The sequence below is a fragment of the Amycolatopsis sp. NPDC088138 genome, assembly GCF_044741685.1.
Classification (GTDB): Bacteria; Actinomycetota; Actinomycetes; order Mycobacteriales; family Pseudonocardiaceae; genus Amycolatopsis.
Genome location: NZ_JBIUTB010000003.1, coordinates 113361 through 224506 on the forward strand (window position 1 = coordinate 113361; position 111146 = coordinate 224506).

Consider the following 111146-nt stretch of genomic DNA (forward strand, 5'->3'; position numbering starts at 1 on the left):
ACCCTGGTCGTCACGCACTCGGAGCACGGCGAATTCCCGCTGCGCGTGGAAAAGGTCGACCCGCCGAACTACCTCAGCTACCGCTGGGTCAGCGCGTTTCCCGGTGAAGAGCTGCGCGAGGACAACTCGACGCTCGTGGAGTTCTGGCTGACGCCCGAGGGTGACGGCACCCGCCTGCGGGTCGTCGAGAGCGGCTTCGCCGGCCTGCCGACGTCCGACGACAACCGCCGCAACGTGATCAAGGACCACACCGCCGGCTGGGAGGGGTGCTTCACCGCCCTCGCCGCGCGCGCCGAGTGATGGATCACGACGTCGTCGACGGCGTCCTGGCCGCACTGGCCGATCCGACCCGTCGTCAGCTGCTGGACCTGCTCGCCTCCCACGGCCAGGCCACCGCGACGACCCTCGCCGGCGGCCTTCCCGTGTCGCGCCAGGCGATCGTCAAGCACCTCACCGTCCTCGACTCGGCCGGGCTGGTCGGCAGCGTGAAGATCGGCCGCGAAGTCCGGTACGCCGTGCGTTCCGAAGCCCTCGACACGACGGCCCGCTGGATGGCCTCGCTGGCGGCCGACTGGGACCGCCGCCTGGCCCGGATCAAGCGCCTCGCGGAGGCCGCCGAGCAGGACTGACCTTCCCTCTCAAGGAGAACCCGATGACCGTTGTCGCGCTACCCCCTGCCCATTTCACGCCGAGACAGCGCGCCGTACTGGCCGTGCTGCTCGGCGCCGGCTTCCTCCTGTCGATCGACTTCTCGATCCTGAACGTCGCGTTGCCGCAGGTCGGCGCCGGTGTCGGGCTCGACCTGACGTCGTTGCCGTGGGTCAGCACGGCGTTCGTCCTGCCGGCGGCCGGCTTCACGCTGGTGTGCGGCCGCCTCGCGGACCTGTTCGGGCGACGCCGGATGTTCCGGTCCGGCATGGCCCTGCTGGCCGCCGCGTCGCTGCTGGGCGGCTTCGCCACGAACCCGGAGCTGCTGCTGACGGCCCGGGCGTTGCAGGGCTTCGCCACCGCGATGACGCTGCCCGCGGCCCTGTCCCTGCTGACCACGACGTTCGCCGAAGGCCGGGCGCGCGACCGCGTCCTCGGCCTCAACGGCGCCCTGCTCTCCGGCGGTTTCACCGTCGGCGCCCTGGTCGGCGGCGCCCTGGTCGGCCTGCTGAGCTGGCGCGCGGCGTTCTTCATGAACGTCCCGGTGGCCGTCGCCATCCTGGTCGCGACGCCGTTCCTCGTCACCGAATCGACCGTGCCCGGCCGCGCGCGCCCGGACCTGCCCGGCGCCCTGACGGTCAGCGGCGGCCTGCTGGCGCTCGTCTACGCCGTCATCGACAAGAGCGTGCTCGCGGCGGTCGCCGGCATCGTGCTGCTGACCGCGTTCTGGCTGATCGAACGCCGCTCGCCCGCGCCGCTGGTGCCGCCGCGGATCCTGGCCCGCCGCACGGTCAAGTGGGGTAACTTCGCCGGTCTCGTGCTGTTCGCGATGGAACCCGCGGTGATCTTCCTGACGACCCTCTACCTGCAGCGGATCCTGGGGCTTACGCCGTGGGCGACCGGCCTGGTCTTCGGCGTGCCGGGGCTGGCCTCGGTGGCCGCGGGCGTGCTCGCCGGACGGGTGATCGGCCGCTTCGGCAGCCGTGTCCTGCTGGCCGCCGGGCTCACCGTCCAGGCCCTGGCGACGCTGCCGCTGCTGTTCCTCGGGCCCGGCCGCGGCGCCCTGCTGATCCTGCTGCCGGCCCTGTTCGTCGGGTTCTTCGGGCACGTCGCCGCGATCGTGGCGTACACCGTGACCGCGACGTCCGGGCTGCCCGACGAGGAGCAGGGCCTGGCCACCGGGCTGACGTCGATGACCCAGCAGGTGGGCATCACCGTCGGCATCCCGGTCCTGAGCGCCGTCGCCGCGACGCAGGCCGTCGAGCTCACCGGAATCCACCTCGCGCTGGGCGTGGCCGTGGCCTTCACGCTGGCCGGCGTCGTACTGCTCACCGCCAAGCTGAAGGAGTCGTGATGGACATCGTCGACCGCAAGACTTTCCAAGCCGAGTTGGATGTGTTGCGCACCAGGGAAAAGGCCCACACGCACGAAGGCGACGCGATCGCCGCGGCCCGCCGCCGGCTGCCGATGGTCGAGGTGGACGCCGGTCTCGAGCTGCTCGGCCCGGACGGGCCGGTCACCCTGCTCGACGTGTTCGAAGGACGCCGTCAGCTCATCGCCTACTACTTCATGTGGAACCCCGGCCGTCCCGCGCCGGAGCAGTGCGAGGGCTGCACGTTCTACACCAACCAGGTCGCCGAGCTGGCCAACCTGCACTCGCGGGACATCACGTTCGCGGTCTTCTCCCAGGGCCGCAACGTCTCGACCGCCCCGGCCGACGCGCAGACGTCGTACAGCGAAGCCTTGCGCTACCGCGACTTCATGGACTGGCGGATGCCCTGGTACTCGGCGCAGCCGTCGCTCGACACGCTGCTCGTCGGGCGCGAGCAAGGACTGTTCCACCTGGTCTGCTACCTGCGTGAGGGCGACCGTGTCTTCGAGACGTACTGGACGAAACGCCGTGGTGTGGAAGCGATGGACACCAGCTACGCGCTGATGGACCTGACGATCTACGGCCGCCGGGAGTCCTGGGAGGACTCACCGGAGGGCTGGCCGCAGGAGCGCACCAACGTCCGGACCGACACCGGAGCACCCGAGTGGACACCCGGGCCGGGCCGTCCGATCGCCCAGTGGCCCCGGCTCGCGGCCGGACGCTCCGACGACCTCGGCGCGACTACGGCGTCGGCGGAGCCGCCTCACCAGTGCCACTGAGGGTCGTGACCAGCAGTTTCACCAGCGCACCCAGGCGCTGTCGGTCCGGTTGCAGCGTGCGCACCCCGGCCTCTTCGAGGGGCGCCGCCGTCACCGGGCCGACGCACGCGCAGACCACCGGGCCGCGCAACGCCGTCAGCAGCTCGTCGTAGCGGCCGTGGTCCCGGGCCAGGGTCAGGAAGTTCGCGGCCGCCGGGGCGCTCGTGAACGCCAGCGCGTCCAGCTCGCCCGTCACGGCCGCGTCGATCAGGCCGTGCACCGGGGTCACGTCCGGCGGCGAGTACCAGCGGTACGGCTGGACCGCGACCAGCCGCGCGCCCGCCTGTTCCAGCGTCGACGTGTGCTCCGGCAACGGCGTCCCGTGCAGCTGGACGGCTACGCGCTTGCCCTCGAGGCCCGCTTCGGCGAGGGCACCGAACAACTCGGCGTTGGACTCCGAAGCGGCCGAAAAGGACTCGCGCAGCCCGGCACCGCGAAGGGCACCCACGGCTTTCGGGCCGCGCGCGTAGATGCGGGATTCGCCCAGCGCCGTCAGCAGGCGGTCGCGCAGGCCCCAGCTGTCGGCCGCGGCCAGCCAGCCGCGGAAGCCCGCGCCGGTCGTGATCGCGGTGAAGCCGACGGGGGACGCCAGCAGCTCCTCGGTGCCCGCCCGCAGCTCGGGGTCGGCGTCCAGGGGGACGATGGTGATCGTCGGGGCGTGGCGGACGTCGGCGCCGTAGCGTTCGAGGGCCTCGATGAAGTCGTCGGCCCGCCGCTCGGCCGTGACACCGATCGTCACCCCGCTCAGCTCACCCATAGATCGCGCCCATCCCCTCGATCGCCTCCGCCAGCTGCGCCCGCAGGTCCGCGGGCTCGAGGACCTCCAGGTGCGGCCCGAAGCGCAGCAGCTCACCGATGGCCGGCTCGCCCGGCTCCACCGGCAGCTCCATGGTGAGCCAGCCGTCCGCGTCCGGCTCGTTCGGGCAGTCACGCAGCGCCCGGGCCCCGACGGAACCCGCGTAGAACGGTACGAGAGCCTGCGCCCGCGGCGACAGCCGCACCACGGCCACGCGCGGGTACATCCGGCGTTCGAACTGCTCGGACCACTCCTGCCAGTACGCCGCGAGGTCGAACCCGGCGGGCCGCTCGAACTCCTCGCCGAGGTCCGTCAGCTCCTGGATCCGCGAGATCCGGTAGGTCCGGTCGGTGCCGTCGCAGCGCCCGGCGAGGTACCAGTTGCCGGCCTTGAGGATCAGCCCCAGCGGCTCGACCTCGCGCTCGACGATCCGCTGGCCCCAGCGTTCGTAGCGGATCCGGATCCGGTGCGACGACCACACCGCGTCGGCGACCGAGGACAGCGTCGGCAGGCTTTCGATGCCCCGGTGCCAGCCCGGGACGTCCAGGTAGAAGCGCTCGGCGACCCGTCCGGCGCGGTCCCGCAGCTCCTGCGGCAGCGCGGCGTACAGCTTGAGCTGCGCGGCCGCCAGCACGGTGCCGAGGCCCAGCTCGGCCGCGGCCACCGGCAGCCCGGCCAGCGACAGCGACTGCGCCTCCTCCTCGGTCATCCCGGTGAGCCGCGTGCGGTAGCCGTCGACCAGGCGATACCCGCCGGTCCGGCCGCGGTCGGCGTACACCGGGACGCCGGACGCCGAGAGCGCGTCGATGTCCCGGTAGACCGTGCGGACCGAGACCTCCAGCTCCTCGGCCAGCTCTTCCGCCGTCATCCGGCCGCGGTTCTGCAGCAGCAGGAGGACGGACAGGAGACGGCTGGCGCGCATCCCGGAATTATGACCCAAAAACCTGACACAAGCTGACAGGTATCTCCGGCAGGGTGGCCCTCATGAACGCATTCACCATGAAGAACTGGGAAGAGAACGTCGTCAGCGGCTCCGAGGGTGGCCCGCGGGTGGCCTACGCGCACGCGTCGATGGCGTACGAGGGTGTCATCGAGGGTGAATCGGTCTGCGACCTGCTGCTGTACTACGCGGGCGAGGGGTACGACAGCGGCACGACGACGTCGCCGAGCCTCGAGCGCTTCGACGGCAAGGTCGACGGCCGCGAAGGGACGTTCATCGTGCGTCACGAGTTCACGTTCGACGCGAAGGGCATCGCCTCGACGTTCACCGTCGTCCCCGGCTCGGGCACCGGCGCGCTGGCCGGGCTCACCGGCACCGGCACGGTCGGCGGCGCGATGGGCGAGGAGAAAATGGGGTACACCTTCGAGTACACGATCTAGGAGTCGCAGGTGGACCGTCGTCAGGTACTCGCCTACCGCATCGCCGAGCACGGGCTGCACCGGTCCGCGCGCGACGTGGCGGATCTCGCCGTCGTCCGGGCCGGGCTGCAGGACAGCATGCGCGACACGGCGCTGCTGGCCGCGGTGGCCCGGGTGTCCTCGGCGTCCCCTGTGTCCCTTGTGGACGACGACCGCCTGGTGCTGGCTTGGACGTTGCGCGGTGCGCCGCACTACCACCTGCGTGCCGACCTCGACGAGGTGACCCGCGCCCTGATCCCCCTGGACGACGCGGACGCGCTGGCCCGGATGCTGTGGCAGCGCAAGGAACTGGCGGCGACGGGCCTGGCGGCGGCCGAGGTGGTCTTCACGGCGGCGAAGGCGATCCGCGGCGTGGTCACCTCGGAGATGACGAAGGGCGCGGTCTCGACGGCGGTGACGAAGCTCGTGCCGCCGGAGTTCTCCCGCTGGTGCCGCGGCTGCAACGCGACGCACATCCACGAGCAGCTGATGCGCATCGCGGCCCCCTTGGGCGGTGTCCGGCTGGTCGCGGGCGCGACCCCGGCGACGCTGGCCCCGCTCGAAGGCCGCGGCCGCATGCGCACGAAGCCGGACCCCGCCGCGGCGACGTCGGTGGTCGAGTCGTACCTGCGGCTGAACGGCCCGGCGTCCCCCGGCGAAGCGGCGGAGTTCGTCGGAACGTCCCGGGCGGTGGTGGACCGGACGTGGCCTGCGGACCTGGCCGAGGTGCGGCTGGACGGCAAGGTGCGCCACCTGCCCGCTACGAGTCTGCCGGCCCTGGAGAACCCGCCGGAGCCGGACGTGGTGCGGCTGCTGCCGCCGTGGGACCCGTTCATCCAGGCGCGCGACAAGGCCCTGCTGGTCCCGGACCCGGCGCGGCGCAAGGAGGTCTGGAAGATGCTGGGCAACCCCGGCGTCCTGCTGGCGGAGGGCGACATCGCGGGCACGTGGCGCACCAAGTCGAGCGGCGCGAAGCTGGTCTTCACGCTGACGCCGTTCGACCCGCTCAGGCCGGCTTCCCGGGAGGCGGCGGAGGCGGAAGCAGCGCTGGTGGCGACGGCCCGCGGCTTCGAAAAACACGACGTCACCTGGGCGGTTTAGCGCGCCCAGGCCCGGCAAACCGACCCCCGCCCTCCCTGGGGGGCGTGCCCTTGTCCAGCGTATCGGCACCTGCGGACAAACCCTCGCGGAACCGCATCCGAACGACCAAGCTGTCCACATCCGGCGAGAGCTGTGGACAACCCCGCTCAGGCGTCCACCGCCAGGCGGTATCCGCGCTTCACCACCGTCTGGACCACCCGGCCGCCGCCCAGCGAGGTCCGCAGGCGGCCAATCGCCGTCTCCACCGCGTGCTCTTCGCCGCCACCCGGCAAGGCTGCGATCAACTCCCGTCGGGAAATCACCCGGCCCGGTGAAGCCGCCAGAGCCCGCAGCAGAGCCATCGGCGCGGGGGCGACCTCGCACCATTCGCCGTCCACGATGGCGGCCTCGCCGCGGAGTTCCAGACACCGGCCGCCCGCCTGAAGCCGCGGGGAACGCGCTACCAGCGTCTCGGCGAGCGTCCGGGCCAACGCACCGATGCGCGCCCGGTGCGGCTGGACCGTCGGGACGCCCAGCGCAGCCAGCGGGCCCGCCGTGATCGGGCCGACGCAGGCCGCCACCACAGGACCCGAAAGCGCCGAGATCAAGCCGGGGAGGCGGCCCGTTCGGCGGGCCAGCGCAATAAGCGACGCCACAGCGGGCGCGCTCGTGAACGGCAGTGCGTGGATCGAACCCTCCAGCACCCCGTCCAGCAGGCGGTCCACCGGGCCCGGGTCGACCGGGCCGACCCAGCGGTACACCGAGATCTCGATGACCTCCGCCCCGGCCGCGCGCAGCGTGTCCACGAAGTACGGCAGCGGCTCGCCGTGCAGCTGGACCGCGATCCGCATGCCGGACACGCCGGTGGCCAGCAGGTGCTGCAGCAGCTCGGCGTTGCTCTCCGACGCCGGCGAGTAGTCCTCCGAAAGCCCGGCCGCGCGGATCGCGCCCGTCACCTTCGGGCCGCGCGCCAGCAGTGAAGACGTCGACAGCCGCGAGACCAGCGCCTCCCCCAGTCCCCAGCCCTCGGCCGCCTCCAGCCAGCCGCGGAAGCCGATGCCGGTCGTCGCGACCACAGCGTCCACCGGCGAGTCCAGCAGCCGGGCCGTCGCCGCGTGCAGTTCGGTGTCGTCCGTCAGCGGCACGATCCGGATCGCCGGGCCGTACCGGACGCCCGCCCCCTTGCGCACCAGCAGCGCGCCGAGCTCGTCGGCCCGGCGCGCCGCGGTGATGCCGATGACAAAACCGGCCAGCGGGAGCACTTCCGTCACGGCGACTCCACTTCGACCACGCCCTCTCGCACGCGCACTTCGTACACCGGAACCGAGACACCCTCGGCGTCCAGGCACTGTCCACTGTCGAGCGCGAACCGTTCCTTGTAGACCGGCGACGCGACCACCGGGACACCACCGGCGTCCCCGACGATGCCGCGCGAGAGCACCGCCGCGCCGCTGCACGGGTCCCAATTGGACAGTGCGTACCACCGCGCGCCGGGCAGCCGGAAGATCGCCACCTGGACGCCGTCCAGCAGGGCCGCGACCCCCGAGTACTCCGGCACCGCGTCCACGCCGCACACCGCCGTCCAGGTCCGTTCGAGAGACGTCGTCATCGCCGCACCTCCGGTACTCCCAGCATCACGGGCACCTTCTGCTCCCGCTCGGAACGGAACGAGATGGCCGGGTCCGGCGTGCCCGGCGCGTTGACGAACGACGTGAACCGGGCCAGCTTCTCCGGATCCTCCAGCACACCGCGCCACTCGTCGGCGTAGTTGTCGACGTGCTTGGCCATCGCCGCGTCGAGGTCTTCGCAGATGCCGAGCGAGTCGTCGACGATCACCGCGCGCAGGTGGTCGAGCCCGCCGTCCAGCTCCTCGATCCACGGCGCCGTCCGCTGCAATCGGTCGGCGGTACGCACGTAGAACATCAGGAACCGGTCGATGGTCCGGATCAGCGTCGCAGTGTCCACATCGGACACCAGCAGTTCGGCGTGCCGCGGTGTGGTGCCGCCGTTGCCGCCGACGTAGAGGTTCCAGCCGTTGTCCGTGGCGATGATCCCGAAGTCCTTGCTCCGCGCCTCGGCGCACTCGCGCGCGCACCCGGACACCGCCGACTTCAGCTTGTGCGGCGACCGCAGCCCGCGGTACCGCAGCTCCAGCTCGATCGCCAGCCCGACACTGTCCTGCACACCGTAGCGGCACCACGTCGACCCGACACACGACTTGACCGTCCGCAGCGCCTTGCCGTAGGCGTGCCCGGACTCGAACCCGGCGTCGACCAGCTTCCGCCAGATCAGCGGCAGCTGGTCCACCGTGGCGCCGAACAGGTCGATTCGCTGCCCGCCGGTGATCTTGGTGTACAGCCCGAACTCCTGGGCCACCTGACCGATCACGATCAGCTTCTCCGGCGTGATCTCACCACCGGGGATCCGCGGGACGACCGAGTACGTGCCGTTGCGCTGGAGGTTCGCCAGGTACCGGTCGTTGGTGTCCTGCAACGTCATCTGCTCGCCGCCCAGCACGTGCCCGGTGCCCAGCGTGGCGAGGATCGACGCGACCGCGGGTTTGCAGACCGCACAACCGGTGCCGCTGCCGTAGCGGGCGATCACCTCGCTGAACGTCGAGATCCGGGTGGCCCGGACGATCTCGAACAGCTCCGCCCGCGACTGTCCGAAGTGCTCACACAGCGCCTTCGACTGCTCGACACCGGCGGCGGTCAGCAGCTTCCCGAGCAGCGGGACGCAGGAGCCGCACGACGTCCCGGCGCGGGTGCACGCCTTGAGCTTGCCGACGGTGTCGCAACCGTCCTCGTGGATCGACCGCGTGATCGCGCCTTTGGACACGGCGTTGCACGAGCAGATCTGCGCCGCGTCAGGCAGCGCGTCGACGCCGACCGCCGCGCCACCCCCGGCCGGAGCGAGGATCGCCGAAGGCTCGGCGGGCAGCGGACGTCCGACCAGTGCCCGCAGGGTGTTGTACTCCGCCGCGTCGCCGACCAGGACACCGCCGAGCAGCGTCTTGCCGTCGTCGGTGACCACGAGCTTCTTGTACGTCCCGGCGACCGCGTCGTTGACGGCGACCTCGAGCGCGCCTTCGGTCGCCGCGTGCGCGTCACCGAACGAGGCGACGTCGACACCCATCAGCTTCAGCTTCGTGGACGTGTCCGGCTCGGGGAAGGTCCCGGCCCCGCCGGTCAGCTGGGCCGCGACGATCTCGGCCATCGCGTACCCGGGCGCCACGATGCCGTAGACGCGCCCCTCGACCGCGGCGCACTCACCGATCGCGTACACCGACGGATCACTGGTGCGACAAGAAGAATCGACAAGGACGCCGCCACGCGGGCCGACGTCCAAACCGGACTGCCGCGCGAGGTCGTCCCGCGGTCGGACCCCGGCGGAGAACACGACCAGGTCGACGTCCAGCTCGGTACCGTTGCCCAGCCGGGCCACCAGCCGCGAGCCGTCGGCCTCGATCGCGTCGGTCGACGTTCCCGTGTGGACAGTCACGTCCAGACCGGAGATGAGCCGCCGCAGCAGGGACCCGCCGCCTTCGTCCACCTGCAGCGGCATCAGCCGCGGCGCCATTTCGACGACGTGCGGCGAGAGTCCCATGTCCCGCAACGCCTTGGCCGCCTCCAGGCCGAGCAGGCCACCGCCGATGACGACGGCCGCCCGCCGTCCGCGGCCGGGTCGCTGAGCCGCCGCGCGGATCGCGTCGAGGTCCTCGATGGTCCGGTAGACGAAGCAGCCCGGCAGGTCGTGTCCGGGCACCGGCGGCACGAAGGGCCGCGACCCGGTGGCCAGGACCAGCGCGTCGTACGAGATCGTGGAGCCGGATCCGGTGGTGACCGTGCGAGCGGATCGGTCCACCGACGTGACCAGCTCGCCGAGCCGCAGGTCCACGTGGGAGTCACCCGCGTAGTCCGAGCCGGGCAACGCCAATGACGCGGGGTCCCATCCGTCCACATAGGACGTCAGGGCCACCCGGTCGTACGCCGGGCGCGGCTCCTCGGAGAGGACGACGATCCGCCAGCTGCCGGAGGTGTCGGCGGTCCGCACCGCCTCCACGAGCCGGTGCGCGACCATGCCGTGTCCGGCGACGACCAAGGTGGGCATCTCAGACCTCCGCTCCCGCGAGCGCCAGACCGCGCTCACTCGGCTGTTCGGCGGGCTTGCGCAGGTAGACCGCCCAGGTGAGCGCGAAGCACAGCCCGTAGAAGACCAGGAACCCGATGAACGCGGGCACGCCGCTCTTGGCGTCGGCGAACGACTGCCGGAAGGCCAGGTTGATGAACAGCCCGCCCTCCGCGCCGATCGCGCCGGCCAGGCCGATCAGCGCGCCGGACAGCCGTCGCGCCTTGAGCAGCTCGGCCGCCTCTTCGGCACCGTTCGCGATCGCCGTGCGGGCTTTCGCGCGGAAGATCGCCGGGATCATCTTGTACGTCGAGCCGTTGCCGACGCCGGTCAGGACAAAGAGGACGATGAACGCGACCGTGAACAGCGTCAGGGACTTCGACGTCGAGGCGAAGATCAGCACCACCGTGGCCAGCGCCATCCCGACGAACGTCGCGAAGGTGACCTTGCCGCCGCCGATCCGGTCGGACAGCCAGCCGCCGGCCGGGCGCGCGAGCGAGCCGAGCAACGGGCCGAGGAACGTCACCGCGGCCGCCTGCAGCGGCGTCCGGCCGAACTGGTTCTGCAGCACCAGCCCGAACGCGAAGCTGTACCCGATGAACGAGCCGAACGTGCCGACGTACAGGAACGACATCACCCAGGTGTGCGGATCCTTGACGACCTGGCGCATCGCCTTGGTGTCACCGCGCACGGTCGCGAGGTTGTCCATGTAGAGGTACGCGCACACCGCGGCGATCACGATCAGCGGGATGTAGACGTACAGCACGATCCGCGGCGCGGTCGCGCCCGCCGTGCCGATCACGAGCAGCCCGACGAGCTGGATCGCCGCGACGCCGAGGTTGCCGCCGCCCGCGTTGAGGCCGAGCGCCCAGCCCTTGTGCTTCTCCGGGTAGAACGTGTTGATGTTCGTCATCGACGAGGCGAAGTTGCCGCCGCCGACCCCGCCGAGCGCCGCGACCAGCAGGAACGTGCCGAGTGACGTGCCGGGGTGCAGCATGACCGCGGCCAGGACCGTCGGGATCAGCAGCAGGAGGGCGCTGACGACCGTCCAGTTGCGACCGCCGAACTTGGCCACGGCGAACGTGTACGGCAGCCTCATCAGGCCGCCGACCAACGTCGGCGTCGAGACGAGCAGGAACTTGTCGGCGGCGTCGAACCCGTAGTCCTTGCCCATGAACAGGACGATGACCGACCACAGTGTCCAGACGGAGAACCCGATGTGCTCGGCCAGCACGGAGAACCACAGGTTGCGGCGGGCGACCTTCTTGCCGGTCTCCTCCCAGAACGTCTCGTTTTCCGGTTCCCAGTGCTCGATCCAGTGCTTCCCTTGGTGGGCCATCGCAGTCTCCTTGTAGTGGGGCGTCATTGCGCGGCGAGCCAGTTCGCGACGGCGCCGACGGTGTCGGTGCACCCGCCGCAGCCCGTGGTGGCCCGCGTGGCCCGCGCCAGTGCGGGGGTATCGGTGGCGCCGGCCTTCCAGGCTTCGACCAGCCGGGCCTTGGTGACGGTGTTGCAGCGGCAGATCACCGCCGTCGCCGGGAGGTCGGCCGGGCCGGCCGCTTGAACCGCGCCAGTGGGCAGCGCCCGGCCGAGCAGCACCGCGAGCCGGTCGTCCGGCAACGGCGTCCCGCGGTCGTGGAACTGCGTGATCGACGCGGCCGCGTCGGGCAGGCCGAGCAGGATCGCCCCGGTGACGCGGTTTTCGCGGACGACGAGCTTGCCGTAGCGCCCGCCGGCCGGGTCGGTGAACGTCAGTACCTCGGCGTCGTCGTCGGTGGCCTCGACCTGGGTCTCCCCCAGCGCGGCGAGGTCGATGCCGCGTGCCTTGAGCCGGGTGACCGCGGTCGTGCCGCGGTAGCGCGCGGCGGCGTTCGAGCCGGTCAGGACGTCGGCGAGGACCTCGGCCTGCTCCCACGCGGGCTGGATCAGCCCGCCAGGGGCGCCGGGATGGCGGGCGCAGTCGCCGAGTGCGTGGATCCGGCCGTCGCTGCTGCGCAGCACGTCGTCCACGACGATGCCGCGGTCGACGGCCAACCCGGCTTCCTCGGCGAGGCTCGTCTCGGCGCGGACCCCGGCGGCGACCACCACGAGGTCGGCCGGGACGAAGCTGCCGTCGTCGAGCTTGAGCCCGTCGCCGGGCAGGTAGCGGGCGGCGGTGGCGCCGAACCGGAAGGTGACGCCCATCGCGGTCAGCTGCCGCGCCAGCACGTGCCCGGCGGCCGGGTCGAGCTGGCGTTCCATGACGTGGCGGTTCGGGTGCACGACGGTCACCTGGTTGCCGCGCCCGGCCAGGCCGCGGGCGGCCTCGAGCCCGAGCAGCCCGCCGCCCAGAACCGCGACCGGCGCGCCGAAGCGGGCGGCGTCGAGGATCTTGGCGCAGTCGTCCAGCGTCCTGAAGGTGACAACGCCGGGCCCGAAGCCTTCGACCGGCGGGATCCACGGGTTGGCGCCGGTGGCGAGCACCAGGGCGTCGTAGTCCACAGTGGATCCGTCACCGAGTTCGACGCGGCGTTTCCCGCGGTCGATCCGCACGGCTTCCGTGCCGAGGCGGAGGTCGACGTTCGCCCGCGCGGCCCACTCGTCGTCGTGCAGCCGGACGCTCTCCGGGCTCATCCCGCCGGCGACGACGGCCGAGAGCAGCACCCGGTTGTAGGCCGCGTGCTTCTCGGCGCCGAGCACGGTCAGCCGGACGCGCTCGGCGGCCGGGTCACGGCGGCGGATCTCGTCGGCCAGCCGGGCCCCGGCCATGCCGTACCCGACGATGACGACGTCCCGGGCGCTCATGCCCCACCGTCCACAGCGGACAGAGCGATGGCGCACACCTTGAACTCCGGCATCCGGCTGACCGGGTCGAGCGCGGGGTTGGTGAACAGGTTGGCGCGTTGCGCGCCGGGGAAGTGGAACGGCACGAAGACCAGGTCGGGCCGCAGTGACTGGGCGAACCGCACCAGCGCCGTCATTTCGCCGCGACGGGACCGGATCCGCGCCTGGTCACCCTCTTCGAGCCCGGCACGTTTGGCGGTATCCGGGTGGACCTCGACGAACGCCTCGGGTACGACGTCATTCAGCTCGCCGATCAGCCGGGTCTGCGCACCCGACTGGTAGTGCTGCAGCACGCGGCCGGTAGTGGCCTGCAGCGGGAACTCGTCGTCCGGCAGCTCCGCCGGGCCGGTGTGTTCGACGGGCACGAACCGCGCGCGGCCGTCCGGGTGGGCGAAGGCGTCGAGGAACATCCGCGGGGTACCGGGGTGGTCGTCGGACGGCACCGGCCAGTGCAGGGCCTCACCCGCGCGCAGCCGGTCGTAGCTGACGCCGGAGTAGTCGGAGATGCCACCCTTGGACGCGATCCGCAGCTCCTCGAAGACCGTCTCGGCGTCGGCCGGGAAGCGTCCTTCGGGTTGACCAAGCCGGTCAGCTAGTCCATTGAGGACGTCCAGATCGGACCTCACACCGACCGGCGGATCCAAGGCTTTGCGCCGGAGCAGGATGCGACCTTCGAGGTTGGTGAGCGTGCCGTCCTCTTCGGCCCACTGCGTGACCGGGAGGACTACGTCGGCCATCGCCGCCGTCTCCGACAGCACGAAGTCCGCGACCACCAGGAGGTCCAATGCGGACAGTCGATCTTGGACACGCCGGGAGCGCGGTGCCGAGACGACCACGTTGCTGCCGAACACCATCAGGGCCTTCGGCCCACCGTCCTGGCCGAGGGCTTCGAGCAGCTCGGACGCCGACCGGCCGGGGCCGGGCAGGCTGCCCGGGTCGACACCCCAGACCCCCGCGACGTAATCGCGGGCGGCCGGGTCGTCGAGCTTGCGGTAACCGGGCAGCTGGTCGGCCTTCTGACCGTGCTCACGGCCGCCTTGACCGTTTCCCTGGCCGGTGAGGCAGCCGTAACCGGAGCCCGCGCGGCCGGGCAGGCCCAGGGAGAGCGCGAGGTTGATCCAGGCGCCGACGGTCGCGGTGCCGGTGGCGTGCTGCTCGGTGCCGCGGGCGGTGAGGACGTAGGCGTTGCGGGCGTTGGCGAGCTTCGCGGCGGCCAGGCGCATGTCGGCGGCCGAGACGCCGGTGACACGCTCGGCGCGTTCCGGCCACCAGGACGCGGCGATCCGCCACATCTCCGCGAAGCCGGTGGTCCGGTCGTCCACATAGGACTGATTCAGGTGCCCGTCGGCGACCACCGCGTGCAGGATGCCGAGCGCCAGCGCGAGATCGGTGCCGGGCGCGGGAGCGAGGTGGAGACTCGCGAGCTCGGCGGTCGCCGTCCGGCGCGGGTCGACGACGATCAGGTCGGCCCCGCGCAGGTGCTGGGTGAACGGTGGCATCGTCTCCGCCGGGTTCGCTCCGGCGAGCAGCACGACGTCGGCGCCGGCCAGATCCGTTACGGGGAAAGGCATCCCGCGGTCGGCGCCGAAGGCCCTGGTGCCCGCGGCGGCGGCCGAGGACATGCAGAACCGGCCGTTGTAGTCGATCTGCGAGGTGCCGAGCGCGACGCGGGCGAACTTGCCGAGCAGGTAAGCCTTTTCGTTGGTCAGCCCGCCGCCGCCGAAGATCGCGACCGCGTCCGGGCCGTGCGCTGCCTGGAGTCCCTTCAGCTTCCGCGCGACGAAGTCGAGGGCGAAGTCCCAGCTGACCGGCTCGAGAAGGCCGTTGAAGCGGATCATCGGGGTGGTCAGCCGCTTCGGCGACGTCAGGAGCGCGCCGGACGTCCAGCCCTTCTGGCACAGGCCGCCGGCGTTCACCGGGAAGTCCCGCGGCGTGACGCGGACACCGTCGAGGTGCATGCCGCACTGCAGGGCGCAGTACGGGCAGTGCGTGTCGACCTGCGGCACGGGTACCTCCGGCGTCGTTCGGATGACCCGACGCTAAGGAGGCCGTGTTACTCGGAATCGACCGAATGTTTCCGGCAGTTGACATTGCGGCGCGACTCACGCGCCCCCGGCGGTGAGGTGCGTGACCGGCGCCACTCCCGGCGTGCGGTGTTCAGCGCGCCCCCAGCCGTCCTGCTCGTGGAACCGCCGCTCGAACCACCACGGCGACGGACCGAGCGGATCGGGCGGCGTGCGGCGCACGAACCGGCGGTCGGCGCGGGAGAGCACCGCCCCCACCAGCGCGCGCTCCCGGCGTGGCAGCTCCCGGAGGAACCCGGCCAGGTCCCGCCGCGCGCCCACCGGGTCGCACCCCGGGCAGGGGCACACGTCCGACACCGAAAGCACGTCCGGCGAGCGGGTGCCGCGATCCCAGGCGATCAGTAGCCGGGCGATACGACCCGGGCCGAACCCGGCGTCCACCTCGGCGAACGCCAGCTCACGGGCGGCACGGCGGGAGAGGTGCGGAACACGGATCGGCGGCGTGGCCGCCTCGATGCGCTGAGCCCGGCGCAGGCTCGAAGGCCGGTTACGCGGCATGGCCCTTTCGAAGAGCGATCATGCGTCCCAGGTTAGAGCACGCCGCTGACTTCCCGGGCCGCCACACGAAGGCCGTCCAGGGCGGCGCGCGTCGACCTCGGGTTCAGGGCGTTCGACGCCAGGCGGAACAGCACCGCGCGCAGCAGCAGCTGGGGCCACTCCGGCAGGTGCGCCCAGCGTTCGAGCAGCTCGCGGGTCGCGCCGCCCCAGGCCAGGGCGTCGACCGCGACGATCGCCGCGCCGTACTCGCCCGGGCGGTAGTACGGGACGAAGTCGACCAGGCCCGGTGTCGCCTCGCCGTCGAACAGCAGGCCCGCCAGCAGTTCGCCGTGCGCGACCTGGGACGGCAGCTTGATCGGCCGGCGCGCGCCGGCCAGGACCTCGAACCAGCGGCCGCCCTTCGTCTCGTCGAGCGGGACCTCGAGCTCCTCCCAGGCGACCCGGTCGGCGACGGCGTCGACGTCCTTGCGGCCGGCGATGAAGTCCGGCCGGGGCAGCCCGACGGTCGCCCGGTGCAGTTTCACCGCGGCCAGCACCGACGCGTCACCGCGGTGCTCGGCCGTGCCGGCCACGAACCGCGACGCCGTCCAGCCGCCGACGATCCACCGGCCGTCGGTCGAGCGCACCGGCTTCGCGACCCGCAGGCCCGGCTCGTCGACGTAGTCGAGGGCGCGGGCGGTCCACAGGGTCTTGGCCTTGTCGGTGACCGGCTTGAGCACGAGGTCGCCGCAGCGCCACGCCGCCGAGTCCGGCATCGGCTCGCCGCTGTCGGCGAGCCCGCCGAAGGCCGAGCAGACGTGGCCGGGAGGGCGTTCGAGGGTTGAGCGCACGAGTACTGACGGTACCCGGCCGGGTGGTCCACGAACGAGAAGACGCGCTGGTCACACACCGTTTTGAGATCACCGCGAGAGTGCCGTGAAGGCCACCTTGAGGGACTCTGAGTCCCTCAAGGTGGCCTTCACGGACAACCACTGTCAGTAGGTCGGCAGGCTCGGGTCGATCTGCTTGGCCCAGGCGAGCACGCCGCCGCCGAGGTGCGTCGCGTCCTTGAACCCGGCCGCGTGCAGGGCCGCGAGGGCCTCCGCCGAGCGGGCACCCGACTTGCAGTGCAGGACGATCGGCTTGTCCTGCGGCAGCTCCGCCAGCGCCTCGCCCGAGAGGATGCGGTCCTTCGGGATCAGCGTCGCGCCCTTGATGTTGACGATCTCGTACTCGTGCGGCTCGCGGACGTCGATCAGCGCGAAGTTCTCGCCGCTGTCGAACTTGGCCTTGAGCTCCGCCGGCGTGATGGTGCTGCCGGACGCCGCGGTGGCGGCCTCGTCGGAAACCACGCCGCAGAACGCCTCGTAGTCGATCAGCTCGGTGATCTTCGGGGTCTCCGGGTCCTTGCGGATCTTGACCTCGCGGTACTTCATCTCCAGCGCGTCGTAGCTGATGAGGCGCCCGAGCAGCGTCTCGCCGATGCCGGTGATGAGCTTGATCGCCTCGGTCACCATGATCGAGCCGATGGACGCGCACAGCACGCCCAGCACGCCACCCTCGGCGCAGGAGGGGACCATGCCCGGGGGCGGCGGCTCCGGGTAGAGGTCGCGGTAGTTGAGGCCCTTGCCGTTCGGCGCGTCCTCCCAGAAGACGCTGACCTGGCCCTCGAATCGGAAGATCGAGCCCCAGACGTAGGGCTTGCCCAGCAGCACCGCGGCGTCGTTGACCAGGTAGCGCGTGGCGAAGTTGTCCGTGCCGTCGACGATGAGGTCGTACTGCTCGAAGATCTCCAGCGCGTTCGAGGAGTCCAGCCGGTCGGTGTGCAGGTGCACCTTGACCAGCGGGTTGATCTCCGCGATCGACTCCTGCGCGGACGCGGCCTTGAGCTTGCCGACGTCGGACTGGCCGTGGATGACCTGGCGCTGCAGGTTCGACTCGTCGACGACGTCGAAGTCGACGATGCCGAGCGTGCCGACGCCGGCCGCGGCCAGGTAGAGCAGCGCGGGGCTGCCGAGGCCGCCGGCGCCGATGACCAGGACCTTCGCGTTCTTCAGCCGCTTCTGCCCGGCCACCCCGACGTCCGGGATGATCAGGTGACGGCTGTACCGGGCCACCTCTTCCTTGGTGAGCTCGGCAGCCGGCTCGACGAGCGGCGGCAGTGCTGACATCGGGTCCTCCATCTCGCGCGGATCGCGTCCATCCCACTATGCACAACGCACGCACGCAAAGAGACCTTCCCAGGTCCAGATGGTGGGACGGGTTACGACTTGGGGGTCGGGTTCGGCCAGGCGTTGGGCACGCAGGTACGGCCGTCCTTGGCCACCTTGCCCTTGTCGCCGCCGGGGATGTCGTTGAGCATCGAGACGTAGTCGTCGGCGACGCCGAAGGACTGCTGCATCATCACCGGCGCCGGGTCGCCCTCGCCGGTGCAGCCGACGTGCTGGTTGCCCAGAGCGTGGCCGACCTCGTGGTTGATGGCGTACTGCCGGTAGCCGGTCATGTCGGCGTTGAACGCCTTCGCGCCGCGAACCCAGCGGGCCAGGTTGATCAGCACGCGGCCCATGCTCTTGCGGTAGCAGGACGCCTCGAACTTGATCTGGAAGCCGCAGGCGTCCGCGCGGTGCGTGGTCTCCGGCGTGGTGAGGCTCACCTTGAACGTCGGGTTCGGGAAGTTCGCGTCGACGCGCTGCAGCGCGATCTTGCCGTCCCACGTCCAGCTCTTGGGATCGGACAGCGTGCCCTGCACGGCGGCGGCGAACGCGTCGTCACCGGCGTAGCTCGCCGGGTCGATGCCGTCCTCGACGTCCACGGTGTAGGTGTAGAGCTTCCCGTTGCCCACCTTCGGGCCGCTGCCCGCCACGGTGTGCCAGGTGCCGGCGCCGGCCTGGGTGAACGGGCTGCCGTTCGGCAGGTCCGCGGTCGGCACCTTGAGGTCGACCGGCGTGGCCGGGTTCTCCGGGATGCCCTGGCCCTCGTCGCCGTCGATGGAGCCGCCGGAGGTGTCCCCGCCCGCCGACTCGACACCGGAGGCGGCGCCCTGCTCGGCGATCGGCTCGGCCGGGCTGTTCGCGGTGTTGACGACGACGAGCACGGTCAGCACCACGAGGATCGGCAGCGCGTAGACGCGCCAGCCGTAGGTCCCGGTGAGCTTGGCGAAGAGGGTCTTCGGCGGCTCTTCGGCCTTCTTGGTCTCCCGGGCTTCCTTGTGCGGCTTCCAGGAGGCGCTCAGCGGCTCGGCGGAGGTCCGGCGCCCGCCCGGGCGGTAACGGTCCTCGCTGACCCGCTGGGCCGGCGCCTTCGACGGGCGGTACTGCCCGGTGCGCGGGGAGTCTTCGGGCTCGGGGGCGCCTTGCGCGGGCCGGCGGGCCGACGCGCGGTGGGGAGCCCGCCGATCTTCGCCTCGCTCGTCCTGCTTCACCCGGTCCACCGCACCAGGGTGCCACAGCGCCGGAGCGGCGCCCTCGGCGACTGGCGGATCACGCAGCGATCAGTTGTCGCCCGATAGGGCTACCAATTCCCGGCTTCGACGTGCTCCCACATGCCGAGGACGGCCTTCGCGACGACGATCGGCCGTTCCATCTGCGCCACGTGGCCGGTGCGCGGGAGCACGAGCAGCCGGGCCCGCGGGATCGCGCGGGCGGTGCGCACGGCGCGTCGCACGGAGATGACCCGGTCTTCGCGGCCCCAGACGACCAGCGTCGGCACCCGCACCAACGGCGCGAGGGACCACAGCGACGCCTTCCCGACCGCCGACCACGCCCGGAAGATGCCGAAGGTGCTGCGCGCCATCGCGGGCGCGGCCCAGGTGAAGCCCGCGCGGGCGCCGTGTTCCTCGGTCAGCTCGTCGAGCCGGCTCTCCGGGAACTTCGACGGGTCCGCGAAGCACAGCTTGATGACCTGGGCGGCGCGTTCCCGCGGGCCGAGCGCGGCGAGCTGGGCGCGCACCCGCGCGCCGACCAGCGGCAGGTAGGCCAGCGCCATCCGCGGGTCCGACAGCCGCCGCGGGTTAGGGCGGCGGTCGGGCATCGCGGGCGAAATGAGCGTCAGCGTCTTGACGAGCTCCGGGTGCCGCGCGGCCAGGATCAGCGCGATGGCGCCGCCCATGGAGTTGCCGAGCAGGTGGACGGGCGCGCCGACCTCCCGGACGTGCCGCGCGACGACCTCGGCGTGCGCTTCGAGGCTGAAGTCGAACCCGGCCTCGGGCTCGGACCAGCCGAAGCCGGGCAGGTCCGGCGCGGTGCCGCCGGCGACCGGCGCGAGCAGCGCGGCCAGGTCGGTCCAGTTCGTCGACGAGCCGCCGAGGCCGTGCAGGTAGACCGCCGGAACGCCGTCCGGGCCCGGGGTGCGGCGGACGTGGAGCCGGGCGGTGCCGACCTCTTCGAAGGTCGCCGGCCAGGGCGGCAGCACCGGCTCGATCGACGGCAAAGCCCTGGTCGAGAGGGGGACGTGGGTCACCGGCGGGCGGGCCGGGCCGACGTCGCCAGGGCGGTGGTCGGAGGTCTTCACGGCTCCAGGATGCCCGACACTTGGCACAGCGGGCGTACCGGCGAGTAATCTTCAGGTCGACTTCACGCGGTGGCGACCCCGCCCGTCGAAGGGCCGAAGACGGGAGGAAGAGCATGACGGAGATGACGCGGTTGCAGCAACGAGGGGTGCGCTTGCCCCGGACGGAGCGCCGGGCCCAGCTCCTCGCCGCGGCGCAGCGGGTCTTCGCCGAGAACGGCTACCACGCCGCCGCCATGGATGAGATCGCCGAGGTCGCGGGCGTCAGCAAGCCGGTGCTCTACCAGCACTTCCCCGGCAAGCTCGACCTGTACATCGCGCTGCTCGAAAGCCACGTCGACGAGCTGGTCAAGCGCGTGCAGAACGCGCTGGACTCGACGACGGAGAACAAGCAGCGCGTCCCGGCCACGGTCGGCGCGTTCTTCGACTTCGTCAGCAACGACGCGGGCGCGTTCCGCATGGTGTTCGAGTCCGACCTGCGCGGCGAGCCGGCGGTCCAGGAAGCGGTGGACCGCGCGACCTCGGCGAGCGTGGACGCGATCACGGACACGATCACGGCGGACGCCGGCCTCGACGAGGACAAGGCGCGGCTGCTGGCGGTCGGGCTGGTCGGGATGAGCCAGGTCAGCGCCCGGTTCTGGCTGCAGCACCACCAGTCGATGAGCCGCGAGGAAGCGGTCGCCCTGACGGCGAACCTGGCCTGGCGCGGCATCGGCGGCGGTTTCCCGCTCAAGGACTCCTGAAACTCGCTGTCAAAAGCGGCACTTTCACGTGAAAGTGCCGCTTTTGGCAGTGGCTGTCAGTTCGAGACGGCCGTGCGGACCAGGGCCGAAATGCGGCGGGCCACCTCGTAGGGGCGTTCCTGCGGCAGCATGTGCCCGGCGCCCGGGTAGCGGACGAACTCCGCGTGCGGCAGCTCGTCCGCGATCACCTTCGCGTGCGCCAGCGGGCAGAGCCGGTCCTTCTCCCCCGCCAGCACCACCGACGGGACGTCGCAGAGCGCGCCCAGGCCGCCGATGCCGCGGTGCGACGCGATGGCGTCCAGGAACAGCCCGGCGCTCGCCGGGTGCGCGCACAGCAGCTGCTCGACGACGCTGTCCACCTGCGCGCGGCCCGGCCGGTCGCCGAAAACCAGGCGGCGTGACCCGGACCGGACCATCCCCGGCCGCAGGCGCAGCGTGTCCGACCGCAGGCCCGCCAACAGCTTCGCCAGCCGCGGCTCGAACCGCGTGACGCCCCGGCCGACCAGGCCCGGGAAGCCGAGCGTCAGCCGGTCCATGTCGCCCGACGACGTCGCGACGAACGCCGCTCCCGCGAGCCGCGATGCGACGAGCGACGGGTGCCGTTCGGCGAGCACCATCAGCGTCATGCCGCCCATCGAGTGACCGGCGAGCACGAGCGGCCCGTTCGGGACGCGGTCGGCGATCAGCTCGGCCAGGTCGTCGGCGAGCCGGGCGATCGACGCCGAGCCGGGACGCGCGTGCGCCGAGCCGCCGTGGCCGCGCAGGTCGTAACGCAGCACCCGCACTCCCGGGTCCAGGTGCGGCAGCACGAAGTCCCACGTCCGGTGGTCCTGCGTCCAGCCGTGCACCAGGACCAGCGTCACGGCCGAGTCGGCGGGCCCGGACTCGGCGACGTGCAACGCGGCGCCGTCACTCGCGACGAACCGGTGCGCGATCGACGGGTCGCGCAGCCGCGACGCGGTGGTCACCGGCCCGCCGGGAGCAGGAAGGACTTGCGCCAGAAGAACTTCCCGGGCAGCCCGACCAGACCGGACTCCTCGAGGAACGGCATGATCTTCTCCCCGGCCCAGGCGATCGTGCCCTGCCAGTGCGGGTTGTTCAGCGCCGCTTCGACGCCGTCGCGCGGCCGGATGCCGACCGCCTTGTAGACGTTCGGGTTGATGAACGCCCGCGTCACGAAGTACGAGATGAGCGCGATGATGAACTGCTGGTAGGCGATCTCGGCCTTGGACAGCTTCGCCATCCCGCGCGTGACCTCTTCGCGGGCGAAGGTGACGTGCCGCGCCTCCTCCAGCACGTGGATCCGGTTGACCATCCGGACCAGCGGCTGGACGCCGTCGTCGTTCATCTGCTCGCGCTGCAGCCGGTCGAGCACCTCCTCGGCGACCAGGATCGCGCCGTAGCGCGCCGGGCCGTAGGAGATCGACGGCATCAGCTTCGCGAGCTTCCGCAGCCACGGCACCGGGCCGTAGGCGGGGCAGCCGATCCGCGACGCCATCCGCGCGAACATCGTCGAGTGCCGGCATTCGTCGGCGATCTCGGTGAGCGCGAACTGCGCGTGCGCGGACGTCGGGTCCTGCTCGTAGACCTCCTTGAGCAGCATCTGCATCAGGAGGATCTCGAACCACAGTCCCGTCGTGGCCACGCTGGCGACCTCGTGTTTCCCGAGCTCGATGCGCTGCTCGGGCGTCAGCTTGTCCCACAGCGGAGTGCCGTAGAGCGACGATCGCTCGTCGAGGATGAACCGCTTGCCCTCGACCAGCGGCGCGGTCCAGTCGATGTCGACGTCGGGGTCGTAGAACTTGTTCGCCGACGACTTGAGCAGGCGCTCCGCGGTCTTTTCGCGATCCGGTTCCTTCAGCGTCCGCGTCATTGCCGACAACCCCTTCCGAAACATGTAACTTGCGGTAACAGTTACCTTTGGTAGCATCCCTCTCGTGATCGAACGTGTCAAGCGCTCCGGCAAGCAGTCCAAGCCCTCGTCGCGCGACGGCGAGGTGACCGGCGACGCCCGCCGCGACCGCTGGCGCAAGCACCGGATCGCGCGGCGCAAGGAGTTCGTCGAGGCCGCCCTGCGCGCGCTCGACACGCACGGCCCGGACCTCGGCATGGAGGACGTCGCCGCCGAGGCCGGCGTCACGAAACCCGTGCTGTACCGGCACTTCGACGACAAGGCCGACCTCTACGTCGCCCTCGGCCAGCGCGGCACGGAGATCCTCTTCGAGCGGCTGATCCCGGCGATCAACGCCGAACTGGCGCCGGTGCCGCGGATCCGGATGGCGCTCGACGCGTTCTTCACCGTGATCGAGGAGCACCCGAACCTCTACCGGCTGCTCGCGCACGGCCGCCCGGAGAAGCCGGTCAGCTCGGACGTCGTGGCCGAGGACAAGGAACTGATCGCGACGGCGCTGACCGCGCTGCTCGGCGACTACATGCGGATGTTCAACATGGACTCCGGCGCGGCCGAGCCGTGGGCGCACGGCATCGTCGGCATGGTCCAGAACACCGGCGAATGGTGGCTGGACCGCCGCTCGATGGGCCGCGACGCCGTCGTCGAGTACCTCACGCAGATCATCTGGGCGGCCATCGACGGGCTGACCCGCCAGAACGGCGTGGTCATCGACCCGAACCTGCCGCTGGAGGCGAACAAGGTGGTCCAGCTGGGCCGCACGGACCCCGTGGAGGAAACGTCATGAGCGACCACGACGAAGACGGCTACAGCGGCGAAGCGACCCTGGTGGTCGACGGCGTCTCGCTGACGGCCCAGGTGGAGCTGCGCGGCTACTTCCAGCCGATCGACGGCTTCTACCGCTGGTACGGCCGGGTGGCGGTGCACGAAGAGCTGGCCCGCCTGGCGGGCGGCAAGAAAAAGGCGGTCGAGATCCGCACGGGCTCGCACTCGGCGACGGGCGAGCTGTCCGACCCGGACCCGTGGGGCCGTTACCGCATCATGGGCTCGAGCACCCCGCCGTTCCACGTGCCGACAACGCTGGAAGAGCTCAACGCCTAGCAGTCCGTGAAGGCCACTTTCCGGGACTCTACGTCCCTCAAGGTGGCCTTCACGTCTTTCGCGACCGCCCGCGACGACGCCGGCCCCGGAAGGCGTCGCCGCGGGCGGTGCGGCAGGAACCGGCTCGGCGACCCGCGCGGTGGCCGTGCCGGGATTGGCTCAGTTGACGACGCGCGGTGCCGGCAGGTCGCGGCCCGGCAGCCAGCCGTTGGCGATGTCCGTGGCGCGCCAGCCACGCACGCTCAGGCGGACGGCCGCGACCGGGGCGTCCAGGAACGGCGCCGCCTCCGGGACCTTCGCCACCAGCTGCTCGCGCACCCGCGTGTCCTGCTCGCCCGCCACGATCTCCGCCAGCGCCTGCGCCTGGAGGAACGGCTGCATCGGCGAACCGGTCGACACGACCAGGGAGACCACCGGGTTCTCCTGGATCGCCGCGAGCGTCCGGCCGCGCCGCTCCAGCACCAGGTTCAGCGTGAACGGGTCGCTCTCGGCGAAGTACACGCCGCCGACCCAGGACCCGTCGCTGCCCGAGGTGGCGAGGAACAGCGACTTGTGCGTCGACAGGGTGTTCCGCACGAGATCCGCCACGGCGGTGGTCGTGGGTTCGACAGTGGTCATCTACCGCTCCGAGAGAGTGCCCGTCCGGGCCCCGCGGCGCCGGATCGCCAGCCGAAGTTAGAGGGCGAAACCCCGACACACCAACAAGAACTCACCGATCCGGTGAACCTAGGGCAGAACCCGGTCCGGCCACCGCGAGAGCCGCGCCATCGCCCATTCGAGCGGGCCGCGCCCGATCCGGCGACGCCAGGCCACCGAGGCGATGAGCGCGACCGCCGAGAAGGCCACGAAGTGGGTGAAGGCGAACACGTCCGAGCCGTCGCCGTCGCTGTCCCAGATGAGCCGGATCGCCACGAAGTGCAGCGCGTACGCGGAAAGCGCGCGACCGCCGAGATCCGCCAGCGGGCTCAGGAACCGCGTCGGCAGCAGCAGGCACCCGCCGATCACCGACGCCGCGATGCCGATCGACACCAGCAGGTCGAACGGCGTGCACGACGCGCCGCTCGGCAGCAGCTCCCACGCCCAGGTCGTGGTCGGCGGGGTGCCGTGGATCCACGACTCGTCGAGGTGCAGCAGCGTTTCCGGGCTCATCACGTACCTCGCCGCGGCCGGCTCCAGCGAGCGGTGGACGGCTTCCAGGCCACCGAAGACGCGCGTCGCAAGCCACGAGACGCCGTACGCGCCGAGAGCCAGCGCCGCGCCGCCGAAGCACAGCGCGCGGGCGACCACCGGGGAGCGCAGGTCGAGACGCCCGATCGCCATCCCGGCGAACAGGTACGCCATCAGCGTGGCCGCCGGGAACGTCCCGGTCAGCAGCAGCACGCCGGCCGCGCGGCCGAGGCCGTGCCAGGTCGCGAAGTCGGCCCACGCGACGTCCGGCGCCTCGACGACCAGGTCGCGCGGCGCGAAGACGGACCGCAGCGCGAAGGACACCAGCGGCATCACCACGGCCGTGACCAGGGCGGCGACGGCGAGCGTCCGCGCCCGGCAGCGCAGCCACGGGATCGCGAGCAGGAAACAGGCGCCGTAGTAGGCGAGGATGACCATGTAGCCGGTGCCGAGCCCGCTGAGCAGGAGCCCCAGCGCGACCAGCAGCGGGGCCCGGGTCGCCAGCCGGAGCGCGACGCGCGTGCGGGCGCGGCCCCGCTGGGGGCGCCGCCCGCCGGACATCAGCGCGATCGAGACTCCGGCGAGCACCGCGAAGAGTGCGGCGGAATGGCCCTCGAAGGGCTTGAACCAGACGGCGCCGCCGCCGTCCAGGGGGTTCGGCCCGACGTGCACGGCGTACATGCCGAGGACCGCGACCCCGCGGGCCACGTCGACCCCGGTGAGGCGGACGGCCGGTCCGCTCCGGGGAGCGAGACCGGCCGTGGCCTGGTGTTCGCGGCTCCGAACCGGAGCCGTTGGTACCGCGTGGACGCCGTCCACCCCATCTCTCGATCAGCCCTTCCGAACCCTGCCGGGGCACGGTGACGGATGGGGCTGAGAGCGAGCTGAGACCGGACGGTTACCGCGGTGTGACGTCAGTCGCCGACGCCGAAGCCGACCTTGCGGGTGTCGGACGGCGCGATCTCGACGTAGGCGATGCGGTCGGAGGGCACGATGTACTTGCGGCCCTTCTCGTCGCTGAGGCGGAAGAGCCCGTCACCGGCCGTCAGGGCCTCGGCGACCAGCTTCTCCACCTCGTCGGGAGACTGGCCACTGGACACCACCAGCTCGCGCGGGGTGTCCTTGATGCCGATCTTGACCTCCACGTGGGACCTCCGCTGGAAATTCGAAAGGGATGTGCTCGGCAAGGCTAACCGAACCGGGTCGTTGCGGTGCCGCATGTCCGCGCCCGGCCACTTCGTCGTGTCCTGGTACTCCATCGGGATCAGCCCAGGCCGAGCGCCTGCATGCGCTTCGTGTGCCCCTGTTGCAACCGCCGGAACAGTGCCGCAATTCCGGAGAGGTCGCCCGATCCGCCGATGATCAGCTCGGCCAGGCCGTCGCGCTCGGCGACGACGTACTGGGCCTGCGTGAGGGCTTCGCCGAGCAGGCGGCGCCCCCACAGTGCGAGCTTGTCGCGGGTCTTGGGGTCGGCTTCGATCCCGGCAGCCACCTCGCGCTCGGCGAAGGCGGAGTGCCCGGTGTCGGCCAGCACGGTGAGCACCAGGTCCTTGGTCTCGGGGTCCAGCCAGCTGGCCATCTCCCGGTAGAGGTCGGCGGCGAGCCCGTCGCCGACGTAGGCCTTGACCAGCGATTCCAGCCACGACTTCGGCGGGGTGGAGGCGTGCCAGTCGTCGATGTGCTTCGGGAACGGCGCCATCGCGTCCTCGATCGCGACGCCGTGCGCGGCGAGGTGCGCGGACAACAGCCCGTAGTGACCGATCTCGGCGGCCGCCATGGCCGCCAGCGCGGCCCGCCCGGCCAGAGTGGGCGCGCTGCGCGCGTCCTCCGCCAGCCGGTCGAACGCGGACAGCTCGAGGTAGGCGATCACACCCAGAAGGTCGACGACGCCTTCGGTGATCTCTTTCGGGTCGGTCACGGCAGCAGGGTATCGCCGAAGCACCCGGGCGTGTCGGGACGAGACCGATCCCACTGCCTCCGGCGTGCCGGGTACTGTCGAAAAACTGCTGACCAGGTACACTGCCTTTGACACAGAGCTTCCGTACGCCATACCGGCGTCGGGAAACAGGCTGGCCAGGAGGCTGGCCGACGTACTGCAATGTGCGTGCACGCCTCTTCCGGCATTCCCGGGACGGACCGGTTCCGCGCTTCACATCAGCGCTGGGAACCAGGGTTTACTCCCGGTCGAGTGTCGAAACGGGACTCAGGGTTGTGCGCGCTGGTCACGAGAGAGGCGATCACCCTGACCGCAGAAAACCCCACAACCGAACAGAACTCCCCCGCCGTCGCGCTGGAACACAGCGAGACCGGCCCGGCCGCGCTCGACACCTCGCACCCGCTGCAGGCGGGCGTCGAGGTCGAGCCCGAGGCCCCGACCTTCGCGTCGTTCGGCGTCAAGCCGGAGATCATCAAGGCCCTCGCCGAAGTCGGCATCGAGCGGACCTTCGCGATCCAGGAACTCACCCTGCCGCTGGCGATGGCCGGCGACGACCTCATCGGCCAGGCCCGCACCGGCATGGGCAAGACGCTGGGCTTCGGCGTCCCGCTGCTGCACCGCGTCGAGGTGCCGGGCGACGGCACCCCGCAGGTGCTCGTCGTGGTCCCGACCCGCGAGCTGTGCATCCAGGTCGCCAACGACCTCAAGGGCGCCGGCAAGCACCTCGGCATCCGCACGCTGGCCATCTACGGCGGCCGCCCCTACGAGCCGCAGATCGAGGCGCTCCGCAAGGGCATCGACGTCGTGATCGGCACCCCGGGCCGTCTCCTCGACCTCGCCGAGCAGCAGCACCTGGTGCTCGGCAAGGTCCGCGGCCTGGTCCTCGACGAGGCCGACGAGATGCTCGACCTGGGCTTCCTGCCCGACATCGAGCGCATCCTGCGGATGGTCCCGGACGAGCGCCAGACGATGCTGTTCTCGGCCACCATGCCGGGGCCGATCATCACGCTGGCCCGCACGTTCCTGAACCAGCCGACGCACATCCGCGCCGAGGAAAACGACGCGAGCGCGATCCACGAGCGCACCACGCAGTTCGTCTACCGCGCGCACTCGATGGACAAGCCCGAGGTCATCGCCCGCATCCTGCAGGCGGCCGACCGCGGCCTCACGATGATCTTCAGCCGCACCAAGCGCACCGCGCAGAAGGTGGCCGACGACCTGGTCGAGCGCGGGTTCGCCGCGGCGGCCGTGCACGGTGACCTGGGCCAGGGCGCCCGCGAGCAGGCCCTGCGCGCGTTCCGTTCCGGCAAGGTCGACGTGCTGGTCGCGACCGACGTCGCCGCCCGCGGCATCGACATCGACGACGTCACGCACGTGATCAACTACCAGTGCCCGGACGACGAGAAGACCTACGTCCACCGCATCGGCCGCACCGGCCGCGCGGGCCGCACCGGTGTCGCCGTCACGCTCGTCGACTGGGACGAGATGCCGCGCTGGAAGCTCATCTCGGACACCCTGGGCCTCGACAAGCCGGAGCCGGTGGAGACGTACTCGTCTTCGAAGCACCTGTACGAGGACCTGGGCATCCCGGAGGGCACCACCGGCCGGCTGCCGCTGGCCAAGCGCACCCGTGCGGGCCTGGGCGCCGAGGTCGAAGAGGACCTGGGCGGCAAGCGCCGTGGCCGTGGTGCCCAGGGCCGTGGCAACACCTCGGCCGGCGGTCCCGAGTCGCCGTCGGCGTCGTCGGAGGAAGCGCCGCGCAAGCGCAACCGCACCCCCCGCAAGCGGACCCGCGGTGCCGCGCGGGCGGGCGAGACGAGCGAAGCCACCGACAACGCGGCCGCCGCACCGTCCGAGGACGGCGCTGCCGAAGGCCGCACCCGGACCCGCCGCCGCACCCGCGGCACGGCTCCGGAAACGGCCGGCTCGGTGGAGAAGGAGTCCGGCGAGAACGCCGAACGCCCCGCTCGGCGGCGCCGCCGTCGCCGTCCGGCCGCGACTTCTGATACACCTGCGTCGGCAGACTGAGGCTTTAGCGCGGGGAGCGGGTAAGTGAGCGACGAGGACAAGGCTGCTTCTCCCTTGCCCGAAGAAGAGCCGGAGCAGCCTTCGGAGGCTGCTTACGGCTCCGAAGACGTCCTCGACGACGTCGAACCCGCTCCGCCCGAGCCGCGGGTCAAGGCACGTCGTTCGCCTTGGAACCGCGGCCGGGACCGGGTCCTCGCCGCGGTGATCGCGGTGCTCGTCGTCGCGGTCGCGCTGGTCATCGGCACGACCAGCGACAGCGCGGCGACCGACCGGACCGAGGCGGACCCGCCGCCGCCGCTGCCCGCGGCGCCGAACGCGGTGCCCGGCTCGCTGGCCGAGATCTGGAGCGCCCGCAGCGGCGCGACGCCGGTCCCGGTGTCCACCGGCGATTCCGTGGTCACGGCGGACGGCGGCGAGGTCGCCTCGCGCGACCCGCTGACCGGGCAGATCCGCTGGCACTACACGCGTGACCTGCCCCTGTGCACGATGAACGAGACGTGGGGACGGGTCAACGCCGTCTACCACAAGACCGAGAACTGCAGCGAGGTCACGCAGCTCGACCCTGGCACCGGCCGGATCACCGCCCAGCGCAACGGCAACGCCGAGCTGGGCACCCAGCTCGTCAGCGACGGCTCGCACGTGACCACCACCGGCAAGAAGCTGCTCGACACCTGGCGCGACGACCTGGTGCAGAGCGCCGAGTACGGCCAGGTCCCGGCGCTGGTCAACGCGGGCAAGCAGCCGCGCACCGGCTGCACGTACGGCACGGTCGCGGCGGCGTCGGGCAAGGTCGGCGTCATCGAGCACTGCCCGGGTGACCCGGCGGACCGCCTGACCGTCTACAAGGCGGCGCCGGAGAAGGACGACGAGCCCCAGGTGGCGTTCAGCTCGGTGCTGGCGGGCAAGCGGGCGCGCGTGATCGCGATGTCGGGCGACCTGGCGGCGGTGGTCCTGCCGGACCAGAAGCTCCTGGTGGTCTTCAACGGCGACGGTTCCCAGCGCGCGGCCTACCCCCTGGACGTCCCGGCGGCCGACCTGGCCGCCGACCCCCCGGGCGGCACCGAGGCGACCACCCAGACCGCGGGGGGCGTGTACTGGTTCAGCGGCTCGAAGGTGGTGGCGATGTCCCGCGACGACCTCTCGCCGCGCTGGACGCTGAGCAGCGCGATGGGCCCGGGCGTGACGTTCGCGAGCCAGCTGGTGGTCCCGATCAAGGGCGGCCTGGCGGTGCTGAACGAAACCGACGGCTCCACGATCCGCACAGTGGGCGTCGACCGCCGCGGCTACACGGGCCCGGTCCGGCTGGGCACGGCAGGCCCAGTCCTGCTGGAGCAGCGCGGCAACACCCTCACAGCCCTGAAGTAACCCCGCCCCGAGCCGACCCTCCAGACACGCGAGCCGACTCCCCAGACACGCGAGTTGGCTCCCCAATCACGCGAGTCGACCCGCCAGACACGCGAGTCGACCCGCCAATCACGCGAGTCGACTCCCCAGTCACGCGAGATGCCTCTCCAGGCACACGAGATGCCCGCCTGATCACGGGAGATGCCTTTCCAGTCACGCGAGATACCCCTGATCACCCGTGATGCCGCCGGATCAGGCGGATTCCGCGGGATCAGGCACGGAACTCGCGTAGCTGGTCACGCGGGTTGCGGGTGGGGTCCCGTCAGGTGAGCCAGAAGAGAGTCAAGGCGGAGACCACGAATAGGACCACCGCGATCCCCGCGCCGGCGGCGGGAAGGCCGTTGCGACGGTCGGCGACTCGCTGGGCCAGCAACGCCAGCACCGCGGCGACCGGGTGACCGATCAGCAGCACCGGACCGGGGCCGGGGGCGTCGGTGTACAGGCAGACTCCCGCGACCACCAGCACTCCGATGGCCAGAACGGTGAGGCCCGCGGCCAGCGAGCCGGTGAAGCCGCGCCACCAGCGGCCGCCCTGCTTGGCCGGTCTGGCTGCGGCTTGCTCGACGGTGTCCGGCGAAGAGTCTTCGTCGGCTGCGGCAGCTCGCTCCTCCGAACCAGCTGCGCTGGGCTCCGCCGGGTCTGTGAGGGCACCTTTCTGCGCTGTCTCAGCGGCGGACGCTGCCGGGTCGATGACCGAGTGCGGCGCTGTCTCAGCCGCGGACGCTACCGGGTCGATGACCTGGTGGGGCGCTGTCTCAGCGGCGGACGCCGCCGGGTCGATGACCGAATGCGGCGCCGTCTCCGCGGCGGCTGCCGCCGGGTCGATGACCTGGTGGGGCGCCGTCTCAGCCGCGGACGCCGCCGGGTCGACGACCGGCCGGGGCGGCTTCTCCGTGTCGGGCGCCGGTGTTGGCAGGGGGACCGTTGCCAGTTCCTCGGTGTCCGGTGAGGCCACTTTCTCTCCTGTTCAGGGCGCGAGCAGGTCCCACGGCTGCATCTGCGGGGCCGCTTCCTGACCCACCGCGCAGCTCGGCCTGAAGTCGCACCAGGCGCAACGCCGGTCCGGGCGGGCCGGGAACACCACGTCCTCGTCGCCGCCCGCGTCCAGGGTATCCGTGGCCAGCCTCAGGTCCCCGGCGGTCTCTTCGGCGCGTTGCAGGTGCCGCTGCAGGCTCTCCGGCGTGTGCTCGGCCGCCGCGATCGTGCCGGTCGGGAGGTGGTGCAGCTCGACCGTGGTGCACGGCGTGCGCAGCGTCCGCGACGACGCCACCGCGTACAGCGCCAGCGCCTGCGACGCCCGCGCCTCGAACTCGTCCGGCGCGCGGCGGCCCGTTTTGTAGTCGACGATCACCAGCTCGCCGTCACGCTGGTCGATGCGGTCCGTGCGGCCTTCGATGATCATCGACGGCCGCTCCCCCGGTGTCGCGCTGACCGGCGCCGACACCCAGCGCTCCAGCCCGACCGGGTCGTGGGTGACGTCGTTGTCCTCGACGTACTCCGCCACCCAGCCCTTCGCCCGCGCCCGGTAGCGCGCGGCCTGCTCGGTGTCCTCGAAACCGGCGTCCTTCCAGTGCTCGGCGACGAGCGCGACGGCCCGCTGCGGCACCCGTTTGGCCGCCGGCAGGTCGAACAGCGCCCGCAACGCGTTGTGCACCACCGCGCCGAGCGTGCTGTGCGCCCACGGGCCGGTGCGCTGCGGGGTCGGCCGCGTCAGGTACGACAAGCGGTACCGGCGCGGGCAGTCGTCGAAGGTGGCCAGCCGCGCCGGCGACACCTTCGTCAGCCGCACCGGTTGCGCGACACCGAAATCGAAGCCCATCTGCTCCTTCACGGTTCCCCACGCTACGCACCACCACCGACACTTTCCGCGCCGGACCCGCACAACGCCGTGAGGGGCACCTTCAGGGACACCACGTCCCTGAAGGTGCCCCTCACGGCTTTCGGGCTACCGGACCACCAGCACCGTGTGGGTGCCGCCGCCGACGGACAGCGGCCCGGCCGTCCGGATCACCCGGCCGTCGAGGAGCACCAGGTGCCCGGCCGGCACCGCCAGCGAGCCGGACGTCCCGCGCGGCGCCGTCACCGTCAGCGAGAACACCGGACCGACCTGGGTCCACGACGCCGACAGCGCACCCTTCGGCGTCGGTACCGCGCCGCGCGCCCAGGCGACCGTGCCCGGCTTCGGCGCGACCTGCCACGTCGCGAAGCCCGGTGAGGTCGGCGAGACGCCCAGCAGCTCGTTCGTCAGCGCCGGCACGACGCCGGTGGACCAGCCGTGCGCCGCCGACGTGTAGCCCTGCTCGTAGTGCGAACCGCCGTCGCCGATGCCCTCCCAGTCCGTGATGCCCGGGTCGTGGCTGGTCATCCAGCCGTACATCCGCTTGATCTGGTCGATCGCGGACGCCGCCTGGCCGGTCTGGAACCGCGCCACCAGCTCCGGGTACGACGTGAACGCGTAGACGCGCTTGGTGCCGTCCGAGACCAGCGTGTCGTTGTCCATGAACGGGTTCCCGTACGGCAACGCCCCGGCCGCCAGCCTCGCCAGCGCAGTGGACGACTGCGCCGGCGACGCAATGCCCGCGACGATCGCCTGGCTGTTGCCGTCCTGGCCGTGCCGCACCGCGCCCGTGGCCGAGTCGAGGTACGCCCCCGCCGCCGGGTCCCACAGGTACTGGTTCACCGCCGCCGCGACGCCAGATGCGCGCGAAAGCCACCGATCCGCGTCGGCCGCGTGCCCGGTCGCGCGGGCCATCCCCGCCGCACCCTGCAACGCCCGGACGTACAACGCGTTGTAGTACGTCACTTCGCCGGTCCGCGGGAGGAACGCGTAGTCGCCGTAACCGCCGGTTCCGTTGAGCCCCTTCGAAAGCAGCCCGTGCTCGTCGGTGACCGACGGGTACCACGCGTCGAGCGTCTTCACGAGGTTCGCGTAGTACGAGGACGCGTACCCGGTGTCGCCCGTGTAGAGCACGTAGTCCCAGCTCGCGGTCACCCACCAGAGCGGGTAGTCGAACAGCGGGAGCGTGTAGTCGTTGATCGACGCGGGCGGGATCCAGCCGTCCGCGCGCTGGTGGTCGGCCAGGTCGGCGAGCACGTTGCGCGCCGCCGTGCCGTCCTGGTGCGTCAGGTACTCGGTCAGCCCGGAGATCGCTACGTCGCCGACGTACGGGTCCCGGTCGCGCTTCGCGCCGTCGTGCAGCACGACCTTCCCGTCGAGCGACGGCGAGAACGCGCCGCGAGGGTCCACATCGGACTCGCGGAACGTGTCCATGCCCAGCTCGTTGGTGTAGGAAGCGTTGTACCAGTAGCGGTTCAGCGCGTCGTCGGACGATTCGAACCAGCCGCGGTAGGTGCTCGGCGTGCCGAGGAACGGCGTGAAGTCGAGCGAAACGCCGTTGATCCGCACCTCGCCGGACGCCTGGGTCAGCGGCGCGTCCGACGCGAGCGCGTCGAGGCTGATCCGCAGGTAGCGGAAGCCGCGCAGGCCGTCCGCGCACACCTGCGTGCCGCTCTGGCAGCCCTTCGTGTCACGCCAGACGGTCGGCGTCACCGGCACGGCGATCTGGTCGCTGCCCGGCCCGCCGGAGAAGTCCGACCGCGAGAAGTCGGAGCGTTCGCCGAGGTACTGCTGGGTTTCCGAGGTCGACACGCGGATGCCGGGGTGGTTCGCCGACGCGCCCGCGAAGGAGATCTTCGGGTACCCCGAAACGACCTTGCCGAAGTCGAGCACCGCGACCGGCGTCGGCGGGTCGGCGACCAGGCCCGGCCACACCTCGGTGACCCGGCTGAACTCGCCCGACGGCGTCGCCTGGTCCTTCGTCACGGTGATCCGGACCTGCGTGGTCGTCACCGCGCGGTCGAACGCCACCGTGCGCTGCACGTCGGTGTTGCCGGTGACGGTGGCCGCGGTGCGCCACGCGCCGCCGTCCAGCACCTCGACCGTGTAGTCCTGCGGCACACCGTCCACACTGGACAGCACGGTGACACCGGGGAGCGCGACGGGCGCGCCCGAGGTGATGGTCAGGACGTCCGGGTAGCCGCCGATCGTGTCGTCGTTCCAGAACGTGCCGGTGTTGCCGTCGACGGCGTTGCCGGGGTCGTACGTGCGCGGCTGGCCGTTGCCGCCGTTGTTCGGGGCGTGGAACGACGACGCGGCCGCGGTCGTCCCGCCCGGCCAGGCCGGCTTCGGCGGCGGCGCCTGGCGCTTGAGCGTCGTGACGCCGCGGCCGAGCAGGCCGTTCGGGTTGGTGACGTCGCCGGTGGTGGACAGCACGCGCACCGGCCGGACGTCCCGGCTCGCCGGCGCGACGACGTACTTCTGCCAGCCCGGCGCGGCGACGGCGGGTGCGGCGGGCACCGCGGCCACCCCGCTCGCCACCAGCACCGTGACCGGCAGGAAAACTCTGAGCCACTTCATCGAGGCCTCCGCAGGCGTTTGAATCGTTTCAACCGCTGAGTTGAGATTCAGGCTGCGGGAGGCGTGCCAACGATGTCAACGCGCGGGCCGGATCCTGTCCGGCAGGACAACCCGAGTGGCGGGGGTCAGTTGCCGCCGGCGATGAAGCCGCGCACGGAGTTCGCGACGAGCTCGACGGCAATGGCCGCGAGGAGCAGGCCGGCCACCTTGGCCAGCAGCGTGATGCCACTTTCCTTGATCAGCCGGATGACGACGCCCGAGTAGCGCATGCAGATGTAGATGACGAAGTGGGTCATGACGATCGCCAGCGCCAGCGCGATGTACGCGCCGATGTGGCCGTCGGCCTGCCGGACGAACACGATGGTCGCGGCGATCGCGCCCGGCCCGGCCAGCAGCGGCGTGCCGAGCGGCACCAGCGCGACGTTGACGTCGTCGGCGGCCGCCTCGGGCTCGTGACCGCTGCCGGTCAGCAGCTGCAGCGCGATGAGCAGGAGCAGCAGGCCGCCCGCGCCCTGCAGCGCCGGGATGCCGATGCCGAGGTAGGCCAGGATCGCCTGGCCGGCGACGGCGAAGAGGCTGATCACGAGCAGTGACACCAGGACGGCCTGCCGGGCGGCGCGGGCGCGCGTCGCGAGCGGCTTGCGGCCGACCAGGCTGAGGAACACCGGCACCGTGCCGGGCGGGTCCATGATGACGACCAGGGTGATGGTCGCGCTCATGAAGAGCTTGGCGTCGAAGAAGTCGGCGATCGCCATTTCAGCCCTTCACGACCTGGAAACCGGTCGCGCGCGCCATGAGCTCGTCCAGCTGCCCCGGGTCGGTGGTGCATTCGCCGAGGGCGATGGTCTTGTTCGTGCCGTGGTAGTCACTCGAGCCGGTGACCAGCAGGCCGAGCTCGCCGGCGAGCGCGCGGGTGCGGGCGCGCGTGGCCGGGTCGTGGTTCGGGTGGTCGGCCTCGACGCCGGTGAGCCCGTGCACGGCCAGCCCGGCGAGGGTGTCCTCGCTGATCGTGGCGCCGCGGCTGAAGGCGAAGGGGTGCGCGATGACCGTGACCCCGCCGGCCGCGGCGATCATGTCGATGGCCTCTTCGACCGGGGTGTCGCGGCGGGCGACGTAGTACCCGCGGCGGGGGTTCAGGTAGTCGGCGAAGGCCTCGTCGACGGACTTGACCAGCCCGGCCCGGACCAGCGCCTGGGCCAGGTGCGGGCGTCCGGGCGGCGAGTCCTCGGGCAGCAGGCCGAAGATCTCGTCGGCGTCGACCGGCAGGCCGTCGGCGGCCATCCGCTCGGCCATCTTGCGCAGCCGGGTGCGGCGTTCGACCCGCAGGCGGGTCTGCTCGGTGACGACGGCCTCGGAGGTCGGGTCGAAGAGGTAGGCCAGCAGGTGGACGCTGATCTGGCGGCCGGTCTCGGGGTTGATCGAGACGGTGGACAGCTCGGCGCCGGGCACCAGCGTCAGGCCCGGTGGGATTGCCGCGGTGGCCGGAGCCCAGCCCGCGGTGGTGTCGTGGTCGGTGATCGCGACGACGTCGAGCCCGGCTCTCGCGGCCGCGGCGACGAGCCCGGCCGGCGAGTCGGTGCCGTCGGAAGCGGTGGAATGGGCGTGCAGGTCGATGCGCATCGGGTCCATTGTCGACGATGCGCTGCGTCACACCCGCGCCGGGACCCGGCCGGCGCGCGTCAGCCGACGGGCTTCTTGCCCCGGGCGGCCCGCTGGGCCTTGATCATCGAGAAGCGCTCGGCCTGCTTCTGCTTGTCGCCGAAGACCAGCTCGGAGATCGTGTCGTAGAACTCCTCCGGCCGCGGCAGGAAGTCGATCTTGTTGAGCGCCTGGATCTGACCGGCGGACTCGACCACCATCGTGCCGTAGCCCATCATGCGGCCGGTCGCGGTGCGGACGTAACTGAGGTCGGTGACCTTGCTGATCGGCATCATCAGCACCTTGGTCGTGAACACCCCGGTGGTCATGACGAACCGCTTGTCGGTGACCACCAGCCGCTCGACCCACCACTCCATCACCACGTAGGCGAACCGCAGCACCACGATCAGCGCCACGTACCAGAGGATGTTCTGGCCGATGTAGAGCGCCGGTGGCAGCAGGTAGGACACCAGGACGCAGATGGCGAGCAGAGCCGCCGCCTCGAAGGTGTCCCACAGCAGCACCGCCCAGTGGCGGCGGATCCGGATGACCCGCCGCTCGGTGTCGAGGAGGTACTCGTCGGGGTCGCGTGGCGCGAACATGGTTCGAGGGTAGCCCCCTATCAGCCCTTGAACACGTTGCTGACGAAGGTGATCACCGATTCGGCCGAGCTGCGCAGGAAGTCGACGATGTTGCCGACAAGGCCCGCGGCCTGACCGGGCTGGGCAATGACGAAGAACAGCACCAACGCGATACCGGCGAGGCCCGCAATCTTCTTCACGTTCACCGCGATCAAATCCCGTCTCTTACGGTGACACCGGACAAGAGGTAAATCCTGACTTTTTACGTTGTACCGCACTGAAGGGGCGCGAGGGAGGAAAGTCCCGCGCTTGGGTCAGTACGCGGTCCAGAGTGTACCGCACGGCTACTCTCCGTGTACAGGACATCGGTTTTCAAGTCGGTCACGTCTACCCTTCGGGACATGGAGGGCTCCATCGACACCACCGTCCGCTGCGTCGGCGGGATCGCGTACGACGACCAGGGCCGATTACTGCTCATCCGGCGGGCCAATGACCCCGGTTCGGGTCAATGGTCGCTGCCGGGCGGACGAGTCGAACCCGGCGAATCGGACGAAACGGCCGTGATCCGCGAGATGCGGGAGGAAACGGGCCTCGACGTGATTCCGGGCACAGTGATCGGCACGGTGACCCGCGGCCGCTACGAAATCCACGACTACGCCTGCCGCGTCACGGGTGGCGTGCTCACCGCGGGTGACGACGCCACGGACGCCCGCTGGTCCGATGCGGCAGACCTTTCGGACATGGACACAACCGGCCGGCTCGTTGATCTCCTGTACGTGACGCTGCGCGACTGGAACGCCCTGCCGCGGGCCTGAGCCCGCGGCATCGGGGTGGTTTCGGGGGCTTCCAGGCGGTGTCCTGCAAGTCTGCTCGATGGGCTTCGTGATCCAGGTGGTTCCTGACGGTGCGGGCGGAGCGCCCTCGTACCGGGTCCCGCCCGTGCTGTCAGGGGCCGCCTGGGCGCGAAGACCGCGAGCTTGACTTGCAGGACACCGCCTAAACCGGCAGCCAGGTCATCCGCTGCCCGTGGGGCGCCGTGCGGGCCAGTGCGTGCGCCTCCGGCTTCCCGTCGTCCCAGCGGACCACGCCCAGCGTCGCCAGGCCGTCGCCGACCAGGTCGGCGCGGCCGGGCAGCACGTCCTCGAGCGCCGCGCCGTAGAACTCCTCCGAGACCCACCACACCGGCCGCGAGGCCGCCAGCGCCGCCAGCGCCTCGACGAACGCCGCGCGCCGGCCGTCCCCGAAGTAGGCCAGGACGTGGCTCGTCAGCACGACCAGGGGCGTCTCGGACGGCAGCGTCGCGGCCGCCGCGGCCAGGTCGTCCACGCCGTCCCCGGTGATCAGCGACGGCCGGTGCTTGGCCTGCTCGGCCGCCGCCGTGCGCAGCAGCCGGATGCGGTCCGGCTGGTCGGCCCAGACGCACGCCTCCAGCCAGGCCAGCTCGTCCTCGTCCGAGACGTCGACCGGGGACCGGTCCAGCCCGGCGCGCGCGACCACCGCGAGCTTCTTCGGCAGCTTGGGCGCCACCGCGCCCGGGGCCAGGTCGAGCGCGCAGTGCAGGCCGACCGCGGCCTTGGCCGGGCCCGCCGTCAGCTGCTCGCCGCCGTCGCACTGGTAGCGGTAGCCGAAGCGGTCGAGGCCGAGCAGCAGGCCGGCGCTGCAGCCGACCTCCAGGAGCGAGACCTTCCCGCCCGCTTCCTTCGCCGCCCGGGCGACGGCCGGGTACAGCAGCGCGGCGCGGCGGACCTCGTTCGTCTGGGTGTAGCGCGACGCGATCAGCGCGCGGGCCTTCTCCGCCCGTTCCAGCAGGAACGACCGGAACAGCGGCCAGGTTTCCGAGTCGACGCCGTCGAAACCGCCCAGCGACGGGTAGTACCGCGACAGCGGGTGGATCGGGTCGGCCTGGACGAGCCGGTGCGCGGTCGCCATCAGCAGCGTCGCGCGCACCTCACCGTCGCGGGCGGCGCTCAGCAGCCCCGCGACGTCGTCGTCCTCGGCCGCCTGCGTCGCGAGGTGGTCGTACAGCGGCGAAACCCCGCGCGCCTCGACTTCCGCGAACGTGCGCAATACGCCCTTGATCCGGTCCAAGTCCATCAGCGCGTCCCGATCACTCGTGCGGGGTCGGCCGGCCCGGCTGCTCCCCGCCCCGAGTCTCCCCGTAGGAGCGCTTCGGGACCATCACCTTCCGCCGGAAGGTGCACACGATCAGGCCGTCCTGCTTGTACCCGCGGGTCTCGACGTACACGACACCACGGTCGTCCTTCGACTTCGACGGCGTCTTGTCCAGCACCTCGGTCTCGCCGTAGATGGTGTCGCCGTGGAAGGTCGGCTTGACGTGCTTGAGGGACTCGACCTCGAGGTTCGCGATCGCCTTGCCCGACACGTCCGGCACGGACATGCCCAGCAGCAGCGAGTAGACGTAGTTCCCGACGACGACGTTCTTGCCGAAGTCGGTCGTCTCTTCGGCGTAGTGCGCGTCGAGGTGCAGCGGGTGGTGGTTCATGGTGATCAGGCAGAACAGGTGGTCGTCGTACTCGGTGACCGTTTTGCCCGGCCAGTGCTTGTAGACCGCACCGACCTCGAACTCCTCGTAGTACCGCCCGAACTGCACTCGTCTCTCCTGTTCCGCGTAACACCGCGTGAGCCTGGTACGACACGCATTCGTAGTGAGGAGTACCCTCAACCATTGGTTGTCGCTCGTCAACGCGAGCCCCACCACTCTGTACCCCGGCCGAAGGAGGTGAGGAACTCGATGAGTAGTGGCGATAGTCCGCTCCCTAGTAGTCCCAGCGTTCCCACCTCACCCGCCGGCCGGCTCATCTCTCGGTAGGCCCCTTCCCGGGAACGCTGGTGTCGCCGGGCGGACGCGTTCCGCCCCTGGTCAGTCGTCTCGCACGACCACGCACGACGCCCAGGAGATCCCATGCCTGCCATTCCCTCGCTCGGCGGCCTTCGCGGCCGCGGCAACAGCCGGGCCAAAGGCGTGCCCGTCCGGCCGATCCCGGTGCCGCTGTCCGCCTACGTCGTGGACTGCGCGGTGTACGTCGGCGGCAAGCGCCTGCCCGGCCGCTGGACGCACATCGAGGCGATCAAAGAGGTCCGCAAGCGCCACGAGGGGTTCGTCTGGATCGGGCTGCACGAGCCCGACGCGAACCAGATCCAGGGCATCGCGGAGACGTTCGGGCTGCACGAGCTGGCCGTCGAAGACGCACTCGAGGCGCACCAGCGGCCGAAGCTGGAGCGCTACGACGACACGCTGTTCCTGGTGGTCAAGACCGTCCGGTACGTCGAGCACGAGTCGCCCACCACGGCGAACGAGATCGTCGAGACCGGCGAGCTGATGGTGTTCCTCGGCCGCGACTTCGTGATCACCGTCCGGCACGGCAACCACTCCGGGCTGGCCCGGCTGCGCCGTGAGCTGGACGACGACCCGGAGCGGCTGCAGCTCGGCCCGGCCGCGGTCGTGCACGCCATCTCCGACCACGTCGTCGACCACTACCTCGACGTCACGGGCCGGATCGAGAACGACATCGACGTGATGGAGGCGCAGGTCTTCGCGCCGCGGTCGCAGGTCAGCGCCGAGCAGATCTACCTGATGAAGCGGGAGGTCCTGGAGCTGCGCCGCGCGGTGATGCCGCTCGCGACGCCGGTCCAGCGGCTGGCCGAGGGCTACACGCGGCTGGTGCCGGACGAGGTCCGCTCCTACTTCCGCGACGTCGCCGACCACCTCACGACCGTGTCGGAGCGGGTGGCGGCGTTCGACGAGCTGCTGTCCACCCTGGTCGACGCGACCGTCGCGAAGATCTCGCTGCAGCAGAACACCGACATGCGCAAGATCACGTCGTGGGCGGCGATCATCACCGTGCCGACGATGATCGCCGGGATCTACGGCATGAACTTCGACTACCTGCCCGAACTGCACTGGAAGTTCGGGTACCCGCTGGTGATCACCGTGATCCTGGCGATCTGCCTGTTGCTGTACCGAATATTCCGGAAGAACGGCTGGCTCTAGGTCCCCTTTTTCCCACTGCCGGAATCGGAGAATTCGTGATGCCTCGCATGCTGTCCAACCTCAAGGCCTGGGCCCTCGCCCTCAGCCTGCTCTGGATCTTCGTCATCACTTTCGTCATCGTCGCCGACCCCGGGTTCGCGCACGGCATGAAGTGACGCCCGGGCGTCGTACCCTGGGTCCGTGACAAAAGCGCTGGTGGTCGCGGACGAGGTGGACGAGCGGTTGTGGACCGACGCGGTCCGCACCCGCCCCGTCGACCTCGTCATCGGCGCCGGCGACCTCCCCTACGACTACCTGGCGTTCCTCGCCAGCGCGCTGGACGCGCCGTGCGTGTTCGTGCCCGGCAACCACGACCCGGACCTGAGCGGCTACACCCGCTACGGCGGACTGTCCATGAAGGACGGTTTCCCGACGGTCTGGCCGGGCCCGGCGGGCGGCGTCAACGCCGACGGCAGGGTCGTCGACGTCGCCGGGATCCGGTTCGCCGGGCTCGGCGGCTCGATCCGGTACAACGACGGGCCGAACCAGTGGACCCAACGCCAGCAGGGGCGCCGGGCCCGCGCGCTGGAGCGGCGCGCCCGGTGGCGGCACCGCCGCGACGGCCGCGACGTCGACGTCCTGCTGACGCACTCACCGCCGTTGGACCTCGGTGACCGGGAGGACCCGCCGCACCGCGGGTTCTCCTGCCTGCACCGGACGATCGAGCGGCTGCGGCCGAAGTGGCTGCTGCACGGGCACATCCACCCCCACGGCGAGCCGGTGCCCGACCGGGTCGTCGGTGCCACGCGGATCCGCAACGTGGTGGGCCACCGGATCATGGAGTTATCGTGAAAGAGACGGGATTCCCACGCGCGGACGCCGAAAACGACTTCCTCCGCGCCCGGCGCCAGCAGGTGCTTTCGCGCCTATCGACGTGGCTGCGGCGCGAGCCCGACGACGTCAACATCATGCTGCCGTTCCACGAAGTGGTGGAGGCGCTCGGGTATCTCGGCGAGAGCCGGATCGGCCTGCGGGTGATCAAGCTGGACTCGATCGCCGGCACGGTCGACCGCAGCCGCGACTTCGACCGCCGCTTCCGCCCGACCTCCGGCCGCGTCCGCGAGCGCTGGGAACGCCTGGCCCTGGCCGCCCGCCGCGGCGAGGACATCCCGCCGATCGAGGTCTACCGGGTCGGCGAGCTCCACTTCATCATCGACGGCCACCACCGGGTCTCGGTCGCCCACGCGCAGGGACTGTCCACAATAGAGGCATCGGTGACGGTGGTCCGCACCAAACTGGACCCGAGCGGCATCCGCCACCGCGGCGACCTGATCGTCAAGGACTACCGCCGGCTGTTCCTGGAGCGCGTCCCCCTGACCGGCCACGCGAGGGCGTCGGTGATCGTGACGGACCCGTGGGACTACGCGAAACTGGGCGAACACGTGGAAGCGTGGGGCTTCCGGCTGATGCAGGACGAGGGGAAGTTCTGCGACCGCGTGAGCATCGCCCAGCGCTGGTTCGAGGAGGAGTTCGTCCCGGTGGTGGGGATGCTGCGCCAGGCGGACATGGTCGGTGATCGGACGGACGCCGAGGCGTACATGTGGGTGGCGGCGGAGCGGTACCGGCTGATCCGGACCCATCGGTGGGACGACGAGGTCATCGAGCAGTTGCGGAGCAAGCGCTAGCTAGAGCCGCAGGACGTACCAGGTGTGGCCCTGGAGCAGCCAGATCCGGTCACCACGGCACACCCACCGCAGCGGCTTCCCGAGACCGGTCCCATCCGGCAGCGCGAGTGGCACCGGATCTCCCGGCACGACCTCGTCCTCGGTCAGACGGGCGGGTTCGAGGTGCCAGTAGTAGCTGCCGTACTCACCGGCCTTCGAGAGGAACACGGCCTCGGCACCCGAGACGGCCACCCCGTGTGGCCGCCGCAGCGGTGACTTCCGGACCGAGCGGACCCCGTCGAGACCCACTTCGACCAGCGGTAGCGCGGTGTAGGGCACGGCCCAGGTCCGCCGCTCCGCCACGTTGAGGACGTAGCAGTCCATCCAGTAGAGGCCTGGTTCGTGCTCCGCGCGCCACGCCGGCTCTCCCGTCGTGGTCCACCGGATCAGGCCGGGGTGGTTGCGGAGTTCGCCGCCGTCGAGGATCGTGGCCACGTCGAAGTAGCTGATCCAGATGTCCCCGCCCGGGCCGGTGACCACGGCTTCGATCCCGTCACCGGCGTGGAACTCCGTCACGGTGCGGCCGGCGGCGTCGAGGATCCGGCCGTTGCGCGGGGCCTCGTGGCCGCTCCGGACCCGGCACCGGCTGTCGACCAGCACGAAGCCCTCACCTGCGGCGTCGATCATCGGGTACCGCCCCGGATCGGTCACCCGGCCGGACGGCGTTCCGTCCACCAGCAGGGTCCCGTCGGCGTACAGCGCGATCATCCGGCCGGAAGCATCCACTGTGGACGCGACCACGTCACCGTCCGGCAAGGTTCCCCAGAGTTCCAGCACTCCGGGATCTTCCCAGGCCACCTAGCCCATCGGGAAGGTGCGCCCCACCCAGACCTCTGCTTCCGAGCTGGTCTGGTACTCCGGCTGGTAGCTGCCCGACGCGACCACCACGCCCAGCCCGTACAGCAGCTCCGCCTGGGTCTGGGAAACCACGCCGTACGCGCCGACCTTCACGCCCATCTCCTCCGCGCGCTCCACCAGCTGGCGGACGTTGCGGCGGGCCCACGCCGGGGCGTCGTCGGCGGCCAGGACGTCGACTATCGGGCCGCGCAGCATCACCGCCGGGGCCGGGATCGCGTGGGCCGGGACCAGTTCCAGCTCCGGGAGGCCCGTGATGTTCAGGACGAACAGCACCCCGAGCCGCGCCAGGTGGCCCAGGGAGTCGATCAGGTCGCCGCGGTCGTCGATCAGGGACTCCGCGTCCGCGCACAGCATCAGGTGCCGGGGCTCGAGGCCCGCGCGGTCCAGCTCGGCGCGGACCATGGCGACCAGGTCGGCGTCGATCGCCATGCGGCGGGGCAGGGTCAGGCACACCATGGGCGCGCCGTCGCCGAAGCGGGCCTGCCAGCTCGCCTTCGTCTCCAGCGCCCTCCGCAGCAGGTGCTTGCCGAGCGGCACCGTCATCCCGGTCGTCTCCGCCAGCGCGTAGAACTCCTCCGCCCGCAGCCGGCCGCGGGTCGGGTGGTTCCACAGCAGGGCCGCGTTGAGCGACGTCACGATCTGGGCGTCCGGCAGCACGACGTGCGGCTGGTAGACGACGGTGATCTGCCCCAGCTCCAGCGCGCCGGCGATGGCCGACGCGAGCCGGTAGCGGTCGCGGTCGTCGCGGCCCGAGCGCGGGTCGAACACCACCCACTGCGCCTTGCCAAGCTCCTTCGCGCGGTGCAGCGCCACTTCCGCGGAACGGATCAGGTCGTCGTGCTCGGCGCCCGGCACCTCCGCGACGACGATGCCCGCGCTGGCGCTCACCCCGACGCCGACACCCTGGGCGTAGACGGGTTTGGCCAGCTCGCAGATGGTCTGCTCGACCAGCTTCACCACCGCCGACGGCTCGAGCTCGCCGCGCAGCGCCACGGCGAACCCGTCGCCGAAGAGCCGGGCCACAAAACCCTTGGCGGGCGCGAAAACCGCGCGCAGCGTGCCCGCGACGCCGCGCAGCACCTTGTCGGCGACCTCGGTGCCGAGGCCGTCGTTGACGACCTTGAAACCGTCGATGTCCAGGAACACCAACCCGATCCGCCCCTGGTCGCGGTCGGCGAGCATCCCTTCGAGCCGGGAGCGGAAGTGCGCGCTGTTGGGCAGGCCGGTCAGCGGGTCGTGCAGGCTCTGGTGCTGGATGGTCTCCTGCAGCTGCCGCAGGTCGTGCGTGTCCTCGAACATCAGGATCGGGTACCGGGAACGCTCCCCCGGCAACGTCGTCGCCGTCAGCCGGACGAGCCGGGAGGCGTCGGGCCGGGAGCGGATCGCGAGCCGGTCCAGCACGCGGTCCCCGGTTTCGAGGGCCGCGGCCAGCGCCGACCGGTCCCGCGCGGTCGCCCCCAGCTCCTCGGCGCGCGTGCCGAGGAGCTCGCCTTCGTCGCCGATGCGCGCCAGCTTCAGGAAAGCCGGGTTGGCGGCCCCGATCATCCCCTTGGGGTCTACGAGAACCACGCCGGACGGGCACTTTTCGTAGAAGGTGGCGAACCTTGCTTCGCCACCGCGTGAGGCCAGTACCTCCCGCGCGAAGTCGACGACCATCGACTCCCGGTCGGCGGCTCCGGCTTCCGCTACCGCGGCGGCCAGCCGCCGGGCGGCGTCCACGAGATCCGGCGCCACCTCAGGCTCCCGCAAGGTCCACCCCTTAACACTCGATCGGGTTTTCCACCGCACCACGCGAACACTTCGGTGTCTACCACCCGATCGGGTGCCTCGGTCCAAAGTGGATCTTCAGCCGAGACCCGGCGTGAGCGCCAGCCCCCTGACCTGCGCGGCGTTCAACGCCGGTTCCGGCCGCTGCACCGGAACCCGCACACCCTTCTGCACCAGAACCCCGCTGTTGTTGGCCGAGAACTCGATGTTCGCCCCCGGCGCGACCAGCGACGCGCGGTAGGTCAGCACGCCGTTCGCGCTCTCGGTCACCTTCCGCAGGCCACCTTCCTTCAGCTGCTCGACCTCGCAGCTCACCTGGTCCGGGACGCCGGTGCCGCACCGCGCCATCGCGAACCCGCCGTCGCCGAGCAGCGCCGTGAAGTAGACCGAGCCCGAACCCCGCTCGTCGGTGACCCGGACGCCCATGTGGAACACGGCTTCCCGCGGCGTGTCCCCCACCGCGTCGGCGACCAGGTGGAACGGGTCCGCCGGCGGCGTTTCCCCCGGGATCGTCAGCCGTTCGACCTTCGCCCCCGGCGGCAGCATCGAGCGCACCGCGTTGCCGACGACGCAGCTCAGCCGGTCGACGATCTGCTCCCGCGTCTCCCCCGCCGACGCCGACGGGCAGGCCGGTCCGGCGATCTCTCCCTGACGGGGCAACGCGATCACGGCCGCGCCGAGCGCCAGCAGCACCACCAGCACCGACGCCGACGCCACCAGCAGCCGGGTGCGCCGGGAGCGGCGGCCCCGCGCCAGGATCGTGTCCCCGTCGAGGCCGATCGGGGGTTCGCCTTCGGTCACGTACGCCGTGAGCGCGGACCGGACGTCGAGGTCTTCCATCACCACTCCTCCGTCGTCGTCGGCGCGGGGAGGGCGGCACGCAGCGCCTCGACCCCGCGGGCGGTCTGGCTCTTCACGGTGCCTTCGGCGACGCCGAGCAGGGCCGCGACCTCGGCCACCGGCAGGTCTTCGAGGAACCGCAGCACGACCATCGCGCGCTGTCTCGGCGTCAGCCCGGTCAGGGCGCGCTCGAGGTCGACGCGGTCGTGGCTGTCGTGGCCGGGGGCCGACGCCCGATCGGGTGGATCGGACGTCACGTGCTCACGGCCGGCTTTCTTGCGCCCGGCGAGGAACGCGTTCAGCAGGATGCGCCGCGCGTAGGCGTCGACGGTGTCCGGCCGGACCCGGCGCCATCGCCGGTACAGCTGGACGAACATGGCTTGCACGAGGTCTTCGGCGCCGTGCCAGTCCCCGCAGAGCGCGAACGCCACCCGCCGGAACCGCTGCACCCGCGCCCCGAAGTACTCGCTGAAGTCGAGGTCTCTCGAAGCCCCCATCCGGCCCTCCTTCGCACATTCTCACCCTTACTAGTGCGCGGAGGGCCGGATCGGTTCAAGCGGGCTTTACATGTGGACGACGCCCGGCGCCGCCTCACCCTTCGGGGCGCCCGGGCGCAGCAGCAGGCCGCTGAGCACCGCGCCGACCGCGAAGATGACACCGGCCCAGGTGAACGCCGTCGTGTAGCTCTCGATCGAGGCTTCGGCCACCAGCTGCGGCGTCGGCACCTTGTTCGCGAGGTACGACGTCGCCGCGTTGCCCGCGAGGGTGGACAGCAGCGCCGTGCCGATCGAGCCGCCGACCTGCTGCATGGTGTTGACCGCCGCGGACGCGACCCCGGCGTCGTGCGCCTCGACGCCGAACGTCGCGACGCTCATCGCCGGCGCCATCGCCAGGCCGATGCCCAGGCCCATCACCAGCAGCGGGCCGAGGACCCCGCTGGCGTACGTGCTCTCCAGGTCGATGCGGCTGAGCCAGAACAGCCCGACCGCGGCGATCGCCATGCCCGTGGGCACCAGCGGCCGCGGGCCGAACCGCGGCAGCAGCACGGCCGTCGCCGTCGTGGCGGCCAGCATCAGCGTCGCCACCATCGGCAGGAAGCCGACACCGCTCTGGATCGGCGTGAACTTCAGGTTCTGCTGCACGTAGAACGTCAGGAACAGGAAGATCGCGAACATGCCGATGGCCAGCAGGAACATCGCCAGGTACGAGCCGCCGCGGTTGCGGTCGAGCAGCACGCGCAGCGGCAGGAGCGGGTGCGAGACGCGCTGCTGCAGCCACACGAAGACGCCCAGCAGCACCACACCGGCCCCGAGGAAGCCCCACACCGAGACCGAAGACCACGAGTCGGACTCGGCGTTCGCGAAGCCGAAGACGAGCGCGAAGAGACCGGCCGACGCGGTGACCGTGCCTGGCAGGTCGAGCTTCGGGCGCGGGCCGTCGTCACGCTGGTTGCGCAGCAGGATCGAGCTGCCCGCGAACGCGAGCACGGCGAAGATGATGTTGACGAACATGCACCAGCGCCAGTCGAGGTACTCGGTCAGCACGCCGCCGAGCAGCAGCCCGACCGCCGCGCCGCCACCGCCGATGGCCCCGAACACGCCGAACGCGCGGCCGCGCTCCTTCGGGTCGGTGAACGTCGTGGTCAGCAGCGAAAGCGCGGCCGGCGCGAGCAGCGCGCCGAACACACCCTGTGCCGCACGCGCGATCAGCAGCATCTCGATGTTGCTCGCCGCTCCCCCGAGCGCGGACACCGCGGCGAAGCCGGCCAGGCCGACGAGCAGCGTGTTCTTGCGGCCGAAGAGGTCCGCGAGCCGCCCGCCGAGCAGCAGCAGGCTGCCGAACGCGAGCGCGTACGCGGTGACGACCCACTGCCGCGCGTCGTTGGAAAAGCCCAGGTCGAGCTGGGCCGAGGGCAGCGCGATGTTCACGACGGTCGCGTCGAGAACGACCATCAGCTGGGCCAGGCCGATCATCACGAGGATCAGCCACCGTCTGGCGTGGTGGGGGTTCTCGGCGGCGCGCGCGTCCCCCGACGGCGCGACAACGAGGGTGGACTCGGTCATGGGTGTCCTCACTGAAAGTGATCAGGAAGCTATGTGGAGTAGGTATCTCCCCTTACGTGGCCCAAGGTACACAAGAACCGGAGAAGGTGCCTCTACTTCATTGGTAGGATGGGACGCATGACACGGGACGCGAGTCCCGCCGCACCGGCGCGGCCGCTGCGGCGTGACGCCGAATTGAACCGCCGCCGCATCCTCCAGGCCGCCCGCGAGGTGTTCGGCCGCCGCGGCCTCGAAGCCACCCTGGACGACATCGCGCACCACGCCGGTCTCGGCGTCGGCACGGTCTACCGGCGCTTCCCCAGCAAGGAACACCTGGTCGAGGCGATGTTCGCCGAGCGCATGGAGGAAATCGGCGACCTCGCCGCGGAGGCGCTGCGGGCCGAAGACGCGTGGCAGGCGTTCGTCGACTTCACGTGGAAGGCCGCCGAGCTGCATTCGACGGACCGCGGGCTGCGCGAGATCATGCTGTCGAACAAGTTCGGCCACGAGCACGTCGCGGACGCGAAAGCGCGCATGGTGCCGTTGATCACACAGCTCGTCGAGCGGGCCAAGGCGGCGGGCGGCCTGCGGGCCGACTTCGCTCCGACGGACCTCCCGCTGCTGCACATGATGGTCGGCTCGGTCGTCGAGTTCACGTGCGCGGTGGACGCCACGCTCTGGCGGCGCTGCCTGGGGATGCTGCTCGACGGCCTCCGCGCCGAACCGGGCAAGGCGACGGAGCTGCCGCACCCGCCGCTGGACGAGCGGGAGATCGACGAAGCGATGTGCTCCTGGCGGCCCTGAGAAACTCCGATACCGCACCAGAAAGCCAGGCGGGTGTCGAAATCCCCGCCTGGCTCGGCTTTCCCGCGTCCGTCACTCGGACGGGATGACCGCCCACATGATGAGGTAGGCCACGAACTGCGGCCCGGGCAGCAGGCAGGACAGCACGGCCAGCAGCCGCACGGTGCCGGTCTTCATGCCGTACCTCTGCGCGAGGGCCGCGCAGACGCCGCCGATCATGCGACCGTGGTGCGGGCGGCTCAGTCGCCGGGTGACCGGTGCGCTCATCGTCTTTCCCTTTCCTCGAACTTCCTGTTGTTCCCACTTCACCATCGGAGTACCCGCTTCCGCATCACTCGCGCGGACCACAACTCCCTTAGGGGACGGCAAAGGCGAAAGTTGTTCAGAGACCGGTGAAACCGCCGTCCGCGACCCGGAGGTTCCGGCGACCTGCGCGTTTGTCGCGCACCTTGCGGAAAATAGTGAGAGATGTCCCCGTCAGGGCTGGTTTTTCGCGCCGATGTGGTGATACTTGCACCCCGTGTACCCGCGCCTGAAGTCCTTGGTCGTCGCGATGCTCTGCGCCCTGCTCACGGCGGGCTGCGCGGGCACCGAGGCGGCGCCCGCCCCCGCCGACCAGTCCGGGCCCTCGCCGCTGACAGCGTCCGCCGCGCTCGGCGACTACGCCACCGTCGACTACTGCAGCCTGCTCGACGTGGCCGCGGTCGTCCCCGGCGCGACCGCCGTCCCGACGTTCGAGAACTGCCAGGCCGGCCTCGGGTCGCGCACCGTCCTCGTCGGGCCGCTGGCGTCCGACGCCGACCCGAACATCAAGCCGTACGACTACCTCGGGCCGATCCCCGACGGTGTCGCGGTGCAGCAGTCGACGTTCAACGACCAGAGCGCCTGCAACCGCGCGATCACGTTCGCCGACGGCACCCGGCTCGAGCTGTCGGTGACCGACAGCGGCGCCGGCGACCCGGCGTCGCGGTGCAAGACCGCGGACGCGGCCGTCGGCTCGGCCCTGGCCACGATCACGGCGGGCAAGGTCGGGCGGCTGAGTTTCCCGGAGCGGTCGTGGGGCGGCATCGCGCCGTGCGCGCTGCTCGACGGCCACGACGTCGACGCCGCGGCGGGCGCCGGCACCCAGCCCACGGTCGGGCTGACCGGGCACGCCTGCATCCGCGGCAACGTCGGCCTCAAGCTGACGGTGGAGACGGCACCCCCGGCCGGTCCGGCCGAGACGCTCGGCGGCCGCGAGGCCCACGTCCGGACCGAGGGCGCGTTCTGCCTGGTCGACACCACCCAGCCCGCGCCGGGCCTGCCCGGCCGGCGCGAGCTGGCGGAGATCAGCGTGGTGGAGACGGCGGGCACGGCCGGCGACGGCACGTGCACCCTGGCCCGCTCGGCGGCGACGTCGATCCTGCCGCGGCTGCCGAAGGCCTGACAGCGTGGTCCCGCTCGCCCGCGCCCGAAACGCCGTGAGGGGCACCTTCAGGGACTTCTAGTCCCTGAAGGTGCCCCTCACGGCACTACTACTGCCGGCTAGTCCTCGTAGGTGAGGTTCTTGCCGTTGGACGGGTCGAACAGCTTGACCTTGTCCGCGTCGAACCAGACCTCGAGGTCGGAGTTCTCCTTCGCGGCCGACTCCGCCGAGAGGCGGGCCACGATCTGGGACTCCGAACCCGGGACGTCAGCCGAACCGCTGTCCGCCGCCAGTTCCGCGAGCTCCGCGGACGTGGCGGTCTCCCCTTCGACGGTGAAGTGGGCGAACTTCTCCGACCCCATCGACTCGAGCACGTCGACGTGCGCGGTGAACGTGCCGCCGCCCGTCTTCTGGCCGGCTTCGACCAGCGCCGCGTCCTCGAAGTGCTCCGGCCGGATGCCGACGAGCACCTCGCGGGGCGCGTCCGCCTTCTCCACCAGGCGGCGGATCCGGTCGGTGAGCGGCGTGACGCCCAGCGGCGTGCGCAGCTCGTTGTTCTCCAGCGTGGCCGGCACGAAGTTCATCGACGGCGAGCCGATGAACCCCGCGACGAACAGGTTCGCCGGGTTTTCGTAGAGGAACTGCGGTGCGCCGATCTGCTGCACGAAACCGCCGCGCAGCACCACGACCCGGTCGCCGAGGGTCATGGCCTCGGTCTGGTCGTGCGTGACGTAGAGCGTCGTCGTGCCGAGCTGCTTCTGGATCTTCGACACCGACGTCCGCATCTGGCCGCGGAGCTTGGCGTCCAGGTTGGACAGTGGCTCGTCCATCAGGAACGCCTTGGGGTTGCGGACGATCGCCCGGCCCATCGCGACGCGCTGCCGCTGGCCACCGGAGAGGTTGGCCGGCTTGCGGTCCAGGTGCGCGGTCAGGTCGAGGATCGTCGCCGCTTCCTCCACCTTCGCCCGCACCGTCTTGTCGTCGACCTTGGCCAGCCGCAGCGGGAAGGCCATGTTCTCCCGCACGCTCATGTGCGGGTAGAGCGCGTAGGACTGGAACACCATCGCGATGTCCCGGTCCTTCGGGGCCTTCTCGTTGACGCGCTTGCCGTCGATGCGCAGCTCGCCGGAGGAGATGTCCTCCAGCCCCGCCACCATGTTCAGCATGGTCGACTTCCCGCAGCCGGACGGGCCGACCAGCACGAGGAACTCGCCGTCGCCGATGGTGATGTCCACTTCGGACACCGCGAGCGCGCCGTCGGGGTACTTCTTCGACACCTTGTCGAGGACGATTTCTGCCATGACTACCCCTTCACCGCACCGGAGGTCAGCCCCGCCACGATGCGACGCTGGAAGAACAACACGAACACAATGATCGGGATGGTGATGACGACCGCGGCCGCGCTCACCTGCCCGGTCGGGTCCTCGAACTGCGAGGACCCGGTGAAGAACGACAGCGCCGCCGGCACCGTGCGCGACGCCGTGGTCGACGTCAGCGAGATGGCGAACAGGAAGTCGTTCCAGCAGAAGATGAACACCAGGATCGCGGTGGTGAACACACCCGGCGCGGCCAGCGGTGCGATCACCTTCCGGAACGCCTGGGCCGGCGTCGCGCCGTCCATCTTCGCTGCCTTTTCCAGCTCCCACGGGATTTCCCGGAAGAACGCCGACAGCGTGTAGATCGACAGCGGCAGCGCGAACGTGATGTAGGGCAGGATCAGCCCCGGCCACGTGTCGAACAGCGCCAGGTTCCGCTCGATGTTGAACAGCGGCGTCACCAGCGAGACCTGCGGGAACATCGCGATCAGCAGCGAGAGCCCGACCAGCAGCTGCTTGCCGGGGAACTCGAGCCGGGCGATGGCGTAGGCGGCCATCGTGCCCAGCACCACCGCGATCACCGTGGAGATGATCGCGATGCCGATCGAGTTGACCAGTGCCAGCAGGAACTCCGAGGTCTGGAAGATGTCCGCGTAGTTCTGCCAGGTCCACGACTGCGGGATAAAGGACCCGTCGGTCAGCGTGTCCTTGGTCTTGAACGAAAGCGAGACCACCCAGAGCACCGGCACCAGCGCGAACACCAGCACGAGGATGTCGACGAGCCCCCAGCGAACTTTGCGGCCCGTCGTGACGGTTCCCATCACCATCAGCGTTTACCCCCAGTGTCCGAACCCGGTGCGGCCGTGCCGAACACCTTGATGAAGATGAACGCGATGATCGCCACCGTGATGAAGATCAGCACGGCCATCGTCGACCCGATCCCGAGGTTGAGGCCCTTGACCAGGTTGTCGTAGGTCTGCATGGACACCGAGCCGGTGTCCTGCGCGCCGCCGGTGAGGACGTAGATGTTGTCGAAGATCCGGAAGGCGTCGAGCGTGCGGAACAGCAGCGCCACCAGGATCGCCGGCTTCATCACCGGCAGCATCACCTTGGTGAAGCGCTGCCAGCCGTTCGCGCCGTCCATCGCGGCCGCCTTGAGCAGGTCGTCCGGCACCAGCGCCAGGCCGGCCATCAGCAGCAGCGCCATGAACGGCGTGGTCTTCCACACCTCGGCGCCGATGATGATGAACATCGACGGCCACTGCTCGGTGAGCGGCGCGCCGTCCGAGGCGAGCCAGTTCGCCAGGTAGCCGGTCTTCGGCGTCCACGCGTAGTACCACGAGAACGCCGCGACGACCGTGACGATGCCGTACGGGATCAGCGCGACCGTCCGGACGAGACCGCGCCCGACGAGCGTCCGGTGCATCACCAGCGCCAGCGCCATGCCGAGGACGAACTCGATCGCGACGGACACGACCGTCAGGAACATGGTCGTCCCGAACGCCGTCCACCAGTACGAATTGGACAGCACGGCGCCGTAGTTGTCGAAGCCGACGAACTGCTGCTGCGCCGGGAACCGCAGGTCGTACCGCTGCAGCGACAGCCAGATCGAGTAGATGATCGGGTAGCCGGTGACGGCGATCATCACGACGAAAGCGGGCGCGCACAGCCAGAGCCCGAGCTTCCGCTCGGCCTTCTTGCCCTCGGAGAGAGCGGGTTTGCCCTTCTTGTGGGACGTCGCCCCTTCGGCGACGGTGGCCCCGGCGGTGTCGGCCGGGGTGGAGTCCTGAACGGTCACGGGATCACTCCCTTCGACTGGAGCGCGTCGCTGAGCTGCTCACGCAGCTTGTCCGCGGTGGCCTTCGGGTCGATTTCGGCGGGCGGCGAAAGGATCTTCGACATCACCGTCGACATGTTCTGGTAGGCCGGGGTCAGGGGCCGCACCGCGGCGTCCTTCAGCGCGTCCAGGATGGAGTCGCGCATCGGGTACTTGATCGCCATGTTCGGGTTGTCGTCACCCGCCGGCTTGGACGGGTCGAGCGGCGTGTCGTTGTGGTACACCGATTCGATGGTCGGCGGCACGCCGTCGTTGATCGCGGAGAACTTCTGGTTCTCCGGACTGCGCAGGCAAAGCGCGGCTTCGTACGCTTCGGGCTTGTGCAGTGACAGCGAACTGACAGCGAGGTCGTATCCGCCGATCGTGGTCTTGGCCGGGGTACCGGGCACCGCTTCGGGGTAGACGGCCCACTTCATGTGCTGGACGTCCGATGCCTTGTCCTTCGCGTAGGAGGCGTAGACGAACGGCCAGTTCAGCTCGAACGCGGCGTCACCGCGCTGGAACGTCTGGCGGACGTCGTCCTCCTTCGAGTTGGTCAGCGACGCGTCGGTGATCCCCGAGTCGGTGATCTGCTTCAGCAGGGCGAGCGCTTTCACGGCGCCGTCGTCCATCACCACGGACTTGCCGTCGTCGGACAGGATGTGCCCGCCCATCGACTCGACCAGGGTGTTGTAGAAGACGACGAGGCCTTCGTACTGCGCGCCGGTGAAGACGATGCTGTACGGCTTGCCCTGCGCCTTCAGGTCCTTCGACTTCTGGATCATCTCGTCCCACGTCTTCGGTGGGGCCGGGGTGATCCGGTCGTCGTACCAGAGCAGCTGGATGTTCGTGTTCTTCGGGGCCGCGTAGAGCTTCCCGTTGTAGGTCGCGGTGTCCAGCGGTCCCTGCAGGACGCCTTCGGAAGCCGCGGCCTTGTTCTGGTCCTTCCATTCGTCGACCCAGCCGGCTTCGGCGAACTCCGAAACCCAGGTCACGTCGAGCCCCAGGACGTCCATCGCGGTGTCGCCCGCCGCCAGCCGCCGTGCCATCTGCAGGCGCTGGTCGTCCGAGCCGCGCTGGAGTTTGTTGTAGACGATCTCGTAGCGGCCGTTCGCCGCCTTGTTGCAGTTGTCCACGACCTTCTGGAAGCTGTCCTCAGGTGCGTAGTACACGTTGATCTTCAGACCACCGCCCGAGCCGCAGCCGGCCACTAGACCGGTCAGCAATGCCCCTGCCCCCAGCAGGGCGGCGGCACGGCCGGGCGATCGCCCCCGTTTGCCCGCGCCGATCCTCTTCCCCATCAGGCCTCCTCACCCGCGTGCACGCCGGTTACCGCGGTACCCGGTGGGCACCGCGACGCGATGAGGCGAACCGCGCCAGCACCCCGACGTGCTAGTGCTCGGGCCGCCACGCTGGTTGGGCGGGGCCGCCCGACTGGTGTCGGACAACTTATGCCGGGCGATCACACCCCGCAAGCAGTATCGGTAACGATTCAGGCCAGTGCATGCCGAACTGTGATTATCCCCTGATATTGACGGGAAAACTCACGACGGCGGTTTCAGCGCGAGCTTCGCCAGCAGTTCCCGGGCCTGCTCGGCCGAACGCGGCTGGCACAGGACGTCGTACCGGCCGGCCACCAGCTGGCTCGCCGACGAGAAGTCCCGCCGCCGCCCCCGGGACATGCCGTAGCCGATGGCGGCGAACACCAGCCCGGAGAGGATGCCCAGCACGAGCCCGGTGAGCACCTGCAGCGCGAAGCCCTGGTTGACGAACATCCCGAGCAGCAGCCCGGCGAACAGGCCGAACCAGGCCCCCGAGAAGGCGCCGGCGGCCAGGGCGCGGCCCCACGTCAGCTTCCCGATCACCCGCTCGACCAGCATGAGGTCGACGCCGACGATGGTGACGTCGGTGACCGCGAACTCGCTCTCGGCGAGGAAGTCGACGGCCTGCTGCGCCTCGCTGTAGGTCGCGTAGGACCCGATCGGCCAGCCGGTGGGCGGCGTCGGCAACCGCGGCAGGTTGCCGGGCGCCCGGCCCCCGCCGAAGGGACTACTCACCATCATCACCTGCGCCCTCGTGGTCCTGGGCGTCCATCTTGTCAAGAACGCCCGGGCCGTGCGAGCCGCTTACCCCGAAAGGCCGGACGCCGAATTGTCGATACAGAGACAATCCGGCGCCGGAACCTCAGGAGCGGGACTTGTATTCGCGCAGCAGGCCGCGGCTGATGATCGTCTTCTGGATCTCGCTCGTGCCCTCGCCGATCAGCAGGAACGGCGCCTCGCGCATCAGGCGCTCGATCTCGTACTCCTTCGAGTAGCCGTAACCGCCGTGGATGCGGAACGAGTCCTGCGTGACCTCGGCGCAGTACTCCGACGCGATCAGCTTGGCCATGCCCGCCTCGACGTCGTTGCGCTCACCCGAGTCCTTGAGCCGGGCCGCGTTCACCATCATCAGGTGGGCCGCCTCGACCTTGGTCGCCATCTCGGCCAGCTTGAACGCCACGGCCTGGTGCTCGGCGATCGCCTTGCCGAACGTCTTGCGCTGCTGGGCGTACTCCACCGCCAGCTCGAACGCCCGGATCGCGATGCCGCACGCCCGGGCCGCGACGTTCACGCGGCCGACCTCGACACCGTCCATCATGTACGCGAAGCCCTTGCCCGGCGCCTCGCCGAGGACCATGTCCGCGCCGATCTCGTAGCCGTCGAACACCGCTTCGGTGGTGTCGACGCCCTTGTAGCCCATCTTGTCGATCTTGCCGGGGATGGTCAGTCCCGGCGCCACCTCGCCGAAGCCCTCGGGCTTCTCGACGAGGAACGTCGTCAGGTTCTGGTGGGGCTTCTCGGCGCCTTCGTCGGTCTTCACGAGCAGCGCGATCAGGGTGGACGAGCCGCCGTTCGTCAGCCACATCTTCGAGCCGTCGATGACGTACCCGTCGCCGGTCTTCTTGGCGCGCGTCTTGATCGCGGCGACGTCGGAGCCGAGGTCCGGCTCGGACATCGAGAAGGACCCGCGGACCTCGCCGGTCGCCATCCGCGGCAGGAAGTGCTGCTTCTGCGCTTCGGTGCCGTGGCGGGCGATCATGTGCGCCACGATGAAGTGCGTGTTGATCACGCCGGACACGCTCATCCAGCCCCGCGCGATCTCCTCGACGACCAGCGCGTAGGTCAGCAGCGACTCGCCGAGCCCGCCGTACTCCTCCGGGATGGTGATCCCGAACAGGCCCATCTCCTTCATGCCCTCGACGATGTCGGCCGGGTACGTGTCGGAGTGCTCGAGCTCCTGCGCGTGCGGGATGACCTCCTTGTCCACGAACGAGCGGACGGTCGCGAGGATCTCCGACTGCACGTCGGACAGGCCGGCGGTCTGGGCGAGACGGGCCATCACGGCTCCCTTTCCGGTTACGACGCCGCTCCCGGCGCTGGGTTACCGGTGAGTATGACCCGAAACGGGCCACCCTGCTATGAGGGCGCTCACGCCCGCCGGGTCCGCGGGCTCGCGGATCTGCCCGGCGGGCGCCGACGGCGCCTGCCGCTGACCGGCTAAGTTGAGGACCTGCACGCACCGAGGGGGCCCTTGATGACCGACCCGTCCGGCGACAAGGACAAGCCGTCCACGTCGTACGACCCGCCGTCGAACACCGAGCCGTCGTCGTACGACCCGGCGTCCTACGAGCCGCCTGCGACCGCGGACCCGACCTTCGACAGCACGGTCCCGGACACCACGGTCTCCGACACCACCTCGGCCGACACCGACACGACGGTCGCCGACACGTCCGGCACCACCGCGCCAGACTCGGACCCGACGGCTTCGGCAGACCCCGGGCTCCCGCCCGGCGCGTACGAGACGCCCGCGGCGCACATCCCCGGCACGCCGTACGCGGCACCGGGTCACCCGCAGCAGGCCTACCCCCAGCAGCCCTACCCCCAGCCCTACGTGCAGCAGCCGTACCCGCCGGCCTACGGCGCGCCGTACGCACCGCCCGCGCCCTACGCGCGGCCGCCGTACACCATGCCCCCGCGCTCCCAGGACAACGCGCTGGCCATCGGCGCGCTGGTCTGCTCGATCCTCGGCTTCTGCTCCGCCGGCGTCACGGCGATCGCCGGGCTGATCATGGGCCACATCGCGCTGAGCCGCACCAACCGCGGCGAAGGCGGCGGCCGCGGCGTCGCCTTGGGCGCCGTGATCGTCGGCTACGTCGTCATCGCCCTGCTGGTCGGCTTCTTCACGACCTTCATCATCCTGGGCGTGAACGGCCAGTTCGACAGCTAGGCGGCTAGTCCGCCGCCGGCAGCGCCGCGTCGCCGGGGGTGCGCGGCGACGGCGTCCCGTGCCCGTTCGCCTCCGGTTTCGCTTCCACCGCTTCGGGTTCCGGCGCCGGAGCGACGGGCGCCGCCGGGGCCGCGGGGGCCTTCGGCGTGTGGGCGTCGAGGAAGCGCAGCAGCTCCACCGGGAACGGCAGGATCAGCGTCGAGTTCTTCTCCGACGACACCTGGACCACCGTCTCCAGCAGCCGCAGCTGCATCGCCGACGGCGTGTCCTCCATCGTCGCGGCGGCCTGCGCGAGCTTGTGCGACGCCTGCAGCTCACCGTCGGCGGAGATGACACGCGCCCGGCGTTCCCGCTCCGCCTCGGCCTGCCGGGACATCGAGCGCTTCATCGCCTCGGGCAGTGCGACGTCCTTGATCTCGACCTTGTCGATGTGGATGCCCCAGTCCAGCGCCGGGCTGTCGATCATCAGCTCGAGCCCCTCGTTGAGGTGCTCGCGGTTCGAGAGCAGGTCGTCGAGCTCGCTCTTGCCGATGATCGAGCGCAGGGACGTCTGCGCGACCTGGCCGACCGCGGCCCGGTAGTCCTGCACGTTGACCGCGGCGACGACGGGGTCGATCACCTTGAAGTAGACGACCGCGTCGACCCGGACCGTGACGTTGTCGCGGGTGATGCCGTCCTGCGCGGGCACCGGCATGGTCACGATCTGCATGTTGACCTTCTGCATCCGGTCCACGAACGGGACCAGCAGCTTCAGGCCGGGCTCCTGCACCCGGGACCGCACCCGGCCGAACCGGAAGATGAGGCCGCGTTCGTACTGCTTGACGACGCGCACGCCGGCCGCGAGCCAGGCTCCGCCCAGTACGACGACGGCACTGACGATCTCCACCACCATGGCTGCTCCCGGGGTTGGGTTTTCCCCTGAAAACCCAGCGTACGCCCGTGGGCACCATGGCGAAACGCGCTGGACGCGGCGGCCAGACTGGGGTGGTGAACGATCTCCGCGTGCCCCCGGTCTTCGCCGCCAGGGCGCCCCGCGTGCTCGGCCCCGCGGCCGTCCCCTGGCTCGCCGCCCTGCCGGCCCTCGCCGCCGGGTACGCCCGTAAGTGGGGGCTGACGTTCGAAGGTGAGGCGATGCACGGTTACGTCGGTGTCGTGCAGCCCGCGCGCCTGCCCGACGGCACGCCGGTGGTGCTGAAGCTCGGCTGGCGCGACGGCGAATCGGCCGACGAGCCGGTCGCACTGTCCACATGGGCCGGTCGGGGTGCGGTGCTGCTGCTGGATTCCGCGCCCGGGGACGGCGTTCTGCTGCTGGAGCGGCTCGACGCCGGGCGCACGCTCGACGACCTCCCGCTGCGCGAGGCGATCCCGGTCCTGGGCGAGCTGGCGCGGCGCCTCGCCGTGCCCGCGCCGCCGCAGCTGTCCCGGAGTGTGCGCGGGGAGGCTTCGAGGCTGGTCGAGGAGCTTCCGCGACGCTGGGCCGAGCTGGGCGGGCCGTTCGACCGGCGGCTCGTCGACGACGCCGTCGCGATCTGCCGCGAGCTGGGGCCGTCGTCGGGATCGGCGCTGGTGAACGAGGACCTGCACTTCCAGAACGTGCTCGCCGGGCGGCGGGAGCCGTGGCTGGTCATCGACCCCAAGCCGCTGGCCGGCGACCTCGAGTACGCCGTGATCCCGTTGTTCTGGAACCGCTTCACCGAGTCCACACTGGACGAACGGCTGGCGCTGATCGTCGCGTCGCAGGAGCTCGACGCCGGGAAGGCGCGGGCCTGGACGCTCGTGCGGGCCGTGCAGAACTGGCTCTGGAGGGTCGAAGAGTCCGCCGAACACGGCGAAGACAGCGACGACCCGGCCTTCGTCACAGTGCCGGAAATCGCCGCGTGGGCGGCCAGCCGATAAGGTCGGCGCCATGGCCGGGGTCAACAGGGTTTTCGCAGCTCAGCTGTCGGGTTTGCCGGTGTTCGGCCCCGACGGCGAGTCCATCGGCCGGGTCCGCGACCTCGTCGCCGGGCTGCGCCTCGACACGCAGCCGCCGCGGATCCTCGGCGTGGTCGTCGAGCTGACCACCCGGCGGCGGGTGTTCGTGCCGATGCTGCGGGTCACCGCGATCGAGCCGAGCGCCATCACGCTGGCCACCGGCTCGGTCAACATGCGCCAGTTCAACCAGCGGCCCAACGAGGTCCTGGTGCTCGGCCAGCTGCTCGACGCGCACGCGACGCTGGCCGGGTCGGACACCCGCGTCACCGTCGTCGACGCCGGGATGGAGCCGACCCGCACCCGCGACTGGGTGCTGGCGAAGCTCGCCATCCGGGAGCGGCGGATCGGGCTGGGCCGCCGCCGCTCGGCGATGCAGGTGCTGCCGTGGGCGGAGGTGGCCGGGCTCAGCCTGACCGACATCACCGGCCAGCAGCAGGGCGCCGGGCAGCTGCTCATGCTGTTCGACACCATGCGCTCGGTCGACGTCGCCGCGACGATCCGCGACCTGCCGCTCAAGCGCCGGCACGAGGTCGCCGACGCGATGGACGACGAGCGCCTCGCCGACGTCCTCGAAGAGCTGCCCGACGACGACCAGAAGGAGCTGCTGTCCTACCTCGCCGAGGAGCGCGCGGCCGACATCCTCGAGGCGATGAGCCCGGACGACGCCGCCGACCTGCTCGCCGAGCTGGCCCCGGCCGAGCAGAGCCGGCTGCTGGAGCTGATGGAGCCGGAGGAGTCGGCGCCGGTCAGGCGGCTGCTGGCCTACTCGTCCGACACCGCGGGCGGCCTGATGACCCCCGAGCCCGTGGTCCTCACGCCCGACACCACGATCGCCGAGGCGCTGGCACACATCCGCAACGCCGAGCTGCCGCCGGCGCTGGCCAGCATGGTGTTCGTCTGCCGCCCGCCGACCGCGACGCCGACCGGGCGCTTCGTCGGGGTCGTGCACTTCCAGCGGCTGCTGCGCGAACCACCGGCCGAGCTGGTGGCCAGCGCCGTCGACACCGGGCTGGCGGCGCTGCGGCCCAACGCGACCCTGCCCGAGGTCACGCGCTACTTCGCGGCCTACAACCTGACCTGCGGACCGGTCGTCGACAGCGAGGACCACCTGATCGGCGCGGTGACCGTGGACGACGTGCTCGACCACCTGCTGCCCGAGGACTGGCGCGAGACCGGGCTGCACGACACGACCGGCGAGACCGGCGAACAACTGGAGGCCGAGCGTGCCTGAACTGACGTCCGGACGGCGGCTGGACCAGCCACGCAGCCAGAACCGGTTCAAGCTGAACATCGATCCGGACACCTTCGGCAGGCTCACCGAGCGCGTCGCCCGGTTCCTGGGCACCGGGAAGTACCTGTTCTGGCAGACGCTGCTCGTGATCGTCTGGATCGCGATGAACCTCGCCGCGGTGTCGCTGCAGTGGGACCCGTACCCGTTCATCCTGCTCAACCTGGCCTTTTCGACGCAGGCGGCGTACGCGGCGCCGCTGATCCTGCTCGCGCAGAACCGGCAGGACGACCGCGACCGCGTCTCGCTGGAAGAGGACCGGAACCGGGCCCTGCAGACGAAGGCCGACACGGAGTACCTGGCCCGGGAGCTGGCGGCGCTGCGGCTGGCCGTCGGCGAGGTGGCGACCCGGGACTACCTGCGCAGCGAGCTGGACCGGCTGCGGGAGGACCTGTCGGTGAAGCCACGGAAGGCCAAGGCCGACCGCACTCCTACCGGCTCGTAACATGGACGGGGTGACCAGCACTCAGCAGCTCCCCAGCGTCGACGACGTCCGCAGCGCGCTGAAGAGCGTGCAAGACCCCGAGATCCACAAACCCATCACGGACCTGGGGATGGTGAAGGACGTCGTCGTCGGCGACGACGGCGTGGTCACCGTCGGGATCTACCTGACCGTGGCCGGCTGCCCGCTGAAGGCGACGCTGACCAACGACACGAAGGAAGCCGTCTCGAAGCTCCCCGGCGTCGCCGACGTCCGGGTCGAGCTCGACGTGATGAACGACGAGCAGCGCACCGAGCTGCGGAAGTCGCTGCGCGGGGAGACCACCGAACCGGTCATCCCGTTCGCGCAGCCGGGCTCGATGACGCGGGTGTACTGCGTCGCGTCCGGCAAGGGCGGCGTCGGCAAGTCGTCGGTCACGGTGAACCTGGCCGCGGCGATGGTGCAGCGCGGGCTCTCGGTGGGCGTCGTCGACGCGGACATCTACGGCCACTCGATCCCCCGCATGCTGGGCACCCGCGAGAAGCCGACCAAGGTCGACACGATGATCATGCCGCCGCAGGCGCACGGCGTGAAGGTGATCTCGATCGGCATGTTCACCCCGGGCAACACCCCGGTGGTGTGGCGCGGCCCGATGCTGCACCGCGCGCTGCAGCAGTTCCTGGCGGACGTGTTCTGGGGCGACCTCGACATCCTGCTGCTGGACCTGCCGCCGGGCACCGGCGACATCGCGATCTCGGTGGCCCAGCTGATCCCGAACGCGGAGATCCTGGTCGTCACCACCCCGCAGCAGGCGGCGGCCGAGGTGGCCGAGCGCGCGGGCGCGATCGCGCTGCAGACGCGTCAGCGCGTCGCGGGGGTCATCGAGAACATGTCGTGGCTGGAGCAGGAAGACGGCTCTCGCCTGGAGATCTTCGGCTCGGGCGGCGGCCAGTCGGTGGCGGACTCGCTGACGAAGTCGATCGGCTCGGACGTCCCGCTGCTGGGCCAGGTGCCGCTGGACCCGCGCCTGCGTGAACAGGGTGACTCGGGCACGCCGCTGGTGCTGTCGGACCCGGAGGCCCCGGCTTCGCTGGTGCTGAAGGACGCGGCGAAGAAGCTGACGGTCCGGGCGCGCGGGCTGGCCGGGATGATGCTGAACGTGACGCCCGCGGGACGCTGAGCGGTTCCGTTTCGAAGGCCACTTCCCGTCGCGGGGAGTGGCCTTCGGTGTGCTCGGGGGTTGGGGCCCGCCCCCCGGATTCCACGCTACCGCAGGGCACCGACGGTTTCGGGCGCGCTCAAGCGGGTGCGGTGCGGTTGTCCACAGCCGGCCGGGTTACGTGGCGTCCGGGTCGATCGGGGGGCGCTCGCCCGGCTTCAGCGGCTCCGGCGCGGCCGGGGCCGCGGTGTAGCCGTTCGAGCCGTTGGTGGTCCCGTTGGAGCCGCCGTTGGTGATGCCCTTGATGCCGAGCGGGTCGCTGTCACCGTCGAAGAGGTGCTGCGTCACCACGCGTTTCGGGTCGAAGTTGCGCAGCCCGCGCAGGTCTTCGAGCGGCTTGCGGAGCTGGTCGAACTCCGGGCCCATCTCCTCGCGGAGCTGCTCCTTGGCGCCGGTCGCGAAGTCGCGGACCTTCTTCACGCTCTTCGCGAGCCAGGACGCCGCCTCGGGCAGCCGCTCCGGGCCGAGGATGAAAAGACCGGCGATGATGAGGACGAGGATCTCCCCCCATCCGACACTGTCGAACACCCGTCAACCTCCGCTCGGAACCTACCCGCCCAGGGTACTCGTGGTCGGCCGCGCTCCGGCAGGCCGAACGTCCGAACTCAGTCGGAAGCCAGGGTTACGTCGACGACGAAGCTCGCGCCGTCGCGCGCCAGCGACACCGGGACCACTTCGCCGACGTCGTGGGCGCGCACGGCGACCGTCAGTTCCGCGGAGTCGCGGACCAGGCGGTTGCCGATCTTCGTGATCACGTCGCCCTCCTTGATGCCCGCGTTCGCCGCCGGGCCGCCGGGCGCGACGTTCTTGACCTGCGCGCCCATCGTGGACGAGCCGGCGACCGTCGAGGAGGCGTTGATGCCGATGTCGGCGTGCTGGACCTTGCCGTCCTTGATCAGCGCCTTCGCGATCTTGATCGCGTAGTCGCTCGGGATGGCGAAGCCGATGCCGATGCTGCCGCCGTCCGCGCTGGACGAGCGGATCGACGAGTTGATGCCGACGAGCGCGCCGGTGGAGTCGACCAGCGCGCCGCCGGAGTTGCCGTGGTTGATCGCGGCGTCGGTCTGGATGGCCTCGTAGGTGACCGGCGCGGCACCGTTGTCCCCGCCGGCGGTGATCGGCCGGTTCAGCGCGCTGACGATGCCGGCGGTCACCGAGTTCTGCAGGGCCAGCGGCGAGCCGATCGCCATCACGGTGTCGCCGACCTGCAGGTCCGAGGACTTGCCGATCTGCAGCACGGTCGGGTTGGTGACGTTGACCTTCACCACGGCGAGGTCGGTCTTCGGGTCGGTGCCGACGAGCTTGGCGTCGGTGCGGGTGCCGTCGATGAAGATCGCGGTGATCTTGACGCTCGGGTCCGCGGCGGCGGAGCTGATCACGTGGTCGTTGGTGAGGATGTACCCCTGCGGGTCGATCATCACGCCGGAGCCCTGCTCGCCGGACTCGGCGCCGGGCTTGAACACCTCGAGCGAGACGACGGCCGGGGAGACGCGCTTGGCGATCTCGGAGACCGAACCGGCCGGGCGCTCCTTGGCGGCCTCGGCTTCGGAGATCGTCGCGGACCCGGTGAGCTCGGTGCCGGTGTCGGCGGCCCACCAGCCGACCAGACCGCCGACGGCGCCGATGAGCAGCGCCACGACGCCGAGCATGACCAGCGCCTTCGGCTTGACGCGGCGGCCGAACAGCACCTCGGGCAGGCTGAGCAGCGCCCCGGGCGGGCGCCGAGCGGGCTTTTCCTCGTCTTCGGCGGGCATCGCGGGCCCGGCGAGGACGGCCCCGGCCCCCGGATCACGCCACGGGTCGCCCGACCCGGTCCACAGCGGCGGTTCGCTTTGAGGTGCCTCCCCGACGGCCTCGCGAGGCCGCTCGAGCAGCACACCTTCGGCCCCAGGCGGGCGGCTGAAGGCTTCCGCGAGCGACTCGGGTGCGGGCGGCGTGAGCTTGACGCCGTTGGCCTTGCTGGGCGCGTAGAGCTTGTCGAACGCCCCGTCGACGCCCTGCGGCCTGCCGAACACCGCGGCCTGCCCCGGATCGACGGCCGGCCGCGCGAGCGGCCGCGGACCCAGCCGGTCGGCGTCAGGCGCGCCGGGCTGCTCGGGATTCACGTTCGGCTCGGTCATCATTCCCCGGTGCTGAAGATCAGGTGGCTGGGCGTGACGATACCCAAGCCCAGTGCTCCGAGTCTGCCGGTACGACGGTGAAGTGGCTGTTTCTTGGCCGGGTCACGGGGTGGGGCAGGCCTGGTTCCGAGGCTGGGGCGGCGAGATTTCCCAGGTCGAGCACGCCGGGTTTCGCAGGCAGGACGGCACGGTCTCCGAGTTCGGCAGGCAGTCGGCACACGTCTCCCAGGTGCTGGCCGGGTTCCGCGAGCACGATCTCCCCGACGCCGGCCGAGCCCGCAGCGGAACAGCCGGGTCCGCAGACCCGCTAGCAAGGTCCCCCTGCTCCGCAGCCGATACAGCGCGTTCCCCAGCCAAATCGGGCCAGCTGTCCACAGGCAAGCGGCAATGTGGACAAACCGCCGTCCTGCTCGCGAATGGTCATTTCCGTCGGGGGTCGCCGATAGACTGGACTCGGGGCAGCCCCCCAGGGACGGGCGGGGGCCGCTGTCGGTCCGCGGGCCTGGACAAGAGCAGTTTGCGGCTGCCGGGACCTGCACCTGAACCGGTCCGTGCGCATGTGAACCGACCCACGAGCTGAGCTGTCGCCAGGCCACCTGCAGGCAGAAACACCGAAGGCCACCACGAACTCGTGGTGGCCTTCAGGGTGTCAAGCGTGTCAGCGGATGCCGGCCGGTATCGCGACCGTCGGGCTCGACGGTGTCGACGTCACCGACGGTGCCGGCCGGGGTGCCTGCTGGGGCACCGCCATCTGGGCCGGGAGCAGGTTGCCGTTCGGCGGGACCCGGCCGCCCGTGTCCGGGGTGCCGTCGCCGCTGTCCGCGGTGGTTCCGACCAGGGCCAGCGCGCTCAGCACCAGCCCGGAGACGACCACGCCCGCGCCCTGCGCCGCGCGGCGCTTGAAGCGGCCGCCGCCCAGGACGTTCGGGGACTGGCCGAGCGGGGCCGACGAGCCCAGCGGGGCCACGCCACCCAGGACGCCCTGGTCGCGCAGGCCGGCGACCCGGTCGGGTCGCTGGACCGCGACCAGCTGGCCGTCCGCGGTGATCGCCAGGTTGTCGGGGCTGCTGGGCAGTTCCGTGTGCTCCGGGATGGACCGGAGGCTCGCCAGGAACCCGGCCGACATCGACGGCGCGCCCGCGCCGCGGATGGCGGCGACGGCCTGTCGCTGAGCCTGGACGTCGCCGGCGCAGGAAGCGCAGCGCGTGATGTGCGACGCCGCGCGATCACGCGCACCGTGGGTGAGTTCGCCGTCCACGAACGCGACCACGGCGTCCGGCAGCAGGTGCGACTCGGGGAGTGCCCAGCCTCGCGGTGCGGTCATACCGACACCTTCGCAGACTCCGGGGCGTGACTGCGCCGGCGCTCCAGCGAAGCGCGCAGCGCCTGACGGCCGCGGTGGATCCGGCTGCGGACGGTGCCCAGCTTCACGTTGAGCGTCGCGCCGATCTCCTCGTACGAGAGGCCCTCGACGTCACACAGCACGACGGCGGCGCGGAACTCCGGCGGCAGCTCGTCGAGCGCGGCCTGCAGGTCCGGGTCCAGGTGGGTGTCGGAGAAGACCTGCTCGGGGCTCGGGTCGTCGCCCACGATGCGGTCGGTGTCCTCGGGCAGGCCTTCCATCCGCACGCGCGAGCGGCGGCGGGCCATGTCGAGGAAGAGGTTGGTGGTGATGCGGTGCAGCCAGCCCTCGAACGTGCCGGGCTTGTAGGACGCCAGCGACCGGAAGACCCGGATGAAGGTCTCCTGGGTGAGGTCCTCGGCGTCGTGCGTGTTGCCGGTGAGGCGGTAGGCGAGCCGGTAGACCCGGTCGCTGTGTTCGCGGACGACCTCGTCCCAGGACGGTGGCGTCCAAGCCGCCTCGTCCAGGGACACGGGCTCAGCCGCGTCTGCGTCGGCAACGGCGTTCTGCATCGTGGGAGCAGGCACCTCCATCTGCGTTTCTCCTGTCTGCTCCACCCAACGCGGGTCGGCGGCACGGTGTTCCCGTGCGTCTGGATTCGAGTCTGTCGGGGTTCCTTATGGTTCTAGTGAGACTGGACTGAGAACAGGCTGAGAAGTTCTTCCCGGGTGCTTACCAGGGAGCCTGCGCGGATTTATCGACAACCAGCGCTAACCTCCGTGCGTGAACACGCCCACCCCTGCGGCCGCACCGGTCGACTCCGGGTTCGTCGACGGGTACCTGCCCGACGACGAGGTGCTGTCTTCGGCGCGGGCACGGGCCGAGGACCTGGGCTGCAACCCGCTCAGCGCGGGTGCCGGCGCGACCCTCCGGTTCCTGGCCGCCACGCTGCGGGCGAAGGCCGTCGTCGAGGTCGGCACGGGCGCCGGGGTCAGCGGGCTGAGCCTGCTGCGCGGGATGGCCCCCGACGGCATCCTGACCTCGATCGACCTCGAGCCGGAGTACCAGCGCGCCGCGCGCGCGACGTTCCGCGAGGCCGGCTACGCGCCGGGCCGGACCCGGCTGATCGTCGGCCGGGCGCTGGACGTGCTGCAGCGGCTGACGCCGGGTGGCTACGACCTGGTCTTCGTCGACTCGGCGCACATCGAGTACCCGGGCTGCTACGAGCTGGGCGTCTCGCTGCTGCGACGCGGCGGGATCATCGCGTTCCACAACGTCCTGGCCGGCGGCCGGGTGATCGACCCGTCCCGCCGCGACCCGGAGACACTGGCCCTGCGCGAAGTCGCGCGCGCGTTCCGCGAGGACGAACGCCTGGTCCCGGCCCTGCTGCCGGTGGGCGGCGGGCTTCTCGTGGCCGCGGCGATCTGACTCAGCTCGCCACCAGTTCGCGCCGCTGCGCGCGCACCCGGGTGCCGGCGCCCACCGCGGCCGCCGCCAGCAGGAGCCAGACCGCCACCAGGGCGATCAGCCGGCCCCAGCCCGCGTGGCCGTAGACGGACGCGCCGATCGCGCCGCCGACACTGCTGCCCAGGTAGTACGTCGCCGTGTACATGCCGCCGACCTGGCCTCGGGCGTCCTCGGGGGCGTCGGCCGCCGCCCAGCCGTTGGCGACCGCGTGCGCGGCGAAGAACGCGCAGGTCAGCACCAGGAAACCGGCGATGACCACCGGCAACGAGTCCGGCAGGGTCAGCACCGCCCCGGCGGCCATCAGCAGCAGTGAGCCGATCACGGCGCGACGGCGTCCGACGCGTGCGACCAGCCGTCCGGCCGCCGCCGAGGAGACCGAGCCGGTCGCGTAGGCGAGGAACACCAGCGACGCGATCGCCGGGGACAGGTTCAGCGGATCACCGGTCAGCCGGAACCCGGCCGCGTTGTAGAGCGCGACGAACGAGCCCATCGCGAGCAGCGCCACGGCGTACTGCGCGAGCAGCACCGGGCGGCGCACCGCCGTCAGCAGGCCCGCCGCGACCCCCTTGAGCTGCACCTTCCCGCGAGCCGTGCCGGGCGGCAGCGTCACGACGGTGATCGCGGCGCACACCGCGCCGATGCCCGCGACGACGTAGAGCGCGCCGCGCCAGCCGAGTGGCCCGGCGGAGAAGCCGGCGGACAGCCGCCCGAGCATGCCGCCGACGGTGTTGCCCGCGATCATCGCGCCGACGGCGGCGGCGACGCCCGCGCGGCCGAGCCGTTCAGCCAGGTAGGCGGCCGCGACCCCGGGGAAGCCGGCGATCGCGATGCCCTGCAGCGCGCGCAGCACCAGCAGCGCCGGGTACGTCGGCATCAGCGGCAGGAGCAGCCCGAACACGACCGAGGCCACCACCGACGTCACGATCACCGGCCGCCGCCCGACCACCTCGGACAGCGCGGCGATCGGCAGGACCGCGATGGCGAGCGCGCCGGTCGCGACGCTCACCGCGAGCGCCGCGCCGCCGGGGTCGAGGTGGTACTGCGCGGCGAGCTGCGGCAGCACCGGCTGCGGGGCGTAGAGCAGGGCGAAGGAAGAGATCCCCGCCGCGGCGACGGCGGTCTTGACTCGGCGGGTGGTGGTCACGTACTGAAAGTAAGCAGAGCTAACCAATACGTCTAATACACTTGTGAGCCATAATCCATCCGATGATGCATGACTCGCTGTCCGCGCAGCTCGCGCCGCACCTGCGGCTGCTCGTCGCGCTGCGGACTACGGGGAACGTCACACGCGCGGCCGAACTGCTGGGCGTCCCGCAGCCGACGGTGAGCCGCCGGATCGCGGCGCTGGCCGACGCCCTGGGCGCGCCGCTGACCGTCCCCGACGGCCGCGGCATCCGGCTCACCCGTGCGGCGGAGCTGCTGGCCGAGGCGGCCGAACGGGCTCTGGCGGCGGTCGACACCGGCGTCCGGCTGGCCCGCGAGGAGGTGGCACCGGAGTCCGGGCACGTCGTGCTGGGGTTCCTGCACCTGCTGGGGCGGTCGCTGGTGCCGTCGCTGCTGCGCGGCTACCGGGCGCGGTACCCGCGGGTGCGGTTCACGCTGGTCCAGGGCTCGCGGCAGGACATGCTCGACCGGCTGGCGGGCGGCGAGCTGGACCTGGCGCTGCTGGCGCCGCTGCCTTCGGACGCGCCTTCGCTGGTCTCGGCGGGGCTGGCCGAGGAGGAGATCCTGCTGTCGGTCCCGACGGGCCACCGCCTCGCGGGGCGGCGGCAGGTGCGGATGACCGAGCTGGCGGAGGAGGAGTTCGTGCTGCTGGAGCCGGGTTACGGCGTCCGCACCCTGACGGACGAGCTGTGCACGGCAGCCGGGTTCACACCCCGCATCGCGTTCGAGGGCCAGGAGTCCGACACGGTCCGCGGCCTGGTCGCGGCCGGGCTGGGCGTGGCGTTGCTGCCACGGTTCGGCCCGGGCACGCCGGCGGGGGTGGCGGAGGTCCCGCTGGCCCCGCCGGCGTCCCGGACGATCGGCCTGGTCTGGCGCGCGGGCGAGCCCGCGACCCCGGCGGTGACGGCGTTCCGGGACCACGTGCTGGCCACGGCTCACCAAAAGCCGTGAGGGGCACCTTCAGGGCTTCTAAGTCCCTGAAGGTGCCCCTCACGACACCCGAAGCAGTCGGCGGCGGAGCGCGCTGACTCCGCCGCCCATCACGGACGACCGGCCTGGTCTGGCGCGCAGGCGAACCTACGGCCCCGGCCTTCCGGCACCCACGTGCTGACTACGGCCCACCAAAAGCCGTGAAGGGGCACCTTCAGGGCTTCTAAATCCCTGAAGGTGCCCCTCACGACACCCGAAGCAGTCGGCGGCGGCGCGCGCTGGCCCCGCCGCCATCACGGACAACCGGCCTGGTCTTGCGCGCAGGCAAACCTACGACCCCCGCCTTCCGGCGCCCACGTGCTGGCAACGGCGCACCAAAGCCGTGAGGGGCACCCTCAGGGCTTATACGTCCCTAAAGGTGCCCCTCACGACATCCGAAACTGTCGGCGGCGGAGCGCAAGTGAGCAGGCCGCCGCGGGAAACTCCCCCGCCCGTCCCTGGGGGGCGTCCCCGAGTCCAGTCTATCGGCGGCCCCCGACGAAAGCCGCCGAAAGCCGCCGGGCGCAGGGAGTTGTCCACAACTCGCGCCGCCTGTGGATAAGGCCGCGCTCGCTCCACCGCCCAGCGCGGTTCAGCTCAGTGAGGCTCAGCCCAGTGAGGCTGCCAGCTCCACCATCGTCCGGGCCGCGAAGCCCGTTGCTCCCGGGACCACCTCGTCGTAGTTCTTCTCCGACCTTGCCGGGCCCGCGATGTCCAGGTGGGCCCACGGGAGGCCCTCGGTGAACTCGCGCAGGAACAGCGCCGCCGTGATGCTGCCCGGGCCGGCCGGGGTCTGGCGGACGTCGCCGAATTCGCCGCGGACGTTCTCCGCGTAGTCCTCCACCAGCGGCATGCGCCACCACGCCTCGCCCACCCGCGAACCCGCCTCGACGACCGACGTCGCCAGCGCGTCGTCCGATGCGAAGAAGCCGCCCGTGCGCAGGCCGAGGGAGACCTTCATCGCGCCCGTCAGCGTCGCCGCGTCGACGATCAGGTCCGGGCCGTACTTCTTGATGCCGTACGCCAGCGCGTCGGCCAGGACCATGCGGCCTTCGGCGTCGGTGTTGCCGACCTCGGTCGTGCGGCCGCCGTAGTGGCGGACGATGTCGCCGGGCCGGTACGCCGAGCCGGACACGTGGTTCTCGGCCGCCGGCACCAGCGCGGTCACCCGTACCGGCAGCCCGAGCTCGGCGATCGCGCGGGTCGCGGCGATCACCGCGGCGCCGCCCGCCATGTCGGTGCGCATCAGGTGCATGCCGTCGGCCGGCTTGATCGACAGGCCGCCCGTGTCGAACGTGATGCCCTTGCCCACCAGCAGAAGGTGCTTCGAAGCACCCGCCGGCTTGTACGTCATCTCGATCAGCCGCGGCGGCCGCGACGAACCGCCGCCGACGGCCAGCACTCCGCCGAAGCCCTGCTCCGCCAGCCACTTCTCGTCTCGGACCGCCACCTCGACGCCGGGGCCGGCCACCTTCGCCGCGGTCTCCGCGAGCCACGCCGGGGACTTGACGTTCGAGGGTGTGTTCGCGAGGTCGCGGGTCAGCGCCGTCGCGGCGGCCAGTGCCGTCGCGCGCGTGACGGCCTCGGTGAAGGCCGCCACCGCGCGGTCGTGCGTCACCAGCCGCAGCGTCCGCACGGTCGGCTTCGGGTCCTCAGTGGACACCTTGAAGCGGTAACCACCCAGCAGCAGCCCCAAGGCCAGCTCCGTGACGTGCTCACCGGAGGCCTCCTCGGGCAGCACGAGCTGCGCCGCGCGGAACGCCTTCCCGCCGTTCTCGACGTCGTCCGCCAGGCCCGCGTTCACCGCGCGGACCAGGGCCGCGCCGGTCTTCCGGTACTGCTTCGGCTCGCCGTCGCCGAGCCCCGCGACCCAGCGGGGACCGTCGCCGGTGACCGTCTGCACGTCGCCCGCCTTGCCGGTGATCCGGACACCGCCGATCTCCAACGGCTCTGCTTCGACGTCCTCGGCCGGGGCGGTGACGAGCCGGACCGTCGGGGCGCCGCGGCGAAGGTCGCCCGCGACCTCGATGTCGAGCAGGTTCGTCGGAACGGGGGGTAGCGGATTACGCACAGTGAGCAACCTTCGGGCGCAGAGGAACCGCGACCCCGGCCTCCGAAGGGAGACCGGGGTGCGACGGAAGGACGGTTTTCGGGGGCCGGCTCAGCCAGTGACCTCCTGCAACGCGGCGCCGAGGTCTTTCGCTTCCTCCGCGGAGAGTTCGACGACGAGTCGCCCGCCACCCTCGAGCGGTACGCGCATCACGAGGCCCCGCCCCTCCTTAGTCACTTCGAGGGGACCATCTCCGGTCCGGGGCTTCATGGCCGCCATAGCGTGCTCCCTCCGTCTCAACCGGCGCGCCCGGGTCGCGCTCGCGTGAAAGCCAGCCGGGTCTTACCGTCCATTGTCCCCTATCAGCGCCTCGGCGCATCAGCGGACCGATCTTTTGCCGCCGTATCGGTGCTGGTATGCGGCCCGCGAGGGGTGTGAGAGTCTCGGACGACCGATGTTTCAGCGCAAGGAGAAGACGTGACCACATCCGACGTCCTGCTGACCGCCGACGCCGACGGGGTGCGCACCCTCACCCTCAACCGGCCGCAGGCGTACAACTCGCTGACCGTCGAGCTGAAGGAAGCACTGCTCGCGGCCCTGCGCGGGGCGGCGGACGACGAGAGCGTCCGCGCCGTCGTGCTGACCGGTTCCGGCAAGGCGTTCTGCGCCGGCCAGGATCTGAAGGAGCACGTGGGACTGCTGCAAGCGGGTGACCCCGCCCCGCTACACACGGTGAAGGAGCACTACAACCCGATCGTCCAGGCGATCGTGGCCATGGAGAAGCCGGTCATCGCGGCGATCAACGGCACCGCGGCCGGGGCCGGCGCGGCCTTCGCCTACGCCAGTGACCTGCGGATCGCCGCCGAGTCGTCGTCGTTCCTGATGGCCTTCGCCAACGTCGGGCTGGGCCCGGACTCGGGCGCGTCGTGGACGTTGCAGCGGCTGGTCGGTTACGGCCGCGCCGCCGAGCTGATGCTGCTGGCCCGGACCGTCGACGCGGCCGAGGCGCTGCGGCTGGGCCTGGTCGGCGAGGTCGTGCCGGACGCGGAACTGGCGGCGCGCGCCCAGAAGGTCGCGGCGAAGCTCGCAGCCGGGCCGACCGTGGCGTACGCGAAGATCAAGAGCGTGCTCAACCTGGCCGCGCAGTCGACGTTCGAGGAAGCGCTGGCCGCCGAGGACGCCGCCCAAACCGCGCTGGGCGCGACCGCCGATCACAGCGAGGCCGTCGAAGCCTTCGTCGGCAAGCGCAAGCCGAGCTTCCAGGGCAAGTAGGCGCCGGGCTGCTTCCGGGTTCAGCCCGCCCGGAAGCAGCCTCGGACGTGGTCGTCGACCATGCCGGTGGCCTGCATCAGCGCGTAGCACGTCGTCGGGCCGAGGAACGCGAAGCCGCGCTTCTTCAGCTCCTTCGCCATCGCCTTCGACTCGTCGGTGATGGCCGGGACGTCCGCCATCGTCCGCGGCCGCTTGTGCGAAGAGGGCGCGAACGACCACAGCAGGTCGTCCAGCGGGACGTCGAGCGCCGCGATCGCCTGGGCGTTGTTGATCGCCGCCAGGATCTTCGCCCGGTTCCGCACGATCCCGGCGTCCTGCATCAGCCGCTCGATGTCGGCGTCGCCGAACTTCGCCACCTTCGCGGGCTTGAACTGCTTGAACGCCTTCCGGAAGTTCTCGCGCTTGCGCAGGATCGTGATCCACGAGAGTCCCGATTGGAACGACTCGAGGCACAGCCGCTCGTACAGCGCGTCCTGCCCGTGGAGCGGCGTGCCCCACTCTTCGTCGTGGTAGGCCGCGTAGTCCGGGGTCGAATTGCCCCAGCTGCACCGCGCGACGCCGTCGGTGCCGATCAGCTCAGTCATGCCCGCCCACCGAATAGTCCTCCGCGAACCGCGCGAACCGCCGCAGCGACTGGCGCACCCCCAGCGCGAACGCCGGCCGCACGACCGGCCAGCCGAGCCGGCCCAGCGGCCCGAACGGCAGCCGCAGGTGCTCGGCCCAGACGAACGTCGAGCGCGTCGCGTCCTTCGGGATCACCTGGAACACCCCGGTGCCCTGGACGACGCTGCCGACGTGCCGGACCGCGCACCGCACCGGCGGCTCCCAGCTGGTGATCTCCATCTTGTCGGTGAACCCGATCCCGGCGAGCCCGGTGAACGCCGAGATCCGCGAGCCGACACTGCGGCCGTTGCCTTCGGTCACCTCGACGTCGGTGCCCAGCATCCACTCGCCCTGGCGCGTCCAGTCCGTGAGCGCGAGCCAGGTCGTCCCGGCCGGCGCGCCCACGTCGACGGACAGCACCAGGTCCGTCACTGGGCGGCCTCGGGCGAGCTCTCCCGCTCGTGCTCGCGCTGCTCCAGCTCGGCCACCCGGGTGCGCAGCTCGTCGATCTCGACACCGAGGCGGCGCAGCACCCAGTCCACTTCGGACATCTTGTAACCGCGCAGCACCAGCTGGAAGCGCACGTCCTCCAGGTCATCGCCGGTGATGTCCTCGGCGGGCAGGCGCGTGGGCGAGCTGCCCGGCGGCAGCGGGGCGAGCTCCTCACCCCGGCCGAACACGACCGCGGCCAGGAGGAACACCACGGCGGCCACCAGCAGCATGACTACGAGGTAGATCAGCGCGGTCGTCACGCGACGATCGTGGCATACCCGCCCCACGACCGTCTCGCGAGCACGACGAGCCGCAGCGAAAGGAGCACCCAGGCGACCATCAGCACCGCGCACGGCACGCTCAGGAACAGCCGGGACACGTCGACGAAGCCGGTCGAGCCGATCAGCAGGCCGACCGAGGCGAGGTTGATCCCGACGGCCAGCGCGATCAGGATCCCGCTGAACCGGGCCAATCGGACGGCGTCCATGCGGCGGCTGAGCCAGCGGGTGCCGAGCAGCGCGAGCAGGCCGATGACCGGCACGACGAACACCGCGCCGTGGGTCGTGTGCGCGACGACCCGGTACCACTCCGGCGTCGACGTCGGCAGCTGTGTCCAGGCGCCGTAGGTGAGGATCCGGGCGTAGTCCCAGGACGCCTGCATCAGCGGCACGCCGATGACGAGCTTCCACAACGTCCGGACGCCGCTGAGCATCCCGAGCTCGGCCTGGTAGTCGCGGGCGACGACGGCCGCGGGCCCGAAGTCGGCGACGGCGCGGCGTTCGGCGTCTTCGTCGGTCCAGCCGCCGGCGCGGTAGGCGTCGGCCGCGTCGTGGAGGCCGTCACGCGCCTCGTCCAGCAGGTCGGCCTTGAACTTGCCGCAGCCGTGCAGGCGCCGGTCGAGATCCCCCAGGTACTCGTCGATCATGCGCCCAGCACTCCCCCGATGACCGTGGTGAACTCCCGCCACTCGGTGCGTTCGGCGGCCAGGGCCTGCTCGCCGGAGCGGGTGAGGTGGTAGGTGCGCCGCTTGCGCCCGGACACGACGTCCCACTCGCTGGTCAGCCAGCCGGCCCGCTCGAGCCGGCGCAGCGCCGGGTAGACGGTGCCGGTGGGCAGGTCGAGCGCGCCGTCGCTGCGCAGCTGCAGCGCCTCGATGATCGCGTAGCCGTGCAGTTTCCGGCCGTCGAGCACGGCCAGCAGCAGGGCGTCGAGGTGCCCGCGCAAGGTGTCCGCCTTCATGAGTACGCAGTCTACACGTCGACTGGCTACATGTAGGCAGACTATGTGTAGCCTGTCTACATGAACGCACTCCCGGTCGCGAGACTCCAGTTCGCGACGACGACTTCGTTCCACTTCCTGTTCGTCCTGCTCACACTGGGGTTGGTCACGCTGGTGGCCGTGATGCAGACGCGCTCGGCCCTCGGCGGAAAGCCCGAGCTGGAGCGGATGACCCGCTTCTGGGGCCGCCTGTACGTGATCAACTACGCGCTGGGGATCGTCACCGGCATCGTGATGGAGTTCCAGTTCGGGCTGACCTGGACCGGTCTTTCCGCGTTCGCCGGGGACGTCTTCGGCGCCCCGCTGGCCATCGAGACGCTCGTCGCGTTCTTCCTCGAATCGACGTTCCTCGGCCTGTGGATCTTCGGCTTCGGGCGACTGAACAAGTGGCTGCACCTGACGCTGATCTGGCTGGTCACGCTGACCGCGTACGCGTCGGCGCTGTTCATCATGCTGGCCAACTCGTTCCTGCAGGACCCGGTCGGGAGCCACCTCGAAGGCGGCACGCTGCACCTCGACGACTTCGGCGCGCTCTTCACGAACCCGGCGCTGGTCGCGTCGCTGCCGCACGTCGTCAGCGCCGCGATCCTGACCGGCGGGTTCTTCGTGGTCGGCGTCAGCGCGTACCACTTCCTCAAGCGCACCACCGAGATCGAGTTCTTCCGCCGCTCGATGCGAATCGGCGTCGTCGCGGCGCTGATCGGCGCGATCCTCGTGGTCAACCAGGGCTTCGCGCAGTTCGGGGAGCTCGCGATGTACCAGCCGGACAAGCTGAAGGACGGCGGTGTCGGGCTCCCGCTCGGCCTGATGATCATGCTCGGGTTCGTCATGCTGCTGTGCGCGCTGCTCGGCTGCGTGCTGCTGTTCCGGAACTGGGTCACCAAGGCCCGGTTCCTGCACTACCTGATGGTCGCGGCGATCCCGCTGCCGTTCGCCGCCGCGATCCTCGGCTGGCTGGTGCGCGAGATCGGCCGTCAGCCGTGGCTGGTGTGGGGGAAGCTGCGCACCGCCGACGCGATCGCGGACGTCCCGGCCGGCCAGATCCTGTTCTCGTTCATCGCTTTCTCACTGCTGTTCGCCGCGCTCGGCGTGGCCGACTGGGTGCTGCTGGCGCGGGTCGCCAAGCGCGGCCCGGAACCGGTCGGCCGCGACGTCGCCGAACTGCCCGTCCTGAGTGGAGTCTGACCGATGGTGACCTTCTGGTGGGGTGTGCTGGGCCTGCTGACCTGCGGCTACTTCGCGCTGGCGGGCTACGACTACGGCGTCGGAATGCTGCTGCCCGCGTTCGATGCCGACGAGCGGAGACGGCGGCAGACCCTCGGCGCGCTCGGGCCGTTCTTCCTGGCCAACGAGGTGTGGCTGGTGGCCGCGGTCGGCGTGCTGTTCGGCGCCTTCCCGCACCTGGAGGGCAAGGTGTTCGCCGGGGCGTACGTCCTGGTCGTGACGCTGCTGCTCGGCCTGGTGACGTTCACGGCGTCGATGCAGCTGCGCAGCCGCCGCCCCGGCGCGCCACGCGGCGCGTGGACCGCGGGCATCGTCGGCGGCGCGCTGGTGACGGCGGTGTCGTGGGGCCTGTTCCTCGGCAACCTGGTGACCGGGCTGCCGCTGACCGCCGACGGCTCGCCGTCCGGTGCCGTGCTCGCGCTGTTCAATCCCTACGCCGTGGTGTGGGGTCTCGGGTTCATCGCGCTGTTCTGCTTGCAGGGCGCGGTGTTCCTGGCCGTGCGGGCGCCGGCCGAGCTGACCGGGCGCGCGGTGCGGCTGGCCCGGGCGTTCCTTCCCCCGGCCGTGGGGTTCCTCGTCGTCGCCACCGGATGGGGCTTCTTCGCCCTGCACGGGGTGACGGCTCTTGGGGTCGGGGTGGTCGTGCTGGCCTTTCTCTCGCTGGGTTCGGTGTGGCTGGGTCTCGCGCTCAAGCGTCACCGAGCGGCGCTGCTCGCGGCGATGGTGCTTGCGGCGTGCCCCGCGCTACTCGTCGGCACGCTGCGATTCCCGGCGATCCTCGTAGCGGACTCGGGTTACGCGCTCACGACCGACCAGGCGGCCACTTCGCCCGGCACGTTCGCGGTGCTGACGTGGTTCGCGCCGCCCGCGGTCCTGCTGCTGCTCGTGGTGCAGTGGCTGACCTGGCGCGCGCACCGCGCACCCGTCGACCAGCGTTCGCTGCTGCACTTCTAGGGGGACGTCGTGCCTGCTCTGCCCGGACTCCGGCGGTACCTGGTCCTGCTGACGTTGCTCGGCGTGCTTTCGGCGTTCGCTGTCCTGATCCAGGCCGAAGGTCTCGCCACGCTGCTCACCGGCGGTGGTCTTTCTTTCGTCTTAGTTCTGGCAATCGCCTGCCGAGTGCTGTTGTCCCTTTCCGACGATGTCCTCAGTGGACGGTTTGCCTCGTCGGTGAAGGCGGGCCTGCGGCTCCGGTTGCTCGGCTCGTCGTCCGATCGGGCCGGTGTCGTCGCGACGCAGGTGACCCGCGGGGTCGACGCGGCCGACAGCTACCTGACGGGCTACCTGCCGACGCTCGTCGTGTCGGTGGTGGTGCCGATCGCGGTGATCGTCCGGCTGTTCACGACGGACCTGGTGTCGGCACTGGTCGTGACCGCGACGCTGCCGCTGATCCCGGTGTTCGCGATCCTCGTCGGGAAGCACACGGCGGCGCGCACGCAGTGGGACCTGCTCAAGAAGCTGGGTGGGCACTTCCTCGACGTCGTGCGCGGACTCGGCACGCTGAAGGTGTTCGGGCGTGCGGAAGCGCAGGCGCGGACGGTCCGGGCGATGGCCGACGCGCACGCGGACGCGACGCTGAAGACGTTGCGGGTGGCGTTCCTGTCGGCGCTGGTACTGGAACTGGTGGCGACGATGTCGGTGGCGCTGGTGGCGGTGCCGATCGGTTTCCGCCTCCTGTCCGGCGAGTTGGACGCGCGGACGGCACTTCTTGTTTTGGTCCTCGCCCCGGAGGCGTACCTGCCGCTGCGGGCGGCGGGCGCGAAGTTCCACGCGGCGGCGGAGGGGTTGACGGCGTTGCGGGAGGCCCTCGCGGTGCCGGTGGTTTCTGTTCGTTCGGGGACGTTCGTTCGGCGCCGGGGTGCGCCTTCGCTGGTCTTCGATCGGGTGTCCGTCTCGTTCGGCGACGTTGTCGCTCTGTCCGATGTGGACTTGTCGGTACCCGCCGGTGCACGGCTGGCGCTGGCCGGACCGAGCGGGTCCGGGAAGAGCACGGTGCTGGCGGTGCTGCTGGGGTTCGTGACGCCGACGTCGGGCCGGGTCCTGGCCGACGGGGTGGACGTGCGTGCGCTGGATCCCGCCGACTGGCTGGCGGACATCGCGTGGGTCCCGCAGCGGCCGACGTTGTTCCGGGGCTCGCTGGCGTCGAACATCGCGCTGGGTCTCCCCGAAGCCGACGTCCCGTCGGCGGCCCGAGCGGCGGCGCTGGACCAGGTGGCGGCGCGTTTGCCCGACGGCTACGCGTCCCCGGTGGGCGAGCTGGGCGAAGGGTTGTCGGCCGGCCAGCGCCAGCGGGTCGGCTTGGCGCGGGCGCTGGCCCGGACATCGGCGGGCCTGGTGCTGCTGGACGAACCGACGGCCCGCCTGGACACCCGCACGGAGGAGGCGGCGCTGTCCGGCACCCGCCGGCTGCTGCCGGGCCGCACGGCGGTACTGGTGGCCCACCGCCCGGCGATGGTCGCGCTGGCTTCGCGGGTGGTGGAGCTGCGCGCCGGACGGGTCAGCTCGGAGGTGGCGGCGTGAGGTTGTCAAGTCCGGCATCCACAGGTGAGCAGTTGTCCACAGATTCGCGCGCACCCGGTTTTCCCAGGCCGGCGGCGGTAGGCTGGGTTCGGGGACGCCCCCCCCCCCCCGGGAAGGGTGGGGGCTTCCGGAAATCGGCACCGGGATCGCGCACGGACGTCTCGCGCAGCGCGGCATCGAGATCCTGACCCCCGATGACCTCTGCTTCCCGCTACCACGCAGGTTTTCCGGATCACCCGTTACCGCATCGACTGCGCCACCGGCATTCGCGACACGGACCCCGGCTACGGCATCATCAGCCCGCCCGCCGACACCGGGCCCGCCGCCATTGCCACCTATCTGCGCCGACATCGGACATCGAGAACCGGCTGCGCTGGGTCCGCGACGTCGGCTACTGGGAGAAGCACCGCCCCTCGGGCCAGGACCACCTGCGCAACCTCGCCATCAGCGCTCTGCTTACCACAGGCCACTCACACTCTTCGGAATCACCACATGAACAGCACAAATGACTTCGCCGGAACCCCGCCAAAAGGGTTGGCCCTGTGGGCGGTGTCCACAAAGGACGTCCTTCGGCTCGCCCGGGCCGCCCTGCTCGCCGCCGGTGCCGAACTCGCCGGTCTCGCGCTCATGGCCACCGCCGCCTGGCTACTCCTCCGCGCCGCCGAGCGGCCGCCGCTCGCTGCGCTCACCGTGGCGATCGTCGCCGTGCGGACGCTTGCTCTTCTGCGCGGTGGCCTGCGGTACGCCGAACGGCTTGCCGGGCACGAGGTCGTCCTCCGGTGGCTCGGTTCGCTGCGCACCCGCGTCTACCAGGCTCTCGCACCCGGGTCGCGGTACTCCGGCGGTGACCTCGTCACGCGGCTCGTGTCCGATGTGGACGCTCTGCAGGACGCCGTCCTGCGGTGGCTGCTGCCCGCGGGCGTCGCCGGGCTGGTCGGGCTGACCGCCGTCGGGGTGGTCGCGACGGCGTCCGCGAGTGCCGCGGGAGCGCTGGCCGCCGGGCTTGTCGCCGCCGGGGTGGTGCTGCCGTGGCTGGCCGTCAGGAGCACCGCGCGGCGAGCGGCCGAAAACGCCCCGAAACGCGCGGAACTCGCCGAACGCGCCGTCGAGCTCGTCACCGGGCATCGGGAACTCGTCGCGGCGGGCGCCCTCGAGGAGAAACGCGCTGCCGCACACCACGTCGTCGAGCAGCTCCGGGAACCGGCCGTGAAACCCGCCTTGCTGAGCGCCGCTGGGATCCTCGTGCAGCTCGTCACCACGATCGCCGTGAGCTTGCTCTGCGGCACCGACGCCTCCGTCCCGTGGACCGCTGCCCTCACCCTCGGCGCCATGACGACGTTCGAGGTCGTCCTCCCGCTGATCACCGCCGCCCGCCGGGTGCCCGAGATCCGCGCGTCGGCCGCCCGCGTCAAGGCCGTGCTCAGCGAACCCGCACCGGCTCCGGGCAGTCGTACCGCAGGAAAAGGACACTTCCGGCTGGAGAAAGCCGGCCTCCGCTACCCCGGGCGTGCCCCCGCCCTGCGCGACCTCGATCTCGACCTCGCGCCCGGCAAGCGCGTCGGGATCCTCGGCCCCAGCGGCGCCGGGAAGACCACGCTGCTGCGCCTGCTCCTCGGCCTGGAGACCCCGACCTCCGGCCGCGTCACCCTCGACGGCCATCCGCTCGCCGAGATCGCCGACCTGTCGAGAACCGTCTCCGGCGCACTCGCCGACGCGCACGTCTTCCACACGACCGTCCGCGAGAACCTGCTGCTCGGCAAGCCGGACGCCACCGACGCGGAGCTGCGCGAAGCCTGCGAGACCGCCGGCTTCGACCTGGACCTCGACCGCGACACCGGCCCGGACGGCGACGCGCTGTCCGGCGGTCAGCGGCAACGGCTGGTCCTGACCCGCGCGGTCCTGGCCGCACCGGAAGTCCTGGTCCTCGACGAGCCCGTCGAAGGTCTCGACCCGGCGCACGGCGACGCCGTCCTTAAGCGCGTCCTCGCCGCAACAAAAGGCACCGTCGTCCTCGTGACGCACCGCCCCGAGCACCTCGACGGCTTCGACGAGGTGCTCACCCTCGAGGACGGGCGAGCACTTCCCGCATCGGCGGCCGGTCGGCGACCAGGACGTCCGTGACGTCCGGCAGCCACTCCTCGTCGACCTGCACGAACTGCGTCAGCGGCGCGTCGGCGGCGGGGACGCCGCACCGCGCGAGGGCGGTGCCGAGGATCTGCCGCGACATCACGCCCAGCTGCGGCAGCGAGCGGTTCCGGTGCTTGCGGACGCCGAGGTTGACCTGCGCGAGCCCGTCGAGGCCGTAGCGGGCCTCGGCGTCGAGCAGCAGCCCGATCTCGACGCCGTACCCGGCCGCGAACGGCACCGATTCGAGGAACTCGCGGGTGCCCGCGTACTCGCCGCCGAGGGGCTGGATCAGGCCGCCGAGCGCCGGGCGCAACGCGGAGAGCACCGGACGCGCGAGCAGCTCGGTGACGCGGCCGCCGCCGCTGCTCTCCAGCCGCAGCGGGCGGCGGTAGAAGCCCTTGACCAGGTGCACGCCCGGCGCCGTCAGCAGCGGGCCGAGCAGGGACGGCACGAACGCCGGGTCCGGGTCGACGAGGTCGGAGTCGAGGAACACGACGACGTCACCGCTGGTCGCGGCCAGCGACCGCCAGAGCACCTCGCCCTTGCCGGGCACCGGCGGCAGGTCGGGCAGCACATCTTCGCGGCGAACGACCCGCGCGCCGGCGGCCTCGGCCACCTCAGCGGTCCGATCAACCGAGCCGGAGTCCACGACGACGAGTTCGTCGACGACCCCGCCGACCAGCGGCCGGACCGACGCGACGACGTCACCGACGGTCCGCTCTTCGTCCAGTGCCGGTAGCACGACGGAAACCGTCCGGTCACCCTTCGCGGTCAGGATGTCCTCGGGCGTCCAACCGGGGTCCTGCCACGTACGCCGCTCGAACCAACTCACGAGTAACGATCGTGCCATGCTGGAGTCACCGCATCCGAGGAGGAGGACCACTTGATCGCCCTGCTTGTCCGCTTCGTGCTGGGCCCGCTGGCCCGGGCGCTGTACCGGCCCGAGGTGCGCGGCGTGGAGAACGTGCCCACGACGGGCCCGGTGCTCCTGGCGGCCAACCACCGCGCGGCGCTCGACACCGGCGTGATCACGTTCGCGACGCCGCGGCAGGTCAAGTTCCTCGGCAAGGCGGAGTACTTCACCGGCAAGGGCGTCAGGGGCAAGCTGATGGCCGGGTTCGTCGGCGGGCTCGGCTACATCCCGGTCGAACGCGGCAACGCCCAGGCAGGCCTCGCCGCGCTCGAAGCGGCGCGCAAGGTGCTCGACGCGGGCGGCGTCTTCGCGATCTACCCCGAAGGCACGCGCTCCCTGGACGGCCGGCTGCACCGCGGCCACACGGGCGTCGGGGCGCTGGCCCTGGCGACGGGCGCGAAGGTGGTGCCGGTCGCGCTGACCGGCACCGAAAACCTCCAGCCCGAGGGCGCGCGCGTCCCCCGCCTGGCCAAGATCAGCATCACGTTCGGCAAGCCGCTCGACTTTTCCCGCTACGAAGGCCAGGACTACGCGCCGGCGATCCGCCGCTCGGTCACCGACGAGGTGATGTACGCGATCCTGGAGCTGTCGGGGCAGGAGTACGTGGACACCTACCACAAGCGGCCCAGCGAAGGCGCCGCCTGAGTCACCAGGGCACCGGGCCTTCGTCGTCGACGAAGGTGCCCGTCGGGCCGTCCTTCGGGATCGTGGCCATCCGGACCGCCGACTCCGCGCCCTGGGCCGCGGTCCGGGGGCCCGAGTGGCGGTTGAGGTCGGTCGCGCAGTGGCCCGGGCAGACGGCGTTGACGAGGATCCCCTCCGGCCGCAGGTCCCGGGCGTACTGAAGGGTCAACGACGTCAGTGCGGTCTTCGACGGCGTGTACCCCGCCGAGATCGGGAGTTCGGTGGCCGGGTCGGCGTTGCGCTCCAGCGACGCGCCGCTGCTGGAGACGTTGACGATGCGCGGCGCGGCCGACCGGCGCAGCAGCGGGAGCAGCGCGTTCGTGACCGTGACGACGCCGAAGAGGTTCGTCTCGAAGATCGCGCGCAGGACGTCGAGGTCGGCGGTGCTGGGGCGCTGACTCGCCAGGTCGGAGCCCGGCGGCACGGCGACGGCGGCGTTGTTGACCAGGACGTCGAGCCGGCCGTAGCGGGCGTCGATCGCGGACGCGGCCGCGGCGACCGAAGCCGGGTCGGTCACGTCGAGCACCACCGACCAGCCGCCGATCTCCGCTGCCGCCTTTTCACCGGCGGAAGCGCTGCGGGCGCCGATGACGACCGTGTGGCCGAGGGCGGCGAGCCGGCCGGCGATCTCGCGGCCGATGCCCTTGTTCGCGCCGGTGACCAGAGTGATTTCGTTCATGACCCCAGCACACCAGCGCGCGGCCGCTTCGAGCCAACACCGGCTCCGTATCGGCCGATACCCTGCAGGTATGCAGCAACCGGAAACGCGGGAGCTCGCCTACTTCGTGGCCGTCGCCGAGGAACGGCACTTCGGCCGCGCGGCCCAGCGGCTCGGCATGGCGCAGCCGCCGCTGTCGCGCGCCATCCAGCAGCTCGAACGACGGCTGGGCGTGGCGCTGCTGGAACGCACCAGCCGCGGGGTGAACCTGACCGCCGCCGGCGCGGTTTTCCTTGTGGAGAGCCACAAAGCGCTCGACGCCGTCGCCGCCGCGGTGCGCCGGGCGCAGCGGGCCGGTGAAGACGTCCCGAAGCTGCTCGTGGCGACCAAACCCGACGGTGACGCCGGCCTGCTCGAGCGGATCCTGCCCCGGTACCGGCAGGACCCGGACGCCGTCGAGGTCGAGGTGGTCGTCTGCGGGATCGGCGAGCAGACGCCGATGCTGCGCGACGGGCGCGTCGACCTCGCGTTCGTGCACCCGGCGCACGACGACCTCGCCGGGTTCGACACCGAGCTGCTGCTGACCCAGGACCAGGTGGCGGTCCTGCACCGCGGCCACCGGCTGGCCGGGCGCAGCGCCCTGGTGCTCGCCGACCTCGACGGCGAGCCGCTCCCCCGCTGGCCGGGGACGGACAAGAGGACGACCGGCCCCGAGGTGCGGGACTCCGGGCAGCTGATGCAGCTGATCGCGCTGGGGCAGGCCGTCGCCGTGCTCCCGGCGTCGGTCCAGCGCCACGCCTGGGCGGACGTCGTGTGCGTGCCGGTGCTCGACGCGCCGCAGAGCTCGATCATGCTGGCGTGGCCCGACCGGACGCGGTCGCGGGCCGTGGCCGCGTTCGTCCGGGCGAGCACCGAGGCCGTGAGCGCTCAGATTCCGGGCGGTCCCGCGGCCCACTTCGGCGGAGCCGGCGGCTCGTAGGTCTCGAACCGGTCCAGCAGCGCCGCCGGGTCGGAGTCGGTCAGCAGCAGCTGCCGGTAGTCCGCCTTGACGAAGCCCTCCGTCACCATGTGGTCGGCGAAGGTCAGCAGCGGGCCGTAGTAACCGTCGACGTCGACCAGGCCGATCGGCTTGCCGTGCAGGCCGAGCTGGGCCCACGTCCAGACCTCGAACAGCTCCTCGAGCGTCCCGGCGCCGCCGGGCAGGGCCAGGAAGCCGTCCGACAGGGCCGCCATCTTGGCCTTGCGCTCGTGCATGTCCTTGACGACGTGCAGCTCCGACAGCCCCGCGTGCGAGATCTCGACGTTCGAGAGCGCCTCCGGGATCACGCCGATCACCTCGCCGCCCGCGGCCAGCGCCGCGTCGGCGACCACGCCCATGGTGCCGACGCTCGCACCGCCGTACACCAGCCCGATGCCGCGCTGGGCCAGCAGCTTGCCGAGCTCGGCCGCCTGCTCGGCGTAGCGCGGCGAGAAGCCCATCGACGAGCCGCAGAAGACGCAGATCCGGCGCATCAGTGCGTGTCCTCCCAGGCCTGGTACGAGTCCTGGACCACGCGGACGGCATCGTCGATGTCGTCGGTGACGTGCAGCAGGTCCAGGTCGTGCGCGCTGACCTTGCCCTCGGCCTGCACGGTCTTGGCGATCCAGTCGTAGAGCCCGCCCCAGTACTCGCTGCCGAACAGCACGACCGGGAACTTCGTGACCTTCTTCGTCTGCACCAGCGTCAGCGCCTCGAACAGCTCGTCGAGCGTGCCGAAGCCGCCGGGCAGGCAGATGAAGGCCTGGGAATACTTGATGAACATCGTCTTGCGGGCGAAGAAGTAGCGGAAGTTGACACCGAGGTCGACCCACGGGTTCAGGCCCTGCTCGAACGGCAGCTCGATGCCGAGCCCGACGGAGAAGCCGCCGGCCTCGGCCGCGCCGCGGTTGACCGCCTCCATCGCGCCCGGGCCGCCGCCGGTCATCACGGCGAACCCGGCGTTGGCCAGCGCGGCGCCGATCTTGCGGCCGAGCTCGTACTCCGGGTGGTCGCGCTTGGTGCGCGCCGAACCGAACACCGTGACCGCGCGCGGGACCTCGGCGAGCGCGCCGAACCCCTCGACGAACTCGGCCTGGATCCGCAGCACGCGCCACGGGTCGGTGTGCACCCAGTCGCTGGGCCCGCGCGAGTCGAGCAGCCGCTGGTCGGTCGTGCTGCCCTGGTCACGGCGGTCGCCACGCAGGACCACGGGGCCCTTCTGGCGCTCGACCGGGCGCTCGGGGTACTGGCCGTCGGGGAATTCAGACTGTTCGCTCACCTCGCCATGCTACGACCTGCCCGCCAGTGAAAATGCGAGCAGCGCCGTGGAGGTGAAGTCGATGGCCGGCTCGTTACTGGGCCATGAACTCAGGTCGTCGGCGTATCGGGATCCCTGTCCGTCGAAGGATTCATACGGACGGGTGCATTCCTTGGCGCCCGCCGGGAACGGCAGATCGGCGAAATTGTCGGCGCCGTTGGGTCCATTCACGACCGCGCCGTACAGCACTTTCGAAGGTCCGGCGAGGTTCGCGGCCTGGTGGTGCGGGCACCGCGGGAACGTGCTGCCGACGCCGACCACGAGCGACACGCCCCAGGCGTTGGCCCCGAGGGTGAAGTCCCGTTGCCGGGCGCCGAACGCGGCGTAGCGGGTGTCGCCGGTGGCGCGCTGGTAGAGCCGGGCGGTCGCGGCGAAGCCGAAGCTCTTGCTGGCGGCGTCGAAGTCGGTGACGTCGACGGCCGTCCCGAATGGACTCTTCTTCGCGCTGTCCACTCCGGCGTCGAGCTGGCGGCGCAGGTCCGCGGCCAGGTCCCGGACGCCGAGCGCGGCGCCGGGGACACCGGCGCGCAGCAGCCCGGCGAGGTCGGCGTGGGCGAGCGCGCTCGTGTCGTAGAGGTTCAACGTGCTCTTGTCGTCACTGGCGATGTAGGTCTTCGCCCACTTCGCGGCGTCGCGGGCCCAGCCGGTCGCGCGCGGGTCTCCGAGCTTGCGGGCCGCCAGCGCGAGCTGCGTCGCGCCCAGCTCCAGGTCGTCCTCCCAGGACGACTCGGGGTAGTAGGCGTGTGGGAAGGCTGTGACGAGCTCACCGACGTCCGACGTCTTGGCCTGCGCGAACACCGCGGCGGCCTCGGCCAGGTAGTGGCGCGCCAGGCGCGGGTCGCGGTGGGCCTGGACCTGCGCGCCGAGCGCGAAGGCGGCGGCGACGCGGCCGGCGAGGTTGGGGCTGAGCGGGGCACCGGCGGGCGCGGCCGGGAACACCGGGCGGTACTTGACGAAGTAGGCGGGGTCGCCGGGCTTGACATCGAGGGCGTCGTCGTCCTGCGGGTTGCGCCAGACGTCGTGGTCGCCGAGGAAGCCGAACTCCTCGCTGCCGGTGCCGATGCCGACCTGGGCGTAGAGCGTCTTGGTCGGGCCGTCCCACATCTTGTCGAGCCAGTCGAGGCCGAAGCGGACTTCCTTGGCCAGCACAGGGTCGGGGTCGTCGCGCAGGACGTAACCCAGCTCGGCCAGGGAGTACGCCGTGTTCGAGGTGAACTTGACGAAGTCGCCGGCGTCGACCCAGCCGCCTTCGACGTCGGCCTGGCCGCCGAGCGGCTTCAGCGGTTCGACGATTTCGTCGCCACCTTCACCGGCGAACTTCGGCTCGGCGTAGACGGTGCCCTGGTGGTCGGCGAGGTGGGAGGGCTTGCGGTCGAGGCGTCCCGGGACGACGTCGTGACCGTCGCGCTGGGCCTGGAAGAACGCGGTGGTGGCGCCGACGAGCGGGCGGAAGAGGCGGCGCGCGGTGTCGATCCGGAACGGCGGCGACGTCGCGCCCGCGGCCTTGACCCGGTAGGTGCCCGGCCGATCCACAGTGGACAGATCGAGGTCGAACACCTTGGTGTACTTCGTGTTCCACGCACCGAGGCTGACTCCGGTGCGGCCTTGGCGGACGGTCCGGCCACGGTCGTCGACGACCGAGAACGTCCCCTCGGCGCCGCCGAGCAGGTACGCGTGCTTCGCCTCGCCGAGCGCGTAACCGACCTGGTCGACGCGCACCTCCGCCGGAGTGGCGGCCTCGGCCGGGGTGGCGGCGAGGGGCGCGGCGAGCGCGACCGCCGTCGCGAGGGGAAGCAGGCGCATGTTCGGCTCCACTTTGTTAGGAAAGTTTCCTATCTAGACGCTAGCCTGGTTCGCCCGCGGACGTCAATATGTCCGTTTCCGCGTTCCCGGCACCGATGACCTACCGTGGGACGATGACCAGCGCCTCCGCCGAACCGCTCGGCACGCGGATCCGGCGGCTGCGCGCCGATCGCGGCTGGACGCAGCGCGAGCTGGCCGAGCCCGGGTACGACCGGGGCTTCCTGGCGAAGGTCGAGACCGGCAGCCGGCCGCCGTCGGAGGAGATGCTGGCCTACCTGGCCGACCGGCTCGGCCTGACCGTCGACGAGCTGCGGTTCGGACGTCCCCCGGGCGTTGCCGCGGAGCTGCGGGACTCGCTGGACGAGGGCTACCGCGACCTGGAGCAGGGCCGGGTCGAGGCCGCGACGGAGCGGTTCGCGTCCGTGGCGAAGCAGGCCGAGGGGTACCACCTCGACGACGTCGAGTGTTACGCGCGGTTCTGCCAGGCCGAGGTGAAGTGGCAGCTCTTCGACGTCGAGGGCGCGCAGGCGGCACTGGAGTACGCCGAGGAACTGGCGGACGCGGCGGCGCCGTGGCTGCGGGCGATGATCGTGCACCGGTGGTCGGGCTGCCGGTACCTGAAGGGCGACGCGGGGGCGGCGCTCGCCCGCGTCGAAGAGGCGCTCAGCGTCCTGGAAGGCGACCCGGACGCCGAGTTGTGCCTGCTCAGCGCGTTGATCCACCCGTTGATGGAGATGGGCGGGCTGCACCGGGCCCAGCGGGCGGCGCTCGCCGGGCGCCGGCTGATCCGGTCGGCCACGCGGCCGGACTTCGTGGCGCGGTTCCACCGGCAGGCGTCCCAGGTGTGGCAGGCGATCGGCGAGAGCGAGCGGGCGGAGCAGGACCTGATCGAGGCGTCGCGCCTGTTCGCGTCGGTCGGTTTCGACCGCGACGCGGCCCGCTGCCGCTGGGCCCGCGGCTACCTCCTGCGCCGCCTGGGCCGGCTGCCGGAAGCGCGCGCGGAGCTGACGGAGGCCCGCGACCAGCTCGCGGCGATCGGTTCGGAGGAGGGCGTCGCGGGCGCGACGGTCGAGCTGGCCGAGGTCCGCCTCCGCCAAGGCGCCCTCGCCGAGGCGTCGTCGCTGGTCAACTCGGTCCTCCCGCTGCTCACCCAGGACGTCGAAACCCTGGGCGAGGCGACCGGCCTGCTGGGCCAGATCGCCCAGGCCCAGGGCGACCTCGTTTCCGCCACCCGCCTCCTCCGCGAGGCCCTGGAAATCCAGACCCGCGCGTCGCTCCACGGCGCGGCGGTTTCGACGTCGCTGCGGCTCGGAGACGTCCTACGACAACGTGGTCATCTCGACGAAGCCATCACGGCCTACCGCCGCGGCCTCGACTCCGCCGAGGTCACCGACCCCCCGCCTTAACCGATCCCTCCAGACACGCGAGTCGACCCTCCAATCACGAGTGATGCCCCCTCAATCACGCGTGATGCCTCTCTGATCACACGAGATGCCCCTCTGATCACGAGTGATGCCCGCCCGATCATGCGGGCCAGCGGGTATCTCGCGTACCTGGACGGTCGGTTCGCGTACCCAGCGAGTCAGTTCGCGTACCCAGAGGGTCGGATCGCGTGTCTGGAGGGTCGGCTCGTGTGATTGGAGGGGTATCTCGCGTGATTGGGGGGACGACACGGCGTGTGGTGTGGACCAATCGGGGTGGCGGTCCGGGATTCGGGAGCGGAAGCCGAAGTTCCTACGAAAGTTAGTGAATTGGTTCAGACCAGTTGGCAAGGCGGCCGTTTCCTGGGGGTTTGCCCCGAACGGCGTGATCTTCGACGTGGGACGCTGGGCCGTTCGGCCCATTGACCCGCAGGCCGCTGGAACCTTTACTCGGATGCGTCCGGCGTCGTAACACCAGTTATTCCGGCGGACACATCGCGACCCGGCCGGGCGCACGGTCTCCCCGAGTCCCACCGGAAAGGTTCCCCATGAGATCCCCACGAGGGCTGGCGGCGATCGTCGGCCTGACCCTGACCTTCGCGCTGCCGGCGATCCCGGCCGCCGCGTCGCCCGCACCGGCTCAAGCCCCGAACCCCGAGGCGCTCGCCGCCGTCGCCGCCGACCAGGCCGCGCTCAACGGTGTCGACCAGCTCGCCAAGGGCCCCGCCGAAGCGTTCGTCCGCACCGGCGTCACCCCCGGTGGTGGCGGGCTCTTCTACGCCTCCTACCAGCGCACCTACCACGGCCTGCCGGTCGTCGGGGGTGACGCGGTCGTCGTCGCCGACGGGGCCGGGCGCGTCCGCGCGACCGACGCCGCCCGGACCGCGCCGATCACCGTCCGGACGCAAGCCGCGCTGAGCAGCGACAAGGCCGCCGGCATCGCCAGGACCAAGGTGTCCACGGTGGACAGGACGACCACCCCGAAGCTGGTCGTCCTCGCCGGAGACGCGCCGAAGCTGGCCTACGAGGTCGTCGTGAGCGGCCACAACAACACGACCCCGAGCAACCTGCACGTCTTCGTCGACGCCGCCACCGGCGCCGTCCTCGACACCCGCGACGACGTCCTCACCCTCGCCGGACCGACCAAGACCACCACAGCAGCGCAAGCGGCCGTCGCGGGCACCGGCAACTCCTACTACGCCGGCCAGGTCTCCATCGACACCAGCGGCTCCGGCAGCTCCTACTCGATGACCGACCCGGGCCGCCGCGGCATCGCCTGCGGCCGCGAGGGCGGCGCCATCTTCACGAAGAGCACCAACACCTGGGGCAACGGCTCCGGCACCGACCTCGAAACCGGCTGCGTCGACACGCTCTACAGCGTCCAGTCCGAGTGGAAGATGCTCAACGACTGGCTCGGCCGCAACGGCATCGACGGCGCCGGCGGCGGCTTCCGCGCCAGCGTCGGCCTCAACGACGTCAACGCCTACTGGGACGGCTCCTCGACGCACTTCGGCCACTCCCAGGACAACCAGCGCCAGGCGACCCCGATGGACGTCGTCGGCCACGAGTTCGGCCACGCCGTCTTCCAGACCACGCCGGGCGGCGCGGGCTCGGGCAACGAAAACGGCGGCATGAACGAGTCCACCGGCGACATCTTCGGCGCGCTCACCGAGGCCTACGCCAACAACCCGAAGGACACGCCGGACTTCACCGTCGGCGAGGGCGTCAACCTCGTCGGCCAGGGCCCGATCCGCTACATGTACAACCCGTCGCTGGTCGGCGACCCGAACTGCTACTCGGCCTCGATCCCGAGCACCGAGGTGCACGCCGCCGCGGGCCCGCAGAACCACTGGTTCTACCTGCTGTCCCAGGGCAGCAACGCGTCCCCGGCCAGCCCGACGTGCAACGGGAGCACCGTCACCGGCATCGGCATCCAGAAGGCCGGCAAGATCTTCTACAACGCACTGCTGAAGAAGACCTCGTCCTGGAACCACAAGGCCGCCCGCAAGGCGACGCTCGAAGCCGCGATCGCGCTGTATCCCGGCAGCTGCACCGAGTTCAACGCCACGAAGGCCGCCTGGGACGCCGTCTCCGTCACCGCCGCCAGCGGCGAACCGACCTGCACCGGCACCCCGCCGGCCGGCAACGACTATTCGCTGACGCTCTCCCCGACATCGGCGTCCGTCCAACCCGGACAGTCCGCGACGACCACGGTGACCACCCGGGTCACCGCGGGCAGCGCGCAGACCGTGCAGCTGCTCGCCACCGGCCTCCCGGACGGCGCGAAGGCGACGTTCAGCCCGGCGAGCGTCCAGTCCGGCGGCACCGCGACGCTGACCATCACCACCGCGGCGACCACGCCGAACGGCACCAGCCAGGTGACGGTCACCGGTGACGGCACCGACGCCGACCACACCGCGCAGTTCTCCCTCACGGTCGGCACCGGCACCCCGCCGACCGGCTGCGGCGGCCTCGCCGAGTGGGACTCCGCGAAGGCGTACGTGCCCAACGACGTCGTGAGCCACAACAGTCACAAGTGGACGTCCACCTGGTACTCGACCGGTGCCGAGCCGGGTGCGCCCGGCTCGTGGGCGGTCTGGACCGACGCCGGCGCCTGCTGATACCCGTCGCGCGGTGGCGGGTGACTCCCCCGCCACCGCGCGGCTTCCAGTCGTACCCTGTGTCAGTGGAAAGGCAGACCGCGTGAGCGTGAGCGGCGAGACCGTCGGCGAGCGCCTGCGTGAACTGCGCACCGAGCGCGGCCTCACCCAGCGCGAACTCGCCGGACCGCAGTACTCCGCGGCGTACGTTTCGTCGGTCGAGACCGGCGCGCGGACGCCGTCGGGTGACGCGCTGCGGTTCTTCGCGCAGCAGCTCGGGATCGAGCCCGACGAGCTCCTCGGCGGCAGCTCACCCCGCGAGCTGATCGAGCTCGACATCGAGCTGATCGAGACGGCGGAACGGTTCCTGCTCGGCGACGCCCGGCGCGCGACCCCGCGGATGCAGCGGTTGCGGCGTCGCGCCGAACGTCTCGAACGGCCCCGGCAGGCGGGCATCGCGTTGCTGTGGCTGGCCGGCTATTCCAAGGGCGAGGCGCGCGCGAAGTACGTCGCGGAGGCCGAAACCGTGCTGGCGAACGAGCCGCCGCCGGTGCGGGCGATGGTGGCGCCGCTGCGCGCGATCGTGCTGAGCGACTGGGGTGAGGCGCAGTATTCCTTGCACCAGCTGGAAACCTGCCACGCGGAACTGCTGCGCGACGGCTATCCGCAGCCGTCGATGCTGCTGACGCTGCGGGCCTGCTTGGCCGAGCGGCACCTGCGTCAGGGTGACCTCGAACGGGCCGCCGAGTACGCCGACGCGGCGCTGCGGCTCACCCGCGGCGGGCCGTCGGTGCTGGCCGAGCTGACCCGCAGCCACGTCGAGGTGTGCCGCAGCCACCTGGCGGCCGACCGGTTCGCCGACGCGGCGGCGTCGATCGCCGCGGCCTGGGACCTGATGCAGGAGCGCGCGATGCACCCGGCGACGGCGTACTGCCTGCTGGCCAGGGCCCGCGTCCGCGGCCGCCGGGGTGACGTCGAGGGGGTGCTGGCCGACCTCGCCGCGGCGCGCGAGACGGCGTGGCCGGACGACGTCCCGGCGATCACGGTCGAGCTGGCCGGCGAGTACCTGGCGGCGGGCCGGCTGGAGACGGCGAGCACCCTGCTCGACCAGGTCCGCCCGGCCGTCGTGGCCGGCACGGCACTGGCCGCGGAGCTGCGGTTGCAGCTGGGTTCCCTGGCGCGGGCGCGCGGTGACGCGCGGCGCGCGGCCGAGGACCTGCGGGCCGCGGTCGAGCTGGCCACCGGGCTCGGCGCGCGCGGGGTGCTCGTGCGGGCGCTGCGTCCGCTCAGCGAACTCCTCGGGGAGACCGGACGTCAGGAAGAGGCCGCGGACGTGCTGCGCAACGGCCTGATCGCGCTCGGCGCGGAAGCCGACTGAGCACGATTCCTGAGCAGTACTAACGATTCTCGGTGATCGAGACCGTCCGGCGTTCGGATGGTGTCGGGGACAATCCCTACGAAAGTCGTTCCGGTGCGGAACGGCAGAAGAATCCCCAGCACGGGCGGGGTTTGTACGAATTGACCGGCAAATCCGGAACGCGCCGTTGGTCCGTTCGGCGCATTGACGCCCCGATCCGCTGATCCTTTACTCGGATGCGTCCGGACGCATACCTGCAGTTAGCACCCCGGACACGTTCCCTTTCCCCGCACCGCACCCCATCGTCCTGCCTTCGTGGAAGGAAGACCTCGATGACCCATCGTGGGTTCAGAACGGGCTTGGCGGCCGCCGCCGGGCTCGCCATGACGCTCGCTTTGCCGGTGACCCCGGCGAACGCGGCGCAGCAAGCACAACCCGCCGCTCCCGAAGCGGCCGCCGCCCGCGCCGCCGACCAGGCCGCCGCGAGCGGGCTCGACGCCCTCGAGCGCGGGCCGGCCGAAGCCTTCCAGCGGGTCGGCCTGACCGCCGGTGGCGGTGGGCTGTTCTACGGCGCCTACCAGCGGACCTACCAGGGCCTGCGGGTCGTGGGCGGGGACGCGGTGGTCGTCGCCGACGGGGCCGGCCGGGTCCGCGGCACCAGCGCCGCCGAGACCGCGCCGATCGCCGTCGGGACGCAGGCCGCGCTCGACGCCGCCAAGGCCGCCGCCACCGCGCGCGCCCAACTGCCCACTGTGGACAGTGTGAGCACGCCGGAGAAGGTCGTGGTGGCCGGGGCGACGCCGAAGCTGGCCTACGAGGTCGTCGTCGCCGGGCGCACCGCGTCCGCGCCGAGCAACCTGCACGTCTTCGTCGACGCCGCGACCGGCGCGATCCTCGACAAGCGGGACGACGTCAAGACGTTCTCCTCCGGCGCGCGCACCCAGGCGCAGCCGAGCACGGTGAACGTCGCCGGCACCGGCAACAGCTACTACGTCGGCAACGTCTCGATCGACACCACGCAGTCCGGCAGCACCTACACGCTGCGCGACCCGGGCCGCACCGGCATCAGCTGCGGCCGCGAGGGCGGTTCCGTCTACAGCGGCCCCGACAACGCGTGGGGCAACGGCACCGGCACCGACCTCGAGACCGGCTGCGTCGACGTGCTCTACAGCGTCCAGACCGAGTGGAAGATGCTGTCGGAGTGGCTGGGCCGCAACGGCATCAACGGCAGCGGCACCGGCTACCCGGCGTCCGTCGGGCTCGCCGACGTCAACGCCTACTGGAACGGGTCCTCGACCCACTTCGGGCACTCGCAGGACAACCAGCGCCAGGCCACCTCGATGGACGTCGTCGGCCACGAGTTCGGCCACGGCGTCTTCCAGTTCACCCCGGGCGGTGCCGGTTCCGGCAACGAGAACGGCGGGATGAACGAGTCGACCGGTGACATCTTCGGCGCGCTGACCGAGGCGTACGCCAACAATGTCAAGGACACGCCGGACTACCAGGTCGGCGAGGGCGTCAACCTGGTCGGCCAGGGCCCGATCCGCTACATGTACCAGCCGTCGCTGGTCGGCGACCCGAACTGCTACTCGTCGTCGATCCCGAGCACCGAGGTGCACGCGGCGGCCGGCCCGCAGAACCACTGGTTCTACCTGCTCGCCGAGGGCTCCGCGCCCGGTGGCGGCAAGCCGAACAGCCCGACCTGCAACAGCTCGTCGGTCACCGGCATCGGCATCCAGAAGGCCGGCAAGATCTTCTACAACGGCCTGCTGAAGAAGACCTCGTCGTGGAACCACAAGGCCGCCCGCAAGGCGACCCTCGAAGCCGCGATCGCGCTGTACCCGGGCAGCTGCACCGAGTTCAACGCCACCAAGGCCGCGTGGGACGCCGTTTCCGTCACCGCCGCGACCGGTGAACCGGCCTCGTGCACCGGCGGCGGACCGGACTTCTCCGTCGCGCTGAACCCGGCTTCGGGGTCCGTGCAGCCGGGCGGCTCGGCCACCACGACCGTCAGCACCGCGCTCACGTCCGGCTCGGCGCAGTCGATCACGCTGTCCGCTTCGGGCCTCCCGGCCGGCGCGACCGCGACGTTCAGCCCGGCCACCGTCCAGTCGGGCGGCTCGTCGACGCTGACCATCGCGACGACGTCGTCGACCCCGACCGGCAGCTTCCCGATCACCATCACCGCGGACGGGGCCAGCACCGACCACACCGCTTCGTTCTCGCTCACCGTCGGTACGACCGGGTCGTGCGCGCCGGTGACCAACGGGACCCGGCTGAACATCCCGGACTACCCGGGTGCCGCGGTCAGCAGCACCAGCACCGTGGCCGGCTGCGCGCGCAACGCGTCGTCGACCACCAAGGTCGAGGTGCACATCACCCACACCTACAGCGGTGACCTGGTGCTCGACCTCATCGCGCCGGACGGCTCGTCGTACCGGCTGAAGAGCTCCAGCTCCTCTTCGACGCCGAACATCAACACGACCTACACCGTCAACGCCTCTTCGGAGGTCGCGAACGGTGCGTGGAAGCTCCAGATCCGCGACGTCGGCCCGGCCGACACCGGTTACCTGTCCTCCTGGACGTTGACCGTCTAGGTCCAAGTCCGTGAATGGCCCATTGAGGGACTCTAAGTCCCTCAATGGGCCATTCACGGCGGTTCTCCCCCTCCCCCAGTAGAAGGAAATCACCGCCATGACGTGGAAGACGAAGTTCGGCGCCGGGGTTACCGCCCTGGCCGCCGTAATGGGTGTCATGAGTGCGCCCGCGGCCACCGCTGCGCCGGTCACGACGCTCGCCGCGCCGGACATCTCCCTGGCCAACATCAAGACCCACCTCAACCAGCTGCAGACCATCGCGAACAACAACGGCGGCACGCGCTCGGCGCGCGGCGGCGGTTACGCGGCTTCCGTGACCTACGTGGAAAACCTGCTGAAGAACGCGGGTTACACGACGACCCGGCAGACGTGCACCAGCTGCCTCGGGCAGTCGCAGAACCTGATCGCGGAATGGCCGCAGGGTGACGCGAGCCAGGTCATCATGCTCGGCGCGCACCTCGACAGCGTCAGCGCCGGGCCCGGCATCAACGACAACGGCTCCGGCAGCGCGTCGATCCTCGAGACCGCGCTGACGCTGGCCCGCACCAACCCGGCGATGGCCAAGCGCGTCCGCTTCGGCTGGTGGGCCGACGAAGAGTCCGGCCTGGTCGGCTCGAAGTACTACGTCAACAACCTGCCCAGCGCCGAGCGCACGAAGATCAAGACCTACCTCAACTTCGACATGATCGGCTCCAAGAACTGGGGTTACTTCGTCTACGACGACGTCGCTTCGGTCAAGGCGATCTTCGACGAGTACTTCTCCTCGATCGGCATCCAGACCGAGGGTGACAGCGAAGGTGACGGCCGGTCCGACCACGCGTCGTTCAAGAGCGCGGGCATCCCGGTCGGCGGCCTCGCCACCGGCGCCGGCGACATCAAGAGCTCGGCGCAGGCCCAGAAGTGGGGCGGCACCGCGGGTGCGGCGTTCGACAACTGCTACCACCGCGCCTGCGACACGACGTCGAACATCCCGGACGCGCCGCTGGAGAAGAACTCCGACGCCATCGGGTACGCGCTGTGGAAGCTGGCCGTCGCCACCACACAGGGCAACGACTTCTCGGTGAGCCTGAACCCGGCCGCCGGGACCGTCCAACCCGGACAGTCGCTGCAGGTCGCGGTGAGCACCGCGACGACGTCCGGCTCGGCCCAGTCGATCACGCTGTCGGCGGCCGGCCTGCCCGCGGGCGCGACGGCGTCGTTCAGCCCGGCCACCGTGCAGTCGGGCGGTTCCTCGACGCTGACCATCACGACGTCGTCCAGCACCCCGACCGGGACGTTCCCGGTCACCGTGACCGCGGACGGCGCCAGCGTCGACCACACGGCGGCGTTCTCGCTGGGTGTCGGCAGCACGTCGTCGTGCGCGCCGGTGACCAACGGGACCCGGCTGACCATCCCGGACTACCCGGGTGCCGCGGTGAGCAGCACCGCGACCGTCGGCGGCTGCGCGCGCAACGCGTCCGGCACCACCAAGGTCGAGGTGCACATCACCCACACCTACCGCGGTGACCTGGTCATCGACCTGGTCGCGCCCGACGGGTCGTCCTACCGCCTGAAGAGCTCCAGCAGCGACTCGACGGCGAACCTCGACACCACCTACACCGTGAACGCCTCGTCCGAGGCCGCGAACGGCGCGTGGAAGCTGCAGCTGCGGGACGTCGGCCCGGCCGACACCGGTTACCTGTCCTCCTGGACGCTGACCGTCTGAGCCGCGACCGGGGCGCTCCTCGCCGGAGCGCCCCGGTTGTCTAGACCACCCGTTCGTAGGTAGTCAGCGCTTTCCCCCGGTCCCTATCGTGGACGGACACGCCGCGTTCGCTTCAACGAAGATGGGAGCCGGTATGTCCGGTCGGAGAACCCGCTTTTTCGGAACCCTTCTGGCGGCGGCGCTGGCTGTCCCGCTGCTCGTGTCGGCCCCCGCGCAGGGGGCGGTGCAGGCCGACACGTGCGCGGTGAAGTCCCGGCCCGCCGGCAAGGTCCTGCAGGGCTATTGGGAGAACTGGGACGGCGCCGCGAACGGCGTCCACCCCGGACTGGGCTGGGTGCCCATCACCGACAGCCGCGTCGCGCAGCACGGGTACAACGTCATCAACGCCGCCTTCCCGGTGATCCGCTCCGACGGCACGGTGCTGTGGGAGAACGGGATGGACGCCGGGGTCAAGGTGTCCACGCCCGCCGAGATGTGCGCGGCGAAGGCCGCGGGCTCGACGCTCCTGATGTCGATCGGTGGCGCGGCCGCCGGGATCGACCTCTCGTCGTCCGCCGTGGCCGACAAGTTCGTCGCGACGATCGTGCCCCTGTTGAAGCAGTACAACTTCGACGGCATAGACATCGACATCGAAACCGGCCTCACCGGCAGCGGGAACATCAAGACGCTCTCGGCGTCGCAGTCCAACCTGATCCGGATCATCGACGGCGTGCTCGCGCAGATGCCGTCGAACTTCGGGCTGACGATGGCGCCGGAGACCGCTTACGTGACCGGCGGCAGCATCACGTACGGCTCGATCTGGGGCGCGTACCTGCCGATCGTCAAGAAGTACGCGGACAACGGCCGCCTGTGGTGGCTGAACATGCAGTACTACAACGGCTCGATGTACGGCTGCTCCGGCGACTCGTACCAGGCCGGGACGGTGCAGGGCTTCACCGCGCAGACCAACTGCCTCAACCAGGGCCTGGTCGTCCAGGGCACCACGATCAAGGTGCCCTACGACAAGCAGGTCCCCGGCCTGCCGGCGCAGCCCGGCGCGGGCGGCGGGTACATGTCGACGAGCCTGGTTTCCCAGGCGTGGCGCGCGATCCCTTCGCTCAAGGGCCTGATGACGTGGTCCCTGAACTGGGACGGCTCGAAGAACTGGACGTTCGGCAACAACGTCAAGTCCCTGCAGGGCCGGTAGGTCCGTGAATGGCCCATTGAGGGACTTAGAGTCCCTCAATGGGCCATTCACGGCTTTACGAGTCGCCCGAAGGGATCGGGTCGTTGTACTCGCCGGAGGGGCCGGCGTAGGAGCGGCCGTTCGGGAAGGGCCACGGGTTCGGGACGCAGCCGTGCAGGCCGAGCGTCTGCTGCTCCATCACCGGCGCCGGCTTTCCCGCGCCGGGGCACAGCTCGTGGCCGTGGCCCAGCCGGTGCCCGGTCTCGTGCGTGACCATGTACTGGCGGTACAACGCGAGCGGCGCGCCGTAGTTCGGGACGGCGTTGGCCCAGCGGGCGACGTTGAGCACGACGTTGCTGCCGTTGCGGCACGACGTGTAACCGTCCGGGGTGCCGCCGCAGAGCTTGTCGCGGCTGGCCGGGGTGGCCAGGTAGATCGTGAAGTCGGCGCTGTCGTCCGGGCCGACCTGCTGCAGCCGCCACTCGCCGCCGCCGGTCCAGCCCCGCGGGTCGCCGAGGATGGTCCGGATGTCCTTCGCGAACTCGGCGGGCCCGACGCCGTCGATGTCGGTCTCCAGTGCGATCCGGTACCGCATCAGGCGTCCGGCGGTGCCGGCCACCTGGTCGCTGCCCGGGGTGAACATCCACTGACCCGACCCGGTCTGCGGGAAGGTGATCAGGACGGTCTGCGCCGGGGTCTGCGGCTGCTGCGCCTGGACCGGCTGTTCGGCAGGCGGCGGCGGCACGGATGTCGCGTCCCCGATGGCCATCACCACGGGCCCGGCCGCGGGCGCGGCAATGGGCTGGCCTTCACAAGCGGTCAGGGCACCGACGACCGCCAGGGCGAGCACGGCGACGGCCGCGGCTCGTCTCGCGGCGGTTTTCGGCATGGGTCCTCCCCGACAGGCAGCTACACCAGTGGATACGGCTCGCGGCCGGGAAAGGTTGCAAGCCCGCGCGACTCTAGGGCTTCACCGCAGTTCAGGACCTTGGGGTGTGACGCCCGACACTCAGCCCAGGAACTTGCGGAGCACGTCCGCCACCTGGTGGATCTCCGCCGTGCGGACGTTCTCCTGCTGGGTGTGCGCCAGGGTGGGGTTGCCCGGGCCGAAGTTGACCGCCGGCATGCCCAGGGCCGCGAAGCGCGCGACGTCCGTCCAGCCCAGCTTCGCCGCCGCCTGGCCACCCGCCGCGGCCACCAGTTCCGCCGCCGCCGGGGCGGACAGGCCCGGCAGGGCACCCGGGGAAAGGTCCACAACGGACAGTTCGTAGCCGTCGAAGACTTCGCGCAGGTGCTGTTCCGCCGCCGCGGGGTCGCGGTCCGGGGCGAAGCGGTGGTTGACCGTCAGGACGGCTTCGTCCGGGACGACGTTCCCGGCGACGCCGCCGGTGACCTTCGTCGCCTGCAGGCCCTCGCGGTAGGTCAGGCCGTCGATGTCGACGATCCGCGGCTCGTACTCCGCCAGCCGCCGCAGCGGGCCGGCCAGCGCGTGGATCGCGTTCTCGCCCATCCAGGCCCGCGCGGTGTGCGCGCGCTTGCCGGAAAACCGCAGTTCGACGCGCATGGTGCCCTGGCAGCCGGCCTCGATGACGCCGTTCGACGGCTCGCCGACGATCGCCAGGTCCCCGGCCAGCCACTCCGGCAGCTCGCGCTCGATCCGGCCGAGGCCGTTCTTGACCGCTTCGATCTCTTCGTTGTCGTAGAAGACGAACGTGATGTCGTGCTTCGGCTCCGGCAGGGTCGCGGCGAGGTGCAGGAAGACCGCGTCGCCGCTCTTCATGTCGACCGTGCCGAGGCCGTGCAGGGTCTCGTCGTCGCCGGTGCCCTCACGCCGTGACGGCCGGTTGCCGTTCTCCGGGACGGTGTCCAGGTGCCCGGCGAGCACGACCCGCGAGTCGCGGCCGAGGTTGGTCCGCGCGAGGACGGCGTCACCGTTGCGGACGACCTCGAGGTGCGGGGCCTGCTTCTGCAGCGCTTCCTGGACCAGCGTCGCGAGCTCGGCTTCGCTGCCCGAGACGCTGAAGACGTCCACCAGGGCGGCGGTGAGGTCGACGGGGTCGGCGTGCAGGTCGAGGCTCATGACCGGCACGCTACCGGCAGGGCTACCGTGGGTGCGTGGTTAGGTTCCCGGTCGCCGTGGGCGGCGCGTTGCTGGTCCTGCTCCTGTCCGGCTGCGGCGCCGAGGCCGGACCCACGCCGAAGCAGGGCGGCGAACCCGGGCCGGACGCGCTCCCGACGAAGCTGGACGCGCTGACCGCCGACCAGTGCTTCGCGAGCCCGCAGCGGCAGCTGCCGAAGGGCTGCGAGAAGTACGTCACCGAACTCGGCAGCGTCCCCGGCTCGGCCCGCAAGCGCGCGGGCGACAAGGACCCGCAGCTGGTCACCGAGGCGGCCGGGCTCGAACGGGCCATCGGGGCGTTCCGCAGCGCCGGCTGCACCACGGTCGCGGACCCCGGCGGGGCCTGCACGCAGGCGCTCGTCGACATCGCCGCGGCCCTCGGCGGGCTGAAGAAGCAGGTCGACGCCCGGCCCACGGCGGGTTGACCCAGGTCACTCCACTACGGTTGGGGCCGTGAGCGAGCAGACCCCGAACCCCGAAACGACCGGCGCCACCGGCGTCGGGCTGGCCACCGTCGCTACCGACGGGACGGTCCTCGACACCTGGTACCCGCAGCCCAAGCTGACCGGCGGCGGCACCGCCGGCACCGAGCGGCTCAGTGCGGAAGAGGCCACCGAGCTGCTCGGCGAGGCCGCCGCGGGCCTGCTGGGCCCGGACACCGACCGCGGGGTCGAGGTCGTCGCCGTCCGCACGACGATCGGCAAGCTGGCCGACGCGCCGGCCGACACGCATGACATGTACCTGCGGCTGCACCTGCTCTCGCACCGGCTGGTCCGCCCGCACGGCCAGAGCCTCGACGGCATGTTCGGGCTGCTGGCGAACGTCGTGTGGACCAACCACGGCCCGTGCCCGGTCGAGGGCTTCGAGGCGACCCGGCTGCGGCTGCGGGCGCGTGGCGCGGTGACCGTCTACAGCGTCGACAAGTTCCCGCGGATGGTCGACTACGTCCTGCCCGCCGGCGTCCGGATCGGCGACGCGGACCGCGTCCGCCTCGGCGCCCACCTGGCGAGCGGCACGACCGTGATGCACGAGGGCTTCGTGAACTTCAACGCCGGCACGCTCGGCGCGTCCATGGTCGAGGGCCGGATCTCGGCCGGCGTGGTGGTCGGCGACGGCTCCGACGTCGGCGGCGGCGCGTCGATCATGGGGACGCTCTCGGGCGGCGGCAAGGAGACGATCTCGCTGGGCGAGCGCTGCCTGATCGGCGCGAACGGCGGCGTCGGCATCTCGCTGGGTGACGACACGGTCGTCGAGGCCGGGCTCTACGTCACGGCGGGCACGAAGGTCGTCGTGGAGGGCAAGGTCGTCAAGGCCCGCGAGCTCAACGGCATCTCGGGCGCGGTCTTCCGCCGCAACTCGGGCACAGGCGCGGTCGAGGTCGTGGCACGGGCGGGCTCCGGCGTCGAGCTGAACGCGATGCTGCACGCCAACTGAGACCGTCAAGATTCGGTTTGTTCACCTACCATTCATGTGGTGACCACCGAATCGTTGCACCACACCCCGGCCGAGCTGGGGCTGCCGGACGCGCCGATCGAAGCCGGACCGGCCGATCCGGCGGGTCACCACGTGCGCGCCAAGCTCGACCGGGAGATCCGAGCGCTGCTCGCCCACGAGCCGGGCACGCGCTCCGGCGCCGACCCCGAGGACCTGCACCAGATGCGCGTCGCCCTGCGGCGGATGCGCAGCGTGCTGAAGCTCTCGGGTGAGCTGGTCGGCGACGGCGCCGAGCCGGTGCGGGCCGAGCTGGGCTGGCTCGGCCAGTCACTCGGCGAGGTGCGCGACCACGACGTCCTGATCGGGCACCTGCGCGAGGTCATCGCGGATTTCGAGGTCCGCGACCAGCCCGCCGGCCGGCAGCTGGTGTCCCGGTTCGTCTCCGAGCGCGCGACGGCGAAGCGGCGGCTGACCCGGGCGCTGTCCAGCGCCCGGTACTCGACGTTGCTGCGCGAGGTCAGCCTGCTGACGCGGGTACCGCCGTCCATTGTGGACGTTCCGCAGCGTGACCTGATCGCCGCGCTGGCCAAGCCGCACCGCAAGCTCACCAAGGCCGTGCGCGCGCTGCCGGCCGACCCGCCGGACGACGACCTGCACGCGCTGCGCATCCACGGCAAGAAGCTGCGTTACGCCGCCGAGCTGGCCCAGACGTCGGCGAAGAAGAAGCAGGCCGCGCGGATCAAGCAGCTGCTGAAGGCCACGAAGGACTTCCAGACGGTGCTGGGCGACCACCAGGACGCGGTGCTCGCGGCCGAGCGGATGCGCACGGTGCTGGACACGGGCGACAGCGCGGTCGGCTTCGTCGCGGGCCGCATCGCCGAGCGCGAGCTGGCCCGCCGGGCCGAGGCCCGGGCGACGTGGCGAGCCTCCTGGGAAGCCGTCGACGCCGCCGCCCAAGCCCTGCACGCCTGATCCCGCGGCTCGCCCCACCGCAGGCCTAACCGACACGACTGGCCATTGAGCTGTGTGACCACCGTCAGCCCCGTCGCGATCCGCCCCCGAACGGACCTCCCCCACCCGCTCGACGCCGAGACCCGGGCGCATCGCCGAGCGCGAACTGGCCCGCCGAGCCGAGGCCCGGGCGACCTGGCGAGCTTCCTGGGAAGCCGCCGCCAAGGCCCTGCACGCCTGACCCACCGCCGAATGCCCAATCGGCGCGACTCGCCATCGAGCTGTGTGACCACCGCCCACCCCATCGCGATCCGCCCCCGAACGGACCTCCCCCACCCGCCCGGACCGAGACCGCTCACACCGCCGAGCGCGAGCTGACCCGCCGAGCCGAGGCCCGGGCGACCTGGCGAACCTCCTGGGAAGCCGCCGCCAAGGCCCTGCACGCCTGACCCTCCACTTTCGCTAGGAAAGATGCGGCCCCAGGCCCCCGAGACGCATCTTTCCTAGCGAAAGTGACGTCTTCGGGCCGGGCGAGCGGTCGAAAAGGGGCGGTTTCGTCAGGAGATCGACGACACGTAGTTGTCCGGGCGGATCAGCACCTTGCGGCCGCCCTCGGCGTCGTACGCCGCGTACGCGTGGCCGCCGTCGTCGACCAGGTCCGTGCCCGTCGCCACGCTGCCCGCGGGCAGGATCCGGTAGCCGTCCGACGGAACGTCGCCGAAGACCAGCTCGGTCGTGTGCGGGCCCCGGAACAGCTCGAACAGCCGGACGCGCTTGCCGTTGGCGTCGGTCAGCGGGGCGTCCGGCGCGCGGTCACCCGGCTGCAGCGCGCCCGTGCCGGCCGGTGAGAGCGGGCCGCCGCGGTAGGTGATGTCCAGCTGCTGGGTGTCCTCACCGCGCTTGTGGGCGTCCTCGTCGCCGTCCTTGTACTTCTGCAGCAGGCCCGTCGAGACGCCCAGCACCCGGGCCGCGACGGTCCGGCGCTCCTCCTCGTAGCTGCCGATCAGCTCGGGTGAGCCGTCGGCGAGCTTCCAGCCCAGGTTGTAGCCGTCCTGGACGCCGGTGTTGAGGCCCTGGCCGCCGGTCGGCGGGTGGACGTGCGCCGCGTCGCCGGCCAGGAACACCCGGCCCTCGCGGAACCGGGCCGCCAGGCGGACGTTCGGCCGCCAGACCGTCGACCAGGCCAGGTCGGACAGCTTGACGGTGCCGCCGGTCAGCTCGTCGAGCCGGGCCTGGACCGCGGGCAGCGCCGTCTCGACCTCGACGTCACCGTCGCCGAGCGGCGAGCCGAACTGGAAGTGCGGGGTGCCCGGCAGCGGACTGAACATCATGCCGCTCATCGGGTTCTCCGGCGCCGCGAACCAGTGGCCGTACGCGCGGTCGAGGCCCTCGGCCTGGACGTCGCCGAGCAGCATCCGGATCGACTCGTCGGTGGTGCCCTCGAACGCGATCCCCAGCGCCTTGCGCACGAAGCTCTTGCCGCCGTCGGCCCCGACCAGGTACGTCGCGCGCACGGTCTCCCCCGTGCTCAGCGTGGCCGTGACGCCGTCCTCGTCCTGCTCGAAGCCGGTCAGGGCCGTGGCCAGCTCGACGCGCACGCCGAACTCGGCCAGCCGATCGCGCAGGATGCCTTCGGTCTGCGACTGGCCGAGGAACCAGCCGGTCGGGTACGGCTTCGACGGCGTCGCCTCGACCGGGTCGAACATCATCCGCTCGCCGACCACCTCGCCGCCGAGGTGGATCTTCATCGGCACCGGCGCGGCCCCCGCGGCCAGCACCGCGTCGAGCACCCCGAGGTCCTCGAAGACCTCCAGCGTGCGCGGCTGGATGCCGTCACCCCTCGAGCCCATGAAGTACGTCTCGGCCTTGTCGATGATCCGGACGGCGATGTCGCGCCGCGCCAGTTCGATGCCCAGCGTCAGCCCGGTCGGGCCCGCCCCCGCGATCAGCACCGTGGTGTCCATGTCGTCCTCCCAGTGAATTGCAATTCAGTGAATCTAGATTCAGAATGACACTGCTAGCGTCCCGCGTCAAGGAGGTGGCGGTGAACCGCAAGGAGAAGGCCGCGGAGACCGAGGCCGCGCTGAAGGCGGCGGCCGGGCGCGTGTTCGCGCGCAAGGGCTACCTGAACACCAAGATCACGGACATCACGGCGGAGGCCGGGCGCGCCGCGGGGTCGTTCTACAACCACTTCGCGAGCAAGGAAGAGCTGCTCGAGGCCCTCCTGGCCGACATCGCGACCTCAGGCGACGAGAGCGCGCTGACCGAAGGCCACCTCTCGGACTTCAGCGACCCGGCGGCCGTGCGCTGGCACGTGGCGCAGTACTGGGAGTTCTACAAGGAGCACGCGTCGACGATGCAGGCCCTCGGCCAGGCGGCGATGGTGAACGACGCGTTCGCCCGCACCCTCGCCGGCTTCGGCGCCACCCAGGCGGCGGACCTCAACGGCCACCTCGCGCACGTCACGGCTGCGGGCCTGCGGCTGCCGGCGCGAATGGACCTCAGCATCATGATGATGTTCCGGCTGGTCGACGGCTTCGCCCAGATGTGGCTGCTCGACCCGGCCCCCACCGGCTGGACGCCACCGACCGACGAAGAGGCGATCGACGCGCTCACCCGGTTCGTCTACCGGGGTTTCACCGGCCGCGACTACTAGGCGCTCAGGCGCTCCACGGCCGCGTCGATGCGCTCGTCCGTCGCCGTCAGCGCGATGCGGACGTGCTTACCGCCCGTGGGGCCGTAGAACGTACCCGGCGCGACCAGGATGCCGCGGTCGGCGAGCCACGCCACCGTCTCGTGGGCGTCCTCGTCACGGGTGGACCAGAGGTACAGGCCGGCTTCGGAGTGGTCGATGCGGAACCCGTTGTCCTGCAACGCCTTCCGCAGCGCGAGCCGGCGGCGGGCGTAACGCTCACGCTGGGCGCCCAGCGCCTCGTCGTCGGTCAGGGCGGCGACCATGGCCTCCTGGACCGGGCGCGGCACGATCATGCCCGCGTGCTTGCGGATCTCCAGCAGCTGCGCGATCAGGCGCGGGTCACCGGTCAGGAACCCGGCGCGGTAGCTGGCCAGGTTCGCCGACTTCGACAGCGAATGCACCGCGATCAGGCCCTCGGTGCTGCCGCCGGAGACGTCCGGGTGCAGCACCGACAGCGGGTCGGTCTCCCAGCCGAGGGCCAGGTAGCACTCGTCGGACACCACGACGACGCCGCGCTCGCGCGCCCACTCGACGACCTTGCGCAGGTGCTCGACGGGCAGCACCTTGCCGGTCGGGTTGGACGGCGAGTTGATCCAGATCATCGCCGGGCGCTGCGGGCCCAGCGCCGTCAAGCCGTCGGACCGCAGGATCGACGCGCCCGCGAGCAGCGCCCCGACCTCGTAGGTCGGGTAGGCCAGCTCCGGGATGACCACGACGTCACCCTCGCCGAAGCCGAGCAGCCGCGGCAGCCAGGCGACGGCCTCCTTGGACCCGATCGTCGGCAGCACGGCGTCCGGCTCGATGCCGGTGACCCCGTGCCGGCGGCCGAGCGCGGCGATGGCGGCCGCGCGCAGGGCCGGGATGCCGTGGGTCGTCGGGTACCCGGGGATCTCCGAGACCGACGCCAGCGCGTCGCGGATGCCGGCCGGGACCGGGTCGACGGGCGTGCCGATCGAGAGGTCGACCACCCCGCCGGGATGCGCCTGGGCCGTGGCCTTGACCTCGGCGAGCGAATCCCAGGGGAAGTCGGGCAGCGCGACGCGGCTCATTCGCCCTGAGGGGGCAGCGCCTTGATGAAGCCCGGGTCGTGGGCCGTCTTGCCGACCTTCGACGCCCCGCCGGGCGAGCCCAGCTCGTCGAAGAAGTCGACGTTGGCCTTGGTGTAGTCCGACCAGGTGTCCGGGACGTCGTCCTCGTAATAGATCGCTTCGACCGGGCAGACCGGTTCACAGGCGCCGCAGTCGACGCACTCGTCCGGGTGGATGTACAGCATCCGCTCGCCCTCGTAGATGCAGTCCACGGGGCACTCGTCGATACACGCCTTGTCGAGCACGTCGACGCAGGGCTCGGCGATCACGTAGGTCACTGCGCACTCCTGCTTTTCTCTGCCAACAGCCAGTCGCCGCCGACATTACGCGGCACGGGCACCGGTCGGGATGGTGAGGCAACCCTTAGCCATACTCGGGGTATGGCGGAGATCAACGGTCGCGGCGGCGCTTGGGCGGGACGGCGCGGTTGTCGCCGGTGATCACGAACCTGGGCTTGGCGGGCGCGCCCTCTTCGTCCGGCTTCGCCCCGACAGCGCGGTTGAAGCCTTCGGAGATGTCGTCCACCAGCTCTTCCTTGTGCCGCTCGTCCTTGCGCTGGACGCCCATCGCACCCGGCCTCCTTCGGAAATCGGTTCGCCGCCTCAGGGACAATCTAGCCGTGAACGCTGCCGAAATGCTTGAGATCCGCTGCAGCCGGGCTTGGCCGCCGCTGGCCGAGGAGGCACTGGGCGACTGGGTCCTGCGCTGGGCCGACGGCTTCACCGGCCGCGCGAACAGCGCGCTCGCCGTCGGGGACGCCGGGAGGCCGGTCCCCGAGGCGCTGCGAGCGGTGTGTGACTTCGCCCACGATCGGGGCATCCAGCCGATGGTGCAGGTGCTCCGCGACAGCCCGAACGAGCGCGCGATCGTCGCCGAGGGCTGGGTCCAGGCGACGCGCCACCGCCGCGGCCACGAGGTCGTCGTGCTCACCGCCCCGCTGGCCGCGGCGCCCGCCGCCGGCGGCGTCACGGTGTCCGACGAGCCGTCGGACGGCTGGTGGGAGCTCACGCTCGGCCCCGGCGAGGAGACCGCGGCCGCGCGGCACGTGCTGACCGGCGGGAAGGTCGGCTACGGCGTCGCGACGCTCGAGGGTGCCACCGCCGGCGTCGTCCGCGGGGCGCTGGTCGGCGGCTGGCTGCACGTCGGGCGGCTCGAGGTCGCCCCGGACTTCCGGCGCCGCGGGCTCGCGTCGAAGCTGATGGCCGCCCTCGGCACGTGGGGCGTGGAACAGGGAGCCGACCGCGCGGTGTTGCAGGTCGCGGAGGCCAATTCGGGCGCGCTCGCGCTCTACACGGGGCTCGGGTACGCCCCGCACCACCGATACCGGTACTGGGTGCCCGAACCCGGTACGTGCTTCGGGGGAGAGGAGGATTCGACGTCGTGAAGATCGTGGTGATGGTCGGCGGAGTGGGCGGAGCCCGTTTCCTGCTGGGTTTGAAGGCGGCGCTGGGCATGGCGCCGGAGGGTGCGAGCGAGTCGCCGCACGAGGTGACGGCGCTGGTCAACACCGGCGACGACGTCTGGATGCACGGCCTGCGGATCTGCCCTGACCTGGACACCTGCATGTACACCCTGGGCGGCGGGATCGACAAGGAACGCGGCTGGGGGCACTCGGGTGAGACCTGGGTGGTCAAGGAGGAGCTGGCGGCCTACGGCGCCGACCCGGACTGGTTCGGGCTCGGCGACAAGGACATCGCCACCCACCTGATCCGGTCGCGGATGCTGCGCGCGGGCTACCCGCTGTCCGCGGTGACCGAGGCGCTGTGCGACCGCTGGCAGCCCGGCGTCCGGCTGCTGCCGATGTCCGACGACCGCGTCGAGACGCACGTCGTGATCGACGACCCGGAGCAGGAGGGCCAGCAGAAGGCCATCCACTTCCAGGAGTGGTGGGTGCGCTACCGCGCCGAGCCGAAGGCGCACTCGATCGTCGCCGTCGGCAACGACGAGGCCAAGCCCGCGCCGGGTGTGCTCGACGCGATCGCCGGGGCGGACGCGGTGCTGTTCGCGCCGTCGAACCCGGTGGTGTCGGTCGGCACCACCCTCGGCGTGCCGGGGATCCGGGACGCGCTGCGCAAGACGTCGGCCGGCGTGGTCGGGGTGTCCCCGATCATCGGCGGGAAGGCGCTGCGCGGGATGGCCGACGCGTGCCTGACCGCGATCGGCGTCGAGACGTCGGCCGAGGCGGTGGGCCGGCACTACGGCTCGCGCAAGGACGACGGTGTGCTCGACGGCTGGCTGATCGCCGAAGGCGAGACGGCCGACGTGCCGGGCGTGACCGTGCGCGACGTGCCGCTGCTGATGTCCGATGTGGACGCGACCGCGGCGATGGCCCGCGCCGCCCTGGAACTCGCTGGAGCCCCCGTTGACTGACATCGCTGACCACGCTTCGGCGAAGCTGGAGATCCTGCCCGTCACCGGGCTGCCGGAGTTCCGCCCCGGCGACGACCTGACCGGCGCGATCGTCACGGCCGCGCCGTGGCTGCGCTCGGGTGACGTCGTGGTCGTGACCAGCAAGATCATCTCGAAGGCCGAGGGCAGGCTCGTCCGCGTGCCGACCGACCCCGAAGCCCGGGACGCCGCGCGCCGCGACCTCGTCAAGCAGGAAGCCGTGCGGATCGTCGCGCGGATCGCCCGCACGGTGATCACCCAGAACCCGCTGGGCATCGTGCAGGCGGCGTCCGGGATCGACGCGTCCAATGTGGCCGGTGACGAGGTCGCGCTGCTGCCCGCCGACCCCGACGCGTCGGCGCTGGCCCTGCGCAACGGCCTGCGGGAGCGGCTCGGCGTCGAGGTCGCCGTGGTCGTCACCGACACCATGGGCCGCGCCTGGCGGGTCGGGCAGACCGACAACGCGATCGGCGCGTCCGGGCTGCGCGTGCTGCACGCCTACCGGGGCGCGATCGACGGCCAGGGCAACGAGCTGGCCGTCACCGAGGTCGCGATCGCCGACGAGCTGGCCTCGGCCGCCGACCTGGTCAAGGGCAAGCTGGGCGGAACGCCGGTCGCCGTCGTCCGCGGGCTCGCCCTGGAGGACGACGGTTCGAACGCCCGGACGCTCATCCGTCCCCTCGAAGAGGACCTCTTCCGGCTGGGCACCAACGAAGCGATCGCGCAGGGCCGCCGGGAGGCCGTGCCGGTGCGGCGGTCGGTGCGGCAGTTCAGCGACGCTCCGGTCTCGCCCGTCTCGATGCGGCGGGCCGTCGGCTCGGCGCTCACCGCGCCCGCGCCGCACCACACGCACCCGGTGCGGTTCGTCTGGCTGCGCGACGGCGCGAAGCGCAAGGAACTGCTCGACGCGATGCGCGATTCGTGGCAGGCCGACCTCAAGGGCGACGAATTCACCCCGGAACAGGTCGCGAAGCGGCTCAGCCGCGGCGACATCCTTTACCGGGCCCCGGAAATCGTCATCCCGTTCCTGGTGCCGGACGGCGCGCACACTTACCCCGACGCCCGCCGCAACGACTGCGAGAAGACGATGTTCACCGTCGCCGGCGGGGCCGCGGTGCAGGGCCTGCTGGTCGCGCTGGCGGCCGAAGGCCTCGGTTCGTGCTGGATCGGCTCGACGATCTTCGCCGCCGACATCGTCCGCGACGTCCTCGGCCTGGACGAGCGCTGGCAGCCGCTGGGCTCGGTCGCGATCGGCATCCCGCTCACCGAGCCGGAGTCGCGGCTCTCCGCCACGCCGGGTGAAGGGCTGCTGGAGCTGTGAGCCTGCACGCGGACGCCGTCACGACGCTGGGTGCGTGGCGGCCTTCGCTCGCTTCCCAGGAGTCGCTGAAGCAGGCGTTCCTCGGGTTCCTCACGGCCCGTGAGGATTCCTGCCGCCGCTCCTGCGAAGCCGGGCACCTGACGGCGTCGGCGGTGCTGCTGGACCACACCGGCACGCGGGTGCTGCTCACGCTGCACCCGCGGGTCGGCCGCTGGCTGCAGCTCGGCGGCCACTGCGAGCCGTCGGACGTGTCGCTGGCCGGGGCCGCGCTGCGGGAGGCCACCGAGGAGTCCGGGATCGCCGGCCTGCGGATCGGGGACGCGCCGGTGCACCTGGACGTCCACCCGATCACCTGCTCGCTCGGCCTGCCTACGCGGCATTTCGACGTCCGGTACGCGGTGCACGCGCCGCCGGGCGCGGAGCCGGTGCGCAGCGACGAGTCCGACGACCTGCGGTGGTGGCCGGTGGACGCGCTCCCGGCCGGCTCCGAAGATC

The 111146-nt window shown here is 71.2% G+C and carries 109 protein-coding genes (2 of these 109 cut by a window edge); 45 read left to right on the forward strand and 64 right to left on the reverse strand.

Features of this window, described 5'->3' with window-relative positions; all coding sequences use genetic code 11:
- The 4 genes in view from ACIOD2_RS15400 to ACIOD2_RS15415 are tightly spaced (at most 23 nt apart) and all read left to right on the forward strand, a layout consistent with a single transcriptional unit that may run on beyond the window.
- Positions 1-300: the 3' portion of an SRPBCC domain-containing protein gene (locus ACIOD2_RS15400; RefSeq protein ID WP_400538250.1), read on the forward strand. The gene continues 135 nt to the left of window position 1, outside the view; only the last 300 of its 435 coding nucleotides appear in the window; its start codon lies off the left edge, out of view; it ends in the stop codon at positions 298-300.
- Positions 300-629 carry a metalloregulator ArsR/SmtB family transcription factor gene (locus tag ACIOD2_RS15405; protein ID WP_323334443.1) on the forward strand — a complete coding sequence of 110 codons (330 nt, stop codon included), beginning with the start codon at positions 300-302 and terminating at the stop codon, positions 627-629. The genes ACIOD2_RS15400 and ACIOD2_RS15405 overlap by 1 nt, the downstream gene beginning before the upstream one ends.
- Before the next feature lie 23 nt (positions 630-652).
- On the forward strand, positions 653-2002 hold the full coding sequence (locus ACIOD2_RS15410; RefSeq protein WP_400538252.1) for an MFS transporter: 1350 nt from the start codon (positions 653-655) through the stop codon (positions 2000-2002).
- Positions 2002-2799 carry a DUF899 family protein gene (locus tag ACIOD2_RS15415; RefSeq protein WP_400538254.1) on the forward strand — a complete coding sequence of 266 codons (798 nt, stop codon included), beginning with the start codon at positions 2002-2004 and terminating at the stop codon, positions 2797-2799. The genes ACIOD2_RS15410 and ACIOD2_RS15415 overlap by 1 nt, the downstream gene beginning before the upstream one ends.
- Here the strand turns inward: ACIOD2_RS15415 and ACIOD2_RS15420 are convergent.
- Both ACIOD2_RS15420 and ACIOD2_RS15425 read right to left on the reverse strand, forming a co-directional pair.
- The gene (locus ACIOD2_RS15420) at positions 2762-3595 is read right to left on the reverse strand and encodes a uroporphyrinogen-III synthase (protein WP_400538256.1); all 834 of its coding nucleotides are present in this window, start codon (positions 3593-3595) and stop codon (positions 2762-2764) included. The two genes, ACIOD2_RS15415 and ACIOD2_RS15420, sit on opposite strands and share 38 nt — an antisense overlap.
- Positions 3588-4556 (reverse strand): helix-turn-helix transcriptional regulator, encoded by a 969-nt coding sequence (locus tag ACIOD2_RS15425; RefSeq protein WP_400538258.1) that lies wholly within the window; start codon positions 4554-4556, stop codon positions 3588-3590. Before ACIOD2_RS15425 ends, ACIOD2_RS15420 begins: the two co-directional genes overlap by 8 nt.
- 62 nt (positions 4557-4618) lie before the next feature.
- Here ACIOD2_RS15425 and ACIOD2_RS15430 point away from each other — a divergent pair, with 62 nt between their 5' ends.
- Entirely contained in the window at positions 4619-5014 is a 396-nt protein-coding gene (locus tag ACIOD2_RS15430) for a DUF3224 domain-containing protein (protein WP_400538260.1), read from the forward strand.
- A gap of 9 nt (positions 5015-5023) precedes the next feature.
- On the forward strand, positions 5024-6133 hold the full coding sequence (locus ACIOD2_RS15435; protein WP_400538262.1) for a DNA glycosylase AlkZ-like family protein: 1110 nt from the start codon (positions 5024-5026) through the stop codon (positions 6131-6133).
- Between the two features lie 146 nt (positions 6134-6279).
- Here the strand turns inward: ACIOD2_RS15435 and ACIOD2_RS15440 are convergent, their stop codons facing one another.
- The 11 genes from ACIOD2_RS15440 to ACIOD2_RS15490 form a co-directional block, all read right to left on the reverse strand.
- Positions 6280-7383: a uroporphyrinogen-III synthase gene (locus tag ACIOD2_RS15440; RefSeq protein WP_400538264.1), complete on the reverse strand. Its 1104-nt coding sequence runs from the start codon at positions 7381-7383 to the stop codon at positions 6280-6282.
- Positions 7380-7721: a nitrite reductase small subunit NirD gene (gene nirD / locus ACIOD2_RS15445; protein ID WP_400538266.1), complete on the reverse strand. Its 342-nt coding sequence runs from the start codon at positions 7719-7721 to the stop codon at positions 7380-7382. Before nirD ends, ACIOD2_RS15440 begins: the two co-directional genes overlap by 4 nt.
- Positions 7718-10222, reverse strand: coding sequence for a nitrite reductase large subunit NirB (gene nirB, locus ACIOD2_RS15450; RefSeq protein WP_400538268.1), 2505 nt, complete (start codon positions 10220-10222; stop codon positions 7718-7720). The genes nirD and nirB overlap by 4 nt, the downstream gene beginning before the upstream one ends.
- Before the next feature lies 1 nt (position 10223).
- Positions 10224-11579 carry a nitrate/nitrite transporter gene (locus ACIOD2_RS15455; RefSeq protein ID WP_400538270.1) on the reverse strand — a complete coding sequence of 452 codons (1356 nt, stop codon included), beginning with the start codon at positions 11577-11579 and terminating at the stop codon, positions 10224-10226.
- Between the two features lie 23 nt (positions 11580-11602).
- Entirely contained in the window at positions 11603-13024 is a 1422-nt protein-coding gene (locus tag ACIOD2_RS15460) for an FAD-dependent oxidoreductase (RefSeq protein WP_400538273.1), read from the reverse strand.
- Positions 13021-15069, reverse strand: a complete 2049-nt coding sequence (locus ACIOD2_RS15465; protein ID WP_400538275.1) for a molybdopterin oxidoreductase family protein — start codon at positions 15067-15069, stop codon at positions 13021-13023. Before ACIOD2_RS15465 ends, ACIOD2_RS15460 begins: the two co-directional genes overlap by 4 nt.
- Positions 15070-15165: 96 nt before the next feature.
- Positions 15166-15645, reverse strand: a complete 480-nt coding sequence (locus ACIOD2_RS15470) for a hypothetical protein (RefSeq protein ID WP_400538277.1) — start codon at positions 15643-15645, stop codon at positions 15166-15168.
- Between the two features lie 32 nt (positions 15646-15677).
- Complete coding sequence (locus tag ACIOD2_RS15475; protein ID WP_400538279.1) at positions 15678-16475, reverse strand: TIGR02569 family protein; 798 nt, start codon at positions 16473-16475, stop codon at positions 15678-15680.
- A gap of 144 nt (positions 16476-16619) precedes the next feature.
- Complete coding sequence (gene moeZ / locus ACIOD2_RS15480; protein WP_400538281.1) at positions 16620-17795, reverse strand: adenylyltransferase/sulfurtransferase MoeZ; 1176 nt, start codon at positions 17793-17795, stop codon at positions 16620-16622.
- 92 nt (positions 17796-17887) lie between these two features.
- Positions 17888-19054, reverse strand: coding sequence for a DUF3152 domain-containing protein (locus tag ACIOD2_RS15485; protein WP_400538283.1), 1167 nt, complete (start codon positions 19052-19054; stop codon positions 17888-17890).
- Positions 19055-19134: 80 nt separating this feature from the next.
- Entirely contained in the window at positions 19135-20043 is a 909-nt protein-coding gene (locus ACIOD2_RS15490; RefSeq protein ID WP_400540343.1) for an alpha/beta fold hydrolase, read from the reverse strand.
- 203 nt (positions 20044-20246) lie between these two features.
- Here ACIOD2_RS15490 and ACIOD2_RS15495 point away from each other — a divergent pair, with 203 nt between their 5' ends.
- Positions 20247-20873, forward strand: coding sequence for a TetR/AcrR family transcriptional regulator (locus tag ACIOD2_RS15495; RefSeq protein ID WP_323334475.1), 627 nt, complete (start codon positions 20247-20249; stop codon positions 20871-20873).
- A 56-nt stretch (positions 20874-20929) separates the two neighbouring features.
- Here the strand turns inward: ACIOD2_RS15495 and ACIOD2_RS15500 are convergent, their stop codons facing one another.
- Together ACIOD2_RS15500 and ACIOD2_RS15505 are read right to left on the reverse strand one after the other, a co-directional pair.
- Positions 20930-21841: an alpha/beta fold hydrolase gene (locus tag ACIOD2_RS15500; protein ID WP_400538285.1), complete on the reverse strand. Its 912-nt coding sequence runs from the start codon at positions 21839-21841 to the stop codon at positions 20930-20932.
- On the reverse strand, positions 21838-22746 hold the full coding sequence (locus ACIOD2_RS15505; RefSeq protein WP_400538287.1) for a diiron oxygenase: 909 nt from the start codon (positions 22744-22746) through the stop codon (positions 21838-21840). The genes ACIOD2_RS15500 and ACIOD2_RS15505 overlap by 4 nt, the downstream gene beginning before the upstream one ends.
- Before the next feature lie 55 nt (positions 22747-22801).
- Here ACIOD2_RS15505 and ACIOD2_RS15510 point away from each other — a divergent pair, with 55 nt between their 5' ends.
- Both ACIOD2_RS15510 and ACIOD2_RS15515 read left to right on the forward strand, forming a co-directional pair.
- Positions 22802-23569: a TetR/AcrR family transcriptional regulator gene (locus ACIOD2_RS15510; protein ID WP_400540345.1), complete on the forward strand. Its 768-nt coding sequence runs from the start codon at positions 22802-22804 to the stop codon at positions 23567-23569.
- Positions 23566-23883 carry a DUF4873 domain-containing protein gene (locus tag ACIOD2_RS15515; RefSeq protein ID WP_400538289.1) on the forward strand — a complete coding sequence of 106 codons (318 nt, stop codon included), beginning with the start codon at positions 23566-23568 and terminating at the stop codon, positions 23881-23883. Before ACIOD2_RS15510 ends, ACIOD2_RS15515 begins: the two co-directional genes overlap by 4 nt.
- Before the next feature lie 159 nt (positions 23884-24042).
- Here the strand turns inward: ACIOD2_RS15515 and ACIOD2_RS15520 are convergent, their stop codons facing one another.
- The 4 genes from ACIOD2_RS15520 to ACIOD2_RS15535 all read right to left on the reverse strand — a co-directional run bounded on the left by ACIOD2_RS15520 (position 24043) and on the right by ACIOD2_RS15535 (position 26968).
- Entirely contained in the window at positions 24043-24501 is a 459-nt protein-coding gene (locus tag ACIOD2_RS15520) for a pyridoxamine 5'-phosphate oxidase family protein (protein WP_400538291.1), read from the reverse strand.
- Between the two features lie 108 nt (positions 24502-24609).
- Positions 24610-25869: a DUF418 domain-containing protein gene (locus ACIOD2_RS15525; RefSeq protein ID WP_400538293.1), complete on the reverse strand. Its 1260-nt coding sequence runs from the start codon at positions 25867-25869 to the stop codon at positions 24610-24612.
- Between the two features lie 95 nt (positions 25870-25964).
- Complete coding sequence (locus tag ACIOD2_RS15530) at positions 25965-26195, reverse strand: DUF3107 domain-containing protein (protein ID WP_247063962.1); 231 nt, start codon at positions 26193-26195, stop codon at positions 25965-25967.
- Positions 26196-26314: 119 nt separating this feature from the next.
- Complete coding sequence (locus ACIOD2_RS15535) at positions 26315-26968, reverse strand: ferritin-like fold-containing protein (RefSeq protein WP_328444836.1); 654 nt, start codon at positions 26966-26968, stop codon at positions 26315-26317.
- Between the two features lie 420 nt (positions 26969-27388).
- Here ACIOD2_RS15535 and ACIOD2_RS15540 point away from each other — a divergent pair, with 420 nt between their 5' ends.
- Together ACIOD2_RS15540 and ACIOD2_RS15545 are read left to right on the forward strand one after the other, a co-directional pair.
- Positions 27389-29014 (forward strand): DEAD/DEAH box helicase, encoded by a 1626-nt coding sequence (locus ACIOD2_RS15540; RefSeq protein WP_400540347.1) that lies wholly within the window; start codon positions 27389-27391, stop codon positions 29012-29014.
- Between the two features lie 24 nt (positions 29015-29038).
- Positions 29039-30379, forward strand: a complete 1341-nt coding sequence (locus ACIOD2_RS15545; RefSeq protein ID WP_400538296.1) for a hypothetical protein — start codon at positions 29039-29041, stop codon at positions 30377-30379.
- A 301-nt stretch (positions 30380-30680) separates the two neighbouring features.
- On the opposite strand, the gene ACIOD2_RS15550 is transcribed toward ACIOD2_RS15545, so the two are convergent.
- The 7 genes from ACIOD2_RS15550 to ACIOD2_RS15580 form a co-directional block, all read right to left on the reverse strand.
- On the reverse strand, positions 30681-31373 hold the full coding sequence (locus ACIOD2_RS15550) for a hypothetical protein (protein WP_400538298.1): 693 nt from the start codon (positions 31371-31373) through the stop codon (positions 30681-30683).
- Between the two features lie 12 nt (positions 31374-31385).
- Entirely contained in the window at positions 31386-32237 is an 852-nt protein-coding gene (locus ACIOD2_RS15555; protein ID WP_400540349.1) for a RecB family exonuclease, read from the reverse strand.
- A gap of 126 nt (positions 32238-32363) precedes the next feature.
- A complete protein-coding gene (locus ACIOD2_RS15560; RefSeq protein WP_400538301.1) occupies positions 32364-34835 on the reverse strand; it encodes an alpha-L-rhamnosidase C-terminal domain-containing protein in 2472 nt (823 codons plus the stop codon).
- 125 nt (positions 34836-34960) lie between these two features.
- Complete coding sequence (locus tag ACIOD2_RS15565) at positions 34961-35590, reverse strand: MarC family protein (protein ID WP_400538303.1); 630 nt, start codon at positions 35588-35590, stop codon at positions 34961-34963.
- A 1-nt stretch (position 35591) separates the two neighbouring features.
- Positions 35592-36455 (reverse strand): PHP domain-containing protein, encoded by an 864-nt coding sequence (locus ACIOD2_RS15570; protein WP_400538305.1) that lies wholly within the window; start codon positions 36453-36455, stop codon positions 35592-35594.
- A gap of 59 nt (positions 36456-36514) precedes the next feature.
- Complete coding sequence (locus ACIOD2_RS15575) at positions 36515-37075, reverse strand: PH domain-containing protein (protein WP_247014507.1); 561 nt, start codon at positions 37073-37075, stop codon at positions 36515-36517.
- Between the two features lie 20 nt (positions 37076-37095).
- Complete coding sequence (locus ACIOD2_RS15580) at positions 37096-37260, reverse strand: hypothetical protein (RefSeq protein WP_167379843.1); 165 nt, start codon at positions 37258-37260, stop codon at positions 37096-37098.
- 195 nt (positions 37261-37455) lie between these two features.
- On the opposite strand from ACIOD2_RS15580, the gene ACIOD2_RS15585 reads away from it, so the two are divergent.
- A complete protein-coding gene (locus tag ACIOD2_RS15585) occupies positions 37456-37869 on the forward strand; it encodes an NUDIX hydrolase (RefSeq protein WP_400538308.1) in 414 nt (137 codons plus the stop codon).
- A gap of 181 nt (positions 37870-38050) precedes the next feature.
- Here the strand turns inward: ACIOD2_RS15585 and ACIOD2_RS15590 are convergent, their stop codons facing one another.
- Entirely contained in the window at positions 38051-39148 is a 1098-nt protein-coding gene (locus ACIOD2_RS15590) for a DUF2332 domain-containing protein (protein WP_400538310.1), read from the reverse strand.
- 13 nt (positions 39149-39161) lie between these two features.
- A complete protein-coding gene (locus ACIOD2_RS15595; protein WP_323334499.1) occupies positions 39162-39665 on the reverse strand; it encodes a MaoC family dehydratase in 504 nt (167 codons plus the stop codon).
- 312 nt (positions 39666-39977) lie between these two features.
- Between ACIOD2_RS15595 and corA the strand changes: the two genes are divergently transcribed.
- The 3 genes from corA to ACIOD2_RS15610 all read left to right on the forward strand — a co-directional run bounded on the left by corA (position 39978) and on the right by ACIOD2_RS15610 (position 42730).
- Positions 39978-41066, forward strand: coding sequence for a magnesium/cobalt transporter CorA (gene corA, locus ACIOD2_RS15600; RefSeq protein ID WP_400538313.1), 1089 nt, complete (start codon positions 39978-39980; stop codon positions 41064-41066).
- A 180-nt stretch (positions 41067-41246) separates the two neighbouring features.
- A complete protein-coding gene (locus ACIOD2_RS15605; protein WP_400538315.1) occupies positions 41247-41897 on the forward strand; it encodes a metallophosphoesterase in 651 nt (216 codons plus the stop codon).
- A complete protein-coding gene (locus ACIOD2_RS15610; RefSeq protein ID WP_400538316.1) occupies positions 41894-42730 on the forward strand; it encodes a chromosome partitioning protein ParB in 837 nt (278 codons plus the stop codon). Before ACIOD2_RS15605 ends, ACIOD2_RS15610 begins: the two co-directional genes overlap by 4 nt.
- On the opposite strand, the gene ACIOD2_RS15615 is transcribed toward ACIOD2_RS15610, so the two are convergent.
- The 5 genes from ACIOD2_RS15615 to ACIOD2_RS15635 all read right to left on the reverse strand — a co-directional run bounded on the left by ACIOD2_RS15615 (position 42731) and on the right by ACIOD2_RS15635 (position 48297).
- Positions 42731-43546, reverse strand: coding sequence for a hypothetical protein (locus ACIOD2_RS15615; protein ID WP_400538318.1), 816 nt, complete (start codon positions 43544-43546; stop codon positions 42731-42733).
- Positions 43547-43567: 21 nt separating this feature from the next.
- Positions 43568-45376: a diguanylate cyclase domain-containing protein gene (locus tag ACIOD2_RS15620; RefSeq protein WP_400538320.1), complete on the reverse strand. Its 1809-nt coding sequence runs from the start codon at positions 45374-45376 to the stop codon at positions 43568-43570.
- 96 nt (positions 45377-45472) lie between these two features.
- Complete coding sequence (locus ACIOD2_RS15625; RefSeq protein ID WP_400538323.1) at positions 45473-46234, reverse strand: hypothetical protein; 762 nt, start codon at positions 46232-46234, stop codon at positions 45473-45475.
- Positions 46234-46731, reverse strand: coding sequence for a SigE family RNA polymerase sigma factor (locus ACIOD2_RS15630; protein WP_400538326.1), 498 nt, complete (start codon positions 46729-46731; stop codon positions 46234-46236). Before ACIOD2_RS15630 ends, ACIOD2_RS15625 begins: the two co-directional genes overlap by 1 nt.
- Before the next feature lie 66 nt (positions 46732-46797).
- Positions 46798-48297: an MFS transporter gene (locus tag ACIOD2_RS15635; RefSeq protein WP_400538328.1), complete on the reverse strand. Its 1500-nt coding sequence runs from the start codon at positions 48295-48297 to the stop codon at positions 46798-46800.
- Positions 48298-48414: 117 nt separating this feature from the next.
- Here ACIOD2_RS15635 and ACIOD2_RS15640 point away from each other — a divergent pair, with 117 nt between their 5' ends.
- The gene (locus ACIOD2_RS15640; RefSeq protein WP_400538330.1) at positions 48415-49080 is read left to right on the forward strand and encodes a TetR/AcrR family transcriptional regulator; all 666 of its coding nucleotides are present in this window, start codon (positions 48415-48417) and stop codon (positions 49078-49080) included.
- A 72-nt stretch (positions 49081-49152) separates the two neighbouring features.
- Here ACIOD2_RS15640 and ACIOD2_RS15645 read toward each other — a convergent pair whose 3' ends face one another.
- Complete coding sequence (locus tag ACIOD2_RS15645) at positions 49153-49347, reverse strand: PspC domain-containing protein (RefSeq protein ID WP_392762909.1); 195 nt, start codon at positions 49345-49347, stop codon at positions 49153-49155.
- A gap of 286 nt (positions 49348-49633) precedes the next feature.
- Here ACIOD2_RS15645 and ACIOD2_RS15650 point away from each other — a divergent pair, with 286 nt between their 5' ends.
- Positions 49634-50506: a hypothetical protein gene (locus ACIOD2_RS15650; RefSeq protein ID WP_400540351.1), complete on the forward strand. Its 873-nt coding sequence runs from the start codon at positions 49634-49636 to the stop codon at positions 50504-50506.
- 98 nt (positions 50507-50604) lie between these two features.
- On the opposite strand, the gene ACIOD2_RS15655 is transcribed toward ACIOD2_RS15650, so the two are convergent.
- The 6 genes from ACIOD2_RS15655 to ACIOD2_RS15680 all read right to left on the reverse strand — a co-directional run bounded on the left by ACIOD2_RS15655 (position 50605) and on the right by ACIOD2_RS15680 (position 56998).
- Positions 50605-51786, reverse strand: coding sequence for an ABC transporter ATP-binding protein (locus ACIOD2_RS15655; RefSeq protein WP_400538333.1), 1182 nt, complete (start codon positions 51784-51786; stop codon positions 50605-50607).
- A gap of 2 nt (positions 51787-51788) precedes the next feature.
- On the reverse strand, positions 51789-52628 hold the full coding sequence (locus ACIOD2_RS15660; protein ID WP_400538335.1) for a carbohydrate ABC transporter permease: 840 nt from the start codon (positions 52626-52628) through the stop codon (positions 51789-51791).
- Positions 52628-53599 carry a carbohydrate ABC transporter permease gene (locus ACIOD2_RS15665; RefSeq protein ID WP_400538337.1) on the reverse strand — a complete coding sequence of 324 codons (972 nt, stop codon included), beginning with the start codon at positions 53597-53599 and terminating at the stop codon, positions 52628-52630. Before ACIOD2_RS15665 ends, ACIOD2_RS15660 begins: the two co-directional genes overlap by 1 nt.
- Entirely contained in the window at positions 53596-54918 is a 1323-nt protein-coding gene (locus tag ACIOD2_RS15670) for an ABC transporter substrate-binding protein (RefSeq protein WP_400538340.1), read from the reverse strand. The genes ACIOD2_RS15665 and ACIOD2_RS15670 overlap by 4 nt, the downstream gene beginning before the upstream one ends.
- Positions 54919-55161: 243 nt before the next feature.
- On the reverse strand, positions 55162-55680 hold the full coding sequence (locus ACIOD2_RS15675) for a general stress protein (protein WP_400538342.1): 519 nt from the start codon (positions 55678-55680) through the stop codon (positions 55162-55164).
- Positions 55681-55801: 121 nt separating this feature from the next.
- A complete protein-coding gene (locus tag ACIOD2_RS15680; protein WP_400538344.1) occupies positions 55802-56998 on the reverse strand; it encodes an acyl-CoA dehydrogenase family protein in 1197 nt (398 codons plus the stop codon).
- Between the two features lie 195 nt (positions 56999-57193).
- On the opposite strand from ACIOD2_RS15680, the gene ACIOD2_RS15685 reads away from it, so the two are divergent.
- Positions 57194-57886 (forward strand): DUF4190 domain-containing protein, encoded by a 693-nt coding sequence (locus ACIOD2_RS15685; protein WP_400538347.1) that lies wholly within the window; start codon positions 57194-57196, stop codon positions 57884-57886.
- A gap of 4 nt (positions 57887-57890) precedes the next feature.
- Here ACIOD2_RS15685 and ACIOD2_RS15690 read toward each other — a convergent pair whose 3' ends face one another.
- Complete coding sequence (locus ACIOD2_RS15690; protein ID WP_400538350.1) at positions 57891-58778, reverse strand: slipin family protein; 888 nt, start codon at positions 58776-58778, stop codon at positions 57891-57893.
- A 92-nt stretch (positions 58779-58870) separates the two neighbouring features.
- On the opposite strand from ACIOD2_RS15690, the gene ACIOD2_RS15695 reads away from it, so the two are divergent.
- The 4 genes from ACIOD2_RS15695 to ACIOD2_RS15710 are packed head-to-tail and all read left to right on the forward strand — an operon-like array spanning position 58871 to position 62749.
- Positions 58871-59782, forward strand: coding sequence for an aminoglycoside phosphotransferase family protein (locus ACIOD2_RS15695; RefSeq protein WP_400538352.1), 912 nt, complete (start codon positions 58871-58873; stop codon positions 59780-59782).
- Positions 59783-59792: 10 nt separating this feature from the next.
- On the forward strand, positions 59793-61091 hold the full coding sequence (locus ACIOD2_RS15700) for a magnesium transporter MgtE N-terminal domain-containing protein (RefSeq protein ID WP_400538353.1): 1299 nt from the start codon (positions 59793-59795) through the stop codon (positions 61089-61091).
- Positions 61084-61593 carry a DUF1003 domain-containing protein gene (locus ACIOD2_RS15705; protein ID WP_400538355.1) on the forward strand — a complete coding sequence of 170 codons (510 nt, stop codon included), beginning with the start codon at positions 61084-61086 and terminating at the stop codon, positions 61591-61593. The genes ACIOD2_RS15700 and ACIOD2_RS15705 overlap by 8 nt, the downstream gene beginning before the upstream one ends.
- A gap of 10 nt (positions 61594-61603) precedes the next feature.
- The gene (locus ACIOD2_RS15710) at positions 61604-62749 is read left to right on the forward strand and encodes an Mrp/NBP35 family ATP-binding protein (protein ID WP_400538357.1); all 1146 of its coding nucleotides are present in this window, start codon (positions 61604-61606) and stop codon (positions 62747-62749) included.
- A 156-nt stretch (positions 62750-62905) separates the two neighbouring features.
- On the opposite strand, the gene tatB is transcribed toward ACIOD2_RS15710, so the two are convergent.
- The 4 genes from tatB to sigE all read right to left on the reverse strand — a co-directional run bounded on the left by tatB (position 62906) and on the right by sigE (position 66843).
- Positions 62906-63316 (reverse strand): Sec-independent protein translocase protein TatB, encoded by a 411-nt coding sequence (gene tatB / locus ACIOD2_RS15715; RefSeq protein ID WP_400538359.1) that lies wholly within the window; start codon positions 63314-63316, stop codon positions 62906-62908.
- A 77-nt stretch (positions 63317-63393) separates the two neighbouring features.
- Positions 63394-64911 (reverse strand): trypsin-like peptidase domain-containing protein, encoded by a 1518-nt coding sequence (locus ACIOD2_RS15720; protein WP_400538362.1) that lies wholly within the window; start codon positions 64909-64911, stop codon positions 63394-63396.
- Between the two features lie 655 nt (positions 64912-65566).
- Positions 65567-66232, reverse strand: coding sequence for an anti-sigma factor family protein (locus ACIOD2_RS15725; protein ID WP_400538364.1), 666 nt, complete (start codon positions 66230-66232; stop codon positions 65567-65569).
- Positions 66229-66843, reverse strand: a complete 615-nt coding sequence (gene sigE, locus ACIOD2_RS15730; RefSeq protein WP_400538367.1) for an RNA polymerase sigma factor SigE — start codon at positions 66841-66843, stop codon at positions 66229-66231. The genes ACIOD2_RS15725 and sigE overlap by 4 nt, the downstream gene beginning before the upstream one ends.
- 190 nt (positions 66844-67033) lie before the next feature.
- Between sigE and ACIOD2_RS15735 the strand changes: the two genes are divergently transcribed.
- Positions 67034-67678, forward strand: a complete 645-nt coding sequence (locus ACIOD2_RS15735; RefSeq protein ID WP_400538369.1) for an O-methyltransferase — start codon at positions 67034-67036, stop codon at positions 67676-67678.
- A 1-nt stretch (position 67679) separates the two neighbouring features.
- Here ACIOD2_RS15735 and ACIOD2_RS15740 read toward each other — a convergent pair whose 3' ends face one another.
- Positions 67680-68861 (reverse strand): MFS transporter, encoded by a 1182-nt coding sequence (locus ACIOD2_RS15740; protein WP_400538371.1) that lies wholly within the window; start codon positions 68859-68861, stop codon positions 67680-67682.
- A gap of 62 nt (positions 68862-68923) precedes the next feature.
- Here ACIOD2_RS15740 and ACIOD2_RS15745 point away from each other — a divergent pair, with 62 nt between their 5' ends.
- Entirely contained in the window at positions 68924-69832 is a 909-nt protein-coding gene (locus ACIOD2_RS15745) for a LysR family transcriptional regulator (RefSeq protein ID WP_400538373.1), read from the forward strand.
- A 625-nt stretch (positions 69833-70457) separates the two neighbouring features.
- On the opposite strand, the gene ACIOD2_RS15750 is transcribed toward ACIOD2_RS15745, so the two are convergent.
- Together ACIOD2_RS15750 and ACIOD2_RS15755 are read right to left on the reverse strand one after the other, a co-directional pair.
- Complete coding sequence (locus ACIOD2_RS15750) at positions 70458-71921, reverse strand: leucyl aminopeptidase family protein (RefSeq protein ID WP_400538375.1); 1464 nt, start codon at positions 71919-71921, stop codon at positions 70458-70460.
- 90 nt (positions 71922-72011) lie between these two features.
- Positions 72012-72179, reverse strand: a complete 168-nt coding sequence (locus ACIOD2_RS15755; protein WP_005155393.1) for a DUF3117 domain-containing protein — start codon at positions 72177-72179, stop codon at positions 72012-72014.
- 198 nt (positions 72180-72377) lie between these two features.
- Between ACIOD2_RS15755 and ACIOD2_RS15760 the strand changes: the two genes are divergently transcribed.
- Positions 72378-73172 carry an enoyl-CoA hydratase-related protein gene (locus ACIOD2_RS15760; protein ID WP_400538381.1) on the forward strand — a complete coding sequence of 265 codons (795 nt, stop codon included), beginning with the start codon at positions 72378-72380 and terminating at the stop codon, positions 73170-73172.
- 20 nt (positions 73173-73192) lie between these two features.
- Here the strand turns inward: ACIOD2_RS15760 and ACIOD2_RS15765 are convergent, their stop codons facing one another.
- From ACIOD2_RS15765 to ACIOD2_RS15785, 5 genes are read right to left on the reverse strand one after another with little or no spacing between them, the layout of a single operon-like run.
- On the reverse strand, positions 73193-73756 hold the full coding sequence (locus ACIOD2_RS15765; protein ID WP_400538384.1) for a DNA-3-methyladenine glycosylase I: 564 nt from the start codon (positions 73754-73756) through the stop codon (positions 73193-73195).
- On the reverse strand, positions 73749-74207 hold the full coding sequence (locus ACIOD2_RS15770; RefSeq protein WP_400538386.1) for an SRPBCC family protein: 459 nt from the start codon (positions 74205-74207) through the stop codon (positions 73749-73751). The genes ACIOD2_RS15765 and ACIOD2_RS15770 overlap by 8 nt, the downstream gene beginning before the upstream one ends.
- Positions 74204-74527 (reverse strand): DivIVA domain-containing protein, encoded by a 324-nt coding sequence (locus ACIOD2_RS15775; RefSeq protein WP_323334561.1) that lies wholly within the window; start codon positions 74525-74527, stop codon positions 74204-74206. Before ACIOD2_RS15775 ends, ACIOD2_RS15770 begins: the two co-directional genes overlap by 4 nt.
- A complete protein-coding gene (locus ACIOD2_RS15780) occupies positions 74524-75192 on the reverse strand; it encodes a permease prefix domain 1-containing protein (protein WP_400538388.1) in 669 nt (222 codons plus the stop codon). Before ACIOD2_RS15780 ends, ACIOD2_RS15775 begins: the two co-directional genes overlap by 4 nt.
- Positions 75189-75506: a helix-turn-helix transcriptional regulator gene (locus ACIOD2_RS15785; protein WP_323334564.1), complete on the reverse strand. Its 318-nt coding sequence runs from the start codon at positions 75504-75506 to the stop codon at positions 75189-75191. Before ACIOD2_RS15785 ends, ACIOD2_RS15780 begins: the two co-directional genes overlap by 4 nt.
- Positions 75507-75566: 60 nt before the next feature.
- Here ACIOD2_RS15785 and ACIOD2_RS15790 point away from each other — a divergent pair, with 60 nt between their 5' ends.
- The 4 genes from ACIOD2_RS15790 (at position 75567) to cydC (ending at position 81410) form a co-directional block, all read left to right on the forward strand.
- Positions 75567-76730 (forward strand): cytochrome ubiquinol oxidase subunit I, encoded by a 1164-nt coding sequence (locus ACIOD2_RS15790; protein WP_400538390.1) that lies wholly within the window; start codon positions 75567-75569, stop codon positions 76728-76730.
- Between the two features lie 3 nt (positions 76731-76733).
- Entirely contained in the window at positions 76734-77723 is a 990-nt protein-coding gene (locus ACIOD2_RS15795; protein WP_400538393.1) for a cytochrome d ubiquinol oxidase subunit II, read from the forward strand.
- A gap of 9 nt (positions 77724-77732) precedes the next feature.
- On the forward strand, positions 77733-79289 hold the full coding sequence (gene cydD / locus ACIOD2_RS15800) for a thiol reductant ABC exporter subunit CydD (RefSeq protein WP_400538395.1): 1557 nt from the start codon (positions 77733-77735) through the stop codon (positions 79287-79289).
- A 534-nt stretch (positions 79290-79823) separates the two neighbouring features.
- Positions 79824-81410, forward strand: coding sequence for a thiol reductant ABC exporter subunit CydC (gene cydC, locus ACIOD2_RS15805; RefSeq protein ID WP_400540352.1), 1587 nt, complete (start codon positions 79824-79826; stop codon positions 81408-81410).
- Here cydC and ACIOD2_RS15810 read toward each other — a convergent pair.
- Entirely contained in the window at positions 81346-82248 is a 903-nt protein-coding gene (locus ACIOD2_RS15810; RefSeq protein ID WP_400538398.1) for a glucosyl-3-phosphoglycerate synthase, read from the reverse strand. The two genes, cydC and ACIOD2_RS15810, sit on opposite strands and share 65 nt — an antisense overlap.
- Positions 82249-82299: 51 nt before the next feature.
- On the opposite strand from ACIOD2_RS15810, the gene ACIOD2_RS15815 reads away from it, so the two are divergent.
- Entirely contained in the window at positions 82300-82974 is a 675-nt protein-coding gene (locus tag ACIOD2_RS15815; protein ID WP_400538400.1) for a lysophospholipid acyltransferase family protein, read from the forward strand.
- A gap of 1 nt (position 82975) precedes the next feature.
- Here ACIOD2_RS15815 and ACIOD2_RS15820 read toward each other — a convergent pair whose 3' ends face one another.
- A complete protein-coding gene (locus tag ACIOD2_RS15820; RefSeq protein ID WP_400538403.1) occupies positions 82976-83692 on the reverse strand; it encodes an SDR family NAD(P)-dependent oxidoreductase in 717 nt (238 codons plus the stop codon).
- 70 nt (positions 83693-83762) lie between these two features.
- Between ACIOD2_RS15820 and ACIOD2_RS15825 the strand changes: the two genes are divergently transcribed.
- Positions 83763-84650, forward strand: coding sequence for a LysR family transcriptional regulator (locus ACIOD2_RS15825; RefSeq protein WP_400538405.1), 888 nt, complete (start codon positions 83763-83765; stop codon positions 84648-84650).
- On the opposite strand, the gene ACIOD2_RS15830 is transcribed toward ACIOD2_RS15825, so the two are convergent.
- Genes ACIOD2_RS15830 through ACIOD2_RS15840 form a run of 3 tightly spaced genes read right to left on the reverse strand, consistent with a single transcriptional unit; the run spans position 84599 to position 87810 of the window.
- A complete protein-coding gene (locus tag ACIOD2_RS15830; RefSeq protein ID WP_400538407.1) occupies positions 84599-85183 on the reverse strand; it encodes a TIGR00730 family Rossman fold protein in 585 nt (194 codons plus the stop codon). The two genes, ACIOD2_RS15825 and ACIOD2_RS15830, sit on opposite strands and share 52 nt — an antisense overlap.
- A complete protein-coding gene (locus ACIOD2_RS15835; RefSeq protein WP_400538410.1) occupies positions 85183-85968 on the reverse strand; it encodes a TIGR00730 family Rossman fold protein in 786 nt (261 codons plus the stop codon). The genes ACIOD2_RS15830 and ACIOD2_RS15835 overlap by 1 nt, the downstream gene beginning before the upstream one ends.
- 9 nt (positions 85969-85977) lie before the next feature.
- Positions 85978-87810, reverse strand: a complete 1833-nt coding sequence (locus tag ACIOD2_RS15840) for a glycoside hydrolase family 9 protein (protein WP_400538412.1) — start codon at positions 87808-87810, stop codon at positions 85978-85980.
- Positions 87811-87923: 113 nt separating this feature from the next.
- On the opposite strand from ACIOD2_RS15840, the gene ACIOD2_RS15845 reads away from it, so the two are divergent.
- The 6 genes from ACIOD2_RS15845 (at position 87924) to ACIOD2_RS15870 (ending at position 98676) form a co-directional block, all read left to right on the forward strand.
- Positions 87924-89216: a tetratricopeptide repeat protein gene (locus tag ACIOD2_RS15845; protein ID WP_400538415.1), complete on the forward strand. Its 1293-nt coding sequence runs from the start codon at positions 87924-87926 to the stop codon at positions 89214-89216.
- Positions 89217-89779: 563 nt separating this feature from the next.
- Positions 89780-91852, forward strand: a complete 2073-nt coding sequence (locus ACIOD2_RS15850) for a M4 family metallopeptidase (RefSeq protein WP_400538417.1) — start codon at positions 89780-89782, stop codon at positions 91850-91852.
- 82 nt (positions 91853-91934) lie between these two features.
- Positions 91935-93209: a helix-turn-helix domain-containing protein gene (locus ACIOD2_RS15855; RefSeq protein ID WP_400538419.1), complete on the forward strand. Its 1275-nt coding sequence runs from the start codon at positions 91935-91937 to the stop codon at positions 93207-93209.
- 311 nt (positions 93210-93520) lie between these two features.
- Positions 93521-95785: a M4 family metallopeptidase gene (locus ACIOD2_RS15860; RefSeq protein WP_400538421.1), complete on the forward strand. Its 2265-nt coding sequence runs from the start codon at positions 93521-93523 to the stop codon at positions 95783-95785.
- A gap of 97 nt (positions 95786-95882) precedes the next feature.
- Positions 95883-97490 carry a M28 family peptidase gene (locus tag ACIOD2_RS15865; protein WP_400538423.1) on the forward strand — a complete coding sequence of 536 codons (1608 nt, stop codon included), beginning with the start codon at positions 95883-95885 and terminating at the stop codon, positions 97488-97490.
- A 133-nt stretch (positions 97491-97623) separates the two neighbouring features.
- Positions 97624-98676, forward strand: coding sequence for a chitinase (locus ACIOD2_RS15870; RefSeq protein WP_400538426.1), 1053 nt, complete (start codon positions 97624-97626; stop codon positions 98674-98676).
- 55 nt (positions 98677-98731) lie between these two features.
- On the opposite strand, the gene ACIOD2_RS15875 is transcribed toward ACIOD2_RS15870, so the two are convergent.
- Positions 98732-99544, reverse strand: a complete 813-nt coding sequence (locus ACIOD2_RS15875; protein WP_400538429.1) for a DUF3152 domain-containing protein — start codon at positions 99542-99544, stop codon at positions 98732-98734.
- Positions 99545-99664: 120 nt separating this feature from the next.
- Positions 99665-100735 (reverse strand): succinyl-diaminopimelate desuccinylase, encoded by a 1071-nt coding sequence (gene dapE / locus ACIOD2_RS15880; RefSeq protein WP_400538431.1) that lies wholly within the window; start codon positions 100733-100735, stop codon positions 99665-99667.
- Between the two features lie 56 nt (positions 100736-100791).
- On the opposite strand from dapE, the gene ACIOD2_RS15885 reads away from it, so the two are divergent.
- The 3 genes from ACIOD2_RS15885 to ACIOD2_RS15895 are packed head-to-tail and all read left to right on the forward strand — an operon-like array spanning position 100792 to position 103180.
- Positions 100792-101199, forward strand: a complete 408-nt coding sequence (locus ACIOD2_RS15885) for a hypothetical protein (RefSeq protein WP_400540354.1) — start codon at positions 100792-100794, stop codon at positions 101197-101199.
- A gap of 28 nt (positions 101200-101227) precedes the next feature.
- Complete coding sequence (gene dapD, locus ACIOD2_RS15890) at positions 101228-102208, forward strand: 2,3,4,5-tetrahydropyridine-2,6-dicarboxylate N-succinyltransferase (RefSeq protein ID WP_400538433.1); 981 nt, start codon at positions 101228-101230, stop codon at positions 102206-102208.
- A gap of 39 nt (positions 102209-102247) precedes the next feature.
- Positions 102248-103180, forward strand: coding sequence for a CHAD domain-containing protein (locus tag ACIOD2_RS15895; protein WP_400538436.1), 933 nt, complete (start codon positions 102248-102250; stop codon positions 103178-103180).
- Between the two features lie 536 nt (positions 103181-103716).
- On the opposite strand, the gene ACIOD2_RS15900 is transcribed toward ACIOD2_RS15895, so the two are convergent.
- Positions 103717-105123 (reverse strand): FAD-dependent monooxygenase, encoded by a 1407-nt coding sequence (locus ACIOD2_RS15900; RefSeq protein ID WP_400538438.1) that lies wholly within the window; start codon positions 105121-105123, stop codon positions 103717-103719.
- Positions 105124-105167: 44 nt separating this feature from the next.
- On the opposite strand from ACIOD2_RS15900, the gene ACIOD2_RS15905 reads away from it, so the two are divergent.
- Complete coding sequence (locus ACIOD2_RS15905; protein WP_400538441.1) at positions 105168-105815, forward strand: TetR/AcrR family transcriptional regulator; 648 nt, start codon at positions 105168-105170, stop codon at positions 105813-105815.
- Here the strand turns inward: ACIOD2_RS15905 and dapC are convergent.
- The 3 genes from dapC to ACIOD2_RS15920 all read right to left on the reverse strand — a co-directional run bounded on the left by dapC (position 105812) and on the right by ACIOD2_RS15920 (position 107509).
- Positions 105812-106903: a succinyldiaminopimelate transaminase gene (dapC, locus tag ACIOD2_RS15910; RefSeq protein WP_400538443.1), complete on the reverse strand. Its 1092-nt coding sequence runs from the start codon at positions 106901-106903 to the stop codon at positions 105812-105814. The two genes, ACIOD2_RS15905 and dapC, sit on opposite strands and share 4 nt — an antisense overlap.
- Positions 106900-107220 carry a ferredoxin gene (fdxA, locus tag ACIOD2_RS15915; protein ID WP_323334609.1) on the reverse strand — a complete coding sequence of 107 codons (321 nt, stop codon included), beginning with the start codon at positions 107218-107220 and terminating at the stop codon, positions 106900-106902. The genes dapC and fdxA overlap by 4 nt, the downstream gene beginning before the upstream one ends.
- 112 nt (positions 107221-107332) lie before the next feature.
- Positions 107333-107509, reverse strand: coding sequence for a hypothetical protein (locus tag ACIOD2_RS15920; protein ID WP_400538447.1), 177 nt, complete (start codon positions 107507-107509; stop codon positions 107333-107335).
- Between the two features lie 52 nt (positions 107510-107561).
- On the opposite strand from ACIOD2_RS15920, the gene ACIOD2_RS15925 reads away from it, so the two are divergent.
- The 4 genes in view from ACIOD2_RS15925 to ACIOD2_RS15940 are tightly spaced (at most 1 nt apart) and all read left to right on the forward strand, a layout consistent with a single transcriptional unit that may run on beyond the window.
- Positions 107562-108326: a GNAT family N-acetyltransferase gene (locus tag ACIOD2_RS15925; RefSeq protein ID WP_400538449.1), complete on the forward strand. Its 765-nt coding sequence runs from the start codon at positions 107562-107564 to the stop codon at positions 108324-108326.
- The gene (gene cofD, locus ACIOD2_RS15930) at positions 108323-109312 is read left to right on the forward strand and encodes a 2-phospho-L-lactate transferase (protein ID WP_400538452.1); all 990 of its coding nucleotides are present in this window, start codon (positions 108323-108325) and stop codon (positions 109310-109312) included. Before ACIOD2_RS15925 ends, cofD begins: the two co-directional genes overlap by 4 nt.
- Before the next feature lies 1 nt (position 109313).
- Entirely contained in the window at positions 109314-110651 is a 1338-nt protein-coding gene (locus tag ACIOD2_RS15935) for a coenzyme F420-0:L-glutamate ligase (protein WP_400540356.1), read from the forward strand.
- Positions 110648-111146: the 5' portion of an NUDIX hydrolase gene (locus ACIOD2_RS15940; RefSeq protein WP_400538455.1), read on the forward strand. 47 nt of this gene lie beyond the right edge of the window; only the first 499 of its 546 coding nucleotides appear in the window; the start codon lies at positions 110648-110650; the stop codon falls past the right edge of the window. Before ACIOD2_RS15935 ends, ACIOD2_RS15940 begins: the two co-directional genes overlap by 4 nt.

Excerpts from the sequence above, each read along its gene's own strand:
- dapE (WP_400538431.1), bottom strand. The coding sequence starts at position 100,735 with ATGAGCCTCGACCTGCACGCCGACCCCGTCGACCTCACCGCCGCCCTG.
- ACIOD2_RS15655 (WP_400538333.1), bottom strand. The coding sequence starts at position 51,786 with ATGGCAGAAATCGTCCTCGACAAGGTGTCGAAGAAGTACCCCGACGGC.
- ACIOD2_RS15430 (WP_400538260.1), top strand. The coding sequence starts at position 4,619 with ATGAACGCATTCACCATGAAGAACTGGGAAGAGAACGTCGTCAGCGGC.
- ACIOD2_RS15905 (WP_400538441.1), top strand. The coding sequence starts at position 105,168 with ATGACACTGCTAGCGTCCCGCGTCAAGGAGGTGGCGGTGAACCGCAAG.
- ACIOD2_RS15720 (WP_400538362.1), bottom strand. The coding sequence starts at position 64,911 with ATGATGACCGAGCCGAACGTGAATCCCGAGCAGCCCGGCGCGCCTGAC.
- ACIOD2_RS15865 (WP_400538423.1), top strand. The coding sequence starts at position 95,883 with ATGACGTGGAAGACGAAGTTCGGCGCCGGGGTTACCGCCCTGGCCGCC.
- ACIOD2_RS15660 (WP_400538335.1), bottom strand. The coding sequence starts at position 52,628 with ATGGTGATGGGAACCGTCACGACGGGCCGCAAAGTTCGCTGGGGGCTC.
- ACIOD2_RS15590 (WP_400538310.1), bottom strand. The coding sequence starts at position 39,148 with ATGGACTTGGACCGGATCAAGGGCGTATTGCGCACGTTCGCGGAAGTC.
- ACIOD2_RS15515 (WP_400538289.1), top strand. The coding sequence starts at position 23,566 with ATGAGCGACCACGACGAAGACGGCTACAGCGGCGAAGCGACCCTGGTG.
- ACIOD2_RS15745 (WP_400538373.1), top strand. The coding sequence starts at position 68,924 with ATGATGCATGACTCGCTGTCCGCGCAGCTCGCGCCGCACCTGCGGCTG.
- ACIOD2_RS15555 (WP_400540349.1), bottom strand. The coding sequence starts at position 32,237 with ATGGGCTTCGATTTCGGTGTCGCGCAACCGGTGCGGCTGACGAAGGTG.
- ACIOD2_RS15840 (WP_400538412.1), bottom strand. The coding sequence starts at position 87,810 with ATGCGCCTGCTTCCCCTCGCGACGGCGGTCGCGCTCGCCGCGCCCCTC.
- nirB (WP_400538268.1), bottom strand. The coding sequence starts at position 10,222 with ATGCCCACCTTGGTCGTCGCCGGACACGGCATGGTCGCGCACCGGCTC.
- ACIOD2_RS15765 (WP_400538384.1), bottom strand. The coding sequence starts at position 73,756 with ATGACTGAGCTGATCGGCACCGACGGCGTCGCGCGGTGCAGCTGGGGC.
- ACIOD2_RS15470 (WP_400538277.1), bottom strand. The coding sequence starts at position 15,645 with ATGCCGCGTAACCGGCCTTCGAGCCTGCGCCGGGCTCAGCGCATCGAG.
- ACIOD2_RS15415 (WP_400538254.1), top strand. The coding sequence starts at position 2,002 with ATGGACATCGTCGACCGCAAGACTTTCCAAGCCGAGTTGGATGTGTTG.
- corA (WP_400538313.1), top strand. The coding sequence starts at position 39,978 with ATGCCTGCCATTCCCTCGCTCGGCGGCCTTCGCGGCCGCGGCAACAGC.
- ACIOD2_RS15830 (WP_400538407.1), bottom strand. The coding sequence starts at position 85,183 with ATGCGCCGGATCTGCGTCTTCTGCGGCTCGTCGATGGGCTTCTCGCCG.
- ACIOD2_RS15420 (WP_400538256.1), bottom strand. The coding sequence starts at position 3,595 with ATGGGTGAGCTGAGCGGGGTGACGATCGGTGTCACGGCCGAGCGGCGG.
- ACIOD2_RS15860 (WP_400538421.1), top strand. The coding sequence starts at position 93,521 with ATGACCCATCGTGGGTTCAGAACGGGCTTGGCGGCCGCCGCCGGGCTC.
- ACIOD2_RS15685 (WP_400538347.1), top strand. The coding sequence starts at position 57,194 with ATGACCGACCCGTCCGGCGACAAGGACAAGCCGTCCACGTCGTACGAC.
- ACIOD2_RS15565 (WP_400538303.1), bottom strand. The coding sequence starts at position 35,590 with ATGGCGATCGCCGACTTCTTCGACGCCAAGCTCTTCATGAGCGCGACC.
- ACIOD2_RS15405 (WP_323334443.1), top strand. The coding sequence starts at position 300 with ATGGATCACGACGTCGTCGACGGCGTCCTGGCCGCACTGGCCGATCCG.
- ACIOD2_RS15635 (WP_400538328.1), bottom strand. The coding sequence starts at position 48,297 with ATGACCGAGTCCACCCTCGTTGTCGCGCCGTCGGGGGACGCGCGCGCC.
- ACIOD2_RS15570 (WP_400538305.1), bottom strand. The coding sequence starts at position 36,455 with ATGCGCATCGACCTGCACGCCCATTCCACCGCTTCCGACGGCACCGAC.
- ACIOD2_RS15780 (WP_400538388.1), bottom strand. The coding sequence starts at position 75,192 with ATGATCGACGAGTACCTGGGGGATCTCGACCGGCGCCTGCACGGCTGC.
- ACIOD2_RS15725 (WP_400538364.1), bottom strand. The coding sequence starts at position 66,232 with ATGACCGCACCGCGAGGCTGGGCACTCCCCGAGTCGCACCTGCTGCCG.
- ACIOD2_RS15820 (WP_400538403.1), bottom strand. The coding sequence starts at position 83,692 with ATGAACGAAATCACTCTGGTCACCGGCGCGAACAAGGGCATCGGCCGC.
- ACIOD2_RS15690 (WP_400538350.1), bottom strand. The coding sequence starts at position 58,778 with ATGGTGGTGGAGATCGTCAGTGCCGTCGTCGTACTGGGCGGAGCCTGG.
- sigE (WP_400538367.1), bottom strand. The coding sequence starts at position 66,843 with ATGGAGGTGCCTGCTCCCACGATGCAGAACGCCGTTGCCGACGCAGAC.
- ACIOD2_RS15630 (WP_400538326.1), bottom strand. The coding sequence starts at position 46,731 with ATGGGGGCTTCGAGAGACCTCGACTTCAGCGAGTACTTCGGGGCGCGG.
- nirD (WP_400538266.1), bottom strand. The coding sequence starts at position 7,721 with ATGACGACGTCTCTCGAACGGACCTGGACGGCGGTGTGCGGCGTGGAC.
- ACIOD2_RS15825 (WP_400538405.1), top strand. The coding sequence starts at position 83,763 with ATGCAGCAACCGGAAACGCGGGAGCTCGCCTACTTCGTGGCCGTCGCC.
- dapC (WP_400538443.1), bottom strand. The coding sequence starts at position 106,903 with ATGAGCCGCGTCGCGCTGCCCGACTTCCCCTGGGATTCGCTCGCCGAG.
- ACIOD2_RS15520 (WP_400538291.1), bottom strand. The coding sequence starts at position 24,501 with ATGACCACTGTCGAACCCACGACCACCGCCGTGGCGGATCTCGTGCGG.
- ACIOD2_RS15425 (WP_400538258.1), bottom strand. The coding sequence starts at position 4,556 with ATGCGCGCCAGCCGTCTCCTGTCCGTCCTCCTGCTGCTGCAGAACCGC.
- ACIOD2_RS15575 (WP_247014507.1), bottom strand. The coding sequence starts at position 37,075 with ATGTTCGCGCCACGCGACCCCGACGAGTACCTCCTCGACACCGAGCGG.
- ACIOD2_RS15505 (WP_400538287.1), bottom strand. The coding sequence starts at position 22,746 with ATGACGCGGACGCTGAAGGAACCGGATCGCGAAAAGACCGCGGAGCGC.
- ACIOD2_RS15455 (WP_400538270.1), bottom strand. The coding sequence starts at position 11,579 with ATGGCCCACCAAGGGAAGCACTGGATCGAGCACTGGGAACCGGAAAAC.
- ACIOD2_RS15460 (WP_400538273.1), bottom strand. The coding sequence starts at position 13,024 with ATGAGCGCCCGGGACGTCGTCATCGTCGGGTACGGCATGGCCGGGGCC.
- ACIOD2_RS15560 (WP_400538301.1), bottom strand. The coding sequence starts at position 34,835 with ATGAAGTGGCTCAGAGTTTTCCTGCCGGTCACGGTGCTGGTGGCGAGC.
- ACIOD2_RS15625 (WP_400538323.1), bottom strand. The coding sequence starts at position 46,234 with ATGGAAGACCTCGACGTCCGGTCCGCGCTCACGGCGTACGTGACCGAA.
- ACIOD2_RS15495 (WP_323334475.1), top strand. The coding sequence starts at position 20,247 with ATGACGGAGATGACGCGGTTGCAGCAACGAGGGGTGCGCTTGCCCCGG.
- ACIOD2_RS15785 (WP_323334564.1), bottom strand. The coding sequence starts at position 75,506 with ATGAAGGCGGACACCTTGCGCGGGCACCTCGACGCCCTGCTGCTGGCC.
- ACIOD2_RS15700 (WP_400538353.1), top strand. The coding sequence starts at position 59,793 with ATGGCCGGGGTCAACAGGGTTTTCGCAGCTCAGCTGTCGGGTTTGCCG.
- ACIOD2_RS15795 (WP_400538393.1), top strand. The coding sequence starts at position 76,734 with ATGGTGACCTTCTGGTGGGGTGTGCTGGGCCTGCTGACCTGCGGCTAC.
- ACIOD2_RS15920 (WP_400538447.1), bottom strand. The coding sequence starts at position 107,509 with ATGGGCGTCCAGCGCAAGGACGAGCGGCACAAGGAAGAGCTGGTGGAC.
- moeZ (WP_400538281.1), bottom strand. The coding sequence starts at position 17,795 with ATGTCAGCACTGCCGCCGCTCGTCGAGCCGGCTGCCGAGCTCACCAAG.
- ACIOD2_RS15585 (WP_400538308.1), top strand. The coding sequence starts at position 37,456 with ATGGAGGGCTCCATCGACACCACCGTCCGCTGCGTCGGCGGGATCGCG.
- ACIOD2_RS15850 (WP_400538417.1), top strand. The coding sequence starts at position 89,780 with ATGAGATCCCCACGAGGGCTGGCGGCGATCGTCGGCCTGACCCTGACC.
- ACIOD2_RS15680 (WP_400538344.1), bottom strand. The coding sequence starts at position 56,998 with ATGGCCCGTCTCGCCCAGACCGCCGGCCTGTCCGACGTGCAGTCGGAG.
- ACIOD2_RS15650 (WP_400540351.1), top strand. The coding sequence starts at position 49,634 with ATGCTCTGCGCCCTGCTCACGGCGGGCTGCGCGGGCACCGAGGCGGCG.
- ACIOD2_RS15675 (WP_400538342.1), bottom strand. The coding sequence starts at position 55,680 with ATGATGGTGAGTAGTCCCTTCGGCGGGGGCCGGGCGCCCGGCAACCTG.
- ACIOD2_RS15410 (WP_400538252.1), top strand. The coding sequence starts at position 653 with ATGACCGTTGTCGCGCTACCCCCTGCCCATTTCACGCCGAGACAGCGC.
- ACIOD2_RS15875 (WP_400538429.1), bottom strand. The coding sequence starts at position 99,544 with ATGCCGAAAACCGCCGCGAGACGAGCCGCGGCCGTCGCCGTGCTCGCC.
- ACIOD2_RS15670 (WP_400538340.1), bottom strand. The coding sequence starts at position 54,918 with ATGGGGAAGAGGATCGGCGCGGGCAAACGGGGGCGATCGCCCGGCCGT.
- ACIOD2_RS15755 (WP_005155393.1), bottom strand. The coding sequence starts at position 72,179 with ATGGCGGCCATGAAGCCCCGGACCGGAGATGGTCCCCTCGAAGTGACT.
- ACIOD2_RS15870 (WP_400538426.1), top strand. The coding sequence starts at position 97,624 with ATGTCCGGTCGGAGAACCCGCTTTTTCGGAACCCTTCTGGCGGCGGCG.
- ACIOD2_RS15790 (WP_400538390.1), top strand. The coding sequence starts at position 75,567 with ATGAACGCACTCCCGGTCGCGAGACTCCAGTTCGCGACGACGACTTCG.
- ACIOD2_RS15845 (WP_400538415.1), top strand. The coding sequence starts at position 87,924 with ATGACCAGCGCCTCCGCCGAACCGCTCGGCACGCGGATCCGGCGGCTG.
- ACIOD2_RS15645 (WP_392762909.1), bottom strand. The coding sequence starts at position 49,347 with ATGAGCGCACCGGTCACCCGGCGACTGAGCCGCCCGCACCACGGTCGC.
- ACIOD2_RS15900 (WP_400538438.1), bottom strand. The coding sequence starts at position 105,123 with ATGGACACCACGGTGCTGATCGCGGGGGCGGGCCCGACCGGGCTGACG.
- ACIOD2_RS15640 (WP_400538330.1), top strand. The coding sequence starts at position 48,415 with ATGACACGGGACGCGAGTCCCGCCGCACCGGCGCGGCCGCTGCGGCGT.